This is a genomic window from Glaciimonas sp. PCH181, from assembly GCF_003056055.1.
In the GTDB taxonomy this organism is placed as follows: Bacteria; Pseudomonadota; Gammaproteobacteria; order Burkholderiales; family Burkholderiaceae_D; genus Glaciimonas.
Genome location: NZ_PYFP01000001.1, coordinates 1,614,802 through 1,730,144, shown reverse-complemented (window position 1 = coordinate 1,730,144; position 115,343 = coordinate 1,614,802). Strand labels below are relative to the sequence as shown.

Annotated in this window: 99 protein-coding genes, 4 tRNA genes and 6 pseudogenes (2 of these 109 only partly in view); 70 read left to right on the top strand and 39 right to left on the bottom strand. The window is 51.8% G+C overall.

All coding sequences use genetic code 11. The features are described from left to right. On the top strand, positions 1 to 470 hold the 3' portion of the coding sequence (iolG, locus tag C7W93_RS08040; RefSeq protein WP_108439538.1) for an inositol 2-dehydrogenase. It extends 523 nt beyond the left edge of the window; the window shows 470 of its 993 coding nt (coding positions 524–993); its start codon lies off the left edge, out of view; the stop codon is at positions 468 to 470. Beyond that, positions 467 to 1,492 carry a Gfo/Idh/MocA family oxidoreductase gene (locus tag C7W93_RS08035; RefSeq protein ID WP_108439537.1) on the top strand — a complete coding sequence of 342 codons (1,026 nt, stop codon included), beginning with the start codon at positions 467 to 469 and terminating at the stop codon, positions 1,490 to 1,492. Before iolG ends, C7W93_RS08035 begins: the two co-directional genes overlap by 4 nt. Before the next feature lie 10 nt (positions 1,493 to 1,502). On the opposite strand, the gene C7W93_RS08030 is transcribed toward C7W93_RS08035, so the two are convergent. Beyond that, positions 1,503 to 2,369: a MurR/RpiR family transcriptional regulator gene (locus C7W93_RS08030; protein WP_108439536.1), complete on the bottom strand. Its 867-nt coding sequence runs from the start codon at positions 2,367 to 2,369 to the stop codon at positions 1,503 to 1,505. 277 nt (positions 2,370 to 2,646) lie between these two features. Here C7W93_RS08030 and C7W93_RS08025 point away from each other — a divergent pair, with 277 nt between their 5' ends. From C7W93_RS08025 to C7W93_RS07990, 8 genes are all read left to right on the top strand, one after another. After that, positions 2,647 to 3,690, top strand: coding sequence for a sugar ABC transporter substrate-binding protein (locus C7W93_RS08025; RefSeq protein WP_108439535.1), 1,044 nt, complete (start codon positions 2,647 to 2,649; stop codon positions 3,688 to 3,690). 240 nt (positions 3,691 to 3,930) lie between these two features. After that, positions 3,931 to 5,046, top strand: coding sequence for an ABC transporter permease (locus C7W93_RS08020; protein ID WP_370446447.1), 1,116 nt, complete (start codon positions 3,931 to 3,933; stop codon positions 5,044 to 5,046). Positions 5,047 to 5,048: 2 nt separating this feature from the next. Beyond that, entirely contained in the window at positions 5,049 to 5,831 is a 783-nt protein-coding gene (locus C7W93_RS08015; RefSeq protein WP_108439533.1) for an ATP-binding cassette domain-containing protein, read from the top strand. An 11-nt stretch (positions 5,832 to 5,842) separates the two neighbouring features. Next, positions 5,843 to 7,855, top strand: coding sequence for a 5-dehydro-2-deoxygluconokinase (iolC, locus tag C7W93_RS08010; protein ID WP_108439532.1), 2,013 nt, complete (start codon positions 5,843 to 5,845; stop codon positions 7,853 to 7,855). Continuing rightward, a complete protein-coding gene (iolD, locus tag C7W93_RS08005; protein WP_108439531.1) occupies positions 7,852 to 9,729 on the top strand; it encodes a 3D-(3,5/4)-trihydroxycyclohexane-1,2-dione acylhydrolase (decyclizing) in 1,878 nt (625 codons plus the stop codon). Before iolC ends, iolD begins: the two co-directional genes overlap by 4 nt. Positions 9,730 to 9,741: 12 nt before the next feature. Beyond that, positions 9,742 to 10,671, top strand: coding sequence for a myo-inosose-2 dehydratase (gene iolE, locus C7W93_RS08000; protein ID WP_108439530.1), 930 nt, complete (start codon positions 9,742 to 9,744; stop codon positions 10,669 to 10,671). Next, positions 10,668 to 11,462, top strand: coding sequence for a 5-deoxy-glucuronate isomerase (iolB, locus tag C7W93_RS07995; RefSeq protein ID WP_108439529.1), 795 nt, complete (start codon positions 10,668 to 10,670; stop codon positions 11,460 to 11,462). Before iolE ends, iolB begins: the two co-directional genes overlap by 4 nt. Before the next feature lie 118 nt (positions 11,463 to 11,580). Beyond that, entirely contained in the window at positions 11,581 to 13,098 is a 1,518-nt protein-coding gene (locus C7W93_RS07990; RefSeq protein ID WP_108439528.1) for a CoA-acylating methylmalonate-semialdehyde dehydrogenase, read from the top strand. Positions 13,099 to 13,322: 224 nt separating this feature from the next. Here C7W93_RS07990 and C7W93_RS07985 read toward each other — a convergent pair. After that, positions 13,323 to 13,407, bottom strand: a tRNA-Leu gene (locus C7W93_RS07985). Positions 13,408 to 13,785: 378 nt separating this feature from the next. Continuing rightward, positions 13,786 to 13,870, bottom strand: a tRNA-Leu gene (locus C7W93_RS07980). Positions 13,871 to 14,105: 235 nt separating this feature from the next. Here C7W93_RS07980 and rnr point away from each other — a divergent pair. From rnr to C7W93_RS07955, 5 genes are all read left to right on the top strand, one after another. Continuing rightward, a complete protein-coding gene (rnr, locus tag C7W93_RS07975; RefSeq protein WP_108439527.1) occupies positions 14,106 to 16,589 on the top strand; it encodes a ribonuclease R in 2,484 nt (827 codons plus the stop codon). Between the two features lie 3 nt (positions 16,590 to 16,592). After that, positions 16,593 to 17,336 (top strand): 23S rRNA (guanosine(2251)-2'-O)-methyltransferase RlmB, encoded by a 744-nt coding sequence (gene rlmB / locus C7W93_RS07970; protein WP_108439526.1) that lies wholly within the window; start codon positions 16,593 to 16,595, stop codon positions 17,334 to 17,336. Between the two features lie 413 nt (positions 17,337 to 17,749). Continuing rightward, on the top strand, positions 17,750 to 18,499 hold the full coding sequence (gene cysE, locus C7W93_RS07965) for a serine O-acetyltransferase (protein WP_108439525.1): 750 nt from the start codon (positions 17,750 to 17,752) through the stop codon (positions 18,497 to 18,499). 120 nt (positions 18,500 to 18,619) lie between these two features. Next, positions 18,620 to 19,321 carry a YceH family protein gene (locus C7W93_RS07960; RefSeq protein ID WP_108439524.1) on the top strand — a complete coding sequence of 234 codons (702 nt, stop codon included), beginning with the start codon at positions 18,620 to 18,622 and terminating at the stop codon, positions 19,319 to 19,321. A gap of 275 nt (positions 19,322 to 19,596) precedes the next feature. Then, the gene (locus tag C7W93_RS07955) at positions 19,597 to 19,800 is read left to right on the top strand and encodes a cold-shock protein (protein ID WP_108439523.1); all 204 of its coding nucleotides are present in this window, start codon (positions 19,597 to 19,599) and stop codon (positions 19,798 to 19,800) included. A 248-nt stretch (positions 19,801 to 20,048) separates the two neighbouring features. Here the strand turns inward: C7W93_RS07955 and C7W93_RS07950 are convergent, their stop codons facing one another. The 4 genes from C7W93_RS07950 to C7W93_RS07935 all read right to left on the bottom strand — a co-directional run bounded on the left by C7W93_RS07950 (position 20,049) and on the right by C7W93_RS07935 (position 23,220). Further along, on the bottom strand, positions 20,049 to 20,630 hold the full coding sequence (locus C7W93_RS07950; RefSeq protein WP_108439522.1) for a YSC84-related protein: 582 nt from the start codon (positions 20,628 to 20,630) through the stop codon (positions 20,049 to 20,051). A 453-nt stretch (positions 20,631 to 21,083) separates the two neighbouring features. After that, positions 21,084 to 21,878: a UDP-2,3-diacylglucosamine diphosphatase gene (locus tag C7W93_RS07945; protein ID WP_108439521.1), complete on the bottom strand. Its 795-nt coding sequence runs from the start codon at positions 21,876 to 21,878 to the stop codon at positions 21,084 to 21,086. A gap of 24 nt (positions 21,879 to 21,902) precedes the next feature. After that, on the bottom strand, positions 21,903 to 22,391 hold the full coding sequence (locus C7W93_RS07940) for a peptidylprolyl isomerase (RefSeq protein ID WP_108439520.1): 489 nt from the start codon (positions 22,389 to 22,391) through the stop codon (positions 21,903 to 21,905). Positions 22,392 to 22,617: 226 nt separating this feature from the next. After that, entirely contained in the window at positions 22,618 to 23,220 is a 603-nt protein-coding gene (locus tag C7W93_RS07935) for a peptidylprolyl isomerase (protein WP_108439519.1), read from the bottom strand. Between the two features lie 402 nt (positions 23,221 to 23,622). Between C7W93_RS07935 and cysS the strand changes: the two genes are divergently transcribed. The 6 genes from cysS (at position 23,623) to C7W93_RS07905 (ending at position 30,110) form a co-directional block, all read left to right on the top strand. Beyond that, positions 23,623 to 25,032: a cysteine--tRNA ligase gene (gene cysS / locus C7W93_RS07930; RefSeq protein WP_108440539.1), complete on the top strand. Its 1,410-nt coding sequence runs from the start codon at positions 23,623 to 23,625 to the stop codon at positions 25,030 to 25,032. 5 nt (positions 25,033 to 25,037) lie between these two features. Beyond that, positions 25,038 to 25,688: a DNA-3-methyladenine glycosylase gene (locus C7W93_RS07925; protein ID WP_108440540.1), complete on the top strand. Its 651-nt coding sequence runs from the start codon at positions 25,038 to 25,040 to the stop codon at positions 25,686 to 25,688. 149 nt (positions 25,689 to 25,837) lie between these two features. Next, entirely contained in the window at positions 25,838 to 26,812 is a 975-nt protein-coding gene (locus tag C7W93_RS07920) for an acetyl-CoA carboxylase carboxyltransferase subunit alpha (protein WP_108439518.1), read from the top strand. A 35-nt stretch (positions 26,813 to 26,847) separates the two neighbouring features. After that, positions 26,848 to 28,338 (top strand): tRNA lysidine(34) synthetase TilS, encoded by a 1,491-nt coding sequence (gene tilS / locus C7W93_RS07915; protein ID WP_370446404.1) that lies wholly within the window; start codon positions 26,848 to 26,850, stop codon positions 28,336 to 28,338. Between the two features lie 309 nt (positions 28,339 to 28,647). Then, positions 28,648 to 29,898: an aspartate kinase gene (locus C7W93_RS07910; RefSeq protein WP_108439517.1), complete on the top strand. Its 1,251-nt coding sequence runs from the start codon at positions 28,648 to 28,650 to the stop codon at positions 29,896 to 29,898. Between the two features lie 118 nt (positions 29,899 to 30,016). Further along, positions 30,017 to 30,110, top strand: a tRNA-Ser gene (locus C7W93_RS07905). A gap of 193 nt (positions 30,111 to 30,303) precedes the next feature. Here the strand turns inward: C7W93_RS07905 and C7W93_RS07900 are convergent. Then, positions 30,304 to 31,379, bottom strand: a pseudogene (locus C7W93_RS07900) (LacI family DNA-binding transcriptional regulator). 519 nt (positions 31,380 to 31,898) lie between these two features. On the opposite strand from C7W93_RS07900, the gene C7W93_RS07895 reads away from it, so the two are divergent. Next, positions 31,899 to 32,378, top strand: coding sequence for a GNAT family N-acetyltransferase (locus tag C7W93_RS07895; RefSeq protein WP_225869777.1), 480 nt, complete (start codon positions 31,899 to 31,901; stop codon positions 32,376 to 32,378). 957 nt (positions 32,379 to 33,335) lie between these two features. Next, positions 33,336 to 33,422: transfer RNA gene (locus C7W93_RS07890), tRNA-Leu, on the top strand. 225 nt (positions 33,423 to 33,647) lie between these two features. Here the strand turns inward: C7W93_RS07890 and C7W93_RS25480 are convergent. Beyond that, a pseudogene (locus C7W93_RS25480) lies at positions 33,648 to 33,980 on the bottom strand (succinylglutamate desuccinylase); the annotation flags it as partial. A 564-nt stretch (positions 33,981 to 34,544) separates the two neighbouring features. Between C7W93_RS25480 and C7W93_RS07880 the strand changes: the two are divergent. The 9 genes from C7W93_RS07880 (at position 34,545) to C7W93_RS07840 (ending at position 42,457) form a co-directional block, all read left to right on the top strand. Next, positions 34,545 to 34,763: an AAA family ATPase gene (locus tag C7W93_RS07880; protein WP_108439514.1), complete on the top strand. Its 219-nt coding sequence runs from the start codon at positions 34,545 to 34,547 to the stop codon at positions 34,761 to 34,763. A gap of 12 nt (positions 34,764 to 34,775) precedes the next feature. Next, on the top strand, positions 34,776 to 35,267 hold the full coding sequence (locus tag C7W93_RS07875; RefSeq protein WP_108439513.1) for a hypothetical protein: 492 nt from the start codon (positions 34,776 to 34,778) through the stop codon (positions 35,265 to 35,267). Further along, positions 35,260 to 35,664, top strand: coding sequence for a hypothetical protein (locus tag C7W93_RS07870; protein WP_108439512.1), 405 nt, complete (start codon positions 35,260 to 35,262; stop codon positions 35,662 to 35,664). The genes C7W93_RS07875 and C7W93_RS07870 overlap by 8 nt, the downstream gene beginning before the upstream one ends. 107 nt (positions 35,665 to 35,771) lie before the next feature. Then, positions 35,772 to 36,083 (top strand): hypothetical protein, encoded by a 312-nt coding sequence (locus C7W93_RS07865; RefSeq protein ID WP_146177534.1) that lies wholly within the window; start codon positions 35,772 to 35,774, stop codon positions 36,081 to 36,083. Between the two features lie 289 nt (positions 36,084 to 36,372). Continuing rightward, entirely contained in the window at positions 36,373 to 37,569 is a 1,197-nt protein-coding gene (locus C7W93_RS07860; protein WP_108439510.1) for a hypothetical protein, read from the top strand. A 174-nt stretch (positions 37,570 to 37,743) separates the two neighbouring features. Further along, positions 37,744 to 39,810 (top strand): hypothetical protein, encoded by a 2,067-nt coding sequence (locus C7W93_RS07855; protein ID WP_146177533.1) that lies wholly within the window; start codon positions 37,744 to 37,746, stop codon positions 39,808 to 39,810. A gap of 300 nt (positions 39,811 to 40,110) precedes the next feature. Beyond that, positions 40,111 to 40,506: a transposase gene (locus C7W93_RS07850; RefSeq protein WP_161539841.1), complete on the top strand. Its 396-nt coding sequence runs from the start codon at positions 40,111 to 40,113 to the stop codon at positions 40,504 to 40,506. After that, positions 40,503 to 40,850 (top strand): IS66 family insertion sequence element accessory protein TnpB, encoded by a 348-nt coding sequence (tnpB, locus tag C7W93_RS07845; protein ID WP_108438191.1) that lies wholly within the window; start codon positions 40,503 to 40,505, stop codon positions 40,848 to 40,850. The genes C7W93_RS07850 and tnpB (C7W93_RS07845) overlap by 4 nt, the downstream gene beginning before the upstream one ends. A gap of 29 nt (positions 40,851 to 40,879) precedes the next feature. After that, the gene (locus C7W93_RS07840) at positions 40,880 to 42,457 is read left to right on the top strand and encodes an IS66 family transposase (RefSeq protein WP_108438190.1); all 1,578 of its coding nucleotides are present in this window, start codon (positions 40,880 to 40,882) and stop codon (positions 42,455 to 42,457) included. An 82-nt stretch (positions 42,458 to 42,539) separates the two neighbouring features. Here C7W93_RS07840 and C7W93_RS07835 read toward each other — a convergent pair whose 3' ends face one another. The 4 genes from C7W93_RS07835 to C7W93_RS07820 all read right to left on the bottom strand — a co-directional run bounded on the left by C7W93_RS07835 (position 42,540) and on the right by C7W93_RS07820 (position 45,748). Beyond that, positions 42,540 to 44,081: an IS66 family transposase gene (locus C7W93_RS07835; protein WP_108438193.1), complete on the bottom strand. Its 1,542-nt coding sequence runs from the start codon at positions 44,079 to 44,081 to the stop codon at positions 42,540 to 42,542. A gap of 75 nt (positions 44,082 to 44,156) precedes the next feature. Further along, complete coding sequence (gene tnpB, locus C7W93_RS07830; RefSeq protein WP_146177496.1) at positions 44,157 to 44,501, bottom strand: IS66 family insertion sequence element accessory protein TnpB; 345 nt, start codon at positions 44,499 to 44,501, stop codon at positions 44,157 to 44,159. Further along, positions 44,489 to 44,911: a transposase gene (locus tag C7W93_RS07825; RefSeq protein ID WP_225869704.1), complete on the bottom strand. Its 423-nt coding sequence runs from the start codon at positions 44,909 to 44,911 to the stop codon at positions 44,489 to 44,491. The genes tnpB (C7W93_RS07830) and C7W93_RS07825 overlap by 13 nt, the downstream gene beginning before the upstream one ends. Positions 44,912 to 45,355: 444 nt before the next feature. After that, a complete protein-coding gene (locus tag C7W93_RS07820; RefSeq protein WP_108439508.1) occupies positions 45,356 to 45,748 on the bottom strand; it encodes a hypothetical protein in 393 nt (130 codons plus the stop codon). A 569-nt stretch (positions 45,749 to 46,317) separates the two neighbouring features. Here C7W93_RS07820 and C7W93_RS07815 point away from each other — a divergent pair. From C7W93_RS07815 to C7W93_RS07800, 4 genes are all read left to right on the top strand, one after another. Beyond that, positions 46,318 to 46,755, top strand: coding sequence for a CZB domain-containing protein (locus C7W93_RS07815; protein ID WP_108439507.1), 438 nt, complete (start codon positions 46,318 to 46,320; stop codon positions 46,753 to 46,755). A 231-nt stretch (positions 46,756 to 46,986) separates the two neighbouring features. Further along, on the top strand, positions 46,987 to 49,356 hold the full coding sequence (locus C7W93_RS07810; RefSeq protein WP_108439506.1) for a DEAD/DEAH box helicase: 2,370 nt from the start codon (positions 46,987 to 46,989) through the stop codon (positions 49,354 to 49,356). A gap of 216 nt (positions 49,357 to 49,572) precedes the next feature. Beyond that, complete coding sequence (locus tag C7W93_RS07805) at positions 49,573 to 52,041, top strand: DEAD/DEAH box helicase (protein WP_108439505.1); 2,469 nt, start codon at positions 49,573 to 49,575, stop codon at positions 52,039 to 52,041. 318 nt (positions 52,042 to 52,359) lie between these two features. After that, positions 52,360 to 53,736, top strand: coding sequence for an NCS2 family permease (locus C7W93_RS07800; protein ID WP_108440536.1), 1,377 nt, complete (start codon positions 52,360 to 52,362; stop codon positions 53,734 to 53,736). Between the two features lie 160 nt (positions 53,737 to 53,896). On the opposite strand, the gene C7W93_RS07795 is transcribed toward C7W93_RS07800, so the two are convergent. The 4 genes from C7W93_RS07795 to C7W93_RS07780 all read right to left on the bottom strand — a co-directional run bounded on the left by C7W93_RS07795 (position 53,897) and on the right by C7W93_RS07780 (position 55,891). Then, positions 53,897 to 54,433, bottom strand: a complete 537-nt coding sequence (locus tag C7W93_RS07795) for a cytochrome b (RefSeq protein WP_108439504.1) — start codon at positions 54,431 to 54,433, stop codon at positions 53,897 to 53,899. Between the two features lie 127 nt (positions 54,434 to 54,560). Further along, entirely contained in the window at positions 54,561 to 55,385 is an 825-nt protein-coding gene (locus tag C7W93_RS07790) for a TlpA disulfide reductase family protein (RefSeq protein ID WP_108439503.1), read from the bottom strand. A 23-nt stretch (positions 55,386 to 55,408) separates the two neighbouring features. Continuing rightward, positions 55,409 to 55,540: a hypothetical protein gene (locus C7W93_RS07785; RefSeq protein WP_370446403.1), complete on the bottom strand. Its 132-nt coding sequence runs from the start codon at positions 55,538 to 55,540 to the stop codon at positions 55,409 to 55,411. Positions 55,541 to 55,555: 15 nt separating this feature from the next. Continuing rightward, positions 55,556 to 55,891, bottom strand: coding sequence for a metalloregulator ArsR/SmtB family transcription factor (locus C7W93_RS07780; RefSeq protein WP_108439502.1), 336 nt, complete (start codon positions 55,889 to 55,891; stop codon positions 55,556 to 55,558). Between the two features lie 180 nt (positions 55,892 to 56,071). Between C7W93_RS07780 and C7W93_RS07775 the strand changes: the two genes are divergently transcribed. The 4 genes and pseudogenes from C7W93_RS07775 to C7W93_RS25475 all read left to right on the top strand — a co-directional run bounded on the left by C7W93_RS07775 (position 56,072) and on the right by C7W93_RS25475 (position 58,837). Then, positions 56,072 to 56,623: a DsrE family protein gene (locus C7W93_RS07775; RefSeq protein ID WP_108439501.1), complete on the top strand. Its 552-nt coding sequence runs from the start codon at positions 56,072 to 56,074 to the stop codon at positions 56,621 to 56,623. 84 nt (positions 56,624 to 56,707) lie between these two features. Next, positions 56,708 to 57,457 carry an MBL fold metallo-hydrolase gene (locus C7W93_RS07770; protein ID WP_108439500.1) on the top strand — a complete coding sequence of 250 codons (750 nt, stop codon included), beginning with the start codon at positions 56,708 to 56,710 and terminating at the stop codon, positions 57,455 to 57,457. 149 nt (positions 57,458 to 57,606) lie between these two features. Next, positions 57,607 to 57,897: pseudogene (locus C7W93_RS07765) on the top strand (LysR family transcriptional regulator); the annotation flags it as partial. Between the two features lie 598 nt (positions 57,898 to 58,495). Continuing rightward, entirely contained in the window at positions 58,496 to 58,837 is a 342-nt protein-coding gene (locus tag C7W93_RS25475) for a hypothetical protein (RefSeq protein WP_108439498.1), read from the top strand. 217 nt (positions 58,838 to 59,054) lie between these two features. On the opposite strand, the gene C7W93_RS07750 is transcribed toward C7W93_RS25475, so the two are convergent. Beyond that, positions 59,055 to 59,933 (bottom strand): FadR/GntR family transcriptional regulator, encoded by an 879-nt coding sequence (locus C7W93_RS07750; protein ID WP_225869776.1) that lies wholly within the window; start codon positions 59,931 to 59,933, stop codon positions 59,055 to 59,057. Between the two features lie 232 nt (positions 59,934 to 60,165). Between C7W93_RS07750 and C7W93_RS07745 the strand changes: the two genes are divergently transcribed. The 5 genes from C7W93_RS07745 (at position 60,166) to C7W93_RS07725 (ending at position 66,415) form a co-directional block, all read left to right on the top strand. Continuing rightward, positions 60,166 to 60,369, top strand: coding sequence for a hypothetical protein (locus tag C7W93_RS07745; protein ID WP_108439497.1), 204 nt, complete (start codon positions 60,166 to 60,168; stop codon positions 60,367 to 60,369). Between the two features lie 71 nt (positions 60,370 to 60,440). Further along, a complete protein-coding gene (locus C7W93_RS07740; RefSeq protein WP_108439496.1) occupies positions 60,441 to 62,414 on the top strand; it encodes a hypothetical protein in 1,974 nt (657 codons plus the stop codon). Then, entirely contained in the window at positions 62,411 to 64,387 is a 1,977-nt protein-coding gene (locus tag C7W93_RS07735; protein WP_108439495.1) for a sugar ABC transporter ATP-binding protein, read from the top strand. The genes C7W93_RS07740 and C7W93_RS07735 overlap by 4 nt, the downstream gene beginning before the upstream one ends. Then, positions 64,384 to 65,370: an ABC transporter permease gene (locus C7W93_RS07730; protein WP_108439494.1), complete on the top strand. Its 987-nt coding sequence runs from the start codon at positions 64,384 to 64,386 to the stop codon at positions 65,368 to 65,370. Before C7W93_RS07735 ends, C7W93_RS07730 begins: the two co-directional genes overlap by 4 nt. Before the next feature lie 43 nt (positions 65,371 to 65,413). Continuing rightward, complete coding sequence (locus C7W93_RS07725) at positions 65,414 to 66,415, top strand: substrate-binding domain-containing protein (RefSeq protein ID WP_225869775.1); 1,002 nt, start codon at positions 65,414 to 65,416, stop codon at positions 66,413 to 66,415. 539 nt (positions 66,416 to 66,954) lie between these two features. Here the strand turns inward: C7W93_RS07725 and C7W93_RS07720 are convergent. After that, a complete protein-coding gene (locus C7W93_RS07720) occupies positions 66,955 to 67,857 on the bottom strand; it encodes a LysR family transcriptional regulator (protein WP_108439493.1) in 903 nt (300 codons plus the stop codon). A gap of 236 nt (positions 67,858 to 68,093) precedes the next feature. Here C7W93_RS07720 and C7W93_RS07715 point away from each other — a divergent pair, with 236 nt between their 5' ends. The 13 genes from C7W93_RS07715 to C7W93_RS07655 all read left to right on the top strand — a co-directional run bounded on the left by C7W93_RS07715 (position 68,094) and on the right by C7W93_RS07655 (position 84,286). Further along, entirely contained in the window at positions 68,094 to 69,143 is a 1,050-nt protein-coding gene (locus C7W93_RS07715) for a carbon-nitrogen hydrolase family protein (protein ID WP_225869774.1), read from the top strand. Between the two features lie 373 nt (positions 69,144 to 69,516). Beyond that, positions 69,517 to 70,017, top strand: a complete 501-nt coding sequence (locus tag C7W93_RS25470; protein WP_108439491.1) for a CoA transferase — start codon at positions 69,517 to 69,519, stop codon at positions 70,015 to 70,017. 40 nt (positions 70,018 to 70,057) lie between these two features. After that, positions 70,058 to 71,440, top strand: coding sequence for a DUF1329 domain-containing protein (locus tag C7W93_RS07705; protein WP_108439490.1), 1,383 nt, complete (start codon positions 70,058 to 70,060; stop codon positions 71,438 to 71,440). A 92-nt stretch (positions 71,441 to 71,532) separates the two neighbouring features. Then, positions 71,533 to 73,356: a DUF1302 domain-containing protein gene (locus C7W93_RS07700; RefSeq protein ID WP_108439489.1), complete on the top strand. Its 1,824-nt coding sequence runs from the start codon at positions 71,533 to 71,535 to the stop codon at positions 73,354 to 73,356. Between the two features lie 89 nt (positions 73,357 to 73,445). Beyond that, entirely contained in the window at positions 73,446 to 75,806 is a 2,361-nt protein-coding gene (locus tag C7W93_RS07695) for an RND family transporter (protein ID WP_108439488.1), read from the top strand. A 15-nt stretch (positions 75,807 to 75,821) separates the two neighbouring features. Beyond that, complete coding sequence (locus tag C7W93_RS07690) at positions 75,822 to 76,817, top strand: YCF48-related protein (protein WP_225869773.1); 996 nt, start codon at positions 75,822 to 75,824, stop codon at positions 76,815 to 76,817. 36 nt (positions 76,818 to 76,853) lie between these two features. Beyond that, on the top strand, positions 76,854 to 77,447 hold the full coding sequence (locus tag C7W93_RS07685) for a (2Fe-2S)-binding protein (protein ID WP_108439487.1): 594 nt from the start codon (positions 76,854 to 76,856) through the stop codon (positions 77,445 to 77,447). Positions 77,448 to 77,470: 23 nt separating this feature from the next. Continuing rightward, entirely contained in the window at positions 77,471 to 77,929 is a 459-nt protein-coding gene (locus C7W93_RS07680) for a carbon monoxide dehydrogenase subunit G (protein WP_108439486.1), read from the top strand. Between the two features lie 18 nt (positions 77,930 to 77,947). Further along, entirely contained in the window at positions 77,948 to 78,823 is an 876-nt protein-coding gene (locus C7W93_RS07675; RefSeq protein ID WP_108439485.1) for a xanthine dehydrogenase family protein subunit M, read from the top strand. A gap of 103 nt (positions 78,824 to 78,926) precedes the next feature. Further along, positions 78,927 to 81,299: a xanthine dehydrogenase family protein molybdopterin-binding subunit gene (locus C7W93_RS07670; RefSeq protein WP_108439484.1), complete on the top strand. Its 2,373-nt coding sequence runs from the start codon at positions 78,927 to 78,929 to the stop codon at positions 81,297 to 81,299. Between the two features lie 99 nt (positions 81,300 to 81,398). Further along, on the top strand, positions 81,399 to 82,286 hold the full coding sequence (locus tag C7W93_RS07665; protein ID WP_108439483.1) for a MoxR family ATPase: 888 nt from the start codon (positions 81,399 to 81,401) through the stop codon (positions 82,284 to 82,286). Next, positions 82,267 to 83,409 carry a VWA domain-containing protein gene (locus tag C7W93_RS07660; protein WP_108439482.1) on the top strand — a complete coding sequence of 381 codons (1,143 nt, stop codon included), beginning with the start codon at positions 82,267 to 82,269 and terminating at the stop codon, positions 83,407 to 83,409. The genes C7W93_RS07665 and C7W93_RS07660 overlap by 20 nt, the downstream gene beginning before the upstream one ends. 409 nt (positions 83,410 to 83,818) lie before the next feature. Next, on the top strand, positions 83,819 to 84,286 hold the full coding sequence (locus C7W93_RS07655; RefSeq protein WP_108439481.1) for a bacteriohemerythrin: 468 nt from the start codon (positions 83,819 to 83,821) through the stop codon (positions 84,284 to 84,286). Positions 84,287 to 84,414: 128 nt separating this feature from the next. On the opposite strand, the gene C7W93_RS07650 is transcribed toward C7W93_RS07655, so the two are convergent. The 11 genes and pseudogenes from C7W93_RS07650 to C7W93_RS07605 all read right to left on the bottom strand — a co-directional run bounded on the left by C7W93_RS07650 (position 84,415) and on the right by C7W93_RS07605 (position 93,649). Then, positions 84,415 to 85,773 carry an ammonium transporter gene (locus C7W93_RS07650; RefSeq protein ID WP_108439480.1) on the bottom strand — a complete coding sequence of 453 codons (1,359 nt, stop codon included), beginning with the start codon at positions 85,771 to 85,773 and terminating at the stop codon, positions 84,415 to 84,417. A gap of 58 nt (positions 85,774 to 85,831) precedes the next feature. Further along, a complete protein-coding gene (locus C7W93_RS07645; RefSeq protein ID WP_225869772.1) occupies positions 85,832 to 86,869 on the bottom strand; it encodes an XdhC family protein in 1,038 nt (345 codons plus the stop codon). After that, a complete protein-coding gene (gene leuD / locus C7W93_RS07640; RefSeq protein WP_108439479.1) occupies positions 86,851 to 87,492 on the bottom strand; it encodes a 3-isopropylmalate dehydratase small subunit in 642 nt (213 codons plus the stop codon). The genes C7W93_RS07645 and leuD overlap by 19 nt, the downstream gene beginning before the upstream one ends. A gap of 15 nt (positions 87,493 to 87,507) precedes the next feature. After that, complete coding sequence (gene leuC, locus C7W93_RS07635; protein ID WP_108439478.1) at positions 87,508 to 88,953, bottom strand: 3-isopropylmalate dehydratase large subunit; 1,446 nt, start codon at positions 88,951 to 88,953, stop codon at positions 87,508 to 87,510. Further along, complete coding sequence (locus C7W93_RS07630; RefSeq protein ID WP_108439477.1) at positions 88,937 to 90,262, bottom strand: NADH-ubiquinone oxidoreductase-F iron-sulfur binding region domain-containing protein; 1,326 nt, start codon at positions 90,260 to 90,262, stop codon at positions 88,937 to 88,939. Before C7W93_RS07630 ends, leuC begins: the two co-directional genes overlap by 17 nt. Then, positions 90,250 to 90,603 (bottom strand): (2Fe-2S) ferredoxin domain-containing protein, encoded by a 354-nt coding sequence (locus C7W93_RS07625; protein ID WP_108439476.1) that lies wholly within the window; start codon positions 90,601 to 90,603, stop codon positions 90,250 to 90,252. Before C7W93_RS07625 ends, C7W93_RS07630 begins: the two co-directional genes overlap by 13 nt. A 315-nt stretch (positions 90,604 to 90,918) precedes the next feature. Beyond that, positions 90,919 to 91,077: pseudogene (locus tag C7W93_RS25000) on the bottom strand (IS66 family transposase); the annotation flags it as partial. Then, entirely contained in the window at positions 91,046 to 91,351 is a 306-nt protein-coding gene (locus C7W93_RS07620) for a transposase (RefSeq protein ID WP_370446446.1), read from the bottom strand. The gene C7W93_RS07620 and the pseudogene C7W93_RS25000, both read right to left, overlap by 32 nt. A 397-nt stretch (positions 91,352 to 91,748) precedes the next feature. Next, entirely contained in the window at positions 91,749 to 91,946 is a 198-nt protein-coding gene (tnpB, locus tag C7W93_RS07615) for an IS66 family insertion sequence element accessory protein TnpB (RefSeq protein ID WP_108439475.1), read from the bottom strand. Next, positions 91,922 to 92,290, bottom strand: a complete 369-nt coding sequence (locus C7W93_RS07610) for a transposase (RefSeq protein ID WP_161539897.1) — start codon at positions 92,288 to 92,290, stop codon at positions 91,922 to 91,924. Before C7W93_RS07610 ends, tnpB (C7W93_RS07615) begins: the two co-directional genes overlap by 25 nt. Positions 92,291 to 92,857: 567 nt before the next feature. Beyond that, positions 92,858 to 93,649, bottom strand: coding sequence for a TetR/AcrR family transcriptional regulator (locus tag C7W93_RS07605; RefSeq protein WP_108439473.1), 792 nt, complete (start codon positions 93,647 to 93,649; stop codon positions 92,858 to 92,860). Between the two features lie 902 nt (positions 93,650 to 94,551). Between C7W93_RS07605 and C7W93_RS07600 the strand changes: the two genes are divergently transcribed. The 12 genes and pseudogenes from C7W93_RS07600 to C7W93_RS25465 all read left to right on the top strand — a co-directional run bounded on the left by C7W93_RS07600 (position 94,552) and on the right by C7W93_RS25465 (position 106,195). Continuing rightward, positions 94,552 to 95,607: a 2,5-dihydroxypyridine 5,6-dioxygenase gene (locus C7W93_RS07600; protein ID WP_108439472.1), complete on the top strand. Its 1,056-nt coding sequence runs from the start codon at positions 94,552 to 94,554 to the stop codon at positions 95,605 to 95,607. 259 nt (positions 95,608 to 95,866) lie between these two features. Continuing rightward, complete coding sequence (locus tag C7W93_RS07595) at positions 95,867 to 96,496, top strand: isochorismatase family protein (RefSeq protein WP_108439471.1); 630 nt, start codon at positions 95,867 to 95,869, stop codon at positions 96,494 to 96,496. Between the two features lie 57 nt (positions 96,497 to 96,553). Then, positions 96,554 to 97,804 carry an SRPBCC family protein gene (locus C7W93_RS07590; RefSeq protein ID WP_108439470.1) on the top strand — a complete coding sequence of 417 codons (1,251 nt, stop codon included), beginning with the start codon at positions 96,554 to 96,556 and terminating at the stop codon, positions 97,802 to 97,804. Between the two features lie 24 nt (positions 97,805 to 97,828). Next, entirely contained in the window at positions 97,829 to 98,248 is a 420-nt protein-coding gene (locus C7W93_RS07585; protein ID WP_108439469.1) for a hypothetical protein, read from the top strand. Between the two features lie 52 nt (positions 98,249 to 98,300). Further along, complete coding sequence (locus C7W93_RS07580) at positions 98,301 to 98,741, top strand: nuclear transport factor 2 family protein (protein WP_108439468.1); 441 nt, start codon at positions 98,301 to 98,303, stop codon at positions 98,739 to 98,741. A gap of 327 nt (positions 98,742 to 99,068) precedes the next feature. Beyond that, the gene (locus tag C7W93_RS07575) at positions 99,069 to 100,685 is read left to right on the top strand and encodes a cytosine permease (protein WP_108439467.1); all 1,617 of its coding nucleotides are present in this window, start codon (positions 99,069 to 99,071) and stop codon (positions 100,683 to 100,685) included. A gap of 43 nt (positions 100,686 to 100,728) precedes the next feature. Further along, positions 100,729 to 101,577 carry an alpha/beta fold hydrolase gene (locus C7W93_RS07570; RefSeq protein ID WP_108439466.1) on the top strand — a complete coding sequence of 283 codons (849 nt, stop codon included), beginning with the start codon at positions 100,729 to 100,731 and terminating at the stop codon, positions 101,575 to 101,577. 111 nt (positions 101,578 to 101,688) lie between these two features. Further along, positions 101,689 to 102,717 (top strand): annotated as a pseudogene (locus C7W93_RS07565) (IS110 family transposase). A 218-nt stretch (positions 102,718 to 102,935) separates the two neighbouring features. After that, complete coding sequence (locus C7W93_RS07560; RefSeq protein WP_161539841.1) at positions 102,936 to 103,331, top strand: transposase; 396 nt, start codon at positions 102,936 to 102,938, stop codon at positions 103,329 to 103,331. Next, positions 103,328 to 103,675 carry an IS66 family insertion sequence element accessory protein TnpB gene (gene tnpB / locus C7W93_RS07555; protein ID WP_108438191.1) on the top strand — a complete coding sequence of 116 codons (348 nt, stop codon included), beginning with the start codon at positions 103,328 to 103,330 and terminating at the stop codon, positions 103,673 to 103,675. Before C7W93_RS07560 ends, tnpB (C7W93_RS07555) begins: the two co-directional genes overlap by 4 nt. A gap of 29 nt (positions 103,676 to 103,704) precedes the next feature. Beyond that, positions 103,705 to 105,282 (top strand): IS66 family transposase, encoded by a 1,578-nt coding sequence (locus C7W93_RS07550; protein ID WP_108438190.1) that lies wholly within the window; start codon positions 103,705 to 103,707, stop codon positions 105,280 to 105,282. A 304-nt stretch (positions 105,283 to 105,586) separates the two neighbouring features. After that, positions 105,587 to 106,195 (top strand): annotated as a pseudogene (locus C7W93_RS25465) (transposase). 61 nt (positions 106,196 to 106,256) lie between these two features. On the opposite strand, the gene C7W93_RS07535 reads toward C7W93_RS25465, so the two are convergent. The 9 genes from C7W93_RS07535 to C7W93_RS07490 all read right to left on the bottom strand — a co-directional run. Continuing rightward, positions 106,257 to 107,483, bottom strand: coding sequence for a Gfo/Idh/MocA family protein (locus C7W93_RS07535; protein ID WP_108439465.1), 1,227 nt, complete (start codon positions 107,481 to 107,483; stop codon positions 106,257 to 106,259). 61 nt (positions 107,484 to 107,544) lie between these two features. After that, positions 107,545 to 108,510 (bottom strand): PDR/VanB family oxidoreductase, encoded by a 966-nt coding sequence (locus tag C7W93_RS07530; RefSeq protein ID WP_108439464.1) that lies wholly within the window; start codon positions 108,508 to 108,510, stop codon positions 107,545 to 107,547. A 62-nt stretch (positions 108,511 to 108,572) separates the two neighbouring features. After that, the gene (nadC, locus tag C7W93_RS07525) at positions 108,573 to 109,433 is read right to left on the bottom strand and encodes a carboxylating nicotinate-nucleotide diphosphorylase (protein WP_108439463.1); all 861 of its coding nucleotides are present in this window, start codon (positions 109,431 to 109,433) and stop codon (positions 108,573 to 108,575) included. A gap of 71 nt (positions 109,434 to 109,504) precedes the next feature. Beyond that, positions 109,505 to 110,494 (bottom strand): 4,5-dihydroxyphthalate decarboxylase, encoded by a 990-nt coding sequence (locus C7W93_RS07520; protein WP_108439462.1) that lies wholly within the window; start codon positions 110,492 to 110,494, stop codon positions 109,505 to 109,507. Positions 110,495 to 110,512: 18 nt separating this feature from the next. Continuing rightward, a complete protein-coding gene (locus C7W93_RS07515; protein ID WP_108439461.1) occupies positions 110,513 to 111,829 on the bottom strand; it encodes a Rieske 2Fe-2S domain-containing protein in 1,317 nt (438 codons plus the stop codon). A gap of 73 nt (positions 111,830 to 111,902) precedes the next feature. Continuing rightward, the gene (locus C7W93_RS07510; protein WP_108439460.1) at positions 111,903 to 112,688 is read right to left on the bottom strand and encodes an ABC transporter ATP-binding protein; all 786 of its coding nucleotides are present in this window, start codon (positions 112,686 to 112,688) and stop codon (positions 111,903 to 111,905) included. A gap of 9 nt (positions 112,689 to 112,697) precedes the next feature. Continuing rightward, positions 112,698 to 113,552: an ABC transporter permease gene (locus C7W93_RS07505; RefSeq protein WP_225869771.1), complete on the bottom strand. Its 855-nt coding sequence runs from the start codon at positions 113,550 to 113,552 to the stop codon at positions 112,698 to 112,700. Positions 113,553 to 113,576: 24 nt separating this feature from the next. Then, complete coding sequence (locus tag C7W93_RS07500; RefSeq protein WP_108439459.1) at positions 113,577 to 114,578, bottom strand: ABC transporter substrate-binding protein; 1,002 nt, start codon at positions 114,576 to 114,578, stop codon at positions 113,577 to 113,579. A 491-nt stretch (positions 114,579 to 115,069) separates the two neighbouring features. Further along, positions 115,070 to 115,343 carry the 3' portion of a MarR family winged helix-turn-helix transcriptional regulator gene (locus C7W93_RS07490; RefSeq protein ID WP_108440530.1) on the bottom strand. It continues 233 nt past the right edge of the window, so only the last 274 of its 507 coding nucleotides appear in the window; the start codon falls outside the window, past its right edge — the gene reads right to left on this strand; its stop codon occupies positions 115,070 to 115,072.

The following is a 115,343-nucleotide window of genomic DNA, read 5'->3' as shown; positions in this document are numbered from 1 at the left end:
TCGATATATTTCGTTGGATTTTGGATGACGAAGCCGTCAGCATTTCAGCAACCGGCAGTTGCTTAAGCGATCCGGCGATTGCAGAAGCAGGCGATATTGATTCCGCAGTCGTTACGATACGTACCCGCCGTGGGCGTCTGTGTCAGATAAATACTAGCCGTCGCGCTGCCTATGGATACGATCAGCGTTTTGAAGTGCTGGGCAGCCAAGGGATGTTACAGGCGGGCAATCACAAACCGACTGAAGTCGTCTCGTCTACCGCGCATAACGTCAGCCAGGACTTGCCTGAACATTTCTTCCTAGAGCGTTATCGCGCCGCTTACGCCCGCGAAATCGCGCATTTTTTTGATGTTTTAGTTAACGGTGGGACTGCGCGCACGACCATCGATGACGGGGTTAAGGCATTGGCATTGGCCGAGGCAGCGACCTTATCATGGCGTGAAAACCGCACGATCGACCTATCCAAATGAGCGCGCAATCGACATTAAAAGTGGGCATCGTCGGGCTAGGGCGATTGGGACGTCGGCATGCTGAGAACTTGCTACGGCGTGTTTCCGGTGCGGTGCTGGTGGCGGCCTGTAGCCCTGTTGAGGCTGAACTGACGTGGGCTAAAGAAACGTTAGGAATTAACGATCTCTACGAAGATTATGAAGCGCTACTGGCGCATGAGGGGCTTGATGCGGTGTTTTTGGTGACGCCGACTTCGTTGCATCCGCACCAGATCATTCAGGCGTTAAAGGCCGGCAAGCATGTATTTTGTGAGAAGCCGTTGTCGCTGGATTTGAACGATTGTCGTCGCGTGAGTGCCGAGGCAGCACTGCATCCGCAGCTGAAAGTGATGATCGGCTTTGTGCGACGTTTTGACGCCAGCTATCAAGCGGCGTACCAAAAAATCCAGTCCGGCAGCATTGGCCAGCCGTTCATGGTGTATTCGCAAACTTGTGATCAGCTTGATCCCGATGGATTCTTCGTCAAATTCGCCCCGACTAGTGGCGGTATTTTTCTCGACTGCAGTGTTCACGATATCGATTTGGCGCGCTGGCTGCTGGGAAATCCCAAGCCGGTGCGAGTGTTCGCCAGCGGTACGATTGCGGTACATCAGGATTTGCAATCATGTGCTGATGTGGATAACGGCGTGGCGATTTGTGAATTTGAAAATGGTCGTATCGCCACCTTTTACGCATCGCGCACCATGCCACACGGGCATGAAACGGTGACGGAAGTTACGGGTACGGCAGGGCGTTTGACGGTAGGGCGCAATGCTCGCCAGAATCGGTTGGAGATTGCCGATGCAAGGGGTATTCGCAACGAATGCACGCCAACGTTTTTCGAGCGCTTTGAAGATGCTTTTCTGACCGAGGCTGCCTATTTTGTCGACGCCATTCGCAACAATACACCGTTGAGTCTGACACTTGATGATGCGACGGAAGCGACTCGGATTGGCATCGCCATGCGCGAGTCGCTGTTATCGAAATTACCTGTGATGCTGTAACTGATCTCGATTAATCGTCGTAGCCATCAATAGCGCTGGTCTCTTCTACGTCCAGCTCCAGTCGATATGCCAGCGCAATGAATAATGCCTGGCATAAGCACATCGCATTCGTCAGCGACCGGAAGGCAAAGGCGCTACCTTCCTTAACAGTTAAGGAAACCGTAGCGTGCTTTGCCAATGGGCTGAGCTGGCTATCGGTGATGACCAACGTCTTGGCCTGACGATGATGCGCCAGACGCACGCAGGCCTGCGTTTCTTTGCCGTAAGGCGTAAAACTGATGGCGATCATCACGTCATTTTTGCCGATACTGCGGCATTGTTCGCGGAACATGCCGCCTTGTCCCGATAAAAGATGCACGCGTTTATTGGTGTGTTGCAGCGCATACACAATGTAGGAGGCGATAGGGAAAGAACGGCGCACGCCGATGACGTAAATATTATCGGCTTTGACCAGAAGTTTGACCGCCTCTTCAAATCGCGCTTCATCCAGACCGCTTAACAGTTCATCCAAACCGCTGCGACTGGCGTCGATAAATTCGCGTGCCATCGCCCCGCTGCTGAGCGGTGACGCTTTGGTTTCTATCAGTTTGCGGATGCGTTGCTGATAGTTAGGCGACGGCCCGGTTTGGGCGGTGTAAGCGTCGCGGAATACCGCCTGCATTTCGCTGAAGCCGCTAAAGCCAAATTGTTTGGCGAAGCGTACGATCGCTGACGGTTGCACATCGCAATGTTCGGCGATATCGCTAATGCGTTCCAGCATCAAACTAGTCCGATGTTGTTCGACGTACTTTGCAATGATCTTTAGTTGCTTGGAAAGCGTGGCGTATTTGTCAGCAATGTGTAGCATTAGTTGGTCGACTGTAGCAGTTTCCGCCATGGTATTTCCTTATATGTTCTTGCGTTGTTATCTTTGTACTGATGCGCTGATTAACGTAATTATAAAGATGTTTATAAATGTAATTGAAAATTTTATTCTAAATTAAAAATAGTTTGAAAAAAAAGTTGCATTGTTGTTCTGCATGTTCTATTGTTAAGTGCCGATCGGGAAAGGCCAGGCTTCAGTACATCGAAGCGCATGGCAGCATACCGATTGCGTGGCACACACACCGGATATCCCCTAAAGTTCGGACAAAATAACATCGGAGATTAATAACATGCAACGATATAGATGCAAACGGCTTGTCAAAGCCTTGATGGTAGCAACCTTGGCGATGTCAGCGGTATCAGTAAATGTGGCGTATGCAGCAGCAGAAAAATTTGTCCTGATTAGTCATGCACCGGACTCTGATTCCTGGTGGAATACGATCAAAAATGCGATCAAGCAAGCAGGTGAAGATTTCAACGTGACCGTTGACTATCGTAATCCACCTAACGGTGATTTGGCCGATATGTCGCGTTTGATCGAACAAGCAGCAGCCCGTCATTACGACGGTGTGATCGTCAGTATCGCGGACTATAGCGTACTGAAAAAAGCGATGGAAAACGTGACTGCCAAGAAAATTCCTTTGGTCACAATCAATTCCGGCACACAGAAACAAAGCGAAGAATTAGGCGCGATCATGCACGTCGGTCAGCCTGAATATGATGCAGGCAAGGGCGCTGGCGAAAAGGCGAAAGCCGCGGGCATCAAGTCTTTCGTATGCGTCAACCATTACGCTACTAATCCATCCTCATTCGAGCGTTGCCGCGGTTTTGCCGATGCGATTGGCGTCGATTATAAAAAAGCGACGCTTGATGCAGGTCAGGATCCAACCGGAATAGAAAGCAAACTGAGCGCTTATTTACGGAATAATCCAGGTACGCAAGGCGTGTTGGCATTGGGGCCGGATTCAGCTGGGCCGAGTCTGCGCGCATTGCAAAAAATGGGTCTGAAAGGCAAAATGTGGTTCGCTACATTCGATTTGTCAGATGAGATTGCCAAGGGTATTCAGGATGGTTCGGTCCAGTTTGCGATTGATCAGCAACCCTACTTGCAGGGTTACATTCCGGTTGCAGTCCTGGCGATCATGACGCAAACGCATACCACCGACGTGGCAACGATTCAGGCAAAGCTGAAGGCTAATCCGAAGTTTCAGGCACGTCTTGCCGAGTATGGATTGGCACCGATTTACGGACCACGCCACATCAGCTCAGGTCCGGGTTACATCACCAAAGATAATATTGATAAAGTCCTCAAATACGCAGGTCAGTATCGTTAATTTTCCCTCTTTTACTGCATCTATTTGATGTTTTACGGCCACCCGTAACCTTCATGCACTGCGTATCAAGTGTGTGCATGTAAGCGGGTGTTGCGTAGTCCGTTTGATGTTGTATCAAAAAAAGTGCCGGTCCGAAGTTCGGGGCCGGCCACTATAAGCAGGAGATATTTCATGAGTTCACATAGCATCCGTGCTGAAAAAGTCACGCCTGTAGGCGACGACTCAGCCCAAAAAAATAACATTAATTCCCCGAATAGCCCAAACATTCAGCAGGATGAACGCGTCCGTTCAGAGGGCGGTTTGAAGCGCTTTCTGGGTCGCCCGGAGTTCGCTTCGCTGGCTGGCGTGATTCTGGTTTTTATTATCTTTGCACTGACCGCTGGCGACTCCGGCATGTTCAATCTGGACGGTATCGTCAACTGGATGCAAGTCGCAGCCTATCTTGGCCTGATCGCTATCGGTGCCTGTATGTTGATGATCGCTGGGGAGTTCGATTTGTCGATAGGCTCGATGATCGGCTTTGCCGGAATGATGGTGGCGATTCCCACGGTGTATTTTCACTGGCCGTTTTGGTTAGCTGTGATTTTTGCATTTGCCGGATCGATGGCGCTGGGTTGGCTGAATGGTTATCTGGTCATCAAAACCCGTCTGCCGTCCTTCATCGTCACGCTGGCTTTTCTCTTTATTTTGCGTGGCTTGACGCTGGCGCTATCGATCATGTTTGCCAACCGCACCATCGTTAGTGGCGTGGGCGAATATGCGTCCAAAGACTGGCTGGGAGGCTGGTTATTTATCGGCACGGTAGGGAACGGTTTCTTTCGCTGGATGGCAGGACAAGGTTGGATTGCGACCACTGATGGCGGTGCGCCATTGGTTGCAGGCGTTCCAAAGGTGATTGTCTGGTGGATTGCGTTAGCGATCGTTGCCAGCTTTATTTTGGCACGTACTCGTTTTGGTAACTGGATTTTTGCTGTGGGCGGCGACGCCAATGCTGCTAAAAATGTCGGTGTACCGGTGCGACGCGTAAAAATTACTTTATTCGTATTCACCGCATTTTGCGCCTGCTTGTTCGCAGTCCTGCAAGTCGCCGATGTTGGCTCGGCTGCAGCCGACCGTGGCTTGCAGAAAGAGTTTGAAGCAATCATCGCTGCCGTTATCGGCGGTGCATTGTTGACCGGCGGTTACGGCTCAGTCATCGGTGCTTGTTTTGGCGCATTAATATTTGGTGTGGTGCAGATTGGGATCTCTTACACGAACCTTAACTCTGACTGGTTCAGGGTATTTCTCGGCGTGATGTTGCTGGTCGCGGTTCTGTTCAATAACTATGTCCGCCGGCGCGTGACGGAGGCGAGGTAATCATGAGCGACACTATTCTGGCTTTAGAAAACGTCAGTAAATTTTTTGGCTCCGTGATCGCGTTGCAGGGCGTCACTCTTCGTCTTAAAAAGGGCGAAGTACATTGTTTGCTGGGCGACAACGGCGCAGGAAAATCGACGTTAATTAAAACCCTGGCAGGGGTGCATAAGCCCTCTGAAGGGCAATATCTTGTCGATGACAAACCGGTTTCTTTTAATTCACCGAAAGAGGCGCTGGATGTCGGCGTGGCGACGGTATATCAGGATCTTGCATTGGTCCCTTTGTTATCGGTGGCGCGGAATTTTTTCATGGGCCGTGAACCGACAAAAAAGATATTCGGTATCACCGTGATGGATATGAAATACGCTGCGCAAACGGCTAGCGAGAAACTGGCTGAAATGGGCATCATGGTGCGTGATCCGCATCATGCAATCGGGACGATGTCGGGCGGTGAAAAGCAATGTCTGGCGATTGCCCGCGCGATTCATTTCGGTGCGCGAGTATTGATTTTGGATGAGCCGACAGCGGCGCTCGGCGTCAAGCAATCGTTCAATGTTCTCAAGCTCATTCATAAAGCGCGTGAGCGCGGTATTTCCGTGATTTTTATCACGCATAACGTTCATCATGCATACCCGATTGGTGACTCGTTCACGTTGCTTAATCGCGGCAAATCGATGGGGACATTTACTAAAGAAAATGTCTCTAAAGATGAGGTGCTGGACATGATGGCGGGCGGTGCGGAGATGCAGACGCTGATGAATCAACTCGAAGGCATCAGGATTTAAAGGGAATATTCATGACAACACCATTACATGCAGCGACCACCGTGAGCACGAGATTTGCACCGGATCGTCAGCGCGATATTATTTGTCTGGGCCGTCTGGCAGTGGATTTATATGCGCAACAAATTGGCGCACGGCTGGAGGACGTAACCAGCTTTGCTAAATATCTTGGCGGTTCTTCCGCGAATATTGCGTTTGGCTGCGCACGACTAGGCCTGAAATCGGCAATGCTGGCGCGGGTCGGTAACGAACACAATGGCCAGTTTCTGACCAAGGCGCTTGCTGCCGAGGGCTGCGATGTCAGCCAGATCAAAATCGATCCCGAGCGGCTGACAGCATTAGTTATGCTGGGCCTGAAGGACAGGGATACATTTCCGTTAATTTTCTATCGCGATAATTGCGCGGACATGGCGATTTCGGAAGAAGATATCGATGAGGCTTTCATCGCGTCTAGCAAAGCGCTGCTCATTACCGGCACGCATTTTTCGACCCAAAAAGTGCATCGCACCAGCAATCTGGCATTGGACTATGCGCGGCGGAATAACGTCCGCACGGTGTTGGATATCGATTACCGTCCGGTGCTGTGGGGCTTGGCCGCAAAGGGTGATGGTGAAACGCGTTTCATCGCTGACCATAATGTGACCGCGCATTTGCAGGGAATTTTACCGAAATTTGATCTGGTCGTCGGTACTGAAGAAGAATTTATGATTGCTGGCGGCGGTGCCAATATCATCGCTTCGTTGCTCGCCGTACGTGCGGTCAGCGCGGCGACATTGGTGGTCAAGCGCGGCCCGCTTGGGTGCGCGGTCATCCACGGCGACATCCCGGCAAGTCTGGACGAGGGTTTCAATTATCAGGGCGTGCAAGTTGAGGTATTAAATGTACTTGGCGCGGGTGATGCATTTTTGTCCGGTTTTCTGAAGGGCTGGCTGACTGGTGCGGATGATGAAACCTGCTGCCGTTACGCCAATGCCTGCGGTGCCTTAGTCGTATCACGCCATGCTTGTGCGCCGGCGATGCCGACGCCGGTTGAGTTGGAATATTTTCTAGCCAATAGTACGCGTCTGCAGCGTCCGGATCAGGATGCACATTTAACCCGTTTGCATCGGGTTACCGCACCGCGTCCGGCATGGGATGAATTGAATGTCTTCGCCTTTGATCATCGTAATCAATTTTTTGAATTGGCGCGTGAAAGCGGCGTTGCCGAAACGCGTCTGCCTGCATTGAAATGCCTGTTAGTGGAAGCCGTTGCGCAGACCGAAAAGGCGCTCAATCTGCAAGGCAAGATCGGTGTGTTGATCGACGATCGTTATGGTCAGGATGCCTTGAATGCCGCCACCGGCCGTGGTTGGTGGCTTGGACGTACTGTGGAACTGCCGTTGTCGAATCCGCTTGAGTTTGATTATGGCCGTTCGATAGGCTCACATCTGATTAGCTGGCCGCGTGAACAAGTCGTGAAATGTTTAGTGCAATTGCATCCTGACGACGCCGTTGAAAATCGTCTGGAACAAGAAGCACAAATCCGTGCGTTATATGACGCAGTGCAGGTCAGCGGGCATGAATTGTTGCTGGAAATTATTCCCTCAAAAAACTTGGAAATCACCGACACCACCGTGTTGCGAGCGCTTAAGCGTTTGTATAACTTGGGTATCTACCCAGAATGGTGGAAGCTGGAATCAATGGCCCCAGCGCAATGGACGGCGATTGATAGTCTGATCGCAGAACGCGACCCTTATTGCCGCGGTGTGGTGTTGCTGGGATTGAACGCATCGGTAGAGCAATTGGCAGCAGGATTTCTGGCCTCAAAAGATAGTAAGACTTGCCGTGGCTTTATGGTGGGGCGGACAATTTTTCATGCGCCTGCACGCCGTTGGCTGCAAGGTGAAATTGATGATGCAGCATTGATCGCAGAGGTACGCGCGACCTTTGAACAACTGATTGGCGTCTGGCAGTCCAGCCACGGACGTACCGCAGCAATTCCGCAGACAGCATCGGCAGAAACAAAAAATGTGGAGCGCGCAGCATGAGCAACGATAGCGGGACAATTCGACTAACGATGGCGCAGGCGCTGGTGCGCTATCTGGCGGCGCTGCGAGTTATGACCGCAGACGGGAATGGTGAAGCGCCATTATTCGGTGGCGTCTTTGCGATTTTCGGCCACGGCAATGTCGCCGGGTTGGGAGAGGCGCTGTATCAGCACCGCGAAGAATTGCCGACCTATCGGGCGCACAACGAGCAGGCCATGGCACATGCAGCAATTGGCTATGCCAAAGCACATATGCGGCGGCGCATGATGGCGGTCACCAGTTCGATAGGACCGGGCGCGACTAATCTATTGACGGCGGCAGCGCTGGCGCATGTGAATCGCTTGCCGGTGCTGTTGCTGCCGGGGGATATTTTCGTCTCACGGCGACCCGATCCGGTGCTGCAACAACTGGAAAATTTTCAGGACGGCAGTGTTTCGGTGAATGATGCATTTAAGCCGTTGTCGCGTTATTTTGATCGGATTATTTATCCTGAGCAGTTGCTGACCGCGCTGCCACGGGCGATTCAGGTATTAACCGATCCGGCGCAATGCGGGCCTGTGACATTGGCGTTGCCGCAGGATGTGCAGACGATGGCCTACGATTTTCCGTTGGCATTTTTCAAACCGAAACTGGTGACGTTTCGGGCACAGCCGCCTGCCGCCGATGAATTGCAGCAAGTCTTGGGCTTGTTAAAAAATGCCCGGCAACCGTTGATCGTTGCCGGTGGCGGAGTCTTATATGGCAATGCCACTGAGACTTTGCGCAAATTCGCCGAAGAGCACGGCGTGCCGGTTGCAGAAACGCAGGCTGGCAAAGGCGCGTTGCCGTGGGATCATCCGTTGCAACTGGGCGCACTTGGCGTCACCGGCTCGCCTGCGGCAAATACAATGGCCGATCACGCCGATGTGGTGATTGCTGTCGGTAGTCGCTTGCAGGATTTCACCACCGGATCGCATTCGTTGTTTGCACAGGCGCAATTGATCAATATCAATGTCAATTCTTGCGATGCTATGAAGTGGCAAGGTGCCAGCATGTTGTCGGATGCCGCTTTGGGTTTGACTGCTTTGTCACGCGAGCTTAAAGATTGGCGCGCCAGTGAAACCTGGACTGTTGAGGCAAATGAGCAAGCGGCAGCATGGCGCGCTACCGTCAACGGCATCACCCATCGGTGCGAAATCGCCGCGCCTGAGTTACCTTACGATGGCGAAGTCATCGGCGCAGTGCAGCGTTCAAGCAGCGCTTCGCCGGTGAGCGATATCGTGGTCTGCGCGGCCGGGACCTTGCCAGCGGAACTTCACAAACTGTGGCGCACAGCAACGCCGGGCGGCTATCACGTCGAGTACGGCTATTCTTGTATGGGCTATGAAATTGCCGGTGCACTTGGCGTCAAGCTGGCTAAGCCGGAACGAGAAGTGATCGTGATGGTGGGCGATGGCAGCTATTTGATGATGAACTCTGAAATCGCGACTTCAGTCATGCTGGATAAAAAACTGATTATCGTGGTGCTGGACAATCGTGGTTATGGCTGCATCAATCGTCTGCAACAAGCTTGTGGCGGTGCACCGTTCAACAATATGCTGGAAGACTGCTTGCAGGGTGCTCTTGGTGCGCCGCAGATTGACTTTGCCGCGCATGCCAGATCGTTGGGTGCAATCGCTGAGAATGTTAAATCGATCCCTGAATTGGAAGCCGCAATGCAGCGCGCCCGTGCTGCGGATCGGACCTATCTGGTCTGCATCGATACCGACCCTAAACGGACTACCGAGGATGGTGGCTGCTGGTGGGAAGTCGCGGTGCCGGAAGTCTCAGCGCGGGCGTCGGTACAACTGGCGCGTGAGCAATACGAGCAAGCGCAACTGAACCAAAAAATCTAAAGAGGCAATAGCGTGGCTAAACAATTTAACGTAAAAATTGGGATTAACCCGATCTCGTGGATGAACGATGATTTGCCTTCCTTGGGTGGCGAGACGCCGTTGGAAGTCGCCTTGGCAGAAGGCGCACAGATCGGCTATCGCGGGTTTGAGTTGGGCAATAAGTTTCCGAAGGAGCCTACGGCATTACGGGCGGTTTTGGGTAAATATGCGTTGGAGTGCGTGTCCGGCTGGTATTCCGGTCGCCTAGCGACTGGCTCGGTAGAGGATGAAATCGCGTCTGTCGGACCGCATCTGCGGTTGCTGGCCGAAAACGGCGCAACGGTAATGGTCTATGGTGAGGTCGCGAATGCGATTCAGGGACGGCCCGATCCGCTTTATAAACGACCGCAATTTAACAGCGCCGGGCAATGGCAGGAATATGCGGACAAGTTGACTGCGTTTGCAACTTACACGTTATCGCACGGCGTGCGGCTGTCGTATCACCATCATATGGGGGCCTATGTCGAGACGCCAGCGGATGTTGATCGGCTGATGGCGCTGACGGGCGAGGCGGTCGGGCTGTTGTTTGATAGCGGCCATATTACGTTTGCAGGCGGCGATCCGGTCGCGGTGCTCTCAAAACATATAGCGCGGGTATCTCACGTACATTGTAAGGACGTGCGTCCGGCAGTGATGAAAATGGCGCGCAATCGGAATTGGAGTTTTCTGCAATCGGTCATTAATGGTGCGTTCACCGTACCGGGCGATGGCGGGATTGATTTTGCGGCGTTGTTGCAGGTGCTGCATCAACATGATTATCAAGGCTGGCTGGTGGTGGAGGCTGAGCAAGATCCAGCGGTGGCACCAAGTTATCAATATGCCGAAATGGGCTACCAGTACCTGGCCGCGTTGGTGCAGAGGATTGAGAATGGCGATTTGACCGGCATGGCGGAGGCCGCATGAACTTATTAGTCAAAGGTCGGCAAGAAGGGCGCGAGATTGTCACCGTCACGCCGCAATCCGCTGGCTGGAATTATGTGGGCTTTGCGGCTTATCGGCTAGGACATAACGAGCATGTCGATTTCGATACCGGCGCGCGGGAATGTTGCATCGTAGTTTTGCGTGGCGTGGTCAGCGTGCGGGCCGAGGATACTTTGTGGGCCGAGATCGGCGAACGCTATAGCGTCTTTGATGATGCCTCGCCATATTCTGTTTACGTGCCGCATAGTCACGCTGTCAGTATCGTCGCGCATGGCGATGCGGAAATTGCGGTGTGTAGCGCGCCCGGTCATGGCGATCTGGCAGCCAGATTGATCGAGCCAGCCAGCGCCAAACGCTCGGTGCGCGGGCAGGGCAGCAATACCCGCTATGTGTGCGATATTTTGCCGCAAACCGCGCCAGCCGACCATTTGCTGGTAGTTGAGGTGATTACACCGGGCGGCCATTCTTCAAGTTATCCGCCGCATAAACACGATACCGACAATATTCCGGATGAAAGTTCGCTGGAAGAAACTTATTACCATCGGATCAACCCTTCGCAAGGTTTTGCCTTCCAGCGCGTGTATACCGATGACCGTTCGCTGGACGTGGCAATGGCGGTCGAAAATCATGATGTTGTGATGGTCCCAAAGGGCTATCATCCAGTGGTTGCGCCGCATGGTTACGATTGTTATTACCTCAATGTGATGGCCGGTCCAAAACGGTCCTGGCATTTCAAAAACGACCCGGCCCATGATTGGCTCATACCGCGTTAGCGATTTGTGCGTGGCGGTCATATGTAGCGCTTATTTACAAATTACACGTCCACGCCATCGGCCCTTTTGCCGAAAGTCTCTCTGAATCTATCGTTATTTACTTTCGAGGTTAATTATTATGTCACTCCAGAATAGTGCCGCTCCTGCGGTATTGGGTCATTTCATCAACGGTCAGCAGGTAGCCTCCCTAAGCGAACGCACCAGCGATGTGTTTAATCCCGCCACAGGTGCCGTCAGCGCCAAAGTAGGGCTTGCATCGCATGCTGAAGTTGATGCCGCAGTTGCCGCTGCGAAGGCTGCTTTCCCCGCATGGTCGGCATTGCCGCCATTGCGCCGCGCCCGCATCATGTTTAAATTCAAAGAATTGCTGGATCAGAATCATGACCGTCTGGCGGCCCTGATCACCAGCGAGCACGGCAAAGTATTTACCGATGCGAAGGGCGAAGTTACGCGGGGCATAGAAGTCGCCGAATTTTCCACCGGCATCCCGCAATTGCTAAAAGGCGAATATACCGAGCAGATCAGCAATGGGATTGACGCCTGGACCATGCGTCAGCCGCTGGGCGTTTGCGCAGGCATTACACCATTTAATTTTCCGGTCATGGTGCCGATGTGGATGTTTCCGATGGCGATTGCTTGCGGCAATACGTTTGTCTTGAAGCCGTCCGAGCGCGATCCCTCGGCCAGTTTGTTATTGGCTGAACTGTTAAAGGAAGCCGGTTTGCCGGATGGCGTCTTTAATGTAGTGCAGGGCGATAAAGTGGCGGTTGATGCCATCCTTGATCACCCCGATGTCAAGGCTGTCAGTTTTGTCGGCTCGACCCCAATTGCAGAATATATTTACGCGACGGGCTGTGCCAAGGGTAAGCGAGTTCAGGCGCTGGGCGGCGCTAAAAACCATATGGTTGTGATGCCGGACGCGGACTTGCATCAGACTGTCGATGCCTTGATCGGTGCCGGTTACGGTTCTGCAGGCGAGCGCTGCATGGCGATTTCAGTTGCGGTTGCAGTTGGAGATGTTGCAGATAAATTGGTGGCTGCGCTGGCACCGCGCGTGCGCGAACTTCGGATCAATCAGGGCATGGATCTGGAAGCAGAAATGGGGCCGGTCGTCACCCAGATTCACAAAGATAAAATCCTGGGTTACATCAATGACGGCATCGATGCTGGCGCGACGCTGGCAGTCGATGGACGCAGTTTTACGGTTCCCGGACATGAAAACGGCTTCTTTCTGGGAGGCACATTATTTGACCATGTCACCGCTGACATGAAAATTTATCAAGAAGAAATTTTCGGGCCGGTCTTATGCATCGTCCGCGTGCCAGACTTTGCGGCGGCGCTGGATCTGGTGAATGCGCATGAATTCGGCAACGGCACGGCGATCTTCACCCGCGATGGCAATACGGCGCGTGAATACACGTCAAGAGTCCAGGTCGGGATGGTCGGCGTTAATGTGCCTATTCCTGTGCCGATGGCTTTTCATAGTTTTGGCGGTTGGAAACGGAGTCTGTTTGGAGATCATCACGCCCACGGCCCAGAGTCGGTGCGCTTTTATACTAAGCAAAAGGCAGTAACTCAGCGCTGGCCTGCGACGATTTCGGCCGGAGCCGAATTTGCCATGCCTACTATGAAGTAAGTTTGCAGAGGTTTGTGATCGTTAGGCTGTGACGGCAACGGAAGGCGGGAATCTCTTTGAAACGAGAGGTTCCCGACTTGCATGTTGCTGGATTTGGCGCTGGTCATCAGCAATAATTTCTCCGTCCTATTGCAGGCACAAATCTCAAACACAAATTCCAGATACAAAAAAACCGCATAAACATTGATGTTTATGCGGTTTCTCTATTTTTTGCACCAATTACTTGGTGCCCACGGAGGGACTCGAACCCCCACACCCGAAGGCACATGGACCTGAACCATGCGCGTCTACCAATTCCGCCACGTGGGCTTTTTGTTGCTAGTCATTAAGACTCTCAACAATTGCGAAGGACGAATAATACGTGCATTTAGTGTTCTCGGTCAATGAAAGAGTGGCTAAATTTAAAGGTTTGTCTATTTCCTGAATGACATCAGAAGAAATTAGCGCATCGCTTGTCGAAATAGGCCGATTGGGCCGCGATTGAATAGAGAGTTGGCTAAATTTTGCGCTTCACAGGCTTGGGCATTCAACCATAAAGAAAGCGCTTATCTGAGATGATCAGATTGCATTTATTGGCGAAGTTAGCCGTATCGAGAGCTATATTGGTGCGCACAAAGAAAAAAACATAAAAAAAACCGCATAAACATTGATGTTTATGCGGTTTCTCTATTTTTTGCACCAATTACTTGGTGCCCACGGAGGGACTCGAACCCCCACACCCGAAGGCACATGGACCTGAACCATGCGCGTCTACCAATTCCGCCACGTGGGCTTTTTCAAAAAATTAAGGCTAGGCCTAATTCCTGAGAAGACCAAGATTATAATTGAACGCTAAAATAAGTCAACTCAGCGAATCGCGAGGGGGTATTTATCGCTATATTACAGTGGCTAACTAGGAGAATGCGGCTATCCTCCGTTACACTAAGCGCTAATTTCCAGTCTTACCGTGCTGAGATCTGACGTATTTACCCGATTTTTATCAATAACAACTACCGCCAACACGCCTCTTGAGCCAATATTCCTACACCATCCCTAGCCGGGAGGAAATTCTCGGCCTTCTGCGGACCTCCTCAGAACCGCAAAATATCGCCGCCCTTGCTGCTGCGCTTGGCGTTAAGCCCGACGAAATGGAAGGGTTGACGCGCCGCCTAAATGCCATGGACCGAGACGGGCAAATCAAGCCGGATCGTGCTGGCATTTATAAGCTCACCAATTCCCCGGATTTTATCGAAGGCCGCGTTAGCAGCCACCGGGATGGCTATGGCTTTTTGATTCCGGACGATGGCGGTGGCGATGTTTTCCTGCCTGAAAAAGAAATGCAGAAAGTGCTTAACGGCGACCGTGTTCAGGCGCGTGTTACTGGCACTGACCGCCGTGGCCGTCCAGAGGGCACTATCGTAGAGGTTGTTACGCGGGCCAATACCCACGTCATCGGTCGTTTGCTCAATGAAAACGGGGTTTGGGTGATTGCGCCGGAAGACAAGCGCATCAGTCAGGACATTATTTTGTCGGGATCGCCGGGTAAGGCTAAAGCCGGGCAGGTGGTCAGCGTCGAATTGACCGAGCAGCCATCGCGGTTTACGCAGCCGGTAGGCAAGATTTCTGAAATTTTGGGTGACATTGACGATCCCGGAATGGAGATCGAAATTGCTGTGCGTAAGTATGGCGTTCCCCATGAATTTTCTGCTGCGGCACAAAAAGCTGCGTCTAAACTACCAAATATCGTTGTTGACGCCGATTTAGCCGAACGCGTCGATTTGCGCGACGTGCCGCTGGTCACGATTGATGGCGAAGATGCACGGGATTTTGACGATGCGGTGTATTGCGAGCCGGTTAAAATCGGTCGTACTACAGGATATCGTCTGATCGTCGCGATTGCCGATGTCAGTCATTACGTCAAACCAAACGATGCGCTAGATGTGGATGCGCTTGAGCGTAGTACTTCCGTGTATTTCCCGCGCCGGGTTATCCCGATGTTGCCGGAAAAACTCTCAAACGGTTTGTGTTCGCTCAATCCGGATGTTGATCGTCTGACGCTGGTATGTGATGCCGTGATTACCGCCAAAGGCGAAATTAAGGCTTATCAGTTTTATCCTGCGGTAATTCATTCTGCGGCACGCCTGACTTATACCGAAGTCGCTGCGGTCCTCGGTAATACTAAAGGCCCTGAAGCCGCTAAGCGCCCTGAATTAGTCCCGCATCTGCTGCATCTGTATGAAGTGTTTCATGCATTGCTGCAAGCGCGTCAAACACGTGGCGCAATTGATTTTGAAACCACTGAAACGTACATCGTTTGCAACGCTGCCGGGAAAATTGAAAAAATCCTGCCACGGACTCGCAATGATGCGCATCGTTTGATTGAAGAATGCATGCTGGCCGCCAATGTCTGCGCGGCCGATTTGCTAGAGCGTCACAAGCATCCTGGTCTATACCGGATTCATGCTAGCCCGACTAAAGAAAAGCTGGCAGTGTTACGCACGTTCTTGAAGCAAACCGGCCTGACGCTGGCTGGTGGCGATACGCCATCGGCTTCGGACTATGCTGCTTTGATGCCGAAGATCAAGGCACGGCCTGACGCGCTGTTGTTACAAACCATGCTGCTACGCTCAATGCAGCAAGCGGTTTATAGCCCGGAAAACATCGGTCACTTTGGTTTGTCTTACGAGCATTACGCGCATTTCACCAGCCCGATCCGACGTTACCCGGATTTGTTGACGCATCGTGCGATCAAAGCAATATTGTTAGGCAAGCGTTATGATCCAAAAGGCCTCGATACCAGTGGTCTGAATACGATGTTGTCGCCTGCCGGTCGGCGCAAGCAAGCGGAAGATAAAGCTGCTGGCAAAAAGAAAAACGAAGGCAGTCTGGCAATTTGGGAAGCCCTTGGCGTGCATTGTTCGGCCAACGAGCGACGCGCGGACGAGGCTTCACGTGATGTAGAAGCCTGGCTTAAATGCTATTTCATTCGCGATAAACTCGGCGAAGAATTCACCGGTACTATTTCCGGCGTGGCGACTTTTGGTATTTTCGTGCAACTCGATGCGTTGTATATCGAAGGCTTGGTTCACGTCACCGAATTGGGGGCGGATTACTTCCAGTACGATGAAGCGCGCCATGAGTTGCGTGGCGAACGGACCGGAATTCGGTACCAGTTGACTGACCGCGTGACGGTGCAAGTCAGCCGGGTTGATCTGGATGCACGCAAAATCGATCTGCGTCTGGTCACAGAGCCGGGTATCAAGACGGTCTTAAAAAATGAGGCGCGGCGTGCCGATAGCGAGCATGAAAAATCGCGTAGCAGAAAGGCCAAGTCGAAAGTCGATACGACCCCTGCAAATCGGATACCCGCCACACCAGTAAACAAAACAAGCAAGGCCGGTACAAGCGTCAAGCCTAAGGTAACTAAGGGCAAAAAAGCCAAAGTTACCATGAGCGTAGAAAAAACGCGTGAACCAAAGGCTTTCGTTAAATCAAGCAAGAAAAAAAGATAGAACATGAAAAGTAAAATGATATTCGGCTTTCACGCCGTCACCTCGCGCCTGCGTCACGAAGCTTCTTCGGTTGAAGAAATTTATGTGGACGCCAGCCGCATCGATGGCCGCATGAAAGAATTACTGAGCAACGCTAAAGCGCTTAACGTGCGCGTTATTCCAGTAGATGACCAGCGTCTGTCCAACATCGTTGGCACGCGTCGCCATCAAGGCGTCGTTGCCAAAGCCGGTGAGTTATCGCTGGCACGCAATCTGGACGAATTGCTGGATGCGATTGAAGGACCACCATTATTGCTAGTATTGGATGGCATCACCGATCCGCATAATCTGGGAGCCTGTTTGCGGGTTGCCGATGGCGTCGGTGCGCATGCTGTCATCGCTCCTAAAGACCGTGCAGTTGGCTTGAACGCGACGGCGGCCAAAGTTGCCAGCGGTGCTGCGGAAACGATCCCATACATCACTGTCACCAATCTTGCGCGGACATTGCGTGAATTAAAAGAGCGCAATATTTTGCTGATCGGTACGACCGAAGACGGCGAAAAAAGCTTATACGAAGCCGATTTCTCTGGCCCTGCAGCCCTGATCATGGGTTCAGAAGGCGAAGGCATGCGTCGTTTAACGCGTGAGACCTGCGATGTTTTGGTCCACGTTCCCATGTTCGGTTCGGTTGAAAGTCTGAACGTGTCGGTTGCATCCGGGGTTTGTTTGTATGAAGCACGTCGCCAACGGATGGCTAAAGGCGTATAGATTGTATCGATTGCCGGGCAAGGCGTGATTCTTCGCGCTTAGCCCGGCAATATGCATTTTATAGCCGACTATCCTGATCGTCATAGCAAATGCCGATAGCAGTCACATTGCGCTAAAGCTGTCGTATTATCGATTCAGATTTTTTCTCTCTTCGTCAAACTTCGTCAAGCGTCCTGCCTGACAAATGTATTTCCCTACAATTTTTCACTACGATCTAACGGATACATCGCCACGTCCCGCACATAAAGCGGCACCGTCAGATGTACCAAGACGCATCATTACTTGTCATCAAAAGACGGCTACCCGGTTTTGGCTTAATATGACGCCTCGTTATGCGTTGTGTGATATTCGATATTTGTTATTCGGTATTGCCGCCATATTTTTAGCCAACTTAGCCAATTACTTTAGTCCCTATGTTCAGTCGCATTCGTGAAGACATTGCCAATATCATGGCCCGAGATCCCGCCGCCCGCACCGTTGTGGAGGTTGTGTGCTGTTACCCGGGGTTTCATGCGATCGTCATGCACCGCTGGGCTAAGAGTTGCTGGCAGCATGATCTGAAGCTGTTGGGACGTTTTATTTCCTACATAGGACGGATTCTTACCGGTATTGAAATTCATCCCGGCGCGACAATAGGCCATCGGGTATTTATTGATCATGGTTTTGGCGTCGTCATTGGTGAGACCGCTGATGTGGGTGACGATTGCACTATTTATCAAGGGGTAACGCTGGGCGGGACATCGTTGGGCAAAGGGATTAAACGCCATCCAACTTTGGGGCGCGGCGTGATTGTCGGTGCCGGTGCAAAAATACTTGGAAGTTTTACAGTAGGCGAGGGTGCTAAAGTTGGTTCTAACGCGGTAGTGGTAAAAGAGGTTCCTGCTGGCGCAACTGCGGTTGGTAATCCTGCCCGTATCATCCAAAAAGAAACGCATAATGCGCAAGAAGAAGCCGCTGCAAGGATGTTTGCCGCCTATGGCGTTACACCAAATGGCGATGATCCCTTATCGAAGGCGCTGCACGGTTTGATTGATAATGCCGCTTCGCAAGAACATCAAATTTCCCGTATTGTGGCATTGTTGAAAGCTTCCGGTATTGCTTGCGATAGTTTGCCGCCGTTGGATAAGTTCGATCCCGAGCAGCTCAATAAACTGGTTGAGTAATTACGTATTTGCACGCAAAACAGCACGTCTTTGACTGCTAAAGTAATATATCAGGCTGGCGCTTGAATCTGGCACGGGGTGTATGCGCAGATCAGGGTAAATGTACTTACAGGAGATTAGATGATAGAACCGGAAACTAGCTCTCCCTCAGTTGGAAGCGACGCTATTCTCGATGTGTTTGAAATTCGCGTGCTGGCGGTGCTTGCAGAAAAAGAAGCATTAACGCCAGACAATTATCCACTCTCACTCAATACCCTCGTCAACGGTTGTAATCAGTTATCCAGTCGCGATCCGGTAATGTCGATTTCTGAGTCGACAGTGATGGAAGTCTTGCAGCGACTAATGCAGCGTAAATTGGTTGTAGGCGTGAATCAGGCCGGTGCACGGGTTGTCAAATACGAGCATCGCATGCGGGTGAAATGGACGCTTGAGCCGGATAAATTGGCCGTCTTGACGACCTTGATGTTGCGCGGGGTGCAGACGGCTGGCGAATTGCGCACACGTTGCAGTCGCCAATATGAATTTGCATCTTTGCCCGACGTCGAGACAGCATTGCAATTTCTCATCGATAAATATCCGCCGCTGGTCGCCCGTCTCGCTAAAGGACCGGGAACGAAAGAGCCACGCTATGCGCAATTGTTGGCCGGTGAAGAAGTGCTGGAGCAACAACTGGCCGCTGAAGCATTCTCGAATAATGCCATTGCCCATCGGGGAGATCGTCAGGATCGCGTTGCTAATCTTGAGGAAGAAGTCGTTCAGTTACGTCAACAAATCGTAGACTTAGCGGAGCAATTTGCTGAATTTAAACGTCAATTTGAATAACGGACGCCATTAGTAGTGTCTGGATCAGAACGAGACCATCACTAATTACATCGTTATGCGGTAATCGCCTACGCAGTAGATCAGGTATTCCCTTATAAAGAAATCTCTAATCCCCGATTGTATTCACTTCCTATAATCGAGATCATGAAGTTGATATCTAGGTTGATATTTGTTAATACAGAGTGGGTAGTTTAGTTAGAGTCGCAATACTTATAAGTCATCCGCCGCTCTTCCTTTTCGACTCGTGTAGCGTGTAATTATTGAAAGAATGCATCATGACAACAGGCACAGTTAAATGGTTTAATGATTCCAAAGGTTTCGGTTTCATCACCCCGGACGACGGCGGCGAAGATTTGTTCGCACACTTCTCCGCAATTCAGATGGGTGGCTTTAAGACGCTTAAAGAAGGTCAAAAAGTACAGTTCGATATCATGCAAGGGCCAAAAGGCAAGCAGGCGTCGAACATCCAAAATCCTTAATAGCATCCCCGTATAAAGCCTAGGTTTATATCTATGCGTTCAGGTTCACAACTCGGCAGGGTTTGTGGGCCTTTTTACTATGGGATATAGCGAATGGCATTGTATAAAGCAATATTTAGTATTTTTCAACGCGGTGTTGGCAATCCCCTTTTAGTCCCCTTTGCTCATTGCTACATTTTCGCTATCAAAAATAAAATTAGCGCTTTTCAGCGCTAATTCAGTCAGTAAGGTTGCAGCGGCCACCCGTATCAGATATCGAGACGCGTGACCTTGGTTCCTTCCAGCGTCAGATTTGCCATCAAGCCACTATTGGTAAGTACAAAGCCGAGAACCGAAGCGGTGATCGAGCTAGTATCAATGTTGCCGTTTGCACCAATTTTAAGCATCGCAACCGAAGCATCTGCGCCGACGGCCCATCCTTTACTATCGCGGAATTTATTCAGGGCTTCTGGCGTCATGAACAAGAAGAAGATTGCTTTGGATTGCGCGCCAATCTGGAAACCGATGGATGCAGAGGCCGTGCTGTAATAGCCGTTTGAGGCGCCTCCCATGCGTAGCGCACCTTCGCCATACTGTCCGCCTAACCATAAGCCAGCGGCGATCACTGATGGAAATACTAGTACGCCTTGCGCTTTTTTAACCAGATCACGTGAACCGGGTGCAGCCGTATATAAACGCGTTAAAGCGGAATCAATGTTGTTATCTATTTCATGGCGACGTTTGTCAGGGTCTGCATTGGTGGATGGGCGGGTGGTGGTGCAGCCAGTAACCGTTAAGCCTGCCGCAGCAAGCACACCGGCGGTTTTCAGTACAAAATCCCGTCTATACATGATGCTCTCCATCAAGTTATGTAGAGTTAGAAAAACTCGGATTCAGTCATGGTTGAATCTAGTGGTTTTTTTGCATCTGTACCGTTTCGGCGAACGGCTGTTAACGGCTTGGGTTTGAATAAACTCAGGCAAGAATAATTTTGTAGTCAAAATGTCATACCGTTTTGATAATTTTAGGTGATATAAATTGATTTGCAAGGCTTTCAACAACGAAGACAAAGCTGGCGTTGCGTGTTTGTTGCCTATTATGAATGCAGAGGTGCGTCAGATTTTTGTGGGAAGCGTTTCTTCCGGAGGAATTCTGGGTGTAAGGGGCACGCTATCGTTACTGACGAAGCGACCTTATGATCAAACTAAGTTGATGAATGTCAGGCAGGGATGTGGCGAGAAATCTATACGGCGGCGGTAATAGTAATGTGCTGGTTAAATATCAGTCGACAGTTGTTTAGCACATCAGACCAGCTCGTTACCATCGTGGCCAAAGCTTCGGATAACACCATCCGCGTCCATCGCTATCCAGCCACCGCGTTGTCTGACGACATCGTAATCCCAATCCGGTAAAACATACCGTTTCAAGGTTTTATCTGCGACGGCATAGGTATGCAGCGCCGGTCGATGCGTATGTCCGTGAATCAGCGTGTCGGTTTCTGTTTCAGCAAACAATGTTGTAATTGCTTGTTGATTCACATCCATGATTTCCATCGATTTGTGCTGTTGTTCTTTGCGGCTTTGATCCCGTGCACCGGCGATGATGGTCTTGCGTTGCGCCAGCGGCAGGGCGAGAAATTGTTGTTGCCACTGTGGTTGCCGTACCTGCGCACGAAATGTCATGTAGTCGACATCGTCGGTACATTGCGCATCCCCATGCGCCAAGGTTACGCGCCGGCCACCAATCGTGGCGACGAATGGATCTGGTAGTAGCGCCAGCCCGGCAGCCTGTGCAAAAGCATCTGCTACTAAAAAATCCCGATTGCCAGCGATCCAAAACACCTCCACACCCGCCGCGCTCACCTGACGAATAGCCTCGGCGATGTGATGGTTGTAAGGTGTTTCCAAATCGTCGTCACCAGCCCAATACTCGAACAAATCACCCAGCAGATACAGTTGTCGCGCGTTGCGTGCATGCGTCTGCAAAAAATCGTAAAACGCTTGCGTGGTGCACGGATGCGCTTCTTGCAGATGCAGGTCCGAGATGAACAGTGCTATCGCGGGTTGCTGTACCAGCGTGGATGAAATGGTGTCGGACATAGTTGGTTGGTGAGATTCGGACGATTAAATGACTTCAGCTTTTTCGATGATGACGTCATCGACTGGTACGTCGGCAAACATACCTGTGCGGGTAGTTTTAACAGCCTTGATTTTGTCTACGACATCCATGCCTGCAGTGACTGTGCCGAATACACAGTAGCCCCAACCGTCTTGGCCTGGATAGTCCAGGAAGCTGTTGTTTTTGATGTTGATGAAGAACTGTGCGGATGCTGAATGTGGATCTGAAGTACGTGCCATTGCCAATGTGTAAGGCAGATTTTTGAGGCCGTTTTTAGCTTCGTTTTCAACATTTGCGTTAGTTGGCTTCTGTTTCATGCCAGGCTCAAAACCACCGCCTTGAACCATGAAACCATCAATCACGCGGTGAAAAATGGTGCCGTTGTAATGGCCGGAATTGACATATGCAAGAAAGTTTTCAACTGTCTTGGGCGCTTTTTCTGCATCTAGTTCGATAGTAATGTCGCCGTGGTTCGTCTTTAAAATGACAGTCATGATATTCCTTGTGAGTTAGTGAGAAAAAATAGGGTGATATGTTGGGATATTGCTTAGGTAATTGGTGAGGTCGATAGCAGAGCATAACGTCATGTCGGCAACGCTTGACGACACACAATAACAAATACTTAAAGTTAGAACTAATTCGTTCTAATTCATTATTACTCAGCGCTTTTCAGCACTGAATAATACGAAAAAACAGAACAATTATAGTCAACTTACCTATTTATTTCGTAATCGTTGCCGATTCGATGACGACCGGTTGCGCAGGTACATCCTGGCCGCCGATTCTTACTTTTTTAATCTTGTCGACGACATCCATTCCCTTAATGACCTTACCAAATACCGCATAGCCGTAACCATCCTGGCCAGGGTAGTTTAGAAATTGATTGTCTTTGACATTGATAAAGAATTGCGCTGCGGCAGACTGCGGATCCGAAGTACGCGCCATGGCAACGCTATATTCTGTATTTTTTAAACCGTTTTTGCCTTCGTTTTCAACTTTATTTGGAGCAGATTTTTCTCTCATGTTTTTGTCAAAGCCACCACCCTGAATCATGAAACCATCAATCACGCGATGGAAAATGGTGCCGTTGTATTGACCTGCATTGACATAACTCAGAAAATTCTTGACGGTCTTTGGGGCTTTTTCCGCATTCAATTCAAGCACGATATCGCCCATGTTGGTTTTTAGCAGCACATGTGGCGTGTCGGCCGCTTGTGCGCTAGAAAAGGCGCACGATAACGATAGAACGGCAACTGAAGATGCCAGGACACTGAAAAAGGTGCGGCGCGAAGGCGTTACGGTGTTGCGCTTGGTGCGTTGCATGAAGAATCCCTTTTGGTGAGTAATGCTAAGTAATGCGATTTTACTTTTCCGCACTGCTTGGTTGTCTGGTTGTTTGATATACTTCGGCGAAAAGAAGCATTTTATCAAACTAAGCATTGCAAAAGAGTTTTGGCGGTCTAGTTGCACTGAGGTGACGCATTAACCGGGAGGTAATGTGCCAAAGCTCGGGGCGTTCGGACTTGGGGAATCAGCTGCAAAATGACTTGGATGGACTATATTTCACCCGCTTTTCGGCCAATAGTGCGCTATTGATGCTGCGAATTGGCAAAATCGGTCCTTGTCCCGTGCATTTTTAGCTTTACCTCCTTAAGTGCGACAGACTCTAGAGTCCACGTGCAATATTCTGTGCCCGAACCGCCTGTGCCTGAACCAGTAGATCCAATGAGCAACCTGAAAATATATAACACGCTGGCGCGCGAGAAGCAGCCTTTTTCCCCTATTGTGCCCGGCAAGGTGCGCATGTACGTGTGCGGTATGACCGTCTACGATTATTGCCATCTCGGTCACGCACGGGTGATGGTGGTATTTGACATGGTGCAGCGCTGGTTGCGGCAGTCCGGTCTGGATGTGACTTACGTACGCAATATTACCGATATCGACGACAAAATCATTCGCCGTGCAGTCGAAAATGGCGAGACTATCTCGCAATTGACGGCGCGCTTTATTCAGGCGATGGATCAGGATGCCGCCGCACTTGGTGTGCAGAAACCGGATCATGAGCCGCGCGCTACCGACTACGTACCGCAAATGTTAGCGCTGATCGGTAAGCTGGAAAGTAATGGGCTGGCGTATAAAGCCACCGATGGCGATGTCAATTATTCGGTGCGCGATTTTGCCGGTTACGGCAAATTATCCGGCAAGTCGCTGGACGATCTGCGCGCCGGTGAACGGGTAGACGTCAATACGGGGAAGCGTGATCCATTGGATTTTGTATTGTGGAAAGCCTCCAAAGAAACAGAGCCGGAAGAAGTTAAATGGACCTCGCCATGGGGCCAAGGCAGACCGGGTTGGCATATTGAATGCTCGGCGATGGCAGAACATTTGTTGGGCGAACAATTTGATATTCACGGCGGCGGTCAGGATTTGCAGTTTCCGCATCATGAAAACGAAATCGCCCAATCTGAAGGCGCATCCGGTCATCAATTCGTTAATTACTGGATGCACAACGGCTTCATCCGCGTAGACAACGAAAAAATGTCCAAGTCGCTGGGCAATTTTTTCACCATCCGGGATGTGCTGAAAAAATATGAAGCCGAAGTGGTGCGCTTCTTTATCTTGCGCGCGCATTATCGCAGCCAGTTAAACTATGCCGATAGTCATTTGGATGATGCAAAGCACGCCTTGACGCGTCTGTACACGGCCTTAAAAGAAGTCCCGCCAGACGATGCGCCGTTCGATGCAAACGAAGCGCATGCGCTGCGCACCGCTGAAGCCATGGATGATGACTTCAATACGCCATCGGCCATCGCAATTCTGTTTGATCTTGCAAATGAAGTGAACAAAACAAAATCGCCGATATTGGCGCGGCAATTGAAAATACTCGGCGGTCATTTGGGATTTTTAGGACGCGTCCCCGACGATTTTTTGAAAGGTCGCAGCGTCGGCACGCATAATATTGATAGTCCAGCCGGTTTATCGGAAGCGGACATTCAACTGAAAATTGAAGCCCGCCTGGCAGCAAAGATGGCCAAGAATTTTGCCGCTGCTGACGGTATTCGTGCCGCTTTGCTGGCGGATGGCATTCTGCTTGAAGACAAGCCTGGTGGTCAAACTGAATGGCGGAGGACCTAGGTCGCATGCAAAAATTAATTACTGCCGATACCAAACTCTTTGTGGCCTCCTATTGGGAAGATGCCAAGGTAGAGTTGATGAAACGCGATCGTATTATGCGTAAATTAATCCCGCAATTTGGCGATTTACATCTGACAGGTCGCGGCGAAGCATTCACAACTTTGGCGCGCTCTGTGATCGGTCAACAAATCTCGATTAAGTCGGCAGAAGCCGTCTGGCAGAAATTTCTGTTAATCTGCCCAAAATGTTCTCCTTCACAGGTATTGAAAGCCGGCAACGAACAGTTGGCAGCCTGCGGTTTGTCTAAGCGCAAGGCCGAATATATCCTTGATCTGGCCGACCATTTCAAGGCCAAACGTGTGCACGCTGACAAGTGGGCCGAGATGGAAGATGAGGACGTCATTGCCGAGTTGACGCAGATTCGTGGCATTGGCCGCTGGACAGCGGAGATGTTTTTGATATTTAATCTGCTTCGGCCGAATATTTTGCCTTTGGACGATGTCGGCTTGCTGAAGGGGATCAGTGTTAATTACTTCTCCGGAGAGCCAGTTTCGCGCAGCGATGCACGGGAAGTATCCGCGAATTGGGAGCCTTGGCGCACGGTCGCGACATGGTATCTATGGCGTAGCCTGGAGCCGATACCGGTAGAATATTGAGTGGATTAGCTAAGCTAACTACGCCAACTGCATCAATCGCGTTGGCATAATTGGCTGAATAGTGTTGCAGTTACCTAAAGTGACATTCGCAAGTATAGATTTGGCGCAGCTTTTTGCCTCTACGGCGGCGCAAAAAACAGAGGAACACCATGAGTAAAACTACATTTCTTGGCTTTGAACAGTCGATTGCTGAACTGGATGCCAAGATAGAAGAGCTGCGCTTTGTGCAGGACGATTCGGCGGTGGATATTTCGGAAGAAATCGACCGTTTATCGAAAAAAAGTCAGCAGCTGACCAAAGATATCTACGCGAAACTGACGCCTTGGCAAGTTTCGCAGATTGCACGTCATCCGCAACGTCCTTACACGATGGATTACGTGAATCAAATGTTCACCGATTTTCATGAGTTGCATGGCGACCGTACTTACGCCGATGACCTTTCGATTGTCGGTGGACTGGCCCGTTTTAATGGTCAGGCCTGCATGGTCATCGGCCATCAAAAAGGGCGTGATACCAAAGAACGCGCATTGCGTAATTTTGGGATGCCGAAACCGGAAGGTTATCGCAAAGCATTGCGCCTGATGAAAGTAGCGGAAAAATTCGGTTTGCCGATTTTTACCTTTGTCGATACGCCCGGCGCGTTTCCCGGTATTGACGCTGAAGAACGTGGTCAATCCGAAGCGATTGGACACAATCTTTACGCGATGGCCGAGCTAAAAGTGCCATTGATCGCCACCATCATCGGTGAAGGTGGCTCTGGCGGTGCGCTGGCGATTGCGGTGGGCGACGCGGTGCTGATGTTGCAATACTCGACTTACGCGGTGATTTCACCAGAAGGTTGCGCCTCTATTTTATGGAAAAGCGCTGAACGTGCAGCCGACGCTGCTGATGCCTTAGGATTAACTGCGCATCGTTTGAAAGCGATGGGTTTGATCGATAAGATCGTCAACGAACCACTCGGCGGAGCGCATCGGGATCCGAAGCAAATGGCGAGTTTATTGAAACGCGCGTTGTCGGATACCTTACGTCAATTCCAGGGCGTTAAAACCAAGGATTTGTTAGAAGCGCGCCACGAGAAGTTGATGAGCTACGGTAAATTCAAGGAAATTTCCGCGACAGAGTAATGTTAAGTTTGGCGACATATTAGGTGATAAATTAGGTGGCAAATCCGCAAACGGTCAGCACGACCGAACAGTTTGAAAGCGCGCTGAGCAATATTATTCAGCGCGCTTTTTCTATTTCCTCCGACGGTAACAATGAGGGCCTTGACCCAAGCACCGCGCAGATCGGCTCCGCGCCTTCTGCGCTGGCAATCGCGTATAGCGGCGGACTGGATTCGTCCGTATTGCTAGCATTGACCGCGGCGTATGCTGCGGCACGCCAGATCAAGCTTTACGCTTTTCATGTGCATCACGGGATTAGTCCTAACGCAGACGAATGGTTAGCGCATTGTGCCGCTGAATGCACGCGCTTGAATGTCAGTTTTGATGCGCGCCATATTGCCTTGGGCAACACCGATAAAACCGGGGTAGAAGAAGCCGCGCGTAACCGCCGCTACGCCGCATTGGGCGAGATGTGTCGTCAGCATCAAGTACCGTTATTGCTGGCCGCGCATCATGTTGATGATCAGGCCGAAACCGTGTTGCTGCAATTGCTGCGCGGTTCGGGCGTAGCTGGGTTATCCGGCATGGATACATTGAATACGGCACCAACACTGCTAGGCGATCCTACGCTGCTCATGGCGCGGCCATTGCTAGCCGTTTCGCGCGCGCAGCTTGAAGCCTATGCTGCCGATCACAGCATTACATACGTCGAAGACGAGTCGAATCAGGATTCGCGCTATGCCAGAAATGCGTTGCGTCATCAATTGATGCCGGTATTAAGCCAATATTTTGTCGGTTTTCAAGAGCGTTTGACGCGCACCGCAGGGCACATGCAGTCTAGCCAAAAACTGCTGGTTGAACTGGCTGCGCAAGATATGGCGGCCTGTGCCGGTGATAATTGTCTTGAGTTGGAAAAAGTCCGACAACTCAGCGCAGCGCGTATCGACAATTTGCTGCGTTACTGGTTTGGCTTGCACGATCTGCGCATGCCGTCTAGCGCATGGTTGAGTGAAATGCGGGATCAGTTGCTGTCGGCAAAAGCCGATGCCCAACTCTGCGTCACGCACCCGGAATGTCATATTCGGCGGCATCGCAATCGCGTCTTCTTGACGCCGCGGGATGATCTGGATCGCGAGGAAATTGATCCGCATCCTTTTCGTTGGAATGGCGAAACAGAGATTGCTTTTCCTATCTACGGCGGTGTTTTGCATTTTGATGCGGCGGAGCAGGGCGTTGCTTCCGATTGGTTGCGTCAGCAGTCGCTGCAGTTGCAATATCGTAGCGGCGGAGAGCGCCTCAAATTAGCGCACAATCGGCCGACAAAAGCGTTGAAGTATCTTTATCAGGCCGCTGATATTCCTGCCTGGGAACGCACCTGTTTGCCAACAGTGCTGGCTGGTGGGAAGTTGTTATTCGCCGCCGGGATTGGTTTTGATTGCCATCAATTGGCTCCGGAAGGCAGTGGGAACATCAGCTTGCGCTGGAAACCGGACAATCTTGCTTTACGCAAGATATTTCCAGAGCTGGCATTAGGTAAGCATTCATAGACGTAATGCGCATTGCGTATCTTGAATGCGGTTTGAAGTATTTTTCCTCATGTCAGCGAATTCAGATGGAAAATTTTTAGAGTCTGGTAATTAAATACATTTTGAGCAAGTTCCCTGATTCCTCGGAATGGTCTGATGATAGGCAGTTTTGTAGAAAATATATCATTTAGCCGCCTATTTAGGGCTTATTTTCCAGCCTAATTGGGGTAATTCCAGCCATGGCTCTTGTCACGCAACCCCTTAGGATGTAAAGTTAGCGGTTATTTTTTACCATCCCGCCACACTCTCCAAGCGTATTTTCCTTCTCTTATGGCTTTAATCGTCCACAAATACGGCGGCACTTCGATGGGCTCACCAGAGCGTATCAAGAATGTCGCCAAGCGCGTTGCCAAATGGCATAACGCGGGCCATCAGGTCGTTGTCGTTCCTTCGGCAATGTCTGGTGAAACCAATCGTCTGCTGGGTTTGGCTAAGGAAATTAATGCCAACCCCGATCCGCGTGAGCTTGACATGCTAGCCTCTACGGGCGAGCAAACCTCGGTTGCGCTGCTAGCGATGGCGCTGCAAGCAATCGGTCAGCCTGCGGTGTCTTACGCCGGTTGGCAAGTCGCGATTAAAACCGACTCTGCCCACACCAAAGCACGCATACGCTCAATCGATGACGCCAAGGTCCGGCGCGATCTGAACGACGGTAAAGTAGTCATCATTACCGGCTTTCAGGGCGTGGATGACGAGGGCAATATCACTACGCTCGGTCGTGGCGGTTCTGATACCTCAGCAGTCGCCGTAGCGGCAGCTCTGGGCGCCGCCGAATGCCTGATTTACACTGACGTGGATGGCGTATATACCACCGATCCGCGCGTAGTTTCGGATGCACGTCGCCTGAACACTGTGACCTTCGAAGAAATGCTTGAGATGGCATCGCTCGGCTCTAAAATTCTACAAATTCGCTCAGTCGAATTTGCTGGCAATTACAAGATGCCAACCCGCGTTCTGTCCTCGTTGACTGACCCCTTAATGCCGCTGGAACAAGAAATGATTTCCGGCACACTGATTTCGTTTGAGGAAGACACCAAAATGGAACAAGCCACCATTACCGGCATCGCCTTTAGTCGCGATGAAGCAAAAATTACCGTCATCGGCGTACCTGATCGTCCGGGCATCGCATATCAAATTCTCGGCGCAGTTGCCGAAGCCAATATCGAAGTCGACATGATCATCCAGAATCAGTCGATGGACGGCAAAACCGACTTCACCTTTACCGTGCCACGCGGTGAATACGATAAGACCATGGCTGTGCTAGACAGCAAGGTCAAAGCCCACGTCAGCGCCGTTAGCATCATTGGCGACAACAAAGTATCCAAAGTATCCGTAGTCGGCGTAGGCATGCGCAGCCACGTCGGCATTGCCTCGCAAATGTTCCGTACCTTATCGGAGGAGAGCATCAATATCCAAATGATCTCAACCTCCGAAATCAAGATCTCCGTTTTGATCGATGAAAAGTACATGGAACTGGCAGTACGTGCGTTGCATAAAGCGTTTGAGTTGGAAAAAGCCTGAGATCGCAATAAATTTATAATTTATAGCTAAAAAGACAGATTTTTTATTGACCAATTTCATCTGAAAAGCTATTATGCGTAGCCTTGCTGCAGCGATATTATAATGAGGCAGCAAGTTTGGAGGCGTGGCCGAGTGGTCGAAGGCACTTCCCTGCTAAGGAAGCATATGGGCTTAAACCTGTATCGTGGGTTCGACTCCCACCGCCTCCTCCAAGAACACTAAACCCCTGATTTCATTAAGAAATCAGGGGTTTTTTTACGTCCAACTATCAAAACAACATCAAATTGAAATTGCCTGATTTATGCGTGTGACGTCGGCATAGACGCTGTGAGTTGAACACCAAACCAAGTCTTTGTTCGCATGTATGGGAATCGGCCTTGGCAAAGCGGAACATCAAGATTAACCTCAAGTGGCTTTAGGTTCCATGCTTGAAGATCTGATCAGAAGGTCCGCATCAAGGTGGATTGAAGTGATCTCGTTGCCGTTGGAAAGTGCATGTAAGAATGCATTGGCGGCGTGTCGACCCATGTCTTTTGCCGGTACAGAGATTGTGGTGAGGGGGGGGCTAGCATACAGGCGAAGTCTTGATCATCGTGCCCAGTGACAGAAATGTCCTCTGGCACCCTTAACGCCAGTTTGCGGCATTCGGCCAATACGCCGAATGCGAACGAATCACTATTGCAGACTACGGCAGTTGTATCGGGAAATTCTGCATGGATTTTTCGCATGGCTTCTGCGCCTTCCGCAAATGCGCCGTTGTAGCTGAGTTCGATCACATGCCAGGGTTCGACAATATTATTGGCTTCGCGGGTATCGTAAAATGCACGAATACGCGCCTGCTGGCGATCATTCCCTTGCGTCGGGCCAGCTATCATTACCAGACGCTTATGCCCTAATCTGACAAGATACGATACCATCAGTCGCATCGCGGCATAGTTATCAAAGCCGATAGATGGGATGCTGTCGTCGTTTTGGTAGGAATAGGTTGTAATGACGGGAATTTTTTTTTCGGTGATCAGGTCGCGTACTCTAGAATCTTCTACGCGTCCGACTAACAAAAGCGCATCCGCGCCTCGGTCGATGAGACGTCTCACCTGGTCGAATACTTTATTATTATCGAAGCCGCAGGTCACGACGATCACCAAGTATCCTGCTGCGGACATAACTTCCTGGAAGCTGTCCAGCATGGCTGCGAAGAATGCGTGATTGATCGTTGGTATCACAACCCCGACCATGTGCGATTTCTGTAATCTCAGCGCCTTCGCCGCAGGATTTGGCGTGTAACCCAAGCTATTTGCAATTGTTAGAACATGACTGCGTAGATCATCTTTGACGGCACCTGGAATATTGAATGCTCTTGAGACAGTCGCGACAGATACTCCAGCAGCTTTGGCGACATCGGTTACGTTAGTTTTTCTCTTGATCGTTTTCAGCGATGCACTGGTATTTGTTGCGGGAATAATAATTTTTCTCGTCCTCATGAAGCATCGATCCAGTTAGATGAATATATAAAGTTCGTCTTCTGCATTGCTCATGCATGAAGTACTGAAATGGATGAAATCGTCTTTATCGGAGAGTGCTTCCGCGAACACCGTTTTCTAAAAAATAAGCCTTTGATTGTTTAGGGGCTTTGTCATTTCTGAGATTGATTGGCGCAGTGCTTATTTTCGGCTCGGGATGTACGCAAGGCGGCCCGTTGACTTGCTAAAACTTATCTTTTCAATCACGTCAGCCCGCCGATGCCATCCATCCGCATTAATGTTCTAAAGTGGGCAAGCACCATCGTTTGTGCTATTCTTGCGTCCTGAATCGTGGGGGGTGCATGATTTCCAGGATATGTCGGAGAAAAACCCGCTTTCCAGAAATTCCCTCAAAACCAACGAGTGATCGTTGGTTTTTTTCTGTCCTCAAGGAATCAAGTTGCAGCGCTTTCACCGCGCCATTTTCGACGTTTGGTTTATATCAATAATTCTCCCGTGTAGGGGTTTCCAGTTCAGCGTATGAATACCATCAATAAAAATGCTACCGAAGAGATGCATATCGTTTTCGCCATAGTCACCAAGCAGGATTTTGAGAGTTTAGTGGCCTTGCGTATTGCTGCGATGCGGGAGAGTCTGGAGCGTGCAGGCCGATTTGATCCGGTGCGTGCACGCGAGCGACTGAGCAGTGGTTTTAAGGCCGAATATGCGCGTCATATCTTGGCTGATGGCGTGCATGCCGGATTCTTTGTCGTCAAGCCGGCCGATCAGGTGCTGGTGCTTGAACATCTATATATCCATCCCGATTATCAGGGTCGCGGAATAGGTGCAATTGTGATGAAAGAGATTATTGCGCAAGCCGATGCGATGGGTTTGCCGATCAAAGTAAGTGCGCTAAAGGAAAGCCGATCAAATGGCTTTTATCAGTATCACGGGTTTGTTAAAGTCGCGCAAGGCGAGTGGGACATCACTTACATGCGCTCGACCGGGATTGAGATATAGGGAGTTAGTGGCCGTCTGGTATGGCATGCAGCATAAGAACGCGTCGATTTCGTCATAATCTGGTCATATGGAATCGATATTATTCTTATGTCTCCTCCAACTCTCCTAAGGTTTGGATTTAGTCCGCTTAGCACCGCTAATGCGGGCTTTTTTTTTGACTTATTTAATGCTTTATCAATAAACCGATATAAATCAATTGGTTAGGCGGTTGCGAGGCTAGTTGCTAACAGAGTTATTCACAGATTCTGTTGATAACTTTTATACCCGACCAATTGAAGCGATCGATAATAATTGAATCTATTGCCAGATAATAAAGTGACTTTAGAGTGTTTGATATATTGGTTATGAATGACAGATATCACAACAATAAAGCAGACCTGTTTTGCTGCACTGCGATATAGTTACACCTGTCTCCTCCAACACCTCATAGGTTTGGATTTAACCCGCTAACGCATGTTCGCGGGTTTTTTTTTTGCCTAAACAAAACCATTGCCGACGTTAACGGCGTAATTGCGGGCTAAATGATCGCACTGATGCATTCATAAAATCTTCCGACTGGTTTCCCGCATTCGGGATCAGAGAAGTGCCGATAATTGAAAACGATTAATTTTGTGATAATTGGATGTTTAGAAGTTCTCGTTGTCAGAACCTGCTAGAATTTCGGCCTGTCGAGAAGTTGGAAAAACGTCTCTGCTAGATTTTTGCACTTTTTAAGTGGTAAATCTACGCGAGTCGCCGACATCATCGGCGCGCTGCGTAAAAATGGTAGTGAATTGCTGCTGACATTTGCGCTTCGCCGTAAGGTTAGGTAGAATGCGGACTTCGCAATTTACTTGAACTTGTTTCAGTGGCGACTTCTGACCGCGGTATTGTTGGTCGGAAGTATCGGTAGGAAAGCTTGAATCAAGCCTATAAGTAAAGCAGCACACAAGACATCCAGAATGTGGGGTCTATAAAGCCCGAGTGGTGAAATTGGTAGACACAAGGGACTTAAAATCCCTCGACTTAATCGTCGTACCGGTTCAATTCCGGTCTCGGGCACCAAGAACATGATTTAAGAAGTCTAAAGAAGTCCAGAAACCCGTCTCATGCCTCGTGCTGAGGCGGGTTTTTTGTTTAAAGAATGCTTTTCGAATGCATTGCAATCTAACGATTTTGTATCCGTATTTTCATCCATGGATACACATCTCAAAACTGCATCGATACAAAATACCGAAACTAGCAATACCCCTAAACGATATCCACACGGGGCTGACATTGAGATTTTACTTAAGCACTAAGTAGTTTCCCGCTGCGTTGTGCGGTTTTTCCTGTCACTCTGCCTAGTGGATCGCCCAATCGGGCAAAGCGAACATCACGTCGCATGTAAAAAATTCCTTCAGTGTTGCTGTGCACTGTGATGTGCTCATCTGTCACCGGATCGATAATGTCAAACAAGGGTTGTCCAATCTGAATGAGGTCGCCAATATTCGCCCTGTGTACCAAAATCCCGCTGATCGGCGCTAAAAATTGTTCGCTGCCAGCTAAAGGAGTCGCAGGATATTTAAGCTGCGGTAGCTCCGCGACTTCACCTTCGATTGCCCCTTGATGGACAAGGTAATTAGCTTTCGGATGAAAGCCATCAATGTATTCCGCAACTAAGAACTGTGCCCGGCGATGATTGGGGAGCCACTTCATTACATCCCGACATGCCTGCTTACGGGTGATGCCGAAATCTTTACCTACAATTAGCCGGAATGTTTTGCAGTGTTTGCTCAGAGGGTAGTCGTTTTCCCAATGGGTTAAATATGCACTAACGATATAAAGTTCTGTAGCGTTGTCGAGTGCTCGCTGATAGTAGCTCTTCAACTTCCGTTCTTCTTGGCACGGTAAGAAAATGATTTCCATTACGTTTATGGGCTTTCGCAGTTATGTTGCTGAAGCATCAGGATATATTCGCTATTTGCAGGACCAAGTCGTCACGAACGAAATGCCTTTGTTCGAGCGGTAATTTCGACGAGTTCAAGAAGAAAATGTCGGTCAGGATAAGCTAAAAGATGACCGTAGACAGGATTATTTGGATACAAAACGGCAATTGAAGACCGTACAGCAGAATGCCCAACTGATGAAGGCCTAGGGTCTTATTCTTACGGGCACGTTGGCTACGTTTTATAGGGAGAGGCACATATGGGTTCACCGACGATTCGGCGTTTCTCTCTAACAGATTTTCGAGGCTTTGAAAACCTGACATGGCTTCCTGCCCAAGGTATAAATCTTATCCTTGGCGGCGACGACGTTGGTAAGAGCACCATCCTGGAAGCTATCGCGCTGTTGCTGCACCCCACCAATGGTTACACGCTGTCTGACTCCGACTATTGGCAACGTTGCGTAAAGGATGAATTTTGAATCGACGCCGTAATGTATCTGCCCGAAACCACAGGTATCCATCGACAGAATGCCACTGCGTGGCCATGGGAGTGGAATGGCTCGGATGTGGTGTTGCCCAAATCCGATGGCGATGGCGAACCGCTCCAATTTGTATACAAGGTGCGTGTTCGTGGAACTGCGGACCTTGAAATCTTGTACGAGTTCGTGCAGCCGGATAGCACTACCATTAGCTTCTCGACGGCGCTACGCCGAAGCATTGGCATAGCTCGCTTGGCCAGAGATGACCGAAACGACCGTGACATACGTCTAATTCACGGTGGTGGTCTGGACCGATTTCTAGCGGATAAGTGCTTGCGGGCGCAACTTGGACACAAAGTCACGCAGGATGTAGTTGACGATGCGTTGTCCAAAGACGCTCAAGAAAGGCTATTTGGTCACCCGATGCAAGCGATTTATGTAAAGGGAAAAAGCATGAAAAGACCACAGCAACCGCTGGCTGGAACTCCGCCAACGCGTGGATAAGTTCGATGAACTTGACTATCCGCACCGATGGGACAAGGGTTCGCCAGAACTGGGGCAGTGGGTTTTGGGAGCCAGGGACGCATTGATAAGGTGGCAACCTGTCGACGTAAGGAGCAAGACGCCTGCTGGCCTTACTGTACTCGTCGCGGATAATACCTCACTCATGCTTGGCAGATTCATGCTGGAAAAGGGAAATGGGCGCCAAGTGCGCAACACCATCAAGTCGGTGACCACGATGATGATACTTTCGGGTCAAAATGCCACCGTTCGCGGCGTGAACGCCTACCTCGGAAGAAGTGTGCCTATTCGGGAGGGCCATACGCGAGAAGCTTTGTCCGAATTGGCTGCTGCATGTCTCGTTGGCATTGGAAAACCTGTTGCTATTGCCGAAGCGTGAAAACGTTTTTCCAGTCGGTTGCGAAAGGATTTAGCGACTCGGAGTTTGCCAGGCGATTCGTGCATGAGGTTACGTCGGATTGTACAAAACTCTGTACTGGAAAGCCGGTGCAACTTCAAGCCTTGGCGCGATGCATTCTCGAAGCCCTCAACCATGTCGGTGTAGCGCGCGCATTGACCATGCTCGACACGTTGCGCGGCAGCGACCAGAGCTTTGCGGATATTAAGATTGATTTAATACGCGAGTACCGTGAAGCAATTCGTTTGGGTACGTTTGATGATGTGGCCCAAGGATTGGCGAAAACCACTTGCCGCCGCAGTATTACACGACTGTCCATGCCGCCAATGGTAATTAGCACGGTGCACAAAGCGAAGAGGTTGGAGAGCGACCACGTTCTCATAATCCAAGTCGATTGTTGATTGGGCCGTAAGAAAAGCGACCCGTAATTTTCGGCCACGCAGCGAACCATCAACTCGGACGACCATCAGGTTACTCGACGCTTCCATCGACGAGGCGACGAAAGCGCTCTCTTGGGATGTGTCCTACAGTGAGTATGATGATTGGCTTGCGTGCAAAGAACCGGTCGAGACAAATAAGGCAGCCAATTTTAAATTGTACGAATTGGTAATGCGCGTGTTAGCATCTTGCAAACTTTGCCAATTCTCACACTTGTCACACGAAAGTTAGCGTAGCCACTCTGCGATAAATATGCAAACTCATATAACTTTACCTAGCGGTTTACAGGGGGATGCTGATGGTTTTAATCGCTTTAGCGACGCTACGGCTTATCAGTTCGAGGTTTCACCAAATTACCTTGAACTAAACTCTGAAGAACAAACATTCCCAGAAGTGGTCGCTATTCAAAGACTTATATCTCTGGCACGCAGAGCTGTTCCCATAATTGTTTTGTGGCATAAAAAAGTTACTGAGCGAGTATTCGAGTCCCCTAGTTTGTTCCCTCTCTTAGCCGTTTTGCTTTGTTTAGATAACGCTAGTCATAAAATTCTTGGGGATACCGGAACGGCTTTAGAAATCGACGTAGAGCCAAGCAGGCAGACCCTTTACAAATATCGCTTAACCGCCGACCTTTTCTCTGACATCCAAATTTTGATATGCGCTGATAGTCGCGGACATGGACGGCCAAAATCGCTTTATTCCAAAAAAGCCAGTGGTCTCATTGCACGTGATGATTTTGAATCGTTGGTCGACCGGCTTCTGGCAAGTCAGACTGCTCCAAATGTGTCTGCGTCACAGGCATTATTTTTTAGCCAAGCAATAGCAACCATTGTGGCCGAATTGTTCGAGAATACCGACAACCACGGAAGACTCGGGTTAAACCAAGTGCCATTTGAAACCAATGGCATCAGAGGTCTAATTTTCAGGCGCGTAAAAATTGAACAAGTTGAGTCTTTGACAACGGCTAACGGAGACCCCACCATAGGGCAAGCTCAAGTTAAAAAACGACTCAAAAGCGAAGTACAAGCACTGGAAATTTCTGTTTTTGACTCGGGGGTGGGGTTCTTTTCCGCTTATACCAGAAGAGCATTCTCACCCGAGACAACCTTGGATGATGAGTGGGATGTCCTCCATAAATGTTTGGAGCGGCATTACGACGGAACTGATAGCGCCACGCAGGCCTCACATCGCGGCATGGGGCTTTATGAAGTTTTAAGAGCTCTCCAGTCTGTTCATGGAGTATTAGAGGTTCGTTCTGGACGTGCGTACGGCTTTCGAACTTTTGTTAAAGGCGAATTTAAATTTCAACTAGAGCCGGCCGGCTCAGCATTGCGACCTGGTATGCCAAAACCGGTACTTCTTGACGTTACTCGGCGGTTCGTGACAGTTCCGTCCCCCCATGAGCTCCTTGTCGGTGCATCTGTTCGTGTAGTCATCCCTTTGAATTGAATTATGCACGCTCTTCGACTAACCACACGATTCAAGGAAGACGCCTATCAAGGTGAAGCATGTTTGTTCGTATATGACCAGCAACTGCTGAGTGGAACGATGTTAAGCGAAGACGTTCGAAACCAATTTGAATCGCGTCCAGGCACATCGAAAATATTTATATTGGCGCCGTTTATGACGGAAGAGGACATACGAGCATGTTTTTTTGCCGGCTCCTTGTTCGGGAGAATTCGAAATTACTTCCACGTCTTGGGCGGTAGGCTGTACCTCTTAACGTTCCAAAAAATCTCTCACCGATATGTGTGCCGTGCTATCCCCTTCACGATTGACGAAAACGGTGCTCCGATAGAAGAACCCGCAATTGATGTTGAGCCCCAGCTAAGGTCCGGGTGGCTGTTCGACCTTTTTGATAGGCATGCTGGGCGAGTCGATGCTCCAAGTGGTGTGCATTTTGGAAAATCATCGGGCAAGCATTCTGATAAATTTTTACGGGTTAGCGGAGTAACGTTGTCATCGACGGCATGCGCTGTGATTGGCTATTTTGCATTAGGAAGCATAAATAATCTGCAGCCGCGTCGAGTTTTTGTGGATACAGCTCCGCTAATAGCAATCGCGTTTGCAATAGAGAAAATTGCATGCAGTCAAGGAATTTGGGAGCTTGCAGCGCCCATCCATTCTTTTAGTTCCTATGGCGGCATAAGTCGTCTTCCGGAGGCTTCCGGGAAGGATATTCTTTTCGTATCGGCTTCAACCTCGGGTGGTCTCGTGGCAAAGCTGGGAGAACTGGGCTTCAACGAAAGCCGTATTGCTACTTTGTTTTTCTTAGAGACTTCCCCAACGTCGAAAACCTCTGGAGCGGTTGTGTGCGACCTAACATTTGGAGTCGGAAAGCCATTCGGTTACCCGCCGATTGAGAGTTTCACCGCCGGTGATTGTGAGCTTTGCAGAAGGGGATTGTTCTTAGCCGAACTGGAAGGCGACCAGTTTTTGTTGGAGAAGCGTGCAGTCAAGAGGCTGGAAGTCAAAACGAAGACGCAGGACGGCGACGCGCGCCAGACGATTGAGTTGCTGGCGCGAACCGGCCTATTGCGTGTAAAGCTTTTCGGCAATGAGCCCCGAAGCAGCGCCTTTACTTTGGACGCGAACGAAATGCTTACCAAGGTGCCAAAAATACGCGCGCAAGTTATTCGCGATTTAAGACGATACATCCCCAGTCCACTGAGCTACGTTGTCCTCGTTGATATCAGTCTCGATACTTTCAATGCCATGTTGAAGGAAGCAGAGATTGGACCGCTTGCAGCCTGCGCGCAGGTGCTGACATCCGATGTTCTGGGTTCCGCTCCATCGGTTGTCGGCGGCGGCGCGTTAGTTGTTTTTGGAATCCTGGACGATTTTTCGAAAGCCCGCGATATAAATGCTCAATTGCGCACAGTGGTCTCGAAGGGATGTGTGGCGTACATATCTGCCCTAACCATTGCGAATTCGGCAGAGTACCTATCGGACCTGAAAATGTTCCTAACCTATGGAGAATTAGGTAGGGACACGTTCACATACGCTGCTGCGCGCAGCTTAATGCTACCGCTGCGAGGTCACGAGATATCACCATGGGAACTGGAACAACAGCTCTTACAACGGCTGCGGCAAGAGAGAGATAGCGCGCCTGAATTCGAAGCCAGATTAAACTCACTCTCTGCGCATGGACAACAGAATGCGGGCCTGTTTTGGCCGGGCCTACAGGGTGAACTACAAATTCAAAGCGATTTCGTGTATCTGTCCTCGGACCTTAATCGAGAAGCAATCTCACAGGCGGATATTTTTGCAACCATAGCCAACCTCCTTGCGTGTGCGCGGGTCGACAACCGTGGACTCAGCGCGCAGGTCACCATCGGCAAGGAGCCAATTCGATGGAATCAATCTGTTTATGGACATACGCAATTATCGCCAGCAAACTTCGAAGACTACAATGATGATGTCCTTCGCGCGGCGTTCCTGCGCGCTGCATCGACTGCTGAGCTTCAATACTCCTCGGACGAAGATTCTAGTGCCAAAATTTTCTCGATTATTCAGGCACTAATTCATGGATGGCTACAAGGGCGGGGGAACTGTTTGCCGGAATTTCTGCTTTCGCTCGCAACTAATCGCCTAACCTTAATTCTCGCTCATACGGCACAACTTAAGGGTCTTTTGGCGGCAAGTAACCTTCCAAAATTTCTTATTACACTCGGTGCTCAAATTCATTGATAGTCAGAAGAGCCAATGTATTTGTACGCCTTTAAGAACACGATTTTCCACATATTCCGCTCTATTCGACGCGACAAATTAGTTGTCGAAGCTAAGCGACTATAGATTGACAGTGTGAAGGTCATCACTTCGTCCATATGTTGTTTTGCGCCGAAATGTGAGCAACCGTCTCGTACCCAGTTAGCTAGTGCCGATATGGAAAAGTGTAAGCGTGCGCTCAAAACCGTCTATACCTAATCCTCAAATGTCCGCATGATTGCGTTGGAGGGTACAAATCGATTGTGCCCACAACTTCAAATTATGGACACAAATATTGAGTCGGTTACTCCCTCTAAGCGCAGTGGTTATCGGCAACATTCGATTGATTTCAAACGCATGGTGGTCGAACAATCCTTGATGGCTGGGGCCTCGGTGTCGCGGGTGGCGCGGGCCCACGATGTGAATGCGAACCAGGTATTTACCTGGCGTAAATTGTTTCGTGCAGGAGCCTATGAGATTGCCTCAGGCAAGTCCGTCAAATTGCTGCCAGTAGTTCTTGGCGACCCTCGGCAACCATCCCCTGCCAAGCCAGTCTTCACCACGGCCGTTACACCGACCGGCGTGATGGTCCTGGAAATAGGTAAGGCGCGACTTCGAGTCGAGGGCGTGGTGGATCCGTCTATGCTTTCCATGGTGCTGGCCCGGTTGCTGGCATGATCGGTTTGCCAGCAGGAACGCGGATCTGGATCGCAGCAGGCGTGACCGATATGCGTTGCGGTTTTAATGGGTTGGCAGCCAAGGTGCAAACGGCATTGGCCGATGACCCGTTTAGCGGTCACGTCTTCGTGTTTCGTGGCCGACGTGGCGATATTTTGAAGATCTTGTGGTGGACCGGCGACGGGCTGTGTCTGCTGGCCAAACGGCTGGAACGCGGCCGCTTCATCTGGCCGCAGGCAAGCGAAGGCGCGGTTTGTCTGTCGCAAGCGCAACTGTCAATGTTGCTGGAAGGGATCGATTGGCGACGTCCCGAGCGCACGCAACGGCCCCTGTCAGGCTTGTAAACATCGACGTCATTCGGTAAACTACGGGCATGTCAACGCCGCCCCACCTTCCCGACGATATCAGCGCTTTAAAAGCGATGATTACCGATCGTGATGCGGTCATTGCGTTGCACGGGGAAACGGTGGCGCAGCTACAGGACGCACTGTCCTCACATCGCATCGAAATCGAACACCTCAAGCTCTTCATCGCCAAACTCAAACGGCTGCAGTTCGGCCGCAAATCCGAGAAGCTGGACCGGCAAATTGAACAACTCGAATTACGGTTAGAAGATTTGCAGACAGAAGAAAGTGACGTTGCCAGCGCTGCCCCGGCAACGAAGCCAGTGCGTCCGAAGATACCACGCAAACCGCTACCGCCCCATTTGCCCCGGGACGAGAAGATCTATACGCCAGAGCATGCCGCCTGCCCCGATTGCGGTGGCGATTTGCGTCATCTCGGCAGTGACGTTGCCGAGCAACTTGAATTCGTCCCGGCCAGCTTTCGGGTCATCCGGCATGTGCGTCCCAAACTCGCTTGCACCTGCTGCGACTGCATCGTCCAGGCGCCGGCACCCAGCCGTCCGATTGCACGCGGTCTGGCGGGGCCCGGATTACTCGCCCATATTCTGGTGAGCAAGTTCGCTGATCATCTTCCGCTCTACCGGCAATCGGTCATCTATGCCCGGGAAGGTGTGGAACTGGATCGGGGATTATTGGCAGACTGGGTCGGTGCTGCCAGCAGCCTGCTGCGACCGCTGGTCGATGCGGTACGCCGTCATGTGATGGCAACGACCAAATTACATGCCGACGACACCCCGATCCCGGTACTGGCACCCGGCAATGGCAAGACCAAAACAGCCAGACTGTGGACGTATGTCCGCGACGACCGGCCATCGGGATCAACCGATGCCCCGGCAGTCTGGTTCGCTTACACGCCGGACCGCAAAGGTATCCATCCTCAGACCCATCTGGCGAAATTCGCCGGCGTTCTGCAGGCCGATGCGTATGCCGGATTCAACGCGATTTATGCAACCGGTCGTGTACAGGAGGCTGCGTGCTGGGCGCACGCGCGACGCAAATTCTTCGACTTGCATGCAGCACGGGCCTCGCCAATCACCACTGAAGCCTTGCGCCGCATCGGCGCATTGTATGAGATCGAAGCAAGCATACGTGGCAAACCGCCACAGGTAAGACAGGCAGTGCGCCAGGCGCAGTCGCGCCCGCTCATTGATGCGTTGGAAAGCTGGCTGCGGGCAAGTTTGTTGACGCTGTCGCGCAAATCCGATACTACTGCGGCGATCCTGTACGCCCTCAATTTATGGCCAGCATTAACCCGCTATTGCGACGATGGCAGCATCGAGATCGATAATTCGGCCGCCGAACGCGCATTGCGCGGTATCGCCATTGGACGACGTAATTATCTGTTTGCAGGCTCCGACAATGGCGGCGAACGTGCCGCCGCTATCTACTCGCTCATTGGGACGGCTAAACTCAATGGCGTCGATCCGGCAGCATGGTTGCGCTACGTCCTGACGCATATTGCCGATCATCCCGTCAATCAAATTGATGACTTCCTGCCTTGGAATCTGGCATCTAGGCTGGCGATCATATCTGCGCCAAAGCAATAGCCGCTGAAATGCGGGGCTGTCAATACGGCCTTTGAACGACGCTTACAGTCACCTTGACAGCCACGACGTTTAATCATGTCAGCTATGAGATGGCTGGCCGATCAGGGTTCCAGCGGTGCGGCAAAAGGGAGGATATGTCGCTGGCTTTTTGGGTAGGCAAACGCGTGAGCACGTCTTTAAGATAAAGATACGGATCGTGACCATTGAGCTTGGCGGATTGAATCAAACTCATGATCGCTGCGGCGCGTTTCCCGGCACGCAGGGAGCCAACAAATAACCAGTTTCCTCTCCCAATTGCCACCGGTCTTATTTGGTTCTCGATCCAATTGTTATCGATGGGAAGGTGGCCATTGTCCAAGAAGCGAACGAGCGCATTCCAGCGTTTGAGATTGTAGTCCAGTGCCTTGGCAATCGCGGAACCCTCCAGTACCAGGTGGCGTTGATTCTGCATCCACGCGTGCAACATGTCGGCAATCGGTTTTGCGCGCGTCATACGAATTTGCCGCCGTTCTTCGGGCGTGAACGTGAGAGCCTCCCGCTCAATATCGTAGAGGGCCGTAAAGAATTTCAAGGCTTGCTCGGCAATCTGGCTTTTATTGGCAATATGCAGATCAAAGAATTTTCGGCGTGCGTGTGCCATGCAGCCAATTTCCAGAATGCCTTGCTGGAACCCTTTTTTGTAACCACCATAATCGTCGCAAATCAGACTGCCATTCCAGTCCCCGAGGAAATTTCTGGCGTGTTCTCCTGCCCGACTCTCGGCAAAGTCATAAACGACGACCCGCAGGGAAGAGAAACGTGTGCTTGCATATGCCCACAGATAGCCACGGTGGGTCTTCTTATTTCCCGGACTTAACATGGGCAGCGGTGTTTCATCGGCATGAAGAACTTCCTCGCGCAGCATTTCAGCGCGCAGCGCATCCACCAGTGGCTGCAAGCGCAATCCGCAAATACCTACCCAGGCACCCAGCGTCGAACGTGGCAACGATAAACCGGTGCGTCCGAAGATACTGACTTGACGGTATAAAGGGGTGTGGTCGGCATACTTGGCCACCAGCACCTGAGCCAGCAGCGCTGCAGTGGGAATACCCTTGTCAATCACTTGCGCCGGGACTGGTGCCTGAATCAATGTTTCACAGATCGCGCAAGCCCATTTGCCGCGAACATGGCGTTCGACGCTGAACACGCCTGGCGTAGAGTCGAGTTTCTCACTGATGTCTTCGCCAATGCGTTGCAGCTGGCAGCCACAGCGACAGGTCAAATTATCTGGCTCATGGCAAATGTCAATGCGCGGCAATTGCGGTGGAAGCGATGCACGTTTGGGCTGTTTGCGCTCCCTGCCGGAGGGCCCGTTCGCACTCAGCTCTTCCAGCTCTTCTTCAATGGCGGCAATATCAGCGTCGATGGTTTCATCGAGTAGGCTGGCCTGCGTGGTATCGCGTTGTTCGCTACTTTTACCGAACTGATAGCGCCGCAGGACCGAAATCTCATGCGTGAGTTGATCGATGCGCGTCTGGCGATAATGTAATTCGCGCTCCTTGTCGCTGAGGGTCGCCGTCAACGTCGCCACTAGCGTACGAAGCTGATCTCGGCTCAAGTCGTCAAGGAGGGTGGGCGATGTCATGGGATTGAGTGTGCCATACCTGTCCCTGACAAGGAACGACAACCGTTTACGTCACTGGCATTTTAATGTGCTGTATTACAACACTGAAATGGCGTGCCCCTCTGCCAGCGATCCCCATGGCAGACCAATCACCAGTGCGCGCAATTGCTCGGGATTCATAGGAGTGGCGACCGCAGTAACGCCATTTGTCCAGACAAACCGTCCCTTGTTTAATCGGCGTGCTGCCAGCCAGATACCGAATCCGTCATAGACCAGGACCTTCATGCGGGTTGAATTTTTATTCGCAAACAGATAGGCGTGATGCGGTTTGGCAGAGCCAAACACGTTGACCACACGTGCCAGGATGGTGTCGGTACCAGCGCGCATATCCAGTGCTTCCGTGGCCAACCAGATGGCATCGACCCGGATCAACGCAACCAACCTTGCAGCCAGGTAGCGCAGTCGCCCGCGGTGCACAAAGGCCAGCGAATCGTAATGGTCGCCGCACCACGACGTACTTCAATATGAATATCTTGCCCACCTGCTGGACTACCCAAAGCTCCCAATTGTAGCGGCACAAATTCCGCTGTCGGGATGCTCATGGATTTGCGCATCTCCGCAGATTCATCGAGCTCCTCCTTATCAGCGACCCACCTCCGGAGCATGTTGGCATTCAGACGGTAATGCAATGCCACCGCTGCGATGGAAACGTTCGGCTGCATCGCAGATCGTATCGCCTGCGCTTTAAATTCTTTGCTATGCCGACGCCGCCCAGTGGGTGAGACTACCTCAGAAAATACTTCGATCGCTTCCATAGTGTGCACGTGTCCATCTAAAATAGTAGTGGACACGATCGTCGCTTAGAAACCACTACCTCCTCAAGATGACTTCGCTGGACGCTTACACTGAGCCCAGACAAGTACGCGGTTGATCTCAGCATTTCGGCGCTTTATTTGCATCTGCCACAGTGTTACCTATGTTCCGGTACAACCAAGCCTGCTTTAATTTCCCCTATAACGCTAGTGACGAAGCCTGCCGGTGGTCTGCTAGGCCGATGACACTCGCTCAGAACGTCCAATGCAGTAGCGCAATAAAGGATTTATCCCTTGGTTACGATATTTATGCCAATTAAATAGCTCTTAACCGCTCCGCTGATCAATAAGTGATCGCTCCATCGCTCCTTGTGCTTCAATCCTAAGTCCAATGTGGCTTTACGAATCTAGGGCAATTTGCCAGAATGCCTCGCAATGACGTTTTATCTCAGCTCTTCGTATAACCCGTTGGGTCAATTCATTCTATCGATACGCCGCAAGCGGATCATAAATAATCTTCACATCGGTTTCAGTATCTGTATTAGCAAAGGTACTCTTCGTCGATAAATTTTGCCAGCGGCCTGGATGCAACTGCCAGCCGTGGGCGTGCTGTATCCATCGGGCGCTGACATATTGTTGGCCTTCTCGATCAAGTTCCCACCCACCGGCTTGCCAAACATACCATCCACCCACATAGTTCCAGATGCCCGGAATCCATATTAACCCGGTACGCGGACTTGGTATGGATTCGACTTTGGGCGGCGGCGGGGCATTTTTAAGAACAATGTCGATGCTGACAGGCGGTGTTTTGGGGGAAGATTTAATCGCGGTAAATTTTTGCGCAATGATCGCAGCTATGCTGATGGGAAGCTTCACGATGGACTCCAAGACTGGTTTGAGTCATTGGATTATACGAAGTCAAAATGCGAGGAATGTGTCTCGTATGTTTGGTTACATTTCTTTTGGTATCGTTATGTCGAGACGCAATTTCGTTACAAAACTACGTATTGCGTAGGATGAGTACAATAAATGTTTTATGCAATATTGTAAAAATATAATTTAATGAGAACAAAAAATAAGGACAATCGTACTGATTTTTGTTATTTTTTGAAATTTAGAGGCATAAATATTATTTTTTTAGCAATAAAACTGGTGGAAATTGATCCATCCATATGAATTCATATCTCTAACTTACCCAAGATTAGATCGTAGTTTAGCTCACTATATATTCCCTAGACTTGTTTGCATATTGTTTAAAGATCAAGCTAACAGGTAACTTTAAATGCCCTTATGCTAATTGAGATTAAGAGGAGATATAGGATTTTACTTAAATGATGCGCTAAAAATGGCAATATTTGCGGTAATTACGATAATTCGATTTAAAGTAAGGCGTTGTGGTCGAAGTCAAAGATCAATTAATCAGAAACATAAGGAGTGTCGAATTAATGCTTAAATTTTTCAGAAATATCTTTGGCTCTGACGCCAATTCAAAGCATGTCGCGCCACCTACGATTTCCGAAATTGAACTTAAAACCATCCGCGAACTAAATGTCGATGCTGCGATATCTGCGCATGAAAATTGGAAGGTCAGATTGGGGACCTTTTTAGCTGGAAAATCCACTGAAGATTTACGCCCTGAAATTATCTGTTTTGATAATCGCTGTGATCTGGGCAAATGGTTACATGGCTCGGCAAAAGAACAATTAGGTAAATACACGTCGTTTCAGCAGCTTGTTGCCGAGCATAAAAGTTTTCATTATCACGCATCCAATGTTGTTAGCCTGACCCAAGCAGGAAAGATTGAAGATGCAGAAAAATTGCTCGACAGCAGCTTTAAGATGTCCAGTGAACGTGTTATAAAATTTTTGAGAGATTTGTCGTGAGAGTAGCAGAATATTTCATTGACCTTGTTGGACATACTTTTTGCCGTATATTGCATAATTAAACCTGTGAAGGATAAAAAAGACCGCCTATGGTCCTTTAATTTACGACTTGTTCGGATAACATCTTCGCAATCTCATTGACGACGCAAGCCCCACCCAGGCAACAACAGAGTAAACTACGCCCCACATTGTTTCGCATAGTGCGATTCGAACAAACTTGCGAGTTACGTCATGTCAGAAACACCTATTCCCTTATTCTCCGATTTAGATCTTAGCGAACCGTTGCTACGGGTTCTGAAGGAAGTCGGCTATGAGTCTCCTTCGCCGATTCAGGCGGCCACGATTCCCATTTTATTAGCTAATCGCGATGTACTGGGTCAAGCGCAAACCGGAACCGGTAAAACGGCTGCTTTTGCGCTCCCGATTCTTTCCCGTATCGATATTAAACAGACTACGCCACAAGCCTTGGTATTGGCACCTACACGTGAACTTGCGATACAAGTGGCGGAAGCTTTTCAGCGTTATGCAGCGCATATTCCTGGCTTTCACGTGTTGCCAATTTACGGTGGGCAAAGTTATGAGCCGCAACTAAGAGCGTTGCGTCGTGGCGTCCATGTAGTTGTCGGTACTCCAGGTCGCGTCATTGATCATCTGGATAAAAATACACTCGATCTGTCGCAGCTTAAAACATTGGTGTTGGATGAAGCCGATGAAATGTTGCGCATGGGATTTATCGATGATGTAGAAAATATTCTACAAAAAACACCCGCGACACGTCAGACAGCATTATTCTCCGCGACGATGCCATCGGTGATCAAACGCATCGCCAAAACATACTTGCGCGATCCAGCCGAGATTGCGATCGCTGCTAAAACCGGTACTGCCGACAATATTCGCCAACGTTATTGGCTGGTCAGTGGCATGCAAAAACTTGAGGCGCTGACACGTATTCTTGAAGCCGAAGCGTTCGATGGCATGATCATTTTTTCCCGTACAAAGTTAGGTACGGAAGAGTTGGCAAGTAAGTTACAGGCGCGTGGTTTCTCTGCCGCCGCCATTAACGGCGATATCCAGCAACAGCAACGCGAACGCACGATTCAGCAGCTAAAAGATGGTCGGATAGATATTCTGGTCGCTACTGATGTGGCAGCGCGTGGACTTGATGTAGAGCGGATCAGCCATGTCATTAACTACGATGTTCCTCACGATCCGGAAAGCTACACACATCGCGTTGGCCGAACCGGGCGCGCAGGCCGTAGTGGTGAAGCAATTTTATTCATCACGCCACGGGAAAAAAGTTTATTGAAGGCTATCGAGCGCGCTACACGTCAGCCGATCGAACCGTTGATATTGCCAAGTATTCAGGCCGTTAATGACGTTCGTATTGCCAAGTTCAAAACGCAAATAGATGAGATTTTAGCGCTTGGTGGACTAGAGCAATTCCGTTCGATTATTGAGGAGTACGAAAGCGAGAAAAATGTACCGGTAATTGAAATCGCCGCAGCACTTGCCAAACTTGCGCGCGGTGATGTACCGCTATTGTTAGACAAAAATCAGCGCGAGCCGCAAAGTTCTTCCTGGTCGGATGAAAGATCGTCGCATGCGGGCAAGTTTGATCGTCCAGAACGGAGTGAAAGAGGAGAGCGTCCAGAGAGATTTGAGCGCAACGAGCGCAATGACCGCGCTGAGCGTCCAGCTTTCCCGAGGAAGGAGCGGATTGATCGGGCTCCCGATGTCGGCATGCAGACTTTCCGCATAGAAGTCGGCCATACCCATGGCGTGAAGCCCGGCAATATTGTGGGTGCGATTGCGAACGAGGCGGGGCTGGATTCCAAAAATATCGGCCGCATCGAAATATTTGATAACTATAGCGTGCTGGATTTGCCGGATAGCATGCCTGTTGAGCTTCTTGAACATCTTAAGACCGTATGGGTCGCGGGTCAGCAACTACGTATCAGTCGTGATGGTATGCCATCGGATGTTGCACAACCATCGCCAGTGGCAAGGGCGCCTTTTTCGGCAAGCAAGCCGCGTGAGAATATCGCCCCCTCTTCAGAGAAGTTTGACCGCAAAGAGCGTGATGACCGTGCGCCACGTCCAGAGCGCACCGATCATGCCGAGCCGAAGGACCATGTTGCTCGCGCTGATGCACCAAAGAGAGAGCGCAAAGGCGACGTCGGCATGGAACGTTTTCGTATCGAAGTTGGTAGCGAACACGGCGTGAAGGCTGGCAATATTGTCGGCGCGATCGCCAACGAGGCTAGCCTTGATGCCAAATATATTGGCCGCATTGAAATATTCGATGATCACAGCACCTTGGATTTACCAGAAGGGATGCCAAAAGAACTTCTTGAACATCTAAAAACTGTGTGGGTCGCAGGGCAGCAACTTCGCATCAGCTCTTCCGGCGAACGTGTACCCGCAGCAGAAAAATTTGCTGGAAATAGCAAATCGTTTGCAGCCAAAAAAACAGGCGGCGACAGACGCGTAGGTGAGAAGTCTGGTGATAAGCCTTTTAAGAACAAAAACGATTTTAATAATCGCAGCGACGCTGGTAAGCCGAAACCAAAGCCTCATCGCAAAGGCCCTAAACCTGCATAGAGAACGACTAAGGTTCATCGTGGTGATTGCGCTATAAAAGAGGCAGTCGTATGCTTTTATATGGCGATCTTCATAGCGGGCGACGACAGTTAAAAATGCATTTGAATATTTGGAGGAGATTAAATCGGCAACCAAAATTTAATCCCCTCCAATAAAAATTTATACAACTAAAATCAGCAAACTCGGTAAGCTCAAAGCTTAGTTTTACAGAGGTAAATGGTTCCCGCTACTTCCTCCTTGGGACGCTTTCGTCCTCGTCTTACATTACAAACACTGACACGTGGCGACGGCCTGCTTGGGATGAGGCCGTCCGGTCCGTTTGGGCCGCGAGGCGGACGTGTGACGGTGGTTCGCATTACCTGGACTTATACCACTGCCGATGGCTTGCACTGGGAAACGCCTGCACCGACTACACTATTAAATCGCCGCCCGCCATCTGCGCAGCGTGTTGAAAATCAGCACGGACAACAAATCCTTCTGCGCGATCTTGGTGCCGAAGCCGATGCGTTAGATCGCGTCTGGGATCTGGGTCTCCATCCAATACCTGTTGAAAATTTACAGTGGCGCACAGAGCAAAGCGCGACTGATTATGCGTCGGTCTGGACACTGATCCAGGAAGATTTTTTTGCTGATTTTTGGGCTGATCAACTCCCCCTTTTGCAGGCTGAAGGTTGGGCTATTGTCGTGTACCCCGGCTTTGCGCATGAGAGTGTGCGGGTAGAAGCCTGGCACTTAATTATCAATACCGAAACCGGTGAAATACTAGGCAAGGAAGTCGCGGCACGTATGCGCGGTCGAGCGCCAGTTACGACCGCATTGTCTCAACCGTCGGGCGAATCCTGGCTATTAACGCTAGGCATTGAGATTGATGGAGAAATGCTGGATTTGACGCCAATGTTGGCAACGTTATTGCAACGCGATGCGCGCTGGCTAGATGCGCAGCAACTGGCGTTGATTGACGATCATTCGATAGTGATGCTGCGTGCGCCGGGTGGCAAGCGCATAGAGGCACAAGCGGCACCGCTCAAAGCAATTATCGGTAGTATGTTGGAATTGCTAACCGATCAGAATCGCAAAGATGGTCCTCTGAAACTGTCATCGTGGGATGCTTATCGCCTCGATGCTATGCGGCTAAGTTTGCTGGATACGCAGCATCAACGCGCTGGCGTGCACGGATCGTGGCAACTGCGAGGAGATGCCGGATTACGCGATTTAGCGAAAAGATTACAGCCGACAAATGGCCCGCAATCGATTAATGCGCCTGCTGGTTTAGGGGTCACATTGCGCCCGTATCAATTATATGGTGTGGCATGGTTGCAATACCTGCGAGAACAGCATCTCGCCGGTATTCTGGCCGACGATATGGGCTTAGGCAAAACGGCACAGGCGCTTGCGCATCTTTTGATAGAACAACAATCGGGGCGACTAGATTGTCCCGCATTAGTGGTGTTACCCACCTCGCTAATCTTTAATTGGCAGGCCGAAGTTAAGCGCATGGCACCAAGCCTGCGTGTACTCACTTTGCAAGGCCCGAACAGGCAACAGGATTTTAGTCGCATGGCCGAGCATGATGTCGTGCTGACGACTTATCCGTTACTATGGCGCGATCGGGCAGCGCTGCAATCGCAAATTTTTCATCTTCTCATCCTCGACGAAGCCCAAACTGTGAAGAACCCGATGGCCCGCGGCGCTAATGCAGTACGAAAAATTCGGGCACGGCATCGTTTATGTATTACCGGTACGCCGTTAGAAAATCATCTCGGTGAGCTATGGACCCAGTTTGATTTTCTGATGCCGGGTTTTTTAGGTGATGCACGTAGTTTCATGCGTTTATGGCGCAAGCCGATTGAGGTAAATGGCGAAACCCTGCGCGCACAATTGTTGGCGCAGCGCGTCCGACCCTTTATCCTGCGTCGCCGCAAGGAAGAGGTCGCTACTGAATTGCCGCCAAAGACCGAAGTGATTAAGCGTTCGCAATTGCAGGGACATCAACGTGATTTGTATGAAAGTGTGCGCGTAGCCGCTGACGAACATGTGCGACGTGTCTTGCAACGCAAGGGATTCTCGGGTGGACAAATCACCATCCTTGATGCGCTATTAAAACTACGGCAGGTATGCTGCGATCCATTTTTGCTGAAAGGGGTAGTTCCCTCGCATACGATGGAGCGGGCGAAGCTGGAAATGTTGCGAGATATGTTGCCTGCGTTGGTTGCTGAAGGACGCCGGATTTTAGTGTTCTCACAGTTTACAGAATTATTGACAATGATCGAAACTGAACTCGATGCTTTGCAACTTCCTTGGCTGGCTCTGACCGGAAAAACACCACCGGCAAAGCGCGGCGCATTGGTGGCGCAATTTCAAAGTAAAGCGGTCCCGATTTTGCTAATTAGTCTGAAAGCTGGCGGGGTAGGACTCAACCTGACTGCAGCCGATACGGTCATCCATATGGATCCGTGGTGGAACCCGGCGGTCGAAGAGCAAGCTACAGCCAGAGCGCATCGGATCGGGCAAGACAAGGTTGTATTCGTCTACAAACTGGTCATTGAGGGGAGTATCGAAGAACGCATATTGGAACTTCAGGCGCGTAAAGCTGCTTTGGTCGAGGGTGTCTTGGGAAGCGACGGCGCGGTCACACCTAAGTTCAACACGGAAGATCTGCAATTTTTACTCGCCCCGCTACAGTAATTTTTTCAGTAGTTTTGGGGCAATTTTTTCGGTCATTATCCGGGCGAATGTTCAACCTCAAGCATCGTAGGCATATGCAAATACAAATGGCGGCTATTTACGCACCATGATGGATCCGCTAGTTTCCATACCCTAAGCTGTGTTGGCTGACGCACTTTCCACTAACGAGCAGTTCAATTGTCAACGGACAACATGTTGATGAGTGACCGTTCAAAAAATTAACACGAGACACCCTGACGACGGTTGCATAAACGCCGCGTCAGAGGACAAATAAGGAGCAGCGCAATCATGATCGAATCACAACTTCAATCCCCGCCGATGCCATTACCGTTGCCAAAGGTTGGCGCGGAGTCGGCAATCGGCAGTGGCACAGGAAAGTTAGATCAATATTTTCAGATAACCGCCCGCGGCAGCACGCCACGACGTGAGGTTATTGCAGGCATCACCACTTTTCTGGCGATGGTCTATTCCGTATTCGTTGTGCCAGATATGTTAGGCAAGGCTGGATTTGACGTCAGCGCAGTGTTTGTCGCCGTGTGCCTGACCACTGCCTTCGGTTCGCTGATAATGGGTTTTTGGGCGCGCCTGCCAATCGCAGTCGGTTGCGCCATTTCATTAACCGCTTTTACTGCCTTCGGATTGGTGCTCGGCAAAGGGATCTCTCCAGCGGTAGCGCTTGGCGCAGTATTCCTTACCGGTCTTGTTTTTACGGCTATTTCCGTCACTGGCGTCCGCTCGTGGATATTGCAAAACTTGCCCGCTGGTGTCGCACACGGAACCGGTGTTGGGATTGGCTTATTCTTATTATTGATCGCGTCAAATGATGTTGGTATGGTGGTCAAAAATGCCGGTCCCGGCTTGCCAGTGGCGCTTGGTCATATCACCGCGTTTCCGGTTGTGATGAGCATACTTGGTCTGGCTGCGATCTTTGGTCTGGAGCGTCGGCGTGTGCCGGGCGGCATTCTGATCGTAGTCATCGCGATATCAATTATCGGTTTGATCTTCGATCCTGCGGTTAAATTTACCGGCGTATTCGCATGGCCAGCGCTAAGCTCCGCAGGGCACCCTTCGTTGATCGGTGCGATGGATATCAAAGGCGCATTGAGCATGGCGGTATTGCCGAGCGTGCTAGCGTTGGTCATGACGGCGGTCTTCGATGCCACAGGGACGATTCGTGCGGTCGCCGGACAAGCCGGACAAGTCAATGAAAAAGGCTACATTTTGAATGGTGGCAGGGCCTTGACAGCCGACTCGCTCAGCTCGATTTTTGCGGGTATTGTCGGTGGTGCGCCTGCTGCAGCCTACATTGAATCGACAGTCGGCACAGCAGCCGGTGCCAGAACCGGCCTCACTGCCGTCGTGGTCGGCCTACTTTTTCTTGCCGTCATATTCTTCTCGCCTTTAGCCGGTTTGGTGCCGTCTTATGCAACCGCCCCTGCATTAATGTATGTCGGCTTACTGATGCTGGGTAGTGTCAGCAAGATGCATATGGAAGATACAATCGATGCTATGTCAGGATTGGTGTGCGCTGTATTCATCGTGTTGACATGCAATATTGTGACGGGAATTATGCTCGGATTTTGCACGCTGGTCGTCGGTCGCATCGTTGCTGGCGAGTATCGAAAATTGACATTAGGAACAGTAGCGATTGCGATTGCGCTGGCCATCTTTTATGGCGGGGGCTGGGCAATTTAAGCGATGCATCAAGATAGACTTTCAGCCGGATAAATGCCATTTTGTGGCGTTTATCCGGCTGAAGTATTTTCAAATCATAAATTGTCAGCCTGCTTCAACTAATGCCCACACTATCGCAAACAGGCATAGCCGTGCTGAATCGAGCCGAATCAAACTTTTATCACATCATTCTTTTCATGACGTTATCCTTCAGAACGAAGTGGTGAAATAAGGCTGCGCAAATATGGAGAATAATCAGTCCCAAAAGGACCCATGCCATGATGCCGTGCATATCCCCCATTGCATGCCCGAGAGGAGACCCCGTAGCTGTCAGAGCCGGTAATGGAATTAAGTTTGCAATCCGCACCACCCATCCACGCGACGATGCATTGGCCCATCCGAGAAGTGGGGTGGCGATCAAAGCTGCATACAAAAGAAAATGCGTGGAACGAGAAGTCAGGCGCAGCCAAGGCGTCAAATTATCAGGCGGCGGCGTATGACTTAAACGCCATACGACGCGGATAAAAATAGTCAGCAGCAAAGTGCCACCAACCAGCATATGCCACCAGACTGCGCCATCGACCTTGGTGTCGTGATTGATATCCGGCATGACCCATCCGATGATAAATTGTGCCACGATCAATATTGCCGTCAGCCAGTGTAATGCGCGGGCAATGCCGTCGTATGACGGTGCAGTTTGGATTTCGTTATAAGCCATAATTGCCTTACTTTTAGTAGTCGGATTTTGCAGAGCACACTATGGCCGATGAAACTTAGGAGAAGCATAGGGCCATTTTCGACGCGTTCGAATACGTTTCAAAATAGCGCATCAATTAGACGAAGTTCTAGTCCTTGTGATCAAGATGTAAAGTTTCCAGCCGCTGCGCCAATGATGCGGCGGATAGTTCACCCATCCGAATATTCTGCAGACGACCCCTGCTATCGAAAAATAACGTCGTAGGGAAAGCCATCGAGCCTGCATGTTTCGCCACCTTCATGTCCGCATCGAGGATGACATTGTGAATGTTGACACGCTCAGCAGATAGATATTGGTGAACGGTATCGGCCGCCTCACCCTGATTCGCAAAAATAAAAACGACATCGCCGTTGTCTGCTTGCGCTTGTTGCAGCATCGGCATTTCACGCCGACATGGCGGGCACCAACTAGCCCATAAATTGATCACAACCGGCTTGCCGAGAAACGCATCGATGCGCATTGTATTGCCATTTAACGCCGTAAATATTCCGGCCGGAAGCCTGATGTCGGATGGCGTGGGGCGCAATGCCCATACTGCTGCGCCGCTCAAGCCTGCGGTACACGCACCCGTAAGCAGGGCGATTAATAATGCGCGCCGTAAGCTGCTATTCCGCCACACATACCAGACAGCGACGCAGCATCCGGCTACCACGCCAATCCATGGATAAAATCCGCCATCGCGAATGTCGATGATGCTCAAAGGGGTGAGTTTATAGGTGGCCCAAAACCTGATGACGAAAGCAAGCCGCGCGGCCAGGACACCGGTTATTAAAGTAGTGAAAAGGGCAGAATCTATTTCTTTATGTTGCGTAGTCGCAAGGCGCTTGCCAACGAACAGACTAACGATGAAAGCGGCTGCCAGAAGCAGCGGCGTTACTGGCAGCGCCAGACCTGCGAAATTAATCATGCCCATTAGGTTTTTCGCTGTTGGTCAAATCAACTCCATTGATTGTTAGTAACGGTTGTATTAACGATGCCGCTGATGCCCGCAATCTTGCCATTGAACAAAACAAACAACGCGGATGCCAATCCGATCAACAGGCTGCTAGCTAGTGACGCCGCGGGCATAAATTATATCCAGCGTCATCGTTTCTTTGTCTTTACTTTTTTGCAAAACAATCCATACAGCATCTGTATGACGGCCATCGCTTCTTCGCTGGAAATACTGTAAAAAATTTGCTTTCCTTCTCGTCGGGTACTTACCAGATTTTCGTTGCGTAACACGGTCAATTGCTGTGAGAGAGTAGGTTGCTGGATGTCGAGCAGGTTTAGCAATTCGCTGACGCAATGCTCGCCCTGTGCCAGCTGGCAAAGCAACAGCAAGCGGTCCGGATTCCCCAATATCTTTAATAAGCCGGATGCCTGTAAAGCCGCCGTTCGCATGACATCTAGGTCGATTTTTTCGCTATCAGTCGTCATATTGTCAGCAGTCCTTTTACATTAAATACTTTTTTACATAATATATATAATTATTATATTTTTCAATATAATGTTTTATGTTGACGTGTTTTGTTCTAGACTTTGTTTAAGGCGAGTTGCTACTCGGTTTTTGTTGTTCTCCGTCACTTCAACTAACTACATTGCGAAAGCCCGACATCCATGAAATCTCAAAAAAATCTGGTGCGTGGCATGCTTATTGTCGCGAGTATGGCCACTCAGGGTATACCGTTGCCTGTGTATGCAGACAGCAGTCCTTCTACCGTTGAAAGTAAAAAAGCACCTCTTCAAATTGAAGCTCGGACTGGCATTAAGGTAGTCGCACAAATTAACAGTGCTGACACCACTCCGAAGGGCATCAGCAAGCAATTGCTTGGCGTAAAGAATTTATTGGATCAATACACCGGACTTGGGATGATCGCTGGAAGAGATTTTGATGTTGCCGTGGTATTTCGCGGTGATGGCGCCCAATTCCTGCTCAATGATCAGGCTTACGACGCGAAAGTAAAAGACGCACATTCCAACGGTAATACTAGTCGGCAGATGATCGAGGCGCTCCACCAATTGGGTGTAAAAATATTTGAATGCCAGGTGACGATGAAGGCTAGAGGATATGACAATGAAGATCTACTGCCATTTAGTCGGGTGGTTGTTTCCGGGATAGGTGCACTGGTCGATTTAGAAAAATCCGGATATTTGCCAATAAATCCATGATCTGAATAGTACGCGCGAAGACGGCCGTCTGGAAGTATGTAAATACACCGCGTACATCGCGACGGTAAAATCGAAGGACTTCTTATGATTTTTCGACAATTATTTGAACCATTATCCAGCACCTATACCTACCTGATCGGCTGTGAAGAAACGGGGCAGGCTATCCTTATTGATCCCGTTATCGTAGAGGTTGAGCGTGATTTGGCTGAAATCCAGCGGCTTGGGCTGAAGTTGGCCTATAGCATCGACACGCATATCCATGCCGATCACATCACCGCAGCGCTGGCGCTCAAAAAGAAGGTGGGAAGTAAAATTGCTGTAGCCGCATACGATCGCTTGCCGTGCGCGGACCTTGGGATTGAAGAAGGTACGCCCTTCCATGTCGGCAGCCTTACGCTTCAACCTTTGCATACTCCGGGCCACACCGATGGACATTTTTCTTATGTATTTGATGATCGCGTTTTTACCGGAGATGCGTTGCTGATCGATGGTTGCGGCCGAACCGATTTTCAAAATGGTGATGCAGATACCTTGTATAAAAGCGTATGGGAAAAGTTGTTCCGATTGCCTGACGAATGCCTTGTATACCCGGCGCATGATTATCATGATCGGCGCGTTTCTTCGATTTTGCAGGAAAAGAAATGTAACCCGCGATTGGGTCAGGAGCGCACACCAGAGCAGTTCAAACAGATAATGGACAATCTCCACTTACCCTATCCAAAGCTGATTGATTTCGCCGTCCTCGGTAACAAACAGTGCGGCGTCTGTCCTTGCGACTTACCGGACGATCTGGCGCAATACTGCGGCCATATGGTGGCTGGCTTACAGGGCTAAACACGCTCCATAGATGCACATGAGCACATTTGGGCGCAGGATTGCACTGGATAAATATGCTTAAATTATGATTGCTGTTCAATCACCATCAACAATCAAAGGACCGCCGCTACATGGACCGTTTTGATGCAATGTGACTCTTTACCCGAATTGTGGATTTAGGCAGTTTTACCAAAGCGGCCAGTGATTTGCAGTTGCCACGGGCAACCGTGACACACGTCATCAAACAGATGGAGGCACGGTTGGGCGTGCGCCTGTTGCAGCGTACTACCCGCCATGTCAGCGCTACCCTTGACGGTACGGCTTATTACGCCCGTTGCATTCAATTGATCGCCGATATGGAAGAGACCGAGAGCGCTTTTGGCGCTAGCGCGTCAATGCCAAAAGGCAAGGTGCGCGTCGATTTGCATGGCAGTCTGGCGATGCATTTTGTATTACCGCATCCCCTCCAGCTCGATCCTGTGCAATCGACGTTCAAAAACGACTGTATGGATATGTGCCGAGCGCATATCGCCGGCGGCGGCCGAAGCTGCCTAAATTTTTTGACGCACTATGCCGACGGGCTAAAAAAAAACCAGAGTCAAGCGCTCAAGACGAAAGGCGGTTGGATCATAGATTTTTGTACCGACAATAAATTTTTGGCAGAAATAGGGTTGGTCGAGCAAGCCGTAAATATTATTGAGAATAACCCTAGGAAAATGAAGTCTAATTAGTGAGGATACTGAGGTTGTTGATCTCCCTTGCAGTAAACGCGGCACTCTCTGCTCTGGACACGGTCTGGAAAGCGGGCGTTCCCTGCAACGCCCATCCTGGACTGATTCCATCTCTATGCGTATCCGATATCTGGAACAAATCTCGCAAGGCATGCAGGCACGGACCGAGGCAGAAACGCATGCAAAGAATCTCCTGGATCGACGGATAACAAAGCTGCGATGGTGTTTTTGGCATGCCAGCTTCGAGAAAGCTGAGGATAAAATCTGACAGGCGCTTGTGCTGTGTCGAATCATCGTCGCATAAACGCCTGCCTTTGAAGACAGCATGCGCCATCTGGATTATCGATTGCGAGATCTTTGGGGATACATCGAAGGCAGCAAGACTTCACTTGTCGGCTATGCAAAGCGACAGAAAGCAAACAAGCCGATTTCAACAGCGATGGCAGAATCTGCGGTCAACCAAATCATCAATGCCAGAATGTGCAAACGCCAACAGATGAGGTGGACAAGCAGCGGGGCACATTTACTTGCACAAGTACGATGTGCCGTGATCAATGACGATCTTCCGGCTAAGCTTGCAGCTTATTACAAAAAAATGAGTGAATTGCCGGAGCACATAAGCCGACTCCTTGAACTTTTACGGCGCGGGGCGGAGCAAGAACCCTAGCCTTTTTAACAGTCCCGTAGTTGATTTGACTTTGACGCTGCGACCCTGTTGGAAGCGCTGGCAAGCCGCTGGCGTGATCGCTGGGTCTGCGAGTCTGACCCTCGTCAGCAGGAAGTGACTCTGGCCGCATCGCGATGGTTCGGCAATGATTGAAAAATACGTAACTGGCAGGATTTAATCGTTGCCGGAATGTATGCGAAACGCAGTCAAATACACCTCAACAAGATTCGTTCTTAGGAGAGCGAGCACTCGCTGCCGTCTTCTCCCAATTGTCAGTCAATATCTGTCCTTCTTGCTGCCAGAAGGCTTCGTCGGCGCCGTAAATGCGTGCGGCGGCGTTGACCAGATGCATGTCGGCCGCAGCGCGTGCCGATGCGGGATCGCCGGCCTGAATTGCAGCAAATATTTGGCGATGTTCACAGGCGACTGCTTCGGCGAAATGTTTTCTGCGCGCCTCGTTGGCGCGTGTGACACGAATGCCGGATTGCATCGCTTCCGAAAAAAAACTGACAAAACTGCTCCAATAAAGATTGCCGGTCGCTGCGCCGATGGCGAGATGGAACGCCATGTCTTCTTCCACGCCGTTTCTACCAGCCAGATTGGCCTGGTCAATTGCAGCCAGCGCGCTTTCAATCTGTGCGCATTGTGCGTCGGTGCGGCGGGCCGCAGCCAGTGCGGCCATTTCGCTTTCGATGCCGCGCCGCACTTCGAGGAAGTCGACCAGACCACGCGCGGAACGTGGCATCAGCAACGCGGTATCGGAGCGTTGCAATGGGCGGCTTTGTATCACGAAGGCACCGCGTCCCTGCGTCGATTCGACCATGCCGCTTGACTTGAGACGCGCTACCGCCTCTCTGACGACGGTGCGGCTGACGCCGTAGTAACGTGCGATTTCCTGTTCGGACGGCAGCTTGTCGCCAACTTGCAACTCTCCCTTTTTTATTTTTGAAATGAGCGTGTCTGCCAGCATTTCAGAGCGGCTGCGATAACTTGGCATGGCGTCGCCGGCGAGGATATTGGCCGTGTCACTGACAGACGGGCTAGCTTTTTTGGGGGGGGATTCATCGCTCACCATCCGGTCTGGTCGTTCGCGCATATCGGTGTTTCCTTTAGCAAAATCATTGGTCTGAAACCTTGTCGCATACGTACCTGTGCAGTGTCAACAGCGAATTTATCAATTTATGAATATATACTAAAATCATATGGTATTCATATTGTCATACAACTTTTAAGTGGTTATACTCGCCCAGAACTGTCCTGGCTAAGGTCAAAAAATACAACAATGTGCCAGTAAAGAAATTGTACAGTCCCATAAGGAGACGAGACAAATGCAAGCAACAGTCATATCTGATGCACAGGCAGTCGCTGCCAGCGTAGGCGGTTTTGGACGCGATTTTCACGCCGGGCTGAGGTTGTCCCAAGTTGATTTTCATCAAGCGTCGATAAGCACTTTCCAAGGCTCGGTGAAGGGCCCGGATGTTTGCGACTTTGCGGGCCGCGACGGCCGCGCCATCTATTCATTTTTCTGCTGATTTTCTATTGTTGGCGACGGGCGAGTGCCTGTTCGCAGTGAATACATACTTGATCACAAGGACGTAAAAGCATGGGAACAAGTGAAGCAGCGCGTAACGACCTGATTGCCCGAGTTGGCACAACGCGTGAAGACGATACGCCGCGCATCTTTCGCGCCGGCGACTTGTCGGTGGAGTTTCAAGGTGGCGCTTTGCGCTATTTGCGTTATCGCGGCCAGGAGCTGGTACGCGCGATTTCGTTTTTGGTGCGTGATGAAAACTGGGGTACCTTTGGTGCGTCCATTTCCGATCTCCATAGCGAAGAGCGCAGCGATGGTTTCAGATTGACGTTTCAGTCGCAGTGCGGTGAACACGGCGACGATTTGCGTATGCAAACGACGATTGCGGGCTATGCGGACGGACGCCTTGACTTCGAGGTCAGGGCAGAAGTGCAGCGCAGTTTTTCTACCAACCGTACCGGCTTTGTGGTGTTGCATCCGCTGGAGGTTTCCGGCTTGCCGGTGATGGTGGAGCAGGTCGATGGCCGTCGCTTGGATGCGAAGTTTCCAGAGCAGATCAACCCGCTGCAACCCTTCATGGAAATTCGCGCCTTGACCACGCGTCATACTGCCGAGCTATCGGCGCAGGTGCGCATGGAAGGCGATATCTTCGAGATGGAAGACCAGCGCAATTGGACGGATGCGTCTTTCAAAACGTATGTCCGACCGCTGGCGTTGCCTTGGCCTTATCCGTTGGAAAAAGGTATTGTATTGTCGCAAGCGGTCCGCGTGAAGGTATCGGCGGCAAGCGCGACGAATGCCGCCAGTGACGTGCTTGAACAAACGGCAATGATACGCGTCGATGTGGACGCAGCAGACGATGTCGCTCTGCCGCATTTGGGTATTTCAGTACGCGCCACGGATTTGCCAGAGAGCTTGCCGCAGGCAAATCGACTGGCAGCATTGGGCGTCTCGTATTTCATTGCTTGCCTGGATCTGCGCAGCGATGACATCGCCGTTGCCTTGCAAGGTTTTGCCGACTTAAGCCGTGATTCCGGCGTACCTCATGTACTGGAAATCGTGCTGTCCAACGATCCTTCACCGCAGGCGGTGAAAGACCAATTATCTGCTGTGGCAAAGCATCTGAAATCGGCGCCGCAGTCACTGCAACTGAGCAGTGCCGCCGACCTCAAAGCGGTCTTGCCGGGCAGCCCATGGCCGTCGAGCCCTTCGTTCGAGACTATGCTCTCGACAGCGCGGGTTTTGTTTCCCGGCGTGGCAGTGGGCGCAGGCAGCTTTGCCTTTTTCACCGAATTCAATCGCAAGCGTCCCGCCGCGGAATTGCTGGATTACGTGAGTTTCACCACTTGCCCGATTGTCCATGCGGCGGATGACCGCTCCGTGATGGAAACGCTGTCGACCTTGCCGTACATCGCTCGCAGTGGGCAAGCACTTTATCCGACGTTGCGCTTTCGCGTCGGTCCCAGCAGCATTGCTGTGCGCGACAATCCCTACGGCAGCGCCGCGTCATCCAGTCGCAATGACGATCAAGCGGACCGTATTTGTCTCACCGATAACGACCCACGCCAGCGTGGATTGTTTGCGGCGGCGTGGAATTTGGCATATTTCTCGCAGTTCGCACTTAACGGCGCTACGCATATTGCGCTGTCGGAGCTGGTTGGTCCGCGCGGCGTGCTGATCGACGGCAAACCGACACCGTTGTTTTATTTACTGCAATCGTTGGCGCAGCCGCAGCCGCAGCCAGCGACATTGCAGCCGCTGACCGTGACATCAGGTCGCGATGGGCGGCGTCCTTACGCCCATGCGGTACGTTCAGGGGACACATTGTTACTGTGGTTTGCCAACACGTCGGCAGAGGTGCTGGAGTTCAGCCTGTCGCTGCCCCTTGGCAGCAAGGACGTGCGGCGGCGTCAATGGCAAGTCGGCAACAACAGTGACAGCAGCGCTCCAGCTTGGCAGGCTGACGCTTCGTCATCGTTGCAGCTCGGCCCCTATGAAACGGTACAGGTTGCCCTCACGTTGATCAGAAAGAGTCTCGGCCAATGAACGCTCCCATCGAAATTGTCCGGCTAGAAGACGTCACCAAATTGTTTGGCACCGTGCAAGCGCTCAAGCAGGGCGCGATCACACTGCGTACCGGCGAGGTACATGCACTGGTCGGCGTCAACGGCGCCGGCAAGTCAACGCTGGCACGTATCATCAGCGGACATATCCGCCGCAGCGCCGGTAGCTATGCCTACAAGGGCGCGCAAGTCGATTTCGGCAGTCCGCGTGAAGCCATGCGTGGCGGCATTTCGCTGGTGATGCAAGAGACCAGCATCGCCCCTGATCTGAACGTGATGGAAAATCTTTGCTTGCCGGATTTTGGCCAGCGCGAGCGACTCGATTGGCGCGCAATGAAGCGCAAAGCGATTCAAGTGTTGGAGGATCTGGGACAAGCCGAGCATTTGCCGTTGCAACAACGTGCCGGCGATCTCTCCATGGCGCAGCGTCAGATCATCGAAATCGGTCGCGCCTTGCAGCAAGATTCGGAACTGATTATTTTTGACGAACCAACCGCGTCGTTCTCGCCGCCGGAAGTCGATCGGCTGTTCGCCATCATGCGGCTGCTGCGCGAGCGCGGCAAGGCGATGGTATTTGTGTCGCATCGACTGGAAGAGATCTTCGACATTACCGACCGCATCACCGTGATGCGCGAAGGGCGAACTGTGGCGAGCGATCTGGTGACAGCGGAAATCACGCCCAACGAACTGATACAACGCATGGTCGGGCGGGAGATCGGCAATCTGTATGACCGCAACGAAGCGCGTGTGGGTGCCTTGCAGTTATCCTTTGCTGCGGACCATGCCGTTCCGGAGAAAAAGATCTTGCTGGAGGTCCGCAATCTGCGTTCCGGCAAGGCGGTACGGGATGTGTCGTTCAGCGTGCGCGCCGGTGAGATCGTCGGCTTGGCGGGTCTGGTCGGCGCCGGGCGCTCAGAAACCTTGGAAACCATCTTCGGACTCAGGCCAATGGATGGCGGCAGCATTCATTATCTGGGTCAGCCTGTGCGCTTTCGTACGCCAGCCCAGGCCACGCGTCAGGGTATCGGGATGATCGGTGAAGACCGGCGACGCCAGGGCATCATTCCCGATTTTACGGTGCAGGAAAATTTGTTGCTGGCCCACCTCGGCGCCGATAAAAGTCCGGGACTGGGTTATCGGCAGCATGCTGCGCGCATCTCGCAACTGCTCGACGAACTGGATATGCCAGAGCATATCCTGATCGCACCGATGCTCGGCTTGAGCGGCGGCCAACAGCAGAAAGTGATTCTGGCACGCTGGTTGCTGCTGGAGCCACGCCTGCTGTTGTTGGACGAACCGACGCGCGGCGTCGATATCGGCACGCGCAACACCTTGTATCAGATCATCCGCAAAATCGCCGCCAGCGGTATTGGGGTGGTGGTGGTGTCTTCCGATTTCGAGGAAGTACTGGGCATATCCGATCGCATCGTCGTGTTGAGCGATGGTGTCTCGGTGGCCGAAGCCGATGCCGACCTGCTCAACCCCGAAGTACTGACCATGTTCTCCACACCGCGCTCATCCGCCCAAGGCATCCGCAAGGTGTTGCAGGCCATGGCACACTTGTGCGGCGGCAGTGCCTGTTGGATGCAGATCGAGGAGGGGCGGGTGTATTGCTTCGACCTCGTTGATGCTGACAAGGGCGATCCGGGATTCAGCAGCAAGCATTTTCCGTCCATTGCACAGACTGCAATTCCCACGGCATTGGCGTGTGCCGGTAGCGAAAACATGACCGGCATATTCACCCAAGATGGATCGCTGCGGTCGACGTTTTTTGCCCTGAGCAACCAAGGCGGCCATAGTTTTGGCTATCTGGGGGTGACCTTGCCAGTCGTCAGTGCAAGTACCAAGGCATCCCCGGATGCAGCGCAACTCAGACATATCATCATCGACACCATGGACCGTAACGATATTGGTCAACTTCACATTGCCGCTTTAAACAAGGATGTCACCACATGAGCAGTTCCGCACTTACCTCTACTCGCCGTAGTTACGGCTTCGTGCATCGTTATCAGCTTGAACTGCGCATGTTTGCCGTGCTCGCCTTGCTCTCGATTGCGTTATCCAGCTTGTCCTCGCATTTCTTCTCGCTGGGAAATCTATTCAACCTGATGGATCAATCGGTGGTCGTCGGCATCGTCGCAATCGGACAGACATTTGTCATTCTGGTGTCCGGCATTGATTTGTCGGTGGGCGCCATGACCGGCGTGGCCGGTATGGTGCTGGGACTGACGCTGACTTCGCTCGGCCTGCCGCTGCCGGTCGCCATCGTCTGTGCACTTGCCGTGGGGACGTTGATGGGCTTGATGAACGGCATTCTGGTCAGCTTCGGACGCGTCGCACCGTTCATCGTGACGCTGGGCATGATGTCGATAGGGCGCTCGATTGCGTATGTGCTGAGCGATGGCACTTCGGTGTCGTCACTGCCGTCCGAGCTTGCCTATATCGGCAGCGCCGATATCTTTGGCGTGCCGCTTAACTTCGTGCTGCTGGTTGCCTTGTTCGCCGTAGCCTGGTACTACCTCAACTACACCAAAGGCGGGCGCACCATTTATGCGATCGGCTCCAACGTCGATGCGGCGCGCGCCTCAGGGCTCAACGTCAGCTGGTACACCAATCTGGCGTATGTAATTTCCGGCGCCTTGTCGGCGGTGGCTGCGGTGCTGCTCAGCTCGCGCCTGATGTCGATCGATCCGGTTGGCGGTACCGGCCTCGAACTGGACGCCATCGCCGCCGTCGTCATTGGCGGTGCCAGCCTGTTCGGCGGTCGTGGCTCCATGATCGGCACCTTCTTCGGCGTCATCATCATGGCGCTGATCCGCAATGGCCTCAACTTGCTTAACGTCGGCCCGTACTGGCAAGGCAGTGCCATCGGCGCCATCATCATTATTGCTGTTTTGGCTGAACGTATTGCAACTACCCGTTTGAATAAATCGAGATGAACATCGATCCCTTTTACGCCTGTCAAACCCTCTGGAGAAGACCATGAAAGCAACTGAAACACTGATTCGCCGCAGCATGAAACTGTTAGGTATCACCGCCCTCGGTCTGAGCTGTCTGATGCCGCTGGCCAGCCAAGCCCAGTCCCAACTATCCGGCAAGAATTTTGCCTACCTTACGCCGGGTATGGATCTGGCGTTCTGGCGAGCGGTGTCCAAAGGCGTCACCGATACCGTCAAAGCGCAGGGCGGCACGATCACCACCTTCGATTCGCGTAACGATGCATCGGTGCAGTTGAAGAACGCACAGGATGCCATCGCCCAAGGTGTGGCAGGCATTGTGATCTCGCCAACCGATTCTTCCACCGCACCTAGTGTGCTGACGCTTGCGGCACGCGCCAAAATTCCGGTGGTGATCGCCGACATCGGCACCAATTCCGGTGACTATGTGTCTTTCATCGGGTCCGACAATGAGAAGGGCGCTTACGAAACTGGCAAGAAGCTGGCCGACGCGATGAAGAAAAAGGGCTGGGATAAGGGCGGTTACGGCATCTCCTCAATTTCATTGGCACGTCAAAACGGCAAGCTGCGCACCGAAGGTTTTCGTCGTGCCATGAAGGAGGCCGGCATCAAAGAAGTTGCCCTGAACCAGATGCAGCGCTATACCGCAGATGAAACCTTCCGTTTCGTCCAGGACATGGTGACGGCACATCCTGATCTGCGTGGTGTGTTTGTGCAGACCGATGTACCAAGTCTGGGTGCTGCACGCGCACTGTCCGTGGCGCGCAAACAAAACGATGTTGCATTGGTAGCGTTTGACGGTATCCCTGATTTCGTCAAAATGATTCAGGACGGTACGCTGGTCGCCTCCGGCATGCAGCAGCCGTACTTGATGGGCGAGAAGTCGGCGGAAGCCCTGATCGACTATCTGGCTGGCAAGACGCCTGAGAAAACCATTACCGTGCCTATCGTGGTGGTCTCGAAAGACAACTTGCAACAGCAACTGCCGATAATCCAGAAAACGGTGTTTGGCGGCGAGATGAAGTGAAATAAGTAATGGCTGCGGACATCGGTGCCATAGATACAAATGATGGTACCCGGTCTCATCCTTGCTGACACGGAAGGGCAACTGCAGCAGCAGTTGCCCTTTTTTGTGAGATTGTTGCTTGCCACTGAAACTTAGTCCATTTCGCCGATTTTTTGCAGACGCTACCTGCACTCAGAACAAACACGGCGTGAAGTAGATGTATGTAGGCCTGTGTAGAGTCGCTGCCGTACCGCTGACAGCCAAGCCGCCCTGATCTTGAATCATCAACGGCGCGAATTTTCTTTCTTCTGAAAACATCCTCAAACCTGATTCATTTTTTTCTTTCCCTCACAACAAGAGCTTGGGCCAAGGCCTCGTTCGCACGCCTGGCTGCATCCTTGTCGCCGTGTTCGGCCAGCGCCTGCACCACCAGCTGCAATTGCGAAGACGTCAGGTCCACTCGCATACTGGCGGCCATGTGTGAGCGCAATTGCGGCTCTACGCCGGGCGTGGGGCTCTGTCCTTGCTAACGCGACAGATTCCCAACGTCTTGCGGCCGCTTAGCCCAGCAGGAAAGAGGCATCGCGCTGTACCTGATCCCCGAGATATTGGACCACCATTTTCACTCGTGGAATATAGCGTAGGTCGGGATGCACGCTAAGCCAAATCTCCCGCTCGATATGGACGTCGGACAGTTCAATCCGGATCAGCCCCAGTTTTTCCGGAGTGGCGAATGTGGGCAGCAGGACCAGGCCAATTCCGCTGCTTGCCGCATGCATTTGCGATATCATGCTGCTCGACCTGAAAACCAGGTTCGGCGCGATAATTGCCTCGTCTAGCCAACGCACGGTATCGACCTGGATCAGGTCCTGAATGTAGCCGACGAACCTATGTCCCCCTAAGTCGGCCCGGCAATGAGGCGTGCCAACTTGATCGAGATAGTCTTTTGCACCGTACAGGTGCAGGCGGAATTTGCCGATGTTCTCGGAATCCATACCGCGTCCTTCAGGCCGGAAGAAACTGATGAAGATATCGGCCTCGCGGCGGGTAACGTGCAGCAGTTGGGGCGACGTGATCAATTCAATTTTCAAAGCGCTGCAGCGCTGTTGGAGCGCCATGAAGCGCTCCGCGAAATACAGCGACGCAATCCCTTCCATCGTGCCGATCCTGACCGTGCCAGAATGAGCCAGTTCCTTGGCACCGACGGCATCCCCGATCGCCAGGATATTGCTTTCGATAGCCTCCACATGGCTGAGCAGGCGGCCCCCGAGTTCATTCAGTATCAGGCCGGTACGGCTGCGCTCGAAAAGGCTCGAACCCAGCGCCAATTCGAGCTGTGAAATGCGGCGACTGGCGGTCGAGTGGTCGATGTGCAGCCGTTTGGCAGACTTCGAAATATTGCCCGCGCGGGCGACGTCGAGAAAGACCTTCAGGTCATCCCAGTTAAGATTTTGAAACTGCATATGGTCTCCATAATCGATGCTCAGGTAAGGACGCGCTCGATGGACGACCGCCGTACGAGATGGTAGGGTTTATCCTGTTCCCACGCAACAGGCAAACGCCATGCCAGCATCACGCCGAGGGTGTTTGCACCGTTCGGTAGCGTGAAAATACGCACAGTGGATTGCGATTTTTTGGAATATCGCGTGGCGGCGTCCGGTGCTAACGTGCATCACGATCAAACAACTCGATGGAGATCATGATGCTGACCTACCCGAAATTCAAAGCCGCAACTGTCCACGCGGCGCCGGTATTCCTCAACCGCGACGCCACTACCGACAAGGTCTGTAGTTTGATCGGCGAGGCAGCGCGCAACGGCGCCGACCTGATCGTGTTACCGGAGGCGTTCATTCCCGCCTTTCCGGTCTGGGCCGCCGTGTGGGCACCCATCTACAACCATGCGATGTTCCGCAAGATGGCAGCCAACTCGGTTCTGGCGAACGGCGCACAGATGCAACGCATCGCGCAGGAGGCACGCAAGCACGGGATCTTCGTCTCCATCGGGATCAGCGAGATCAATCCGGTGAGCGTCGGCGGACTGTGGAACAGCAACATGTTGATATCCGACGAGGGCGAAGTGCTGAATCATCACCGCAAGCTGGTGCCCACCTACTTTGAAAAGCTGGTGTGGGCACCGGGCGATGGGGCGGGCCTGAAGGTGTGCGACACACGTCTCGGCAAGATCGGCGCGCTCATCTGCGGCGAGAACACCAATCCGCTGGCGCGCTACAGCTTGATGGCGCAGGGCGAACAAGTACATATCTCGTCCTGGCCACCGATTTGGCCCACCGAGAAACCCAATCCGTGGGCATCAAACTACGACATCGCTGCGGCGGTGCGGATTCGCGCAGGCGCACATTCGTTCGAGGCCAAGGCATTCGGCATTGTCAGCTCAGGGTTCATGGACCAAGCCATGCGGGATTATCTGGTCGATATGGATGATACGGTGGCCGAGATCCTCGACAACACGCCGCGCTCGGTGTCGATGTTCATCGCTCCCAACGGAAAGCAGATCGGCCAATCGCTGCAAGACGAAGAGGGAATCCTGTATGGCGACATCGATATCGCGGATTGCGTCGAGCCCAAGCAATTTCATGACGTGGTTGGCTACTACAACCGTTTCGACATCTTCAGCCTGACGGTCAATCGCACGCGACACGTGCCGATTTCTTTCTCGCCGTTAGCGCTCGAAGACCATTCGGATGCCGATCTGGCAGGGCAGGCGCCGCTAGACGAATTGGCGCTGTGACTGACATGACCATGGAACCGGCGGACGCAAACGAGGTGTCGCCATTTCATGCCGATGAGCTTCAGGCGCCAACGTCTACCTGATCCGGGCCGATGGCTCGGCTAATGCGGCAGAACCTGCGCGGCTTGGGTAAGGAGGGCTTAGTGGGCATAAAGGAAGTCGCCTCTTGGCGGTTCTTACCACAGAACTAAATTTTTTTTATTTTCGATTGACACTAAATTAGTTGTACGTATAATTAATAAAAAAAAGGGCGATCAAAACTTGTTCAACCGCTCCACATAAATATCATTTTCGAGGCTTAGCGCATGCGATTGCTGAACGACCAGGATATGAATGAACTGCACGATGGACGCATCGCAGGGTTGAGGGCGCTATGACAGCCTACCGCGAGCTTCCAGATGCCGGAACACCATCCGCGATAGCGCTCGTGGGCCTCAAAGTAATCGAACCAGGGCAGCTCATCGTGGGCCCCTTCGCGGCGAAGACATTAGGAGAGTCTGGTGTAGACGTCATTAAGATGGAACCTCCGGAACGTTCTAGCCAACGCGATGGTGATTCCCTGCGGTGCCGGCATCTTCTTCGCAACGACAGATCATTATGGTGTGAGCCAAAGTCCCGAAATAAGCGTTTTGTCGCAATTGATCTGATAACCCCCAAGGGGCAAAAGATTATCCGTCGGTTCGTAGTCGCGGGCCGAATCTACACAGCCGCCGACGTCGACAATACAGTCTTGGTGCCAAAGATACGGGGTGCAGAGCGAGCGCTCAAACGCGCCGTTGACGACGTCAGCGGCGTGATGTCCATCTTCGAAACGCGTAACACTAGCTTCGTAAAAAAAATACATGGATTTGTGGCGCAGACCACTTTTTTGTAGTTTTAATTGGCATAACGCACGTTCTGAGGGAGCCTTGTATATGAAGATTCGGCGCGCAGTAGTCACGCTTACGATTTCGAGCTTTCTGTCCGCAGGGGCAGGAGCGGTCACGCCGGGAGAGGTTGCCAGGCTCGGTCAGGATCTGACCTCCGTGGGCGCTGAAAAGGCGGCGAACCACGATGGGTCGATTCCGGCATTTGGCGGAGTCGATAAGCCAGCAGCAGGCTGGACATACGGGAAGCTACGTGAAGAATATTGGACGCACAAGGCGGAGAAGCCGTTGTTTGTGATCGATGCCAGCAATGTCGACAAGTACGCCGACAAGCTATCAGCGGGCCAGATTGAAACCTTGAAGAAAATCAAGGGATACACGATGCCTGTGTACCCGACACACCGGAACTGTGCTGTTCCAGACTTCGTCGAGAAAAATACTAAAGATTCTGCGCTCAAAGCCGCGATAGGAAAGGATCAATGGTCTCTCGAAAGCGCGTCCTTGCCTAGCGTACCATTTCCAATTCCTAAAGACGGCATTCAGGTGATGTGGAACTGGTTAGTGCATTACATGGGCGTTGGAATTGAATGGCCAGGTGCGACGACCTACGTCAGTCCAAGACCTGGATCCGACATACCGATTGTTGCTGAATGGAATCAAATTCAGTACTACCCGTGGGCCAAGCCTGGGGGGCACTCGCCTCAGGATGAACAAGGTTTGATGACTGCTTTTTACTACGGTTACTTAAAACCCGCATCGCTGGCAGGCCAGGCTCTCATTCAACGTTTTTACTACACGAAGAAAACAGACAGTTTTTACTATTTCACCGGACAACGTCGCGTCCGTCGCCTACCGGCTTACTCTTACGATGCACCACTGATCGGATTTGAGAATCAATATCCGGCAGATACGACGTGGGTATTTACCGGTAGCCCGGACCGCTTTACCTGGAAGTTAATTGGAAAAAAGGAAGTCTATGTTCCTTATAACTCCTACGCAATGCAACGGTTTGACACCAAAGTAAGCACCATCACAGGCCCGATGTTTATCGATCCAAAGATGCGCCGTTACGAATTGCACCGCATGTGGGAAATCGAGGGGACAGTTAAGGAAGGCGAGCGCCACGCCACGCCCAAGAAGACTTTGTACATTGATGAAGACAGCTGGATCGTCAGTATTGGCGATGATTACGACACTCAAGGAAAAATCTGGAAATCCAAAGAAAATTTCATCACGCCGGAATGGGAAATTAATTCTTGTGCCCCTTCTGCCTCGATCTATACCGATCTTCAGAACGGTCGATATGTATTTGATATGAGTACGGTCGGTTTGGGAAAAGATATGCGCTTCTATCCGCCGGAGTACCAAGATAAGCGACTCATGGAAAATTTCTATACAAGCGAAAGTCTCGGCGCGACCAGCGATCGATGAGCTAGTTAGCTTGACCGACATGCCGTTCAAACGCAATTACGAGCAATGACTGTGTCGAGTGATGGCACTGGATTTCCTTTTCAGGGGTGAAAATGAAAAATAAATGCATCGGGGCAGCAATTACAGCCTTGTGTGGCACGCTGGCGTGTATGCCGACCTATGCGGCTAACTACGCTGTTGATACTGAATTTGGACCAATTCAGTCGGCATGGGTGTCGAATATCACCGCTGGAGCTGGAATTCGGATGAAAAATCCGAGCTGCTCCCGTACCGGAGATCCCAATTCATTTGGCTGTGGAGCGAGTGCAAACACTGCTCAGTGGGCCAATGGTGACGATGGTAATCTGAACTATAAACGGGGTCAGCTTTTTACGGGTTTCATCAGTGGCACCTCGGAACTCTTCGTTACAGCGCCGCAACAAGGGATGAAATTCCTTATTCGTGGTACCGGGATGTACGATTTTGCGGCTGGACATACCAATCGCACGGAGCTGTCCAGTTCTGCAGAAGGATACGTCGTGTCGAGCGTCCAGTTGCTCGATCTTTGGATTCAAAAAGAGTTTGAGATTGGCAATCAGCGCTCGCATCTGCGTTTTGGAAACCAGGTAATCAATTGGGGCGAGAGTTATTTTGCCTCTGGCGGTATTAATGCGACAAACTCTGTCGACATTCAAAAATTATTGGTCCCGGGCACGCAACTCAAGCAAGCCCTCATTCCTGCGCCTATGCTTGAATTCGCTAGCGGATTGCCCGGCGGGTTCTCAACGGAAGCCTACGTGCAGTTTCGCTGGAATGCGAATCGCTACCCGCCTGTGGGAACTTACTTTTCAGTGTCGGACGTGTATTTGCACGGTGCGCAACCAGGCGTATTCAACGCCACCAATTTCAATGTGAGCGGCGTCGACGCGGGTTCGATTGCGCGGGGCAGTGGCTTGAATTCGCGTAATCAGGGGATTATCGGAGGGATCAATCAGGACATTCTCAACGGAAAATATCCGAATTTGGCCGGCGTGCCGTATACCACGGTTAACCCCGCCAACACACCGCAGTTCGGTGCGCGTTTGGGATATACGCCTCCCGGACAGAATATCAGTTATGCGCTTTATTACGAGAACTACACGGATAAATCACCCGTTCTGTCTTACGCCAGCTTGGAGTCGTCTGGACAATTTAACTATTTGCAACGGAGACAACTCTTTGGTGTAAGTGCGAACTTCCCTATCGGCGATTGGGCGATCGGAACGGAGTTGTCCTACCGTCCGCGGGATGCTGTTGCATTGTCGGGATGTTTCCTGGCAGGCGCGCCGGCCGATGCGAACACGAACCTGGCGAGTGGGCAGTGTGCAGCCTACAAAGATAATAAGAAATATCAATTTGATATCAATGCGCAGATCATCCTCACTAAAAGTACGTTTCCGCAACTGAAGCTGATCGGTGCAGACGCCGCCACGTTTACGGCGGAGCTGACCTACATCAAGTACCCAGGCGTGAACCCCAACAAACCGATTAATAGCACACTGAATGGTCAGTCGGTTTATCAACTCACAGATGCAGGTTATCAGACATGGCTTACCAATAATGCTGCATTGGGCTATCCAGTCGTGACCGGTCAAGGTACGTCGGATTCTGTGGGAGCCACGCTGGACTTCAATTGGACTTACGATGGTTCGCTGATTCCTGGATGGGCTGTCACACCAGGCGTGACGTTTTACGATGCCCTATATGGATATACACCCACATTCTCGGCAAATTATCTGCAAGGCGCCAAGTCGTTGAACTTCTACGTTCTGTTTAATCAGAATCCATCGGTATGGCAGGCAGGGGTAAACCTGACGCTTTACTATGGTGGTAACCAGCTATCACAGCCTTACTTTGACAGAAACTTTATTGGTTTTTTTGCGACCCGGAACTTCTAGCACTATAGATACGGTACGGGCGGTGTCGAGCCGCTCGTAGTTTTTTTTGTGGGCCACAGCGACAGCCGTGGATTGAACTAGGAATCTTTGTGTTAAACAAGTCCATCCAAACCTTGGAGAAATGGCTCTTTTCTCACCGGTTGATCGTGTTAGGAGTGTTCTCTGCGCTCACACTCTTCATGGCGTTCTTTGCTGTGCAGTTGCGGATGGAGGCTGGCTTCGAAAAGCAAATTCCGATTGGGCACGAGTATGTTCAAACCTTCAATCGCTATCGGGCAGATTTATTTGGGGCAAACCGACTGACTGTCGTTGTGAAGGTAAAACACGGGACGATCTGGACCAAAGAGGCCTTGGGACGCGTTTATGCCGTGACGCAAGCCGTCACTTATATGCCCAATGTCGACCGGCTCGGCGTGCAGTCGTTGTGGACGCCAAACAGCTATGTCAACGAAATAACGGAGGAGGGATTCCGCTCACAGCCGATCATCCCGGGTACGCTCACTGCGGACCATATGACCTCGGAAAATGTCGACGAGATCCGGCGCTCTGCCTCAGAAGGCGGATTTATCGGTTCACTTGTCTCTCGAGACGAGACGAGTGCAATGATCACGGCGGAAATTGGAGAGGTCGGCGTTGATGGTAAGCAGATCGACTACGTCGAATACAACCACTTACTCGAAGAGAAAATTCGAAAGCCTTTTGAAGACAGTAACTACGAGATTCAAATCATCGGGTTCGCGAAACAAATTGGCGACATCGCTGATGGTGCACGGGCGGTTCTTGTGTTCTGTGCGATCGCTTTACTGCTTACCGCTCTGGCTGTGTATTGGTACTGTCATTCGATTCAATTCACGATTCTTCCGATCATTTGTTCGCTGACGTCGCTTGTCTGGCAGTTTGGCACGCTTAAGTTACTGGGCTATGGATTGGATCCGCTCGGCGTTCTCGTCCCATTTCTTGTGTTCGCAATTGGCGTGTCTCATGGCGTCCAGCAAATTAATTTCATCACGCGCGAGCTTGCGATGGGAAACTCGACGTTTAACGCCGCTCGGCATAGTTTTACGGGGCTTCTGATCCCTGGAACGCTCGCGCTTGTCACTGCGTTGGTGTCATTCGTGACATTGATTCTCATCCCGATTCCGATGATTCGGGAACTCGCCATTACGGCTTCACTCGGTGTCGGGTACAAGATCCTCACCAACCTGGTGATGCTACCCGTGGCCGCGTCATGTCTCAGCGTTGATAAGGCCTACGCCGATACAGCGATGACTAAACGTGAACAGCGTGCGCGCTGGCTCAAAATACTTTCCCGCGTTGCTGAGCCCAAGAACGCAGTAGTGGTCTTAGTCATTGTTGCTGGTGTCTTCGCCGCGGCCGTATGGGAAAGCCGTGATCGGGTTGTTGGAACCTTGGAGCCGGGCGCGCCAGAGCTTCGATCCGATGGGCGGTTCAATCGAGATGCGGTTTCGATTGTCAATAATTTTGATATCGGACTCGACTGGCTATCGATTGTCGTTGAGGCACCAATAGACTCGTGCGCGAACCCAGCGGTTGCCGTCTTCGGCGATCAATTTTCTAATGCTATGAAATCTACACCTGGTGTGGTGTCGGTCGGTTCCTATTCTGAATTGATGCGGACCTATAACCGGGGATATAACGAGAATTTTCCAAAAATGGATGTGGTTCCTATCGATCCTGTCAATTACGCGGCGCTGAGTACCGAGATCGGCCGGGCCCACGGATATTTGAACAAAGACTGCAGCATGACGGGGGTGCATCTGTACCTGTCTGACCATAAAGCGACGACGATTAATCGAGTGATCAATGCGGTTAAAGTATTTCGCCGCACGCATCAAGTGCCCGGAATCACCATACGCCTTGCAGCAGGCAATGCTGGAATTCTTGCAGCGATCGACGATGTCGTTGCGAAAAGCGAGCTATCGATGATGCTTTACGTCTACGCCGCCATCATCATTCTCGTGTTTGTTGTCTACCGGGATTTCCGTGCTGTCATTGCGTGCTGTCTTCCGCTCACCGTTGGGACGTCAATTGGCTACTGGTTTATGAAAACGTTTGATATCGGACTCACGGTTGCGACATTGCCTGTCATGGTCCTTGCGGTCGGAATCGGCGTGGACTACGCCTTTTATATCTACAACCGACTTCAGGCCAATTTGGCTGCGGGGCAGAAGATCGTAGAGGCGCTTGAAAATGCCATCTTAGAGGTTGGGATGGCGACCATTTTTACCGCCATCACATTGGCGATCGGGGTGGCGACATGGAGTTTCTCCGCCCTCAAGTTTCAAGCAGATATGGGAAAACTGCTGGCCTTCATGTTTATTGTTAATCTTATTATGGCCATGACGGCGCTTCCGGCACTGGCGGTCGTATTGGAAAAAATCTTTCCTCGCAGGGGAAAGATCAGAGCGCCGGGTATGTTCTCACATTGACCAGAGGAGATAATTTTGAACTACAAAAGATTTCTGAACGCTCTGACGGCATTTGCCGCGCAATGTCTTTTTGTTCTTCTTGTTCAAGACAATGTCGCCGCCGCTGCGCAATCTATTCCAGAACTGCATGTGCAGCCAGCGGAAAGAGCGCCGGGTGCGCTGAACACGACGATTTTGGCAGCAGCGCGGGCAGGGGCGCGCATCGTCGCGGTTGGTCAACGGGGGGTGGTGCTTCTTTCCGACAATGATGGCAAGACTTATCGCCAAGCGATGTCCGTTCCGGTTAGCTCGACGCTGACAAGTGTCTGGTTTATCGATGCAAGTACGGGATGGTCAGTCGGGGATTGGGGCGCAATCATTAAGTCAACTGATGGTGGAGAAACCTGGGTGGCGCAACGCAGCGATACGCAGGTTGACCAGCCTCTTTTCTCGGTCTATTTTAAGAACGGCAAGGAAGGCTGGGCAGTCGGCTTATGGTCCTTGATGCTTCACACAACCGACTCAGGCGCAAATTGGGCCGTCGTTAAATTACTACCACCTGCCGGCGCAAAAAAGGCCGACCGCAACCTATACGCAATGTTCGCTGACACAAAGGGAAATCTCTTTGTCGCTTGTGAACAGGGCAGGGTAATGCGTTCGAGCGATGGTGGCGTTAGCTGGAATTATGTCGAAACAGGATACGCAGGGTCTTTTTGGTCCGGTATCGCACTCCGGGACGGGACTATCCTCGTCGGCGGACTACGTGGGAAGATTTACCGTAGTGCCAACGGTGGGGACACCTGGGCCGCCGTGCCAACCCCTTATGCGAGCTCCATCACCGGCATGCAGCAACTTCCGGACCAGTCGATCCGGATGGTTGGTCTCGAGGGTGTGACGTTGAGCAGTCACGACGACGGGATGAGTTTCACCGGGTATCAAAGGCCCGATCGAAAGACGTTAACTGCTGTAATTGACACACAAAAGGGTCATTCAGTGCTGTTTTCGGTCGACGGCCCAACGGCTAGCCAATAAATACTTTCCCACAGACCACACAGAAAGGTGAATTAGATGACACTAAAAAAGACAGTCCGGCTAATAGTGAACGGGACCTCCTATCAAAGAGATGTGGAGCCTCGAATGCTGCTCTCAGATTTCCTTCGTCACGAGCTTTCGCTTACCGGTACACACGTCGGTTGTGAACATGGCGTTTGTGGCGCCTGCACCATTTTGCTAGACGGAGCACCAGTGCGGTCATGCCTAACCTTCGCGATCCAAGTTGAGGGGAAGGAAGTGCGTACGGTTGAGTCCTTGGCGACGAACGAGCTGATCGAAGAGCGCAAGAATTCTATGGGAAACGTCGAGGAGGCGAGGCCGATTACCGATACTTTAAGCGTTCTTCAAGCGTCTTTTTGGGAGCATCAAGGTTTGCAATGTGGTTTTTGCACCCCCGGCGTACTGATGACCATGGAGGCGCTTTTGACGGAGAACTGCGACCCTACAAGGGAGCAGGTGCGAGACGCATTGTCGGGTCATATTTGTCGTTGTACTGGGTACCACGACATTGTCGACTCAGTGATGACCGCTGCCAAGGTTAAGCGCTCCCTTGCGAACACCGGCGTTTCAAACCAGGACTTGCTCAGACGCGCATTTTTGGCCGAATAACTCACTCTGCAGGAATAAATATCATGGTATTAGAAGGCGAAGAAACTTTTACTCAGGACATCTCCGAGGTTTGGACAGCACTTCACAACACCGACATGTTAACCAAGGCGATCCCGGGATGTAAATCGATGAAACCGAGTGGCAGCAATACCTACGTTGTCGCGTTGTCGCTTGGGGTTGCTGCAGTCAGGGGTGACTACGAAGGCAAGGTCAAAGTCACCGATGTGAAAGCACCGGTGCATTACATGCTCGACGCCGAAGGCACGGGTGCGCCGGGCTTTGTCAAGCTGCGGATGGATTGCATACTTGAGAAGCAGGGTGCAGAAACGGTGATGAAGTGGAAGTGCGATGCCGTCGTCGGCGGCTTGATTGCCAGCATTGGAGGGAGAGTTCTTTCCGGTATTTCGAAATTCATGGCCAAGCAGTTCTTTAAGGCCTTGAAGAACGAGATGGAAGAGACAGTGACATCGAAGGTAGCTTAATTCCACGGAGAGAAGGCCATGAAACCACCTGTGTTCGACTACCAGCGAGCAGATAGCATCGCGCATGCATGCGATTTGCTCGCGGCCTTCGGCGATGACGCAAAGATTTTGGCCGGAGGGCAAACGCTGATTCCTATGATGAATTTTCGGTTGGCGCGCCCTCAAGTCCTTGTCGACATCAGCAACATTACTGATCGCAACCAAGTTACGGAAGAGAGCGACGGGATACGCGTCAGAGCGACTAGTATCCAAAGGTTCGTGGAGCAGTGTCCCGCGATTCAAAGGCGACTTCCCGTTCTACACAAGGCGATTCAGCATATCGCCCATTTCCAGATCAGAAACAAGGGAACGATCGGCGGCAGCATTTCAAATGCCGATCCTGCAAGCGAGTTACCCGCGATGTCCTTGCTTTTAGATGCAGAGTTCACGATCAATAGCAAGACCGAAGAGCGCGTCATCCCCGCAGAGGAATTTTTCATCACTTACATGACAACGTCACTCGCATTGGACGAAATTTTGTCCTCGATCCTGTTTAAGGAACCACCAAAGAACAGTGGATGGGGATTTCACGAAGTTGCGAGACGTTCGGGCGATTTCGCTCTGGCAGGTAGTTCCGCAGTGGTGACTCTGGATGAGAATGGCAAGTGCACCCGAGCACGGATTGCACTCTTGGGCGTTGCCGCGACACCGGTGCGAGCTACCGAAGCGGAAGAGATGTTGATCGGTGAAAAGTATTCCGAAGAATTGTTGAAGACAGCTGCGCAAAGGGTCCAGGACGTTGTTGATCCAGAGAGCGATGTGCACGTTACAAAGGAATACCGCCGTTCCGTCGTAGAAGTTTTGACGGTTAGGGCGCTCGAGGATGGCTTCCGCAGGGCGGGGGTTGCGCGTTAAGACCAATGCAGTTCGCGCAGGCTTGCCTCAACGCCGCAGACAGAAAAGTCAAAGTCCGTGGCATATATTGATATATAGATTAAGCCCTTAGGAGCCTTTTGAAATGAAACCATTGCCACGCATGACCGGTGCGACGAAGTATATTGGGGTAAGCAGAAAGCGAAGTGAAGATCCTTTGATCCTGATGGGCAAGGCGAAGTACGTCGATGACATTTCCTTGCCAAGGATGGTAGAGGTTGCTTTTCTTCGGAGCACGCATGCGCACGCCGATATTAAACGAATCGATTTCGAAAAGGCACGTGCACATCCGGGCTGCATCAAAATTTTCACGAGCGCGGATCTTGGAACGGGTACCACTACGTTTCAGCAACATCAGGGTAACCTGAAGCCCGTTTCGACGCCCTTCTTCGCGGGGGAGAAGGTACGCTTCGTAGGCGAGATCATTGCGGCAATCGTGGCCCCAAGCCGGTACATTGCCGAAGACATCGTCGACCTTATCGAGGTAGAGTACGACGTCCTGCCCATCAATTTCGATGTTGAAGAGGCGATGAAGCCGGGCGCCGAGTGGGTTCATGAAGACATTCCTAACAACTGTTATTTCAGCGATGAGTTCCATAAAGGTGATGTGGATAAAGCTTTTCGCGATGCTGACCTGATTATTAAAGAAAAGGTGACGACAGCGCGGACGTCAGCGGCACCGATGGAGACGCGTGGCGTGATCGCGAATTGGGACTGGGACGACACGCTAATTGTGTGGTCTTCCACCCAGATGCCCTTTCCGCTAAAAACATTCATTGCCCTGTGGCTGCATCTGCCGGAGCAAAATATTCGCGTGATTGCCCCAAATGTCGGTGGCGGTTTTGGTCAAAAGGCCCATTTTCACTCAGAAGAGTTCATTATTCCCTGGATCGCCAAGGACATCCGGATGCCGGTCAAATGGATCGAGGACCGCCGGGAACATTTGCTGTCCGCTGCCCAGGCAAAGCAGATGACGATGTACATCGAAGTGGCGATGAACAAGGATGGCACTATTCTTGGAATGAAGAATAAGGCGATTGGGGATACGGGCGCGTACTCGCAATTTCCCTGGGGCGGAATCATCGACCCGGCAGCCGGAAACACTGTTTTGCCCGGCGCATTTACATTCAAAAATATACGCTACGAGAGCGTTGCCATCCTGACGAACAAAATGGCGACCGGAGCCTACCGCGGCGTCGGTATGTCGGGAACCACCTTCGCGCGCGAGATGGCTTTGACGAAAGCGGCGAAACTTCTCAATATTGATATCGTCGACATTTACTACAGAAATTTCATTCGAAAAGATCAGTTTCCGTTCGTCACCGCAACGAATCAGACCTACGACAGTGGCGACTACCACAAGGTGCTGGATAAGTGCCTCGAGATGGCGGACTACAGGAAGCTAAAAAAGCAACCGCGGCTCTTGAAAAACGGGAAATTGCGCGGAGTGGGAATCTGCTTTTTTGTCGAACCGACAGCGTGGGGTAGTAAGGTCGCTGAGGAATGCGGCTTTCGAGGGGTGACGACCCATGACTCTGCCACGGTCGAGATGGATCCGAGTGGCGGCGTCACGGTGCGCAGCGGACAGATGAGCCACGGACAGGGACTGAAGACGACGCTGGCACAGGTTGCTGCTGAAACGCTCGGTGTTCGCTTCGAGGACGTCCGGGTTCTGGAAGGAGACACGCATAGCGCAGCGTATGGAATGGGTACTTTTGCAAGCCGCAGTGCGGTCATCGGCGGGGGCACCGTGATGCGGGCCGCTCACGACGTACGCACGCGACTTTTGAAGATCGCAGCGCATGTCATGGAGGCTAATGTCGCTGACTTGAATATTGACGAAGGCGTGGTGTTTGTAAAGGGCTCGCCAGACCGATGCATGACCGTGCGTGAGCTGGCGCACATTACCTATTTCGATCGGTTCCGTCGACCGGATCCGGATGACGTGGAACCCGTACTTAGCGCGACGAGGCACTACGATCCGCCGGAAACGTATTCTAACGGTGCGCATTGCGTCATCATCGAACTGGATGCGCAGACTGGAAAAATCGATATCACACGTATCGTCGCTGTTGAGGATTGTGGGACGATGATTAATCCGCAAGTGGTCGAAGGACAAATGCGAGGTGGTATAGCGCAGGGCATCGGTATGGCCTTGCTAGAATCGCTGGAATATGACAAATCTGGACAGTTGAACAATGCATCCTTTATGGATTTTTTAGTGCCTAACGCACTGACGTTGCCTGATATTGAGTGTGCGCACTTTAGCACTCCGTCGCCGTTGACCGAGGGCGGGATCAAGGGGTGTGGCGAAGCAGCAATGTTGTCAATTCACTGTGCATTCGGTAGTGCCGTGGCAGATGCACTTTCGGATTACGGGATACTCGTGCCAATGGCAATACCAATCGGCCCCCAGCAAGTTCTGGATCTGATTGGAACTAGGAGTGCGGCGAACTAACGATCGGGTACGGCCAGTCACGTGAAAAGTTGCATGTGACGCGGCCAGAATTCGTCCAATCCAAGGGTGGCGAACAACGAATCGAAGGAAGGTTAATAGATGAATGCAGCATACAACGATCTCGTCGCGGCTTTGCGCCGATATGACTACGTTGCCGATACAGACATTGCGGCGTCGATTTTTCTTGCTGAGTACCTTAATAAGCCCATATTGATCGAGGGTGAAGCCGGGGTTGGGAAAACCGAGATCGCGCGCGTTTTATCGAAGCTGAAAGACACCGAACTTATTCGACTACAGTGCTACGAGGGACTGGATTCGAACGCTGCGCTGTATGAGTGGAACTACCAAAAGCAGATAATAAGCATCAGGCTAAATGAACTAACGAAAGAAACCAGACTGTCAATCGAAGACCTTTACAGTGAACCATACCTGCTCGCAAGACCGATTCTGAAAGCGCTCACTGCAGGTAAAAAAGTGGTTCTTCTGCTCGACGAGATTGACCGGGCAGATGAAGAATTTGAGGCATTGCTTCTCGAAACACTTGCCGAATTTCAGATGACAATCCCTGAGTTCGGGACAATCAAAGCAAAACACGCACCCTATGTAATCTTAACTTCCAATCGCACGCGCGAGCTCACCGATGCGCTGCGCCGGCGATGTTTGTATCTCTGGATAAATTATCCGAGTTTCCAGAAAGAGTTTGAAGTTATCAAAATCAAGGTACCTGAAGTTGGGGAAGTGCTTGCGATGCGCATCACGAGCTTCGTTCAGGCGATTCGCCATGAAAAGCTGAATAAGGTACCGGGCCTCTCTGAAGCAATTGATTGGGCCAGGGCATTACACGGCACTGGGGTGAAGATCCTTGACAGGGAGAGTATCGAACATACCATCGGCGCTTTACTCAAGGATCATGATGATCTCAGAACCTTCAAACGAGATTTGGTAATGCCTTTGCTGGAAAAGATTGATGATGGTCACCACGTCTGACAATCTTCGGATAACAACAGATTTTACGTTGCGGCTTTGCGCGCTCCTGCGGCAAAGTGGCGTTGACGTTGGTACGCAACAAAGCATTGCCTGCATGGACGCACTCCTGCTGTTGGGTACCGTATCCGAGGATGATCTAAAGGCAATCTACCGGATAACGCTTATCAATCGTAAGCAGGACCTGTACGAATTGCACAAGATCTACGAGTTGCTGATGAAAGACTATCTTTCGCCCCGGGCGACACCTTTCGAGGGGCTGCAAGAGAGAGAGGCAGAGCCTGAACCAATTGTTATCCGACGTCGCGAGTATTCCGATGAGGACTCATCGTTGGCCGTAGGCGAGGACCTTGGCCGTGTCGAGGGTTATTCCGTTCGAGAGGTCGATTACTACAAAGACTTTCAATTTGTTCCGAAGGAAGATATGCCATCGGTAATGGCTGAAATTGAGAAGGTAGCGAAAAAGTTCGCTTCGATTAAGCGAAGGAAAACAAAGCGATCAAAGCACCATGGCGCGATCGATCTCCGCGCCAGTGTCCGAGATAGCGTGAAGTTCGACGGTGAGATCCTTAATTGGCGCTACAAACGGAAAGTACCCACGCACTCTCGCTGGGTGATCCTCTCCGATGTAAGCGGGTCCATGGAAATCTACAGCATTTTCTTGTTAAATTTCTTGCATTTTCTTAATGAAAATCATCGCATGAAAATGGAAACTTTCGTTTTCAGTACTCGGGTGGAGTGCTTGACGGAGCATTTTCGTTCTAAGGATTTTCGGGAAATGCTCAAGAACGTGGCTCAACACTTTTCAGGCTGGTCGGGCGGAACGAAAATTGGCGCGGCAATTAAGGCGATGAATGAGACATACGCCGGCGTGATTACGCCGAAGACGACTGTCATTATTATGAGTGACGGGTGGGATACCGGTGATATCGATCTCCTGGATAAGGAAATGTCGACACTGCGAAGCCGCGCCAAATCGATCATTTGGATTAACCCGCTCAAGGCCTCGCCGTTGTATGAACCGCTTGCCTTAGGCATGGCGACTGCGCGTCCCTATTGCGACCAGTTCATCACGGGTCACTCGATTAATAGCCTGGAAAAGTTGACGAATCTGCTGGCCAAATAGCAGCCTGTCGGATTTTCCTTCGGAAGAGGCTAACATCTGAGGCAGGGTAGGGGCGCGTGTTTTAAACCGGTCGTGCGTGCATTCGAGGCTATTTCGGCGCACATTAACTGCAAATGACAGCACTCAAATTGACACCCTAGCCCACAGCATCTTGTCATGCAATTCCTCTGCCCGCGTTGGGCTCAATGTGTTGCCCAACAAGCGCCTTAAGCTCAACTGATTTTGCATCAAAACTGCTTTAGCACACCCGCATGCGTCTCTCCGCCCTGAACAAGGTCATCAGCCGTTACGGTGACAGCACCTAGCGTAGGACGTGTAGATGCAATGTTGCTGTGGAAAGAGGTTCTAAGAATTAAATCGGCCTATACTCGGAACAGATAATTCCGTCACTCTCACATGCCTTCAACATATGACAACGCCTTTAGTTCGCCCAGATAACGAGTCCAACGTCATTTGTTGGGACGACACGTTCCTTGTTGGATACCCGCCACTTGATCGTGTCCATGAAGAATTTGTAAACTCGCTTGCGGCGCTGCAACGCGCAACTGACGACGCATTGGCTGAACTCTTTGATGCAATGGCGGGGAGTGCAGGACATCAGTTTGAGCAAGAAGACAAGTGGATGAATGAAACCGTATTTCCTCCTCGCGATTGTCATGTGAAAGAACATGCTGCCGTGATGGAATCCATTGGACAAGTGCGCGAGCGCATAGTGCAGGGCGATCTGGCAGAGGGACGGCGTCTTGCGAACGCGTTGGCTGATTGGTTTCCGGCGCACTCGACCCATCTGGACTCTGCGTTAGCACATTGGATATTTAAACTTCGCTTGCAGGGTAAGCCTGTTGTCTTGCGGCGGGGGGCGGTGCGCCAAAGCTAGCGTCGCTGACAGCGCCATCCCGGTATCTTCCCCACGATTCAATAATCCGGGTGCAAAACCGACGGATTTTCCTCGACAATAGATGTCGCAGACGCCTGAAGGCAGGGTCGTCTGCGACATGGAGGCTGCTAGGAGTAATCAGCCATTGCCTTAGGCGAGACACGCATTTTCCGTGATTTCCGCCATTCGTTCCAATACCACACGTCCATGCCGTCTTGTTCAATGGTGGACGCGACGCGTAGACCGATTGTTTTCTCGATGGCGAACACCAGGATCAGACCGGATCCGCCTGCGATGACAAGGGTCACCAGGATGCCGATACATTGCATGCCAAAACTAATATGTGCATGTTGCAGCGCGTAGTCGCCAGTTGCTCCGGCCACACCTCCGGTGGCAACACCGGCACCAATAATCCCCGCGAGTAGCACGCTTAGAATCGATGGCCCAAGCGCGACGGGAACAATTTTCTGGTCGTCCAAATCGTATTTCGTCATGAGCGCCGCGCCAGCTCTCATCACCCAGGGGCCACTTGCGGCTGCGACAAAACATTGCCACGGTGCTGCAATATCGAATAGAGCGGTGCAGGTGATGTAGCCAGCAATGGGGCCTAGGAAGATATAGACCGGCTTGTGCTTCCGATAAGCAATGACCGCGCCGGAAATCGCACCGCCGCTAAAGGCCATAAATATATTTATGAACACAATACCAATGCCAGATGTGGTATTCGTAATGCCAAAATATCCAACCCCCGGCTCAAGGAATCCGCAACCAAGGACGAACATTGGAATCGCTATCATCAGTACCAATGCGCCCGATCCAAACATATGACCGTTGAACGACGTGGTCGAGGCGAGTCTTGGACCTAGGCGCCATGACAGGATGAGGGACCAAACTCCCACAAACATGTAGAGCGAAAAACTGCCTACAAAGTCATGTAAGCCGTTGTTGGACAGAGGGCTTGCCGGCCCCCAGGTCAAATAGGTCATGATGGGCATTAGCAAGCCGCCAGCGACTGCTGAAAGAATGTAACAGGCGCTTGGCTTCATCCTGCCGAGGCCCATGCTGTGAACGAAAGATCCGATAACGGCCGCATACGCGAAAAAGAAGACGACGAAGATTTGCTGGGTATCTGCGCCGGGGACGGTGGTGTTGTCGAGATTCTGAGCATAGGTATTCATGTTGGGTCCGAACAGCCACCAGTCTGAAAGTGACTGTTGTAACGGATTTGGAATACCGAATGCCTGGTTGAATTGCCAGTTCCAGATCGCATAACCCGCAATCATGCAGCTCGTACCGCCAATAAACGCGCTGACTATCTTCTGCGCCAAGGTATCAACGAGATGCTTGGCATTCACCGTTCCGGCGTCAATCAAGGCGAGCGCTACAATCACGAGAAAGGCTCCCATGCATGCGATGATGTAAAAAATATCAGAGATGTAAGCCTGTGCGGAAATCTGCTCCGCAAAGGTTTTGGTCAAGTAAAACATGTCGGCCTCTTTCGATTGGGGTTGAGGAAACGAGAAAAAGCTTGCTTGGGTAATCCGGTCATTTCGGTGTTCCCAGCGGGAGACGGAGATTGATGTCTCGAGGCGTTGGATCTGGAATCTGATAACCGTAACGCGCAGCAGTCATCTGGGCCAAAATCGAAACAGCGATCTCTGGAGGTGTACGGGCACCGTTTTTCAGCCCTACCGGGCCATACAGTCGATCAATTTGGTGCGGCAATACATCGAACTCGCGTAATCGGTCCCGCCGCTTTTCTTGATTCTTGTGAGAACCAATGGCACCGACGTAAAAAGCGTCTGACTTGAGAGCTTCAATGAGTGCAAGGTCATCGAGCTTCGGATCGTGCGTCAGTGCGACGATTGCGGTGTGGGGATCTGGGCGCATGGCGATCACCGTATCATCGGGCATTGTTCGCAAGAGCTGCGTCCCGACGATCGCCCATTCATTTGCGTACTCCTCCCGCGGGTCGCAAACCAGTACTTCGTAATTGAGGGTGCGCGCCATGGTTGCCAGATACTCGCTCATCTGACCCGCGCCGATGATGAGCAAACGCCACGTCGGGCCATGAAAAGTTATTAACGTCTTGTCATCCACGCAGAGTAAATCCGCACCAACTTGATTTTCGAGGCTGACCTGTCCCGAGAACAGTTCGAGAGTACGACAAATACGTTCACCTTTTTCCAGACGAATCAGAAGTTCTTCAATGCGTGATATATCCGAGACGGCCTCAAGAACCAGTTCAATCGTTCCGCCACAGGGTAGTCCAAAACGGTGAGCTTCTTCGGCGGAAACCCCATACTTCACACGTTTTGGCATTGTCATGCCGAGTGTGCTTTGACGCGCGCGATCGATTAGATCATCCTCTATACAGCCACCAGAAACTGATCCGGAAATGTGCCCGTCGTCTCGAATCGCGACCACCGACCCGATCGGTCGCGGGGCTGAACCCCAGGTTCGAATGAGTGTGCCCATAACGATACTATGGCCGGCGATGCGCCATTCGCCGATTTTTCGCAACACGCTCAGGTCTGTATTGTCCATGTCGCCAGTTTCTTTCGTCAGTACGGGAAAAGCCAAGGTTCCTGCTTGCGTCGCACGGATTCATAACCGCGAATTTTTTCGATATCTTTGAACGTCAAGTCGATATCGTCTAGACCTTCTATCAAACAGCGCTTACGGAACTCGTTGATCTGAAAGTTCAGAACATCTCGCTCCGGGGTCGTCAGGGTTTGTTGTTTCAAATCAACTTTGATGCAGTATCCCGGAGAAACCGCAACGGCATTAAGGAGAGCGCTCACCACCGAATCGGGCATGATGATCGGAAGAATGCCATTCTTAAAGCAATTGTTGTAAAAAATATCGGCAAAGCTCGGTGCGATAAGCGCACGGATACCGAAGTCTAGTAAAGCCCACGGCGCATGCTCGCGACTTGAGCCGCAACCGAAGTTTTCTCGCGTGAGAAGGACTTCAGCACCCTGATAACGTGCGTCGTTGAAAGAAAACGCAGGATTTTTTCTTCTTAGGGAGCAGTCGTCCCCAGGTTGTCCCGGGTCCAGATAGCGCCATTCGTCGAAAAGATTCGGCCCAAAGCCAGTCTTTTCAATCGACTTCATAAACTGCTTTGGAAGTATCGCATCCGTGTCAACGTTCGCCCGATCAAGGGGTACAACTAGAGCGGTAAATTGAGTAAAGGGTTTCATCGCAATCTCACGTGGCTAAAGCTGGGAAACATCGACAAAATGACCGGCTATCGCCGCCGCAGCAGCCATTGCAGGACTGACAAGGTGTGTGCGACCGCCTGCACCTTGCCGTCCCTCGAAATTTCTGTTTGAGGTCGAGGCGCAACGATCTCCCACGTTAAGATGGTCTGCGTTCATGCCGAGGCACATAGAGCACCCGGGATTACGCCACTCGAACCCGGCATCTATGAAAATCTTGTCGATGCCTTCTGCCTCCGCTTGTGCTTTGACTAGTCCTGATCCAGGAACGATCAGCGCTTGTGAGATCGAGGCAGCAACCCGCTTGCCCTTCGCAACTGCTGCTGCGGCACGAAGATCCTCGATGCGTCCATTGGTGCAGGAACCGATGAAAACTTTATTCGGACGAATGTCAACGATCGGCGTGTTGGGTTCGAGTCCCATGTAAGTAAGCGCACGTTCCACCGCGGCGCGCTTGGTAAGATCCGGCTCCTGCGAAGGATCGGGGACGGCGCCGTTAACGCAGGTCACCATCTCGGGAGAGGTTCCCCAACTCACCATAGGATGTAGGGTCCTTGCATCGATCTTTACGGTACGATCAAACGAAGCATTCTCATCGCTCGTCAACGTGCGCCAGTAATCAACCGCTTGATCCCATTGGACTCCGCGCGGTACGAATGGGCGTCCCTGAAAATAGTCAATGGTCGACTGATCTACGGCAATGAGGCCGACACGGGCTCCGGCTTCGATCGCCATGTTGCATAGCGTCATTCGGCTTTCCATCGAGAGCTGGCGAATAGTTGTGCCAGCAAACTCGATTGCGTACCCTGTGGCGCCCGCTGTACCAATATCACCAATTATGCTTAGGATAAGATCCTTTGCGGTAACGCCGCGCGGTAATTCGTTGTCGATTTGGACGAGCATGGACTTTGCCTTTTGGGTACGCAGACATTGCGTGGCAAGGACATGCTCAACCTCCGACGTGCCAATACCAAAGGCTAAGGCAGCGAAGGCCCCGTGGGTGCTCGTATGGGAGTCACCGGCGACAATTGTCATTCCGGGCAGCGTGGCGCCCTGCTCGGGACCGATAACATGGATGATTCCCTGACGGGGATCGCCGAGCGCAAATTCGGTTATACCGAAATCTAAGCAGTTCTGGCTCAGTTGCGCGATTTGCGCCCTAGAGAGAGGATCTGCGATTGTCTGGTCTCTACGGGTCGTTGGGACGTTGTGGTCTGCCGTCGCCAATACGGTTTCGGCGCGCCACACCTTGCGTCCCGAAAGTCGTAGTCCTGAAAATGCCTGTGGACTGGTGACCTCGTACACGAGATGCCGGTCGATGTATAGCAGTGCATCCCCGTCAGGTGTTTCGGTAACGACATGCCTTTGCCACAGCTTGTCGAAGAGAGTCTGAGCTTTGACCGTATCATTCCTATGATTGAAAGTGCTAAGCCGGTCTGTCATGTTGCGATCCTTCTATCCCTTGACCAACACGTTGAGGTTCATTTCGAGTGGTGCAGCAGGTACATCTGTTTTCCAGGTGTGCCAGAAACTCGTCATAAAAGAGGCACAATCCCGTCCTGATTGGGGCAACAGGCATTCCGATCAGGCTGCAAATGCCTTGCCCCGTTGCGAGCTTGATGACGTCTTCGACTTTGTCGAGAAGCTTCGGAGTTCCTTTTCCAGCGAGCACTTGCTTCACGATGGTGTCGAGCATGTTGGTTTCCATTCGACAGCGCGGGCACTGCCCGCAGGATGTCTCGGCGAAAAAATGCATAATTTCGCCGATGCGCTGAACCATACATTCATTCACGGAATATGCTCTGATAACGGCACAGCCGAGAGCTGATCCATATTGGCCCAGAGCCTTCGCGTCAAGGGGTGCATCGAAGTCCGATGACGAAAGAAAACCAGATGAAGGACCGCCAGGCTGGACGCACTTAATCGCCGTACCGTTTTGTAGCCCACGGCCCCACTCGTAAAGCACTTCACGAATACTTGTGCCAAGGGGGATTTCGTACACCCCGGGATTAATAAATTCTTTCCCAAGGGTGCAGAGAGTTACGCCGTTACCATTACGGCCAAGAGCACGATATGACGCAGCACCAGCTGAAAAGATAAAGGGGAGGTGCGCGACCGTTTCGACGTTTTGAACCAGGGTGGGCAATCCGTGCAACCCCTCCTGAATTGGAAATGGTGGCTTACTGCGCGGCAGAGGCGTCTTCCCTTCGAGTGTTTCCAAAAGCGCCGTCTCTTCCCCCACAATGTAAATTTCGGGAACGGTTTGCACGGTTATGGATATACCGGAAAAATCAATATCGGGGTTGCTTAGCAACTCTTGAAGCGCATTTCTAAAGGATGTCACCGCATCGCTTGATCCTTCGTTGATTGCGACCACGATTTCATTTGCCTTAACTGCGTGCGCTGCAATAAGTGCGCCCTCGAGGACTTTGTGGGGAACGTTCTCGATCAGATAGCGATCTTTCAGGGAGCCCGGCTCATGTTCGCTGCCGTTAACAACCAGAATTTTTCTATCGCCCCCTTGAGCCAACATGAGCCGCATCTTCCGATGCGTTGGAAAATTTGCGCCTCCCTTACCGGTCAACATCGATTGTTCGATCTGATCAAGAAGTGGCTCTAGTGAAGTTTTCTTTCGAATATCGTTAAAGGCTTGATAACCGCCGAGGAGCCGATACGCTGCAAGCGACGGATCGTGGGATTTACTCCAATCAAAAAGCGCATGCACGGATGTCAGCGGAGTCAATTTGCGCATTCTTTGTCGAGCAGACCGGCATCAATCATCTCGAAAATCATCGTATCTATTTCGGGATCATTGTTCTGCTGAAAGCGGGATATGTCTTCCTCCCCTTTTAAATAATTCACGACCGCGCCAGCATCTTCTTTAGTCACTCCGCTAAGCCAGCACCGGGTCGACGGAATGACGATGTTTGGCCCAAGATTGCATGCGGCAAAGCACATGATTTTCTCGGTCACGACGTGCTTCATGCCCTGCTCATCAAGCTGCGCGTTAACGGCGGCTAACATAGCTTCAGCTCCCCGACTACGGCAGTCGACGTTCATGCACACATACACTTCAACATGCTCTACATTCATTGAGAAACACCATTCAGTATAAACGCGTAAATTCAGCAAATGCCTGACGTGCCAGCTTGTCCGGGCCGTATTTCCGTGCCGACGAAAGTATTATTCGCAGGGATAAACGAGACTTTTACCACTGTAGACCGTGGTGGCCTCTTTTATTAATTATACAGATAACTAATTTAAGGTCAACAATAAGTGAAAGTTATCTTTTTCCGGGAAAATGGTGTCTCAAACGTAAGCGATCAATCAACCACGTCCCTTGCTGCATAAATTGATTTATGCAGGGTTCTGAGCGGTAGGCTGTAAATTCCATGGCAGTAGCGCCTCCTAGTCACCGGCAGTATTGGCGTAAGGCAGTGCCGTGAACAGCTGGGTCAGATACTGATAAGCGTCTGCCTTGCACGTTTCAATCAACGAATACAGATTGGCGCTAGCGTTAGCGCCACCGATGGTATCAACGAATAACCAGTTCTTGCGTCCGATCACGGATACGTACCGATTCTGGCCGCGTGGTACGGATGACTTCGCGTGGCAACGCCGGGTCCAGCGGCTTGCGGCCCGGTTTCTTGCGCTGATGACCTGGAACGATAATGTCTACGTCGCTCTGTTGCGATGGCAGCGCAGCATGTGCGGCCAGCGCCTCCGCCTCATTGAGAAACAAGTCGCGTTGAACAGTGCTGCGTGCTTCGCTCCTGGTACCGAATAATCGGCGCGGAAAGGCTTTGAGTTGTTCCTTGAGCAGATCGCGCTCGACTTGCATGACGCGCAATTCGCCCCGCACGACATCCCGTTCGCCCCGCACTGCATCGCGTTCGGTCAACGCCGCATCGCGCTCTGCGATGAGCGTCTGCAATGCATCAGCGGTAAGGGAGTAGGGGTGCTGTGTAGGTGCCATGACTGACAACATACCGAAATATCGTACCGGATAGGTTTACGTCATTTCAACAGCATGCCATTTCCTGTGGTTTACCGACAACAACGCCATAAAAGTACACGGTTTGCCTCAACTCGCCCGCGCATAGCTACGTAGCGGATGTTTGTGCATGGGCTTTGAGGTCAATGCCATCGAGCAGCTAGTGTAATGGTTCGACACTCAGTTCGAGGACCGCCGCTTCACGCGGCTAGGCGAAGCGGTCAGCCTCAAGTCGCTTGAACATTCACCAGAATCCGGTGCGATCTCGCAGTAACAATTTGATGCGGTCGCGCCGTCGGTTACAGAAGACATACAGGGCCGGTGCAAACGGATTCAACCTCAATGCCTGCTCGACGATGGCGGCAAGACCGTTAATGCTCTTGCTACCATCGACCGCATCCCGGTGCAAATACACCTTCAGTCCCGAGTCGAGGCGGAACATGGCAACTGGCAAAGCATCTGAAGCAGCGACAATATGTCGTCGCGGGTGGCACAGTGGGCATCAATCTCAATCCCATTGGGCAATCTGGCACGCAGCATTGAAACCGTCATCGGCGCTGCAGCCTGCACCGCCACGACCGGAATAAAAGCAGAAGTGAGCGCCGGTAAACGCGTCACCGATGCCACATTGCCTTCGCGTTGATACTGGCGAATCCACTTGCGCAACAAATTGGCATTGAGGGCCTGTTGATAGGCCAGTTTGGCCACCGATACACTAAGCTGTGAACCAGCTTCGACTAATTCGCGTTTGGCGCAACGATCATATTGACAACGACCATCCCGCAAGCGCTTAATGATCAGAGCGTACGACGATCCTGAGTGATTCTATTCCATAGGTGTCCCCTTATTGTGAACTGCACCCCAAAAGTTGGACACCATCATCCCGAATCTGGGTAGTCTTTACTAGACGTGCTCAAAGAATCGCTTACTCTCAAACGCTCTTTGAAATTTGGATTGAGTAGGATCAGGCTTGAGTAAGTTCGGACGGATCGGTTGTCGGTTTCGAAGAATGGATCCATACGTAGGAAGCATTGCCTACAATCGGTGCTGCTTTTGCCGACGCCCTCGATAGCGCCCGAGGCACGCGTCGCACTTAGGTCTCTATCGATTCACCCAAGTTCAATGAGAGAGGCGGGTGCGCAACTATGCCCCGCCGCCGGAGCGTGTATCGGAATTTTTCTCATGCCCAAGCCCCAGTAAAGCAGGCCAGGCTCTCCGAGATGTTTGATGCGAATAGCGGTTAGTGGTGTCAGTTGGGTCAGTCGGGCTGAACGTGCTGTTTGCGTAGGCGTTGGGACTAGAACGTGATTTGCTGATTGAGCAACCTTGCTTCCCACCGGTCAGTAGTGCTGACTATTTAACGCGCGCGCGCGAACCGAGATTCGGCAGCGCCGCCGCCTTGGCTGTCTTCTGTTTCCTTGGGGCTTTTCTGACTTTCAATTCCGTTGATGGTGCCATCATCCCCACGGTACAAAAGGTCATCATTCGCTCCAGCGCTTCATCAAGGTGATTTGAATCAAATCGTCCACTGGAGAGATCATTTAGACGATCTACATCTGATGTCATATAAAGGCCGACACCGATGATGAATATAAACCGCCAGCTAATGTCGGCCGTCTCTACGCCGGGCAGCGCCCGCTCCAGTAAGGAGACGAACCGTCGGCCCACACTGTCGTAAACATCACGACGCAACATGAATGCCTCCTTTTGCGGCTCGCTATGCAGACGCGTCTGGAGACGAAAGAAGGCCACGCCGCCGGGCCCCTTTTGCTTCATTTCAAACTGCGCTGACAAGTAAACCCGAAGGATTTCTGCAACCGTCGGCGGCTGATCGCTGCGCTCTTCCAAAGCGTCGAGCATCTCACTCCAGCGATCGGTCAGGTTCTTACCACGACGTTTGTAGACGGCCTCATACAGAGCTCGCTTAGATCCGAAGTAATAGCTAATGAGCCCAGGGTTCACGTTCGCATCGACTGCGATATCGCGGAACGAGGTTGTCGTGTAACCTAATTGGGAAAACAATTGTTCGGCAGAATCAAGAATTGTGTCGCGGGTCTCTTCTTTGGCCAGAGACTCGGTTCCAGGTCGCCCAGGTCGCCGCGTTACACGAGGAGGCACCAAAAATTCGTTATCGTCGTGTTCCATTTTTTCCTATTCCTTGAATCTTATTTGAAATTAAAAGGTGTATGGCGAGGGGCCATTTATAGGGCGCCGTAGTGCATGGTGACCCGATCATTGTGGCTGCACGCTTCGGAAAGGAATACCGGTAGCGCTTTTAATCTGCGTCGGCGGATCTTGGAAATGCCAGCTTTTGCGCGTGCTATATTTGCGCCTCGTTAATTGCGGATTTCCCGAATTTTGCCACAAACCGGTTTCATGAGTAAGACTTCTTGTGAAAAATGCTGTGTTTTTGTGAAGACCCTCGGAGTAAATTCTCTTGCAGGATCAATGCGTCTGGAGCAGTGGAAGGAATTTGGGATTGTCAAAATAAGAAGATTGTTGGACAGATCATCAGTCGGGCTGGACAGACAACTTTAGTCCGATTAGTTTTTGAGGGAAACGTTCAGTTTTTAAGTTAAGGTGGAAGAAAATATTTGTTCGTACCACTCTTCAACTTTACGCCCGTCATCACTACAATCCAACTTTTTACGACTTGGTGCCTACCTTTAATTGGTCAAGACTCGCCCCGGCGATTTGCTAATATAAATAGATGTTCGCGCCCCTTCTTCGAGAGAAGTTCTCTCTTTTTCTCCGTAGAGCGATACCCGTTCTGCACCGCATGTCACGCCTCCCGACGAAGTTTATATCGGCTAGGGCGTCATAGTCGACAAGTAAAGGTAGAAAAAACTTTTGACAACCAATTCCTTCAAGTGTATAAATTGGTTGGTCGACTAATTAATTAATTCAATTGACTTCTACTTGAGATAAAAACATTCGGTTCGTGCTGATACATGTCCGGAGCTTGTGTACAAGTTTCAGCGGTGGCGCACGAGATGATTCGATAACACTGAAATGCAGCGCATTTCAGATACGTGGAGCTGATAAATATGGCAGTTAGCGATACTGAGATGGTCAATGCTTGGACAAAGGTCCTCAAACTTTCGAAATTACAGGAGGGGCAAAGTGTTGCAATTCTAACTGATCCCAGCACGAACCTTCAAACGCTTGCAACGGCTATATCTGCAAGCCAAGGACTGGGCGCAATTGTCACGCGTATAGATCTTCCGGCCGTAAATGGCGGTAAATCGTTGAGCCGAGACAGTAGCTCCTATGTAGGAACTACTTCTCTTAGCGGCAACCATTCTGCGCTTGCAGCATTGAAGGCATGTGATCTGGTGTTGGATCTCATGCTTCTCTTATTTTCCCCGGAACAAGAAGAAATTCTTAGAGGCGGGACCAAGATTCTTCTTGCGGTAGAGCCTCCAGAGATCCTAGTTCGTCTTATTCCTACGCTCGAAGACCGCGAGGCTGTACTGATCGCGGCTGACAAACTGGCTGCCGCAAAGACTATGCGCGTGAAGTCTGCCGCGGGCACCGACATTATTTTTCCCCTCGGTTCTTATCCGCTATTGAAGGAGTACGGGTTTGTCGATGAACCAGGCAGATGGGATCATTGGCCAAGCGGATTTGTCGCGACTTGGCCGACCGATAGAACTGCCCAAGGAACGATTGTGCTTGATAGCGGTGATATCTGGACCCCGCGCAAGACCTATATCAACACGCCAATCAAGCTTACCGTGCGCGAGGGTTACGTGACCAGTATCGAAGGCGGCCTCGATGCAGACCTGCTAAAGGACTACATGGAGTACTTTAACGATCCAGATGCTTACGCCATCTCGCATGTTGGATGGGGTCTGCAAAAGCGCGCTCGTTGGTCAGTGCTAGGCCTCTATAACCGGGAATCGACCTTAGGGATGGACGCGCGTTCGTTTGCGGGCAATTTTCTGTTCTCGCTTGGTCCGAACAACGAAGTTGGTGGCAGCAATAACAGTGCGTGCCATATCGATATTCCGATGAGAAATTGCACTGTCACACTGGACGGAGTTGACGTCGTTCAGAAAGGTTGTCTGACGGGTGATGGGGCGTCGAAAACGCTGAACTAGTAACGAAATATTCGCCAACAATTGGCTTGGTTTTTTTGGGCCAAAGGCTAAACTCGGTGGGCTGAACGGTTTGTACTCTTGAAATAGCGACAGCATTGCAGGAATCAGATATGAGTAACGATAGTACGTGTCACACGACTGCCTTCCCTTCGCCTGATTGGCTGGCACGGCGCACTATCGCTCTTCAGAATATGCGCTCGGCCGAGTGGGATAACTTCGTTTCCCACTTAACTCAACTTGAACCTCGTTAAAGGACTCTATGAGCGACTCCACAATGGATCTTTACAGACGTCAGGGATTCGGCTGTTCGCTGGGGAAACCCTCGCGCCCAGGCCTTTTAATTATCGACTTTATTAACGGATTTGCAGATCCGGCAATCTTTGGTGGCGGGAATATCAACGAAGCTATTGCCGCGACTGTGCCTGTATTAGAGATGGCGCGAGCCATGAAATGGCCCATTGCTCATGCCCGAATCGTCTTTGCAGATGATGGCGCAAATGCCAATATTTTTTCTATTAAAGCCACTTCGATCCTCAAGCTGACGGAAGATTCTGTTGAAAGCGCGTTCGTCCCAGAGTTGCAGCCTGCTCCGGGAGAACTTGTTATCCGCAAGACCTCGCCTTCAGCTTTTTTTGAAACTAATTTGCGCTCGTGGCTGACCCAACATAATGTCGACTCACTGTTGATCGCGGGTTGCTCGACAAGCGGATGCGTCAGGGCAAGCGTTCACGACGCTATGTGCTGCGGTTTTCGGCCATACGTGCTCATGGAATGCGTTGGCGATCGCGCGACCGCACCGCATGAGGCGAATCTATTCGACATGCAGCAAAAATATGCAGAAGTACTTTCATTCAGAGAATTCCAAGACAGGCTGGCAGGTAATGTCTGAGCTACGCTGACTTCCGGATTCGTTAATTCGTTTTTTGTTTTGAACGTGGAGAGCACTATGAAACTCAGCGACCTACAGAGCACGCGCTGGACCTTGGACCACCCAGATCTTGGTACCGGACCCGTTTCGGTTGAGTCCTACAGTTCGCCTGAATACTTCGAACAGATAAAAGAAAAGGTTTTCAAGAAAACCTGGCTCTGTACCGGAAAACGAATCGACGAAATCCCAAATCCGGGTGATTATTTCCTCGAAGAGACGGAGATTACCGGTACCTCTATTATCATCATCCGTGGGCTCGATGGTGTAATCCGGGGGTTTCATAACACCTGTTTGCATCGAGGCACGCAACTGCTGTTCGACAGCTATGGTTCTGTCAAAGGCAAATTGACCTGTATTTACCACGGCTGGGCGTACGCGCTGAACGGCAAGAACGTGGTTATCACTGAACGCGAGATGTTCTTTGACATCGAGAATATGGAGAAGGACCTTGTTGCGGTTTCAGTCGATACCTGGGCCGGTTTCATCTTCCTGAATCTAGATCCGAATCCGAAAGAGACGCTACTTAAACATTTGGGCCCCGAGCTTGATAACTTGTTTGGGGACTACCCGTTTGAAACAACGACTGTGCAAGTATCTTATCGAGCAGAGCTTGATTGCAGTTGGCCAGTTCTTCGAGATTCACAAATCGACGGCTATCACCTGAAGTACTTGCACAAACGCTCCGCGCCCGGTTTCATGGAGTCGGAAGAATCCCCGAATCGTCATGCATACGATTTTAAGCTTTTGGGGAAGCACGGTTTTGGAAGCTTTTTCGGCAATCGGGCCAAGATCAGCGGAGATCTTTCCAAATCTGCTCCAGTCGCCTCACTGGCCAGCCGCGTCGGCCAAACGCTTGCAAGTGACGCCACCGCGTTTGTCGATGTTTCGGAGTGGGCGAAGGGCGTCAACCCGACGAGAGCTTCAGACTGGTTCTTCGATATTCTCTACATTTTCCCCAACTTTCACATCATCTTCCTCGGCCATCAAGCCTACGTCGGTCACAAAATGATGCCGGGCAAGGCAGTGGACAAGTCGAGTTGGAACGCAAGGTTCTTCTCGCCGCCGATTCCATCGCAAGGTCTTGTCGACGAATGGGGCGCGGAATATATGAAATATAGTCTTCGCGATTTGTGGCGCGAGGACGGAAATACAACGCTCGGTGCCCAACGCTCAATAAACTCTGGTGTGTTCACAAAAATGTATCTGCAGGACCAAGAGATTCTGATCCGGCATGCCGAAAGGGTCTTGAACGAGACCGTTCGTTCCTGATTTATTGAATTTCAAGGAGTTTCTATGACAGCGGCAAAAACATTACCTACCCAGTTTCTCGAGTTTGAGCAGTTCCTTAATTGGGCGCTGCCGAGTGAAACTCAGCGCCGTCAGAAGCGCGAGTCTCTCAGTCTCGAAGAGATTCGCGAGTTCTATGACGCGGTTCTGCCGAAGGCAGAAGCAGTTTTCGATTATTTTCGTGCGACCGAGAGCGAATGCGGGGGAGCAGAAAAAGTTGGTCCGGAAACGCGACTTCTTTTTGTCCTAATGCTAGCGTTTTCAGAAGCATCGCTCTCGGTCGAATTGCACAAGAGTCCAATTGTCCCCGACGGCATGCACGGAGATATTTGGAAGCCCGAACACGAGACGCCCGGTTGGAAGAACAAACCGAAAATCCGGTTAATGCCACGCTCATCCGTTGAATCACCCAATAAAGTGGCCTGAAGTTTCTGGACTGCCGCTTTATCCATTTTTTTTCCATCAGAAAGGAATTAGCATGACGCCGAAAGAACTAGTTACCGCTTTTGTTGAGGCACACAACGCGCATGACGTGGACAAAATGATGAGCTACCTGAGCGAGGACAGCGTCATGATCGACGTCGCATCGCCCATTCCTCTGAACAGTAAAGAAGATGTGCGAAAGCTGTTCAACATGATTTTTGCGTCGATTGACATTCATTTTGAGATTACAGGGATGATTTCGGAGGGCAACAAGGCCTTCGCTGCGTTGCGCACAACAGGCGACGCAACTGGCATTTGGGCAGGCCGCGATATCACTGGCGCGCGCTGCGACGTCTTTGAGGGAATGTTCGTGGAAACGAATGGAGAACAGATAAAGACGACGATGTTTTACAGTGATACGGCGACACTTTCTAAGCAATTAGGCGGCTATCCGCCGGCGCTTAACATGTCAGCAGAGATCGAAGACATTATGTGATGTTCGTTCGCCCCGGAACGCAAAGCAGGTTCTTTCAAACGGGGCGAATAGAAACTTGTAAGATCCGAGCGGATGTGGTGCCCGGGGTCTGAGCTGCATAGTTGGTGAATGCGTTGAACAGGACCGAGCGGCCGACCGCCAACGGGAAAAAAACGGGTAGTTGCGTTGAAGCATCGCTATTCGATCATGTTAAATCGTTTTTTCTGTGCGTTGCTTATTGGCAAGCCCAGCAGCAGTGGTTTCTTTTTTTATAAAAAAACAACAATAAGCAGTCGCTTGCAGTTTTTCCTACTGTAACGATCAAACACGACTATTTGGGACGCTGAGATGAATCTGATTCATGACATTCGAAAACTTGGCGAGGATGATGTTCTGGATACGCGCAGTATCTTAGAGCGCGTCGCTGGTCATGAAGAGGAGACGGAGGATTATTCGCTGCGGCGGGTTCCTGCGACTTGGCGGTGGTCTGCCTGGGGTGCACTGTGGAGTTTTTCCGGAATTCTCACCGCAATGGCTTTCCCGCTAACCGCCGGATTGCTGACCATGTTCTACGGGGGGCCAGCAACCCTGATTGCTTTTGCAATGACACTGGTCTACACGTGGATTGGCGTCTTTTATTTCGCTCGTAAAGCGTCCGACGAAGGCGCGCTCGAAGTTTTAATGAGCAAGCAGACCTTTGGATTCATCGGATCGGCTTACCAGTTTATTGCCTATGGCTTTCTCGGAGCCCTTTACTTTGCTCTCGAAGGCCATGTCATGGCGAGTAGTTTGACAGAAGTGACCGGTTGGTCCACTTCGCTGAGTGCTGCCGTCGTCTGCATCCTCTTCATACCCCTCTCGATTTTCGGTATGAAGTTTATTTCATTATTTCAAGGTGTCACGATCTGGTTGTATTTGATCGGTATCGGTCTCGTCCTTTATTACATCTGGTCGGATGCTAACCCAAGTATTTCCGCTCTACGTGCGGGTCCTGCCTGGTGGCTCGTCAACCCAAGCAACGCCGCACTGAATTGGGTCAATATCCTTGGAGCGTTCGGCGCTACGTCTGGCGTGCTTGGCGCAATCATGATTCTCATCTGCACCGAACAAGCACGTTTTGCGCGCAGGGTAGAACGTAAAAAAGCTGCATTTCTGTTCGCCGGAATTGGAATGACCGCCTGCAACATTCTCACGCCCATTCTCGGTGTATATTTATTCGCTGCAACCGGCGGTAAAGTCCCTGATCCCGGCGTATCAATCACAAAACTCCTTGGCGGATTGGGTCTTGCCCTCATCATCCTGACGCAGCTTCGGATTAACGTCATCAATGTTTACTTTGGGACCAACGCGCTCGAGAATTTCACTTCCGTGGTACTGAAAGTGAGTTGGAGCCGTGTAGTTTATATTGTCCCCTTCCTGCTCATCTGCTACCTGTTGATCGTATCGCCGTGGCTACAAAAATTCGGCGTCATCATGACGATGCTGAGTGTCTTCTTAGTCAATTGGGCCAACGTCATGCTGGGCGAGTTCTGGCTGGTCAGGCGGCGTATTGGCATTCCACGCTGGAGCGAATTCAGGCGCGGCTATCTGCCGTCGTACAACAAAATCGGTTTGTTTGCCATGTGGGTGCCGACGATTGTGGGTGTAATTATGGGTAGTGGCACGTTTGGGCCCAAGATTGCGGCCCTCGCCGTACCTGTGACAGGAATATCGGCATTTTTTCTTCCTGCGTTGATTTCTATGCTCATGAGCTCTGACGGCGTAGTGCGCGAATATTTTGCGAGAGCCCCGGTATCGACGAAGTCGTTGAACATGACGCAGATATGTCCTGTTGACGGGACAACGCAGCATCGAAGTGACTTTGTTCTCTGTCCCTATCACGGCAACAAATTTATATCGTCAACGGCTTGCGCGTCTGAAAGAAACTGCCGAACAATGTGTCATAAAACTGCAACACGCGTTTGATTAGTAAAATCTTTCGTTCATCAAAAACTCGGAGTTACAAACTATGGCAAGTACATTTTTATATGGGGAGAACGTTCACGCCAATGGCATTCGGCAGCACTTCCTCAGATTCGGCGGCCGCGGAACACCGTTGGTCTTGCTACCTGGAGTTACCAGTCCGGCCATAACATGGGGATTCGTTGCCGAGCGGCTTGGCGAGAAATATGACGTTTACGTCATCGATGTCCGTGGTCGCGGCCTTTCTGAGGCAAGTGACGCGCTAGATTATCGAATTGAGGCCTGCGCAAAAGACGTTTCCGAATTTGTCGTAGCAATCGGGCTGCAACACTACGCGTTGATGGGCCATTCGTTTGGTGCGCGAATCGCCATCAAGACAGCAGTGAAATATCCCTCCAGCGGCCTTGAGCGAATGGTGCTCGTGGATCCGCCAGTGAGCGGCCCCAATCGACGTCCATATCCGGCAAAGATCGACTTTTATCTAGATGCGATTCGACAAATGGCCCGTGGGGACGGGTATGAGGCCATGCGTCGCTTTATGCCGACCTGGTCTGATGCGCACCTGCGTCTTCGTGCTGAGTGGCTGCACACTTGTAATGAAAGAGCTGTGGTAGATGCTTACAATGATTTTCACCAAGACGATATGCACGCCGATTTGCCTTTCATTTCCGTACCCACGTTGCTAATCGCAGCCGGACGCGGCGACGTCATCCGCCCCGATGAACTGGACGAAATTCAACGGTTGACGCCCGGGCTTGCCACAACTTGGGTGCCAACCGCAGGTCACATGATTCCTTGGGACGACGAAGCTGCGTTCTTCTCATCGCTGGGTGATTTCCTCGACGTGACGAGGAACACCATGCCGAAAGCCGTACCTATCTCCGCACACCGCTGATCCACGGTGCCCGGTCAGTATTGAGGTTCTAATGGAATGGACGGCCTCTTTCAAACGGCATCAACGTGCCAAAATGGGAGTGGTACCCCCTGAACGAAAGGAGCGTCCAAAATGAAGATTACTACGATTGGAATCGATTTGGCAAAAAATGTGTTTCAAGTTCATGGCGTCGATGATCATGGAAATACCGTGCTTCGAAAGAGACTAGATCGCGTAAAAATGGCCGAGTTCTTTGCTCAACTGCAACCGTGTTTGATTGGAATGGAAGCGTGTGGCAGGGCACATTACTGGGGTAAGAAACTGACCGCGATAGGGCATACTGTGAAACTGATGGCTCCTCAATTTGTGAAGGCCTATGTCAAGACAAATAAAAATGATATGGCCGATGCAGAAGCAATTTGGGAGGCCGTTTCTCGACCTAATATGCGCTCCGTTCCAATAAAAACGGACGAACAGCAAGCTGCTCTGTCATTGCACCGAGTGCGTCAGTCTTTTATCAAAGTGAGAACAGCTCAAGCAAACCAAATTCGCGGATTGTTGTCGGAGTTCGGCCTAATTATTCCGCAAGCAATTGCGAACATCGCCCGGCGCCTCCCGGAAATCATGGAAAAATCAGATTTGCCGGCAAGCTCTGGAGATCTGCTACAACGTTTGTATGATCACTTGAAAGACATGGATAAACAGGTCGATGAAATGGATGAGAAAATTCAACAATGGCACCGTTCTTCAGAAATGAGCAGAAAGCTTGCAGAAATACCTGGAATAGTTCCCATCACTGCCACGGCATGAGTGGCTTCAATTGGAGATGCTAAGAATTTCGTGAGCGGGCGCCAACTAGCTGCGTGGTTAGGACTTGTTCCCCGACAGCATTCCAGTGGGGGCAAATCCGTGCTTTTAGGCATCGGCAAACGCGGTGACACTTATTTACGCACGCTATTGATTCATAGAGCACGAGCGGTAATTCGATTTGCCGACAATAAAACATCTGCTACCTGGCTCAATAAGTTACTCAGTCGACGAAATAAAAATGTCGTTGCGGTCGCTCTGGTAAATAAAAATGCGAGGGTTGTATGGGCGTTATTGACACGTGAAGAACAAAGGTTTCGATCTGATTATTGCCCAGATCTGGCTGGCGCATAATCAAATCGGGCAAGAAAAATCCAGGAAATAATTGAAATAAATAACACCATTTATGCAGGAAGAAGAGGAAACCTTCCACAGGTTGTGCAGGCAAGATGAAGTGATGGCAAACTAGGTTAGACCGTAAGCGTGCGCTCAAAACCGTCTATACCTAATCCTCAAATGTCCGCATGATTGCGTTGGAGGGTACAAATCGATTGTGCCCACAACTTCAAATTATGGACACAAATATTGAGTCGGTTACTCCCTCTAAGCGCAGTGGTTATCGGCAACATTCGATTGATTTCAAACGCATGGTGGTCGAACAATCCTTGATGGCTGGGGCCTCGGTGTCGCGGGTGGCGCGGGCCCACGATGTGAATGCGAACCAGGTATTTACCTGGCGTAAATTGTTTCGTGCAGGAGCCTATGAGATTGCCTCAGGCAAGTCCGTCAAATTGCTGCCAGTAGTTCTTGGCGACCCTCGGCAACCATCCCCTGCCAAGCCAGTCTTCACCACGGCCGTTACACCGACCGGCGTGATGGTCCTGGAAATAGGTAAGGCGCGACTTCGAGTCGAGGGCGTGGTGGATCCGTCTATGCTTTCCATGGTGCTGGCCCGGTTGCTGGCATGATCGGTTTGCCAGCAGGAACGCGGATCTGGATCGCAGCAGGCGTGACCGATATGCGTTGCGGTTTTAATGGGTTGGCAGCCAAGGTGCAAACGGCATTGGCCGATGACCCGTTTAGCGGTCACGTCTTCGTGTTTCGTGGCCGACGTGGCGATATTTTGAAGATCTTGTGGTGGACCGGCGACGGGCTGTGTCTGCTGGCCAAACGGCTGGAACGCGGCCGCTTCATCTGGCCGCAGGCAAGCGAAGGCGCGGTTTGTCTGTCGCAAGCGCAACTGTCAATGTTGCTGGAAGGGATCGATTGGCGACGTCCCGAGCGCACGCAACGGCCCCTGTCAGGCTTGTAAACATCGACGTCATTCGGTAAACTACGGGCATGTCAACGCCGCCCCACCTTCCCGACGATATCAGCGCTTTAAAAGCGATGATTACCGATCGTGATGCGGTCATTGCGTTGCACGGGGAAACGGTGGCGCAGCTACAGGACGCACTGTCCTCACATCGCATCGAAATCGAACACCTCAAGCTCTTCATCGCCAAACTCAAACGGCTGCAGTTCGGCCGCAAATCCGAGAAGCTGGACCGGCAAATTGAACAACTCGAATTACGGTTAGAAGATTTGCAGACAGAAGAAAGTGACGTTGCCAGCGCTGCCCCGGCAACGAAGCCAGTGCGTCCGAAGATACCACGCAAACCGCTACCGCCCCATTTGCCCCGGGACGAGAAGATCTATACGCCAGAGCATGCCGCCTGCCCCGATTGCGGTGGCGATTTGCGTCATCTCGGCAGTGACGTTGCCGAGCAACTTGAATTCGTCCCGGCCAGCTTTCGGGTCATCCGGCATGTGCGTCCCAAACTCGCTTGCACCTGCTGCGACTGCATCGTCCAGGCGCCGGCACCCAGCCGTCCGATTGCACGCGGTCTGGCGGGGCCCGGATTACTCGCCCATATTCTGGTGAGCAAGTTCGCTGATCATCTTCCGCTCTACCGGCAATCGGTCATCTATGCCCGGGAAGGTGTGGAACTGGATCGGGGATTATTGGCAGACTGGGTCGGTGCTGCCAGCAGCCTGCTGCGACCGCTGGTCGATGCGGTACGCCGTCATGTGATGGCAACGACCAAATTACATGCCGACGACACCCCGATCCCGGTACTGGCACCCGGCAATGGCAAGACCAAAACAGCCAGACTGTGGACGTATGTCCGCGACGACCGGCCATCGGGATCAACCGATGCCCCGGCAGTCTGGTTCGCTTACACGCCGGACCGCAAAGGTATCCATCCTCAGACCCATCTGGCGAAATTCGCCGGCGTTCTGCAGGCCGATGCGTATGCCGGATTCAACGCGATTTATGCAACCGGTCGTGTACAGGAGGCTGCGTGCTGGGCGCACGCGCGACGCAAATTCTTCGACTTGCATGCAGCACGGGCCTCGCCAATCACCACTGAAGCCTTGCGCCGCATCGGCGCATTGTATGAGATCGAAGCAAGCATACGTGGCAAACCGCCACAGGTAAGACAGGCAGTGCGCCAGGCGCAGTCGCGCCCGCTCATTGATGCGTTGGAAAGCTGGCTGCGGGCAAGTTTGTTGACGCTGTCGCGCAAATCCGATACTACTGCGGCGATCCTGTACGCCCTCAATTTATGGCCAGCATTAACCCGCTATTGCGACGATGGCAGCATCGAGATCGATAATTCGGCCGCCGAACGCGCATTGCGCGGTATCGCCATTGGACGACGTAATTATCTGTTTGCAGGCTCCGACAATGGCGGCGAACGTGCCGCCGCTATCTACTCGCTCATTGGGACGGCTAAACTCAATGGCGTCGATCCGGCAGCATGGTTGCGCTACGTCCTGACGCATATTGCCGATCATCCCGTCAATCAAATTGATGACTTCCTGCCTTGGAATCTGGCATCTAGGCTGGCGATCATATCTGCGCCAAAGCAATAGCCGCTGAAATGCGGGGCTGTCAATACGGCCTTTGAACGACGCTTACGTTAGACCGTGGTCAAGAAAACCTGTAATGCGACATGCGCTTCAAGCGCGTGGTTTTGATTAGGACTTGGCCAGCATATTCCATCAGGGACAGAGGCGAAAACCGCAATGAAAGTCCGGATATATGGCTGCAATCTTACCCTTATGCTCATCATCGATTTAATGCTTGGCAAACTGAGGGCGTCCATATATGTCGTATTAGCCGAGCCATCGGCCCGGATCAGGTAGACGTTGGCGCCCGCACACTTGCCTAGCCGTCATGCTCAGATTCAAAGGAATGCGTTTTCCGATCGATGTCATCCTGGTCTGCATCCGCTGATACGTGGCTTACCCGTTGAGCTACCGTCACCTCGCGGGAATGATGGAGGAGCGCGGCCGAATTTCAAGGATGTATCAACTTTACTTTGCATATCACCGAAGCAAAAATACAAACAAAAGAAGGGCTAATCCTGCAAATTCAATGACTTATGGATTTTGGGATGTTGGTAGTTTTACTTCGATTGACGGCTGCAGCTAGGCGGTTCTTCAACAAGGCTATCGGTGAGAACGGCGCGCCGGACAAAGTCACGATGGACAAGAGCGGTGCCAACAAAGCTGCCATCGACGAGATCAACCGCTACCAGGATGTCCAGATCACCGTACGCCAGGTCAAATACCTCAACAACATCGTCGAATAGGACCACCGTGCGATCAAGCGCGTGACCAGGCCTATGCTTAACTTCAAGTCCTCCGGTCTGCCAGTAATGGACTGACAGGCATTGAACTCATGCACATGATTCGTAAAGGACAGATGGTCGTCATAGCACAAAAGACGATGTCGTTTGCTGACCAGTTTTATGCTTTGGCAGGACAAATCCGTTTAGTTTAAAGGAGGATCAAAAACCTGCCAGCAGTCCAATTTTTCTCGGCTAACGCGACAGAACCATAATTCATGCGTCCGCTCTTGGAGCCGCGGGGGTGTGCCCCGGGGACACCGATTGATGCACCAAGGCGATCTCGCAATCGTTCGTCCCGGAGTCCAGCATTGCAATGCATATTTCAAGCGTGGCCTTTGCCCATCGTCCATCATGCGTAGGTGCCGTGCCGTTAGCGATCGCGTCATACAGCTCGTCTATGACTTCGGAACGGGGAACGGAAGGCGGCGCTAAGGTCGCATGCTCGCGCTTTTCGTTCCCATAGACGGTCACACCGCTTGGCAGGGGCCTCAAGTCGGCCTGTTCGCACGATACAATAATGGCGCCGAAGTGCTGGTGCTTCGCCGTTTCCGTCACTGCAACCGACGGCGGCAAATAGGCGGGGCCGCCATAGGTCGCCTCGTTTTTCATTTGCGCTTCCGCTTCGGCCGAGCCGATCGCCTTCAGGCGACGACGCCCCCCCCCGTACTGTTCAGGAGATTTTGGCAGTCCAAGTTCGCCTGACCATTCGCACCACTCATCGGAATCGAAGTGGGCATACCCACTGTAGGTCAGTGACGCGAATGTTCCATCCTCAAACCAAAGCAATGCCGTATAAGCACCTTCGGTCGGACGCGTGGCATCCCACTTGCCCAGGACGCAGCGCACGCGCACTGCACGGCTACCCGCGAGCATGCGCACGACATCTACCTGATGCGCCGCCTGGCTGTACACGACCCCCCCGCCTTCTCGGGTCGATAGTTCCTCGGCACGCCGGGGCCGAAACAGGAAATCGGTATGATTAATAGCCGAAATCATGCGAACCGCCCCAACCGAGCCGCTGTCGATGATGCTGCGCGCAAGCAGATACGGTGCATCGAAACTATGGCAATGACCGACGATCAGGACTACCCCATGCTCCTCACAGGCGGCAATCATCCGGTCGCATTCTTCCAGGCTGAGCGCCATCGGCTTTTCGACCAGAATATGCTTCCCCGCACGGGCTGCGATGCAAGTTTGTTGCGCATGAAGCTGATGCGGCGTGGCGATATAAACGACATCAATATTCGGATCTGCGACCAACTCTTCCAATGTCGCGTGGCCGACTGCATTGAAGTCCTTTGCAAACTGTTCCCGGGCGCTGGCACGGGGGTCGCAAGCGCCCGCGAGCAAGATCCGGGGATCGCCGAGGAAGGTGGGAAGCATGAGTGAAAATGCGCGGCCCAGCCCGACCACGCCAAGCCGGAGAACAGGCGCAGTCATGACGCTTCCCCGTGACAGGATTGGCCGCAACCTACACTGCGAATGATTGGCTTATCCATGATCAGCGATCGATCACAAGTTCGTGTGAACAAGCGCGCGAAACGCATACCATGATCTGTGTATCGTGTTCCTCCGGCATAAGCACCATGTCTCTATGATCTGCCGTCCCTGACAATAACGTCGTGCGGCAGGAGCCACAGGTGCCGCTTTCACAGGACGAAGGAACGCTCACACCCGCTTCACGCATCACCGATAAGATGGTTTTACCGACAGGGATCTCAAGACGTTTTTGCGAGCGCTCCAGCGTGATGAAAAATGCAGTGTCGTCGGGAAGGGGGATGCCACCTTCTGCGAAACTCTCGAAATGCACATTCAACGGAGACCAGTGCCCGGTCATATCGCGCACAGCGTCCATCAGACCTCGTGGCCCGCAACAATAGATGTGCGCACTGTTCGGCTTCTCGAGCACTGGCCACAGATCGAACGAATTTTTCCGCTCCCCGAAATCGTGGTGAACATGGACCTGCGCGCGTAACTCCGGTGTCGTCAACACATCGAGAAAAGCGGTCGTTTCGGGCGACTGGGTGAAATAATAGAGTTTCCATGGCGACGCCAGTTCGTCCAGCGAGCGTATCATCGACAAGATGGGTGTGATGCCGATGCCGCCCGCAATAAACAGATAGCGCTTCGCGTCCGGCCGCATGGGAAAAGCATTTTCCGGCAACGACACCTTCAGCGTATCTCCGACCACCAGCTGGTCGCACATGCTTGTGGAGCCTCCGCTTCCCGCAGCGTCGCGCTTGACCGAAATGATGTACATACTCGTGTGGCGCGGGTCATTACACAGTGAATATTTCCGGATCAGTCCTGACGGAGTCTGCACCTTGAGATGGGAACCCGGCGTGAATGGCGGCAGCGTTTCACCCTGCGGGTGCATGAGGGTAAAGCTGCGAATTCCGACTGCGGCGTCGTGGACGCCTGCGACCTTCAGCGCCAACGTGGGCGTGAAGAATTCCTGATCAATCATTTCATGCTCCAAAATCAAAGAGGTACTGCACGGTGACGCTGTCATGGTTCGCGCAAGCTGCTTCAGCAGACAATACGCAGTGAGAGGTCGACGGCCTGAAGGTCTTTCGTCATCTTGCCGGTCGAAATACGGTCAACGCCGGTTGCCGCAATCTGTGCGATGGTGTCAAGACTGACTCCGCCTGACACCTCGAGGACAGCGCGGCGCGCGTTGAGTGCGACCGCTGCAACCATATCGCGCATTTCGAAGTTGTCGAGTAATATGTTGACAACGCCTGCTGCCAGCGCTTCAGAAAGTTCAGACAAGTTTTCAACTTCAATCTGAATCGGGATGCCAGCGTTGAGAGCCTGCGCCTGCGCGACTGCCTGGCGCATTCCCCCGCATGCTGCAATATGATTTTCCTTGATCAAAATGCCATCCCACAAGCCAAAGCGATGATTGCTGCCGCCACCCGTTCGCACGGCATATTTTTGCGCCTGGCGCAGGCCGGGAATGGTCTTGCGGGTATCGAGCACGATACAGCCAGTCGGATTCGGCGACACGCCATGGATCGCGTCAGCGAATGCTCCGGCCGAAGAAGCTACAGCGGACAACAACTGCAGAAAATTCAGCGCCGGGCGCTCCGCGCTCAGCAGCGCACGGGCATTGCCCGTGAGCTTGCACAGCTCGGAGGACGCCTCAACGCGAGCGCCCTCCGGGTAGCGCCAGACGATTTGCGCCTGTGGATCAAGCGCCAGTACGCAAGCATCGAACCATTCGCGGCCGCAAAGAATGGTAGCCTCCCTGGCAACCACCGTCGCAGTTGCCTGACATTCCGGCGCTACCAGTTGCGCAGTCCAGTCCGCGATGCCGATGTCCTCTGCCAGCGCATCGCGCACATTGCGCGCGCGCGCTTGTTCCAGTGTTTCATTATGGTCAAACATGTCGATTCCGATCACATTACCCGGCCGTGCGTCGTCGCGCGACGGCCAGGGTTGGGTTAAACTCGCCGCCGTCAGATTTTGAAGGACTCGTAGGTTCCCGGATGGAACAGTTCACTGACGTCCACGAGGCGCTTCGACAATCCCTGGGCATGATGGGTACGCAGGAAGGTTTCAAGCGTCTTGCGGTTGGCGTCGACGCCATACGACCAATAGTCCGATCCCATCGTGTCGCGTGCCGCTTTCAACTGCTCTTCCACGAACGGCAAGGTGACTTTGGTCGCCGAGGTATCGCTAAGGCTGTGCAATGCAGAAGCTTTTGCCTTCTCGAACGCTTTCAACACCGCTGCCGGCAACCATGGATGCTGCTCGGCGAGTGCTTTGCGGATGCCCACCACGTGCATGATCGGGAACACGCCGGTACGCCTGTAGTAATCTTTTGCCACCGCGGTCGGATCGTCAAACAGCCAACCGACTTGCGGATTACTGGCGGCTGCCCCACTTGGCGGCCGGGGGGCGATAAAGGCGTCGATTTCACCCCGGTCGAGCATGTCGGAGATCGTGCGATCTGCCGGCGCATCAATCATCTTGACGTCGGGCGGAAGCTGCAACTTGATTTTCTCGGGCCGCCCGGGTTCATCGATGCCGCCGCGCACCCACGTTACATCTTCAGGTTGTATTCCATAGTCATCGGACAGAATCGACCTGGCCCACACGATGGCGGTGAGCTGATATTCCGGAATTCCGATGCGGCAACCCCGCAAGTCTTCGGGCCGCTTGATCCTGTCCTTGCGGACATAGATCGACGTGTGGCGGAAAGCCCGCGACAGGAAAATCGGCAGCGCAATGTACGGGCTTTCATCTTTTGCATGCTTGACCAGATAGCTGGAAAATGACAACTCACTGATATCGAAATCGACGCTGCGAAAGGCCCGAAAAAACATCTCTTCCGGTGACAAGGTCATATACACCGGATCGACGCCATCGATTTGCACTTCGCCATCCAGCAATGCACGCGTACGGTCATAATTGCCCATCGCGATGGATAAATTTAATTTGGACATATAGTTCTCCGGGCCATCTCAGGCGGTAGTTTTATAGTTCGGTTCGAGATTGTCGTGTTCATCGGCGGACCAGACATAGCTGGCCCCGAAGGAGCGCCAGTCGGTAGTCTTTGGCACGATTGCCTGGAATGCGCAGGTTCCGGATGGAATCGCAAGGTCGGCGGTGCCGATAGCCGGCTTGCCTTCCCGGAATGCGCGGACTGCGTCGAGCATGATGCGGCGGAACTCGACGATGGCCAGGTCACTGGCGCCCAGCCGATCATCACTACGGTCAGCGATCGGCCCCATCGTGACCCACATGGCAATATCCTGGTTGGGAAACCCGGTAATGCCGGTAAAATTGCCGGCTTTCATCGCCTGGCGGTCTTGCCAGAAATGATTCTCCCGATTACGCAGCGGGACATATTTTTCGTCCAGGTCGACGCCGATACGCGCGCCAAGGAATTTACGCCAGGTCTCAGTGTCGGGCGTGGTCGCCGGATTGCCCCACGCGATAAAATAAAACGCGGTATGCGTGTCATCCATGGGGACGTTGATATTGGCGACGTTGTACAGATTGTTGGGGGGAATCAGCGCAGTTGCAGGGGCAACGAACACCGTCGAGCGCACGTAGTCGTGTGACGCCGCATTCGTCAACGGCCGACGCAGCGCGGCATAGCGGAAGCCGTAGCTGGTGCGATCGATCTGCATGCGCGGGGCTTTGTCGGTCGACGGACGCAACCAGTTCTTTTCATTCGCCTCTGCACCGCCGACCCGCGCCGGAACGAAATCCGACGAATGCAGACTGGAGCTGTGGGCGGAATCGATGGCGCCTTCGAGGATCTGTGCCCAGTTGCACGGGATCAGCACTTTGGCGATGCTCACCTTGACTTCCGCTTTCGGCGCCCAGGCCGGCGGGGTAAATGGCGGGATGTCGTCCTGCGGACCCATGTAGGCCCATACCAGACCAGCCCACTCAATCGTGCGATAGGCAAGATGTTTCATTTTCGACGCCATGTTGCTGGCGGCCGGCTCGGATACCATCTCGATGATGGTTCCCTCGACATCCATCTTCCAACCATGGTAGAGGCAGCGCAAGCCGCACTCTTCATTGCGGCCGAATACCAGCGAAACGCGCCGATGCGGACAATATTCGTCCATGACCCCCACGCGCCCGTTGGTGTCGCGGAACACGACCAGGTCCTCACCGAACAGCGTGGCCTTGACCGGTGCCCCGTCAGGTTCGCTGACCTCCTCCACCAGACAGACCGGGGTCCAGTGGCGCCGCATCAGTTGCCCCATGGGCGCATCGCCTTCAATTCTGCAAAGCAAATTATTTTCTTCTTTGGTCAACATGATTCTTTCTTTTTCAGTTATTTCAATCCGATTCCTTACCAGCGCCAGGCGTGCAAGTAATGGCGCTACCGCACTAGCATTCGACGAGACTGGTGGCCGCAAACTCGCTCAGTGATCGCTCGAACACTTCAAGCACTTCAGACTCGATGGCGTGCAGCTCGCTGCTCCCATATATGCGCGGTCGCGGGAGATCGATCTTGATAATCGACGCAATGCGGGTTGGCTTGGGTGTATAGATAACGATACGATCAGCCAGATAACAGGCTTCGACAATATCGTGGGTCACGAATACCACCGTTCGTCGGTCGCGCGTCCAGGTCGACACCAGCTCGGAGCGAAGGTGACGGGCGGTCATCTCGTCGAGTGCGCCGAACGGTTCGTCCATGAGCAGTAAGTCTGGATTACGCACGTATGCGCGTGCAATTCCTACCCGGTTTTGCATTCCGCCGGAGATCTGATGCATGTAAAAATTTTCATACCCCGCCAGATTGACCAGCGCCAGGACATCCCGGATGCGCTGCTCTTCGTCTTTGACCTGCCGCCCCGATTCACCGCGCAAAGCGAACAGCAGATTTTCCCGCACTGTTCGCCAGGGCAGCATTCTCGATTGCTGAAAAACGTACCCATAGTTAGGTTTGCGATCCCGGACCGAAACGCCATCGACCTTGATCTCACCGGCGGTAGCATCGAGCAAACCTGCTATGCAATTCAGCGTGACCGATTTGCCGGACCCGGAAGGGCCGAGCAAGCAGATGAACTCGCCGTCGTCAACGTGGAAGCTGACGTCGTCTACCACCTTGAGGGCGCGGCCTGCTGACTCGAATTCCTTCGTCAAATTAGATACTTGAATGCTACTCATCTCATCTCCTTAAGATTTCTTCCAACGCGTTGCCAACATCTCCAGCGGCACGATAAACAAGCGATCGGAAATGAGCATCAGGATGACCAGCCAGACAGTCCAGGCAAAGACTTCATTCGGACGGCTGAATTCCCAACCGACATACAGGTTGTATCCGACACCCCCACCTCCGGCCCCACCAGCGAACAGCTCTGCGAGAACACTGATCTTCCAGCACATGCCAAGCATGGTGCGGCTGGCACTCACCAGATAGGGCGTCAGGCTTGGAAAAACGATATGGCGCAGCGTCATGTAACGATTGGCTCGCACCGACTTCGCCATGCCCAGCAACTGTGGGTCGATATTCTTCAGGCCGCTGGCCACGTTGAACGAAACAATGGGAAACGCGGCGACGACAATGGTGAAAATAACCGAAAACCTGGACATGCCAAACCAAATCAACGACATAAGCGCCCAGACCACGTAAGGAACGGTTTGCGTAAAGTTGAGCAGCGGGCTGGTAATTGCCGGAAACCGCGCCAATGCAAACCCAATGGCGGTGCCCAGCACAATCGATACGACCGAACCGACGACAACTGATTTGGTCGTTGTGACCGATGCCGTCCAGAGCGACCCGTCATTCGCGAAACCGATCAAGGTATGGAAAATCGCGCGCAACGGTGGAAAGACATAGGCCGGCTGTGTGGCAGCAAGCGCTTGCCACAACAACGCCAATACTATAAAAGGCAATATCGCGAACAGCATCCGTCGGAATGGTTTCCGCCATTTTCCCGGTCCCGGCTGCTTTTTGAGTTCGGGGCTGCCGGCGAAATGACTGGCTCGTGGTTGACCGGGCATTGCTGCCGCCTGATTCGAATTTTTCATATTATTCTCCTTCGCTCACAAGCATTACAAACGCGTCCAGAATGCGGAAGCTTTGACCGGCTCCTGCAACTGCTTCACTTCCAGCAGACGGTCGTACATGTTTTGCGCGCGCTTGATGAGTTGAGGATCATTGGCGGACTTGATCACATTAGGCATGTAGGGAATCAACATTTCCTTCGCCTCGGCAGTGGTGATTTTCATGTCAGGCATGTTCTCAACCAGGGCTTGCGACGCGAGGTCGACATTGGCCGGCAAGTTTGCCAGCATTTGCTCCATCACCGCGATGAACTTGGCAGCGGCGGCACGATTTTTCTGAATAAATTCATTTCGTCCGGTAATCACGAGCGCGATAAATGGCTCGCCGAAACGCTTTTGATACAACTCGCCAGGGCGAAACAAAACTTTCACGCGCCCGGTCTTGAGTGCGCCGGTCAGATACGGTTCGTAGATCGTCGCGCCTTCAATGTCTCCCTTGTCGAGTGCCGTAAGCAGCGCCGAAGGAGGCAATGCGGAGACCTTTACTTCACGCATGAAGTCCACGGACTGGGTCTTGAATGCGAGATACGTCACAGCAAAGTTGGCGCCCGAAAGCGATACCACGCCGAAACGTTTTCCCTTGAAATCGGCCGGCTTGCTGAGTTTGGAATCTGGCCGTGCCACAACCGCCCAGATATCGGCTGGAGTAACAGCACGCAGAACGGTGATCGGTACCCCGGAACTGTACAACTGCGCGGCGTTAACCGCTCCCATGTTGATATCGATATCGATGGCATTGCCCTTGATCGAATCGTATTTTTGGCTTGACTGGACAAATGTTGTCAGTTCAATGTTAAGACCGGCCTTCTTGAATGCGCCGGTTTTCATTCCCAGGCTTAACGCTGCTGCTGACACATCGCTGGATACCGTCGAACCAACGCGAATGTTTGTCTGGGCGAAGGCCGGATTAGCCAGATAAAGAGGAAAAAGCAGGGCGACGAACAGGCGTGAGCCTGCGGACACGCGTTTCCCGAGTGATAGTTTAAACATACAGTCTCCAAATAGTTGCTTGTCGAAAATATTTCGAATTTGCGCTACGCTGGCGCCCAAGGTTTTTCAGCCCGATAAACCCAGATGAATGTTGTTAATGACGGACATTCCCTTACGACTGACAAAGTTCACGATGAAGAGCATCAATTAACTTAGTAGGCTAAGTAAATAATATCGACTTTGGCAAGGAATGTCTAACGTTTTTTGAGATTTATTGAGTGGGTACGAAAAGGGATATCCCGCGACGGCGTCGGACTGGGATGGCCTAGGAGGGCATGATGGGGATGCACAGATAGTGGGCACTCGGCAGCGCCGTGCAGCGCTGGGAATACCTGCCGAAAGGGATCAAGAAGAGACGCTTCAGAAAGCGACGGTGCTGCGGAGCTGGCGCACCTGGTCAATGAGCTTGCGTACAGGGAATGTGTGGTGATTCACGTAGCCGGGGCACTATTGCTCAGGTACGGTTCCTGTCAGAAAATCCGCTGACCGCGCTAGCCGTTTCTGGTCGATCGCTGTTGTGCTATTTCATCTTCGGCGAGGTTGGCGATGATACATAACAGGACTCGCTTGGTTGTCGCCAGATCTGCAGCGGAAACGCCACGTACGCCTATTTTATTGACCTCTTGCGCGAGAGGAATCAGGGCAACGCGCAGCTCGGCTCCGCGCTCGGTCAGGTAAACGTAATTGTTCTTGTTATTGCCGGGCATCCGGCGCCGCTCAACAAAGCCTTGCGCCTCCATCGCCCTCACTGCAGCGAACGTTGTC

What these genes read in the sequence shown, in the direction of transcription:
- C7W93_RS07955 (WP_108439523.1), top strand. Translation starts at nt 19,597, where the DNA reads ATGACAACAGGCACAGTTAAATGGTTTAATGATTCCAAAGGTTTCGGT.
- C7W93_RS07535 (WP_108439465.1), bottom strand. Translation starts at nt 107,483, where the DNA reads ATGACTGCGCCTGTTCTCCGGCTTGGCGTGGTCGGGCTGGGCCGCGCA.
- tnpB (WP_108439475.1), bottom strand. Translation starts at nt 91,946, where the DNA reads ATGTTCCGCCTCGACTCGGGACTGAAGGTGTATTTGCACCGGGATGCG.
- C7W93_RS25475 (WP_108439498.1), top strand. Translation starts at nt 58,496, where the DNA reads ATGCGCCATCTGGATTATCGATTGCGAGATCTTTGGGGATACATCGAA.
- C7W93_RS07910 (WP_108439517.1), top strand. Translation starts at nt 28,648, where the DNA reads ATGGCTTTAATCGTCCACAAATACGGCGGCACTTCGATGGGCTCACCA.
- C7W93_RS07705 (WP_108439490.1), top strand. Translation starts at nt 70,058, where the DNA reads ATGAAGATTCGGCGCGCAGTAGTCACGCTTACGATTTCGAGCTTTCTG.
- C7W93_RS07950 (WP_108439522.1), bottom strand. Translation starts at nt 20,630, where the DNA reads ATGTATAGACGGGATTTTGTACTGAAAACCGCCGGTGTGCTTGCTGCG.
- C7W93_RS07860 (WP_108439510.1), top strand. Translation starts at nt 36,373, where the DNA reads ATGCAAACTCATATAACTTTACCTAGCGGTTTACAGGGGGATGCTGAT.
- C7W93_RS08030 (WP_108439536.1), bottom strand. Translation starts at nt 2,369, where the DNA reads ATGGCGGAAACTGCTACAGTCGACCAACTAATGCTACACATTGCTGAC.
- C7W93_RS07850 (WP_161539841.1), top strand. Translation starts at nt 40,111, where the DNA reads ATGGACACAAATATTGAGTCGGTTACTCCCTCTAAGCGCAGTGGTTAT.
- C7W93_RS07580 (WP_108439468.1), top strand. Translation starts at nt 98,301, where the DNA reads ATGACGCCGAAAGAACTAGTTACCGCTTTTGTTGAGGCACACAACGCG.
- C7W93_RS07740 (WP_108439496.1), top strand. Translation starts at nt 60,441, where the DNA reads ATGGGAACAAGTGAAGCAGCGCGTAACGACCTGATTGCCCGAGTTGGC.
- C7W93_RS07735 (WP_108439495.1), top strand. Translation starts at nt 62,411, where the DNA reads ATGAACGCTCCCATCGAAATTGTCCGGCTAGAAGACGTCACCAAATTG.
- C7W93_RS07855 (WP_146177533.1), top strand. Translation starts at nt 37,744, where the DNA reads ATGACGGAAGAGGACATACGAGCATGTTTTTTTGCCGGCTCCTTGTTC.
- C7W93_RS07675 (WP_108439485.1), top strand. Translation starts at nt 77,948, where the DNA reads ATGAAACCACCTGTGTTCGACTACCAGCGAGCAGATAGCATCGCGCAT.
- C7W93_RS07660 (WP_108439482.1), top strand. Translation starts at nt 82,267, where the DNA reads ATGATGGTCACCACGTCTGACAATCTTCGGATAACAACAGATTTTACG.
- C7W93_RS07770 (WP_108439500.1), top strand. Translation starts at nt 56,708, where the DNA reads ATGATTTTTCGACAATTATTTGAACCATTATCCAGCACCTATACCTAC.
- C7W93_RS07600 (WP_108439472.1), top strand. Translation starts at nt 94,552, where the DNA reads ATGGCAGTTAGCGATACTGAGATGGTCAATGCTTGGACAAAGGTCCTC.
- leuC (WP_108439478.1), bottom strand. Translation starts at nt 88,953, where the DNA reads ATGACAGACCGGCTTAGCACTTTCAATCATAGGAATGATACGGTCAAA.
- C7W93_RS07775 (WP_108439501.1), top strand. Translation starts at nt 56,072, where the DNA reads ATGAAATCTCAAAAAAATCTGGTGCGTGGCATGCTTATTGTCGCGAGT.
- C7W93_RS07815 (WP_108439507.1), top strand. Translation starts at nt 46,318, where the DNA reads ATGCTTAAATTTTTCAGAAATATCTTTGGCTCTGACGCCAATTCAAAG.
- C7W93_RS07835 (WP_108438193.1), bottom strand. Translation starts at nt 44,081, where the DNA reads ATGACATCGCCCACCCTCCTTGACGACTTGAGCCGAGATCAGCTTCGT.
- C7W93_RS07665 (WP_108439483.1), top strand. Translation starts at nt 81,399, where the DNA reads ATGAATGCAGCATACAACGATCTCGTCGCGGCTTTGCGCCGATATGAC.
- C7W93_RS07620 (WP_370446446.1), bottom strand. Translation starts at nt 91,351, where the DNA reads ATGCAAGTCGAGCGCGATCTGCTCAAGGAACAACTCAAAGCCTTTCCG.
- C7W93_RS25470 (WP_108439491.1), top strand. Translation starts at nt 69,517, where the DNA reads ATGACAGCCTACCGCGAGCTTCCAGATGCCGGAACACCATCCGCGATA.
- iolB (WP_108439529.1), top strand. Translation starts at nt 10,668, where the DNA reads ATGAACTTATTAGTCAAAGGTCGGCAAGAAGGGCGCGAGATTGTCACC.
- C7W93_RS07730 (WP_108439494.1), top strand. Translation starts at nt 64,384, where the DNA reads ATGAGCAGTTCCGCACTTACCTCTACTCGCCGTAGTTACGGCTTCGTG.
- C7W93_RS07630 (WP_108439477.1), bottom strand. Translation starts at nt 90,262, where the DNA reads ATGCGCAAATTGACTCCGCTGACATCCGTGCATGCGCTTTTTGATTGG.
- C7W93_RS07680 (WP_108439486.1), top strand. Translation starts at nt 77,471, where the DNA reads ATGGTATTAGAAGGCGAAGAAACTTTTACTCAGGACATCTCCGAGGTT.
- C7W93_RS07720 (WP_108439493.1), bottom strand. Translation starts at nt 67,857, where the DNA reads ATGCAGTTTCAAAATCTTAACTGGGATGACCTGAAGGTCTTTCTCGAC.
- C7W93_RS07575 (WP_108439467.1), top strand. Translation starts at nt 99,069, where the DNA reads ATGAATCTGATTCATGACATTCGAAAACTTGGCGAGGATGATGTTCTG.
- iolD (WP_108439531.1), top strand. Translation starts at nt 7,852, where the DNA reads ATGAGCAACGATAGCGGGACAATTCGACTAACGATGGCGCAGGCGCTG.
- C7W93_RS07585 (WP_108439469.1), top strand. Translation starts at nt 97,829, where the DNA reads ATGACAGCGGCAAAAACATTACCTACCCAGTTTCTCGAGTTTGAGCAG.
- C7W93_RS07790 (WP_108439503.1), bottom strand. Translation starts at nt 55,385, where the DNA reads ATGGGCATGATTAATTTCGCAGGTCTGGCGCTGCCAGTAACGCCGCTG.
- cysE (WP_108439525.1), top strand. Translation starts at nt 17,750, where the DNA reads ATGTTCAGTCGCATTCGTGAAGACATTGCCAATATCATGGCCCGAGAT.
- C7W93_RS08035 (WP_108439537.1), top strand. Translation starts at nt 467, where the DNA reads ATGAGCGCGCAATCGACATTAAAAGTGGGCATCGTCGGGCTAGGGCGA.
- C7W93_RS07750 (WP_225869776.1), bottom strand. Translation starts at nt 59,933, where the DNA reads ATGCGCGAACGACCAGACCGGATGGTGAGCGATGAATCCCCCCCCAAA.
- C7W93_RS07810 (WP_108439506.1), top strand. Translation starts at nt 46,987, where the DNA reads ATGTCAGAAACACCTATTCCCTTATTCTCCGATTTAGATCTTAGCGAA.
- C7W93_RS07795 (WP_108439504.1), bottom strand. Translation starts at nt 54,433, where the DNA reads ATGGCTTATAACGAAATCCAAACTGCACCGTCATACGACGGCATTGCC.
- C7W93_RS07935 (WP_108439519.1), bottom strand. Translation starts at nt 23,220, where the DNA reads ATGCAACGCACCAAGCGCAACACCGTAACGCCTTCGCGCCGCACCTTT.
- tnpB (WP_108438191.1), top strand. Translation starts at nt 103,328, where the DNA reads ATGATCGGTTTGCCAGCAGGAACGCGGATCTGGATCGCAGCAGGCGTG.
- C7W93_RS07785 (WP_370446403.1), bottom strand. Translation starts at nt 55,540, where the DNA reads ATGCCCGCGGCGTCACTAGCTAGCAGCCTGTTGATCGGATTGGCATCC.
- C7W93_RS07670 (WP_108439484.1), top strand. Translation starts at nt 78,927, where the DNA reads ATGAAACCATTGCCACGCATGACCGGTGCGACGAAGTATATTGGGGTA.
- C7W93_RS07780 (WP_108439502.1), bottom strand. Translation starts at nt 55,891, where the DNA reads ATGACGACTGATAGCGAAAAAATCGACCTAGATGTCATGCGAACGGCG.
- C7W93_RS07940 (WP_108439520.1), bottom strand. Translation starts at nt 22,391, where the DNA reads ATGACTGTCATTTTAAAGACGAACCACGGCGACATTACTATCGAACTA.
- tnpB (WP_108438191.1), top strand. Translation starts at nt 40,503, where the DNA reads ATGATCGGTTTGCCAGCAGGAACGCGGATCTGGATCGCAGCAGGCGTG.
- C7W93_RS07875 (WP_108439513.1), top strand. Translation starts at nt 34,776, where the DNA reads ATGTATCTGCCCGAAACCACAGGTATCCATCGACAGAATGCCACTGCG.
- C7W93_RS07515 (WP_108439461.1), bottom strand. Translation starts at nt 111,829, where the DNA reads ATGTTGACCAAAGAAGAAAATAATTTGCTTTGCAGAATTGAAGGCGAT.
- C7W93_RS07605 (WP_108439473.1), bottom strand. Translation starts at nt 93,649, where the DNA reads ATGGAACACGACGATAACGAATTTTTGGTGCCTCCTCGTGTAACGCGG.
- C7W93_RS08025 (WP_108439535.1), top strand. Translation starts at nt 2,647, where the DNA reads ATGCAACGATATAGATGCAAACGGCTTGTCAAAGCCTTGATGGTAGCA.
- C7W93_RS07880 (WP_108439514.1), top strand. Translation starts at nt 34,545, where the DNA reads ATGGGTTCACCGACGATTCGGCGTTTCTCTCTAACAGATTTTCGAGGC.
- C7W93_RS07595 (WP_108439471.1), top strand. Translation starts at nt 95,867, where the DNA reads ATGAGCGACTCCACAATGGATCTTTACAGACGTCAGGGATTCGGCTGT.
- C7W93_RS07990 (WP_108439528.1), top strand. Translation starts at nt 11,581, where the DNA reads ATGTCACTCCAGAATAGTGCCGCTCCTGCGGTATTGGGTCATTTCATC.
- C7W93_RS07805 (WP_108439505.1), top strand. Translation starts at nt 49,573, where the DNA reads ATGGTTCCCGCTACTTCCTCCTTGGGACGCTTTCGTCCTCGTCTTACA.
- C7W93_RS07520 (WP_108439462.1), bottom strand. Translation starts at nt 110,494, where the DNA reads ATGTCCAAATTAAATTTATCCATCGCGATGGGCAATTATGACCGTACG.
- C7W93_RS07625 (WP_108439476.1), bottom strand. Translation starts at nt 90,603, where the DNA reads ATGAATGTAGAGCATGTTGAAGTGTATGTGTGCATGAACGTCGACTGC.
- C7W93_RS07685 (WP_108439487.1), top strand. Translation starts at nt 76,854, where the DNA reads ATGACACTAAAAAAGACAGTCCGGCTAATAGTGAACGGGACCTCCTAT.
- C7W93_RS07570 (WP_108439466.1), top strand. Translation starts at nt 100,729, where the DNA reads ATGGCAAGTACATTTTTATATGGGGAGAACGTTCACGCCAATGGCATT.
- C7W93_RS07590 (WP_108439470.1), top strand. Translation starts at nt 96,554, where the DNA reads ATGAAACTCAGCGACCTACAGAGCACGCGCTGGACCTTGGACCACCCA.
- C7W93_RS07650 (WP_108439480.1), bottom strand. Translation starts at nt 85,773, where the DNA reads ATGTTTTACTTGACCAAAACCTTTGCGGAGCAGATTTCCGCACAGGCT.
- C7W93_RS07715 (WP_225869774.1), top strand. Translation starts at nt 68,094, where the DNA reads ATGATGCTGACCTACCCGAAATTCAAAGCCGCAACTGTCCACGCGGCG.
- C7W93_RS07510 (WP_108439460.1), bottom strand. Translation starts at nt 112,688, where the DNA reads ATGAGTAGCATTCAAGTATCTAATTTGACGAAGGAATTCGAGTCAGCA.
- C7W93_RS07530 (WP_108439464.1), bottom strand. Translation starts at nt 108,510, where the DNA reads ATGATTGATCAGGAATTCTTCACGCCCACGTTGGCGCTGAAGGTCGCA.
- C7W93_RS07800 (WP_108440536.1), top strand. Translation starts at nt 52,360, where the DNA reads ATGCCATTACCGTTGCCAAAGGTTGGCGCGGAGTCGGCAATCGGCAGT.
- C7W93_RS07655 (WP_108439481.1), top strand. Translation starts at nt 83,819, where the DNA reads ATGACAACGCCTTTAGTTCGCCCAGATAACGAGTCCAACGTCATTTGT.
- C7W93_RS07840 (WP_108438190.1), top strand. Translation starts at nt 40,880, where the DNA reads ATGTCAACGCCGCCCCACCTTCCCGACGATATCAGCGCTTTAAAAGCG.
- C7W93_RS07925 (WP_108440540.1), top strand. Translation starts at nt 25,038, where the DNA reads ATGCAAAAATTAATTACTGCCGATACCAAACTCTTTGTGGCCTCCTAT.
- C7W93_RS07945 (WP_108439521.1), bottom strand. Translation starts at nt 21,878, where the DNA reads ATGTCCGACACCATTTCATCCACGCTGGTACAGCAACCCGCGATAGCA.
- leuD (WP_108439479.1), bottom strand. Translation starts at nt 87,492, where the DNA reads ATGAAACCCTTTACTCAATTTACCGCTCTAGTTGTACCCCTTGATCGG.
- nadC (WP_108439463.1), bottom strand. Translation starts at nt 109,433, where the DNA reads ATGTTTGACCATAATGAAACACTGGAACAAGCGCGCGCGCGCAATGTG.
- C7W93_RS07500 (WP_108439459.1), bottom strand. Translation starts at nt 114,578, where the DNA reads ATGTTTAAACTATCACTCGGGAAACGCGTGTCCGCAGGCTCACGCCTG.
- iolC (WP_108439532.1), top strand. Translation starts at nt 5,843, where the DNA reads ATGACAACACCATTACATGCAGCGACCACCGTGAGCACGAGATTTGCA.
- C7W93_RS07725 (WP_225869775.1), top strand. Translation starts at nt 65,414, where the DNA reads ATGAAAGCAACTGAAACACTGATTCGCCGCAGCATGAAACTGTTAGGT.
- cysS (WP_108440539.1), top strand. Translation starts at nt 23,623, where the DNA reads ATGAGCAACCTGAAAATATATAACACGCTGGCGCGCGAGAAGCAGCCT.
- C7W93_RS07560 (WP_161539841.1), top strand. Translation starts at nt 102,936, where the DNA reads ATGGACACAAATATTGAGTCGGTTACTCCCTCTAAGCGCAGTGGTTAT.
- C7W93_RS08015 (WP_108439533.1), top strand. Translation starts at nt 5,049, where the DNA reads ATGAGCGACACTATTCTGGCTTTAGAAAACGTCAGTAAATTTTTTGGC.
- C7W93_RS07550 (WP_108438190.1), top strand. Translation starts at nt 103,705, where the DNA reads ATGTCAACGCCGCCCCACCTTCCCGACGATATCAGCGCTTTAAAAGCG.
- C7W93_RS07895 (WP_225869777.1), top strand. Translation starts at nt 31,899, where the DNA reads ATGAATACCATCAATAAAAATGCTACCGAAGAGATGCATATCGTTTTC.
- C7W93_RS07920 (WP_108439518.1), top strand. Translation starts at nt 25,838, where the DNA reads ATGAGTAAAACTACATTTCTTGGCTTTGAACAGTCGATTGCTGAACTG.
- C7W93_RS07745 (WP_108439497.1), top strand. Translation starts at nt 60,166, where the DNA reads ATGCAAGCAACAGTCATATCTGATGCACAGGCAGTCGCTGCCAGCGTA.
- rlmB (WP_108439526.1), top strand. Translation starts at nt 16,593, where the DNA reads ATGAAAAGTAAAATGATATTCGGCTTTCACGCCGTCACCTCGCGCCTG.
- C7W93_RS07700 (WP_108439489.1), top strand. Translation starts at nt 71,533, where the DNA reads ATGAAAAATAAATGCATCGGGGCAGCAATTACAGCCTTGTGTGGCACG.
- C7W93_RS07505 (WP_225869771.1), bottom strand. Translation starts at nt 113,552, where the DNA reads ATGAAAAATTCGAATCAGGCGGCAGCAATGCCCGGTCAACCACGAGCC.
- C7W93_RS07960 (WP_108439524.1), top strand. Translation starts at nt 18,620, where the DNA reads ATGATAGAACCGGAAACTAGCTCTCCCTCAGTTGGAAGCGACGCTATT.